The following is a 110944-nucleotide window of genomic DNA, read 5'->3' on the forward strand; positions in this document are numbered from 1 at the left end:
TCGTAATACGGGCGGAACGAGGAGCCGATGCTCTGCGTGGTCCAGTAGATCATCGCCTCGGTGAGGATGCGATCACGCGAGATCCGGCGCTCGACGGCCCGCGGCTCCCCCTCGGGCGTGTCGCTCCACTCCACGAGCTTCTCCGTCAGCCACGCGAGCAGCCCCGCCGGAGAGTCGTTCAGGGCGGCCGCCAGGGTGTCGGGCCGCGTCCCCTGCACGTGCCCGTATGCGCCGTTCGCGCCGCCCCACTGCTCGAGGCGCGAGAAGAACGCCACCTCGTCGGGGGCGGTGAGCTCCGGCCGCTCGGCCATCGACGGGAAATGCGAGTGGGTCGCGATGACACCCGCCACCGCGTCGGGGTACGAGCCGGCGATCAGGTCGTTCACGTTGGCCGAGACATCCTCGCCGTACGTGAGATACCTCTCGTAGCCCAGCACCTCCGTCATGAGAGCGTGCATCGTGGCCGCGAGGCGGACCTCGGTGATGGGGCCGTCGGCGTAGGGCGAGGAGTAGGCGAAGCCCGGGAAGCTCGGCACCACGACGTGGAAATCCGGCAGCAGGTCGGCGAAATTCAGCTGCAGTGCGAAGGTGTGCGGCCACCCGTGCATCACGAGCAGCGCCGGTGCGTCCTCGCGTTCGGAGCGCAGGTGGGCGAAGTGGACGGTGCTGTCGCCGATCTCGGCGAGGAACTGGGGATGCCGGTTCAGCCACGCCTCGCGGGATCGCCAGTCCCAGGTGCGCCAGGTCGCGACGAGGTCCGCGAGGTAGTCGGCGCTCATGCCGGACGCCGGCCGGCGCGGCGAATCGGGCAACGGCCGGAAGCGATCGAGACGCTCACCGAGATCTGTGAGCGTGGAGTCGGAGACCTGGATCGAGAAGGGGCGCGGGCTGTTCACACGCCGAAGCTAGTCGGCACTTCCGACACGCTCACGAATGCCCTGCATCACCTCGCGCGTTCGCGCGAAGGTGCGCACTTCGATGTTGGCGAGGCCCGACACGGTGATGCCCGTCGCCGGGTCGTGCCGGCTCACCGCCGTCACGCCGTGATCCCCTCCGGCCATCACGAGGTCGCCGTCGTCGAGCCACACACCCCGCCCGTAGCCCATGCCGTCGTCAGCCTCTGCGGTGGTCGGCTCGAGGGCCAGCGGAACGAGTTCCTGAGGGAGGATGCGGCCCGCACGCAGCGCACGCCAGAACCGGTGGAGGTCGGCCACGGTCGAATGCGCCCCGCCGTCTCCTGATCCGACGACCGGCAGCTCGAACACATTGGTGCGCCCATCGTCCTTGTAGCCCGTGGCGGTTCCCGTCGGCAGCAGGTCCGAACGCGGGAAGCCGGACGACGTCATCCCGGCGGGTGCGAAGACCCGGTCCGCGACGAGTCGTGCGAACGGGGCGCCGGCGGCGCGCTCGGCGAGGACGGCGAGCACGACGTAGCCGCCGTTGCAGTACGAGAACCGCTCCCCCGCCGTGAACTTCGCAGGAAAGCCCTCGAGCATGGGCAAGTAGGCGGGAGTCGAGTCGAGTCGCTGAGCGGGGATGCTCAGCGACGCCAGCGCGTCCACCTCTTCGTCGAGGTAGTCCCCGATTCCCGAGGTGTGGGTCAGCAGGTGATCGATCGTGACGTCGTCGGCGATGAGTGGCAGGTCATCGCCGAGAAGTGCACGGGCCGCGTCGTCGAGAGACAACAGGCCGTCGGCGACGAGCGACAGCAGGGTGATCGCCGTGAACGTCTTGGTGCCGCTGGCGAGTCCGAATCGGGTGCCGGGCGTGTTGGCGACACCGGCGGTGCGGTCCGCCAGTCCCACCGCCCACTCGCCGACGACCTCATCGTCGCGGCGGATGCTGATGACGCCGCTGAAGCCGTCCAGATCCGGCGTGAACGTGTCCATGATCGAACTGTATCCGCGGCGCCGGGCGCGTGACAGAACGCGAAGGCGCCGGTCTTCCGACGCGACCGCGAGAAGTGATCAGGCGCTCTTGCGCTTCTCCCGCAGGACGAAGGTGGGCGCCGCGCCCTCTTCGACGGCGGCCCGGGTCACGATGACCTTGTCCACGTCGTCGGTCGAGGGGATGTCGAACATGATCGGGCCGAGGACGTCCTCGAGGATCGCCCGCAGGCCGCGCGCACCGGTCTTGCGTGCCACCGCCAGATCGGCGATGGCTTCGAGCGCTTCGCGGTCGAACTCGAGCGCGACGCCGTCGAGTTCGAACATGCGGTGGTACTGCTTCACGAGCGCGTTCTTCGGCTCGGTCAGGATCTCCATGAGCGCTTCGCGGTCGAGCGGAGAGACCGACGCCACGACGGGCAGCCGGCCGATGAACTCGGGGATCAGGCCGAACTTGTGCAGGTCTTCGGGCTGCACATCGCCGAACAGGTTGAGGTCTTCGTCCTTGCGGTGTAGCGAGGCGCCGAAGCCGACGCCGTGCTTGCCGACGCGCGACGAGATGATGTCTTCCAGCCCGGCGAAGGCACCGGCCACGATGAACAGCACGTTCGTCGTGTCGATCTGGATGAACTCCTGGTGCGGGTGCTTGCGACCGCCCTGCGGCGGCACGGAGGCGACGGTGCCCTCGAGGATCTTCAGGAGCGCCTGCTGGACGCCCTCGCCCGAGACGTCGCGGGTGATCGACGGGTTCTCGGCCTTGCGGGCGATCTTGTCGACCTCGTCGATGTAGATGATGCCGGTCTCGGCGCGCTTGGTGTCGAAGTCGGCGGCCTGCAGGAGCTTGAGGAGGATGTTCTCGACGTCCTCGCCGACATATCCCGCCTCGGTCAATGCGGTCGCGTCCGCGACGGCGAACGGGACGTTGAGGCGCTTGGCCAGCGTCTGTGCGAGATACGTCTTGCCGCAGCCTGTGGGCCCCAGCAGGAGGATGTTGCTCTTGGCGAGCTCGATCTCGTCGGCGCGCTGCTCGGCGGACTGGATCGTGCCGTGTGCGCGCACGCGCTTGTAGTGGTTGTACACCGCGACCGACAGCGCGCGCTTGGCATCGGTTTGCCCGACGACGTACTCCTCGAGGAACGCGAAGATCTCGCGCGGCTTGGGGAGGTCGAAGTCGGCCACGACGCCCGACGAGGACTCGGCCATGCGCTCTTCGATGATCTCGTTGCAGAGCTCGACGCACTCGTCGCAGATGTAGACGCCCGGCCCGGCGATCAGCTGCTGCACCTGCTTCTGGCTCTTGCCGCAGAAGGAGCATTTGAACAAGTCGGCGCTTTCACCGATGCGTGCCATGCCGCTCCTCCTCGTGACGTCGGGGCAAGCCCCCCAGCTGTTCTCCGAGCCTAATAGCTGTCGCCGACATGCGGCGGCATTGCGACGCACGTTGTGGAATCGGCGGTTTCGCGGTCAGCGGACGCCGCCGACGGACCGCACGACGACGCCCCGCCGCCCGGGAAGTCCGGGCGGCGGGGCGTCAGAGCATCCGCCGGTGCTGCCGAGCGACTACTTGGTCAGCGCCTGCTGGCCGCGCTTGCGCGTGGTGAGCACCTGGTCGACGAGGCCGTACACGACGCTCTCCTCGGCGGAGAGGATCTTGTCGCGGTCGATGTCCTTGTTGACCTCTTCCTGCGTCTTGTTGGAGTGCTTCGCGAGCGTCTCTTCGAGCCAGGTCCGCATGCGGAGGATCTCCGCGGCCTGGATCTCGATGTCGGACGCCTGACCGTGCCCGGCCTCGCCGACGGCGGGCTGGTGGATCAGGATGCGCGCGTTCGGCAGCGCGAGGCGCTTGCCGGGCGCACCGGCGGCCAGCAGCACGGCTGCGGCCGAGGCCGCCTGACCGAGCACGACCGTCTGGATCTGCGGCGACACGTACTGCATGGTGTCGTAGATCGCCGTCATCGCCGTGAACGAGCCGCCGGGCGAGTTGATGTACATGATGATGTCGCGGTCGGGGTCCTGGCTCTCGAGCACGAGGAGCTGGGCCATGACGTCATCCGCCGAGGCGTCGTCGACCTGGACGCCCAGGAAGATGACGCGGTCCTCGAAGAGCTTGTTGTACGGGTCCTGGCGCTTGTAGCCGTAGGCCGTGCGCTCCTCGAACTGCGGCAGGATGTAGCGGCTGCCGGGCATCTGGAGGCCCTGCGGGGCCTGGGCTGCTCCGCCGAAGGTGGGGGTCTGCATTCGGGTTCTCTCTCTTTCGCCTTCGGGTGCCGTCAGCTCGCGGATACGGCGGTGCCGCCGCCGCCGATGACGTCGAGTGCCGAGTCGCGGATGTGGTCGACGAAGCCGTACTCGAGTGCCTCCGGGGCGGTGAACCAGCGGTCGCGGTCGCCGTCGGCGTTGATCTGCTCGACGGTCTTGCCTGTCTGGGACGCCGTGATCTCGGCGAGGCGCTTCTTCATGTCGAGGATCAGCTGGGCCTGCGTCTGGATGTCACTCGCGGTGCCGCCGAAGCCGCCGTGCGGCTGGTGCAGCAGCACGCGGGCGTTCGGCGTGATGTAGCGCTTGCCCTTCGTGCCGGCGGTCAGGAGCAGCTGCCCCATGGACGCCGCCATGCCGATGCCCACCGTCACGATGTCGTTGGGGACGAACTGCATGGTGTCGTAGATCGCCATGCCGGCCGTGATCGACCCGCCGGGCGAGTTGATGTAGAGGTAGATGTCCTTCTCGGAATCCTCAGCGGCGAGAAGCAGGATCTTCGCGCAGATCTCGTTGGCGTTGTCGTCACGCACCTCCGACCCCAGCCAGATGATGCGGTCCTTCAGCAGCCTGTCGAAGACGCTGGTCGCGACAAGTGGTTCGGCCATGTGTACTCCTGTTTCCTTGGGTCGCCATCGAATCTACCGGCGCGTCACGAGCGACCCGCCCGTGTTCGCCCTGGGCAGATCAGGCGGTGCCCGCGCTCAGCTCGTCGGCGTAGGCGGCGACCGAGCGCGTGTAGCGACTGAGGTGCGGGGCGAGGGTTCGCAGGGCGACGGATGCCGCCTCCCGCTCGCGCCCGAGCGACGCCAGCGCCAGCGCCAGGAACGCCGATGCCTCGTCGTGCAGGGGCGAAGCGGGCTCGCGGGACAGCTCCGCCCGCAGCATCTCGACCGACTCGTGCGCACGCCCGAGATTGCGCAGTGTGCTCGCGAGCTGGATCACGGCCCGCGGCCGATGCACGTCGTCCAGTCCGGCGTCGAGGGCGGCGCGATACAGCGGGGCGGCGTCCGCCTCGAGCCCCGCGGAATCCCGCGCGCCGGCACGCTCGAACAGCGCGACCGGGTCGCCGACCGGCCGCTCGACCGCAAGGGCGTCGATCCGCTCGACCCGGGATTCGTCGCTGAGCGCGTCATCGTTCCAGACGGCCTCGATACGCGCGGCCCAGTCGTCGTGCACGGTTCCTCCTCGATGAAGAAGGGGACGGATGCCGCGGCATCCGTCCCCCGATCACTGCAGTCGCAGCGATTACTCCTTGTCGGCAGCGGCCTTCTTGGCCGGAGCCTTCTTGGCCGGGGCCTTCTTCGCAGCCGGCTTCTCGGCCGGCGCCGCGTCGGCGTCGGCGTCGGCCTTCTTGGCGGCGGGCTTGCGGGCGGGCGCCTTCTTCGCAGGCGCCGCGGCTTCTTCAGCCTCGATCACGGCGTCGGCGTCGGCTGCGGCATCCGCGATCTCCTGCGCCTCCTCGACGACGTCTTCCTCGTCGGCGGCCTCGTCCTCGGTGGCGACGAAGCCGCTGAGGTCGACCGGGTTGCCGTTGGTGTCGACGACGGTGACCTTGCCGAGCGCGACGGCCAGGGCCTTGTTGCGGGCGACCTCGCCGATCATGGCGGGCAGCTGGTTGCCCTCCTGCAGTGCGTTCACGAACTCCTGCGGAGCCATGCCGTACTGGGCGGCGGACTGCACGAGGTACTGCGTGAGCTCGTCCTGCGACACCTGGACGTTGACCGTCTCGGCGATCTTGTCGAGCAGCATCTGCGTCTTGAACTGCTTCTCGCTGGCCTCGGCGACCTCGGCGCGGTGCACGTCGTCCTCGAGGCGGCCTTCGCCCTCGAGGTGGTTGTGCACCTCGTCCTCGATGAGCTGCGGCGGCACGGGGATCTCGACCTTCTCGAGCAGCACCTCGATGAGCTTGTCGCGCGCGGCGGAGCCCTGCGAGAAGGCGCCCTGCTGACCGACGCGCTCCTTGAGGCTGTCGCGCAGCTCGGCGATGGTGTCGAACTCGCTCGCGATCTGAGCGAAGTCGTCGTCGGCCTCGGGAAGCTCGCGCTCCTTGACGGCCTTGACGGTCACCGAGACCTCGGCCTCGTCGCCGGCGTGGTCGCCGCCGACGAGCTTCGAGCGGAACGTGGTGTCCTCACCGGCGGTGAGCGACTCGATGGCCTCGTCGATGCCCTCAAGGAGCTCGCCGGAGCCGACCTCGTAGGACACGCCCTCGGCGCGGTCGATCTCGGCGTCGTCGATGGTCGCGACGAGGTCCAGCTCGACGAAGTCGCCGGTGGCCGCGGGGCGGTCGACCGTGACGAGCGTGCCGAAGCGGGCGCGCAGACGGTCGAGCTCTTCGTCGATGGCGGCCTCGTCGACCTCGATGGCGTCGACCTCGACGGTCGTGCCCTCGAACGCGGGCAGGTCGAACTCGGGGCGCACGTCGACCTCGACGGTGACCTCGAGGTCGCCCGAGAAGTCCTTCTCGTTCGGCCACTCGGTGACCTCGGCCGACGGGCGGCCGAGCACGCGCAGCTCGTGCGACGCGGCGGCCTCACGGTAGAACGTGTCGAGGCCTTCGCTGACGGCGTGCTCCAGCACCGCGACGCGGCCGATGCGCTGGTCGATGATCGGAGCGGGCACCTTGCCCTTGCGGAAGCCGGGGATCTGCACGTCCTGCGCGATGTGCTCGTACGCGTGCTTGATCGACGGCTTGAGCTCGTCGGGGCTGACCGTGATGTGCAGCTTCACCCGGGTCGGGCTGAGCTTCTCGACGGTGCTGTTCACCATGCCTGTACTTCTCCTCTATCGGACCGCGCGAGGACGCGGCAGTTGAAGGTCTGGGTTCGGAATTCTGAGGGCCGTGATTGTCGGGGCGACAGGATTTGAACCTGCGGCCTCCCGCTCCCAAAGCGGGCGCTCTACCAAGCTGAGCTACGCCCCGGGCGGGTTCGCACGCGTGCGTGCGCCTTTCGGCCCCGAGAAGTCTAGCCGACCCGCCCGGGCCCTACCTGCGCGGGCCTCAGATCGACTCCACCCAGGCGGCACGCCAGGTGGGCGCCGGGAACGGCTTCGTCCAGTACGCCGTCTCTCTGGCGATGCGACCATCGCGCATCTCGAAGAGGAAGACCGTCTGATAGGGGTCGCCGTCGCCGTAGTCGAGATCGGCCTCCAGCACCCACAGGTCGCCTTCGCCGTTGAGCCTCCGAGGCGAGATGCTCGGCAGCTGCGGGAACGCTCCATAGATCGCGCGGCGATTTTCGGCGCCGACGATGCGCTCTCCGGACTGCGGCCAGTCCATCACGGCGTCGTCGTGGAACAGATCGTCCATTCCACCGATATCGCCGGCGTTGAGCGTCGCGACGAGCGCTTCGACCACCTGCCTGCCCGTGCGTTCCATCGCCGCGGTCCTTCCCTCAGCCGCGCGTCGGGACTGCGGGTCGGAAAAGGTTGACCGCCGGGATGTACTACGATTGAGCGGTGCCTGTTCGCGGGCGCACGGGGATGTAGCTCAATGGTAGAGCCTCAGTCTTCCAAACTGATGGTGCGGGTTCGATTCCCGTCATCCCCTCTCATGCCCCTCGAGACCGGCCGAAGGCCGCCCACGAGGGGCTTTCGTGTGGATGCCGTCCGAGAGGTCATCCCGGCCCATCGCCGGCCCCGAGACTGCGAGCCTGCCGCTCGGATCCTCGGAGGAAGGGCTGGGGACGGAACTTCTCCGGGTGGCTCAACCACGAGGCGGCCACGGGAGGAAACTCCATGCGGAGTCGGTGCCGATCCGTTCGGCGCTCCGCCTCATCGGGATCGTCGATGATCGTGTCGATCGCCGTCGTCAGCCAGTCCGTCAGCACCTCCGCGTTCGGCTCGTCGATCTCGGCGATGATCCCTCGGGCGAGCGGAAGGTAGTGCCGGATGCCGCTGCGCTGCCCGAGACCCATGTCCTTGGCTCGCGATGCCCTGTAGGCCTCGAGCGCATCGACCAGTCGCCGCCGCTCCGAACGGCGGATGAGGTCCACGTTCTGGGTGGCCAGCCGATTCGCAGCCGACGATGCCCGCAGTGCCGCCACTGCCAGCACCGTCGCCACGGCAGCCGAGATGAGCGCGACGACGAGCGCGGTCAGCCCCACCTGCCCCTGCCTTTCCAGCAGGGTGACGACGACGTCGAGCCGGCAGCCGACGGGATCCAGGCGCTCCTCACAGGCCCCCACGGGGCCAACCATACTGGCCGGCGCGGATCGCGCACAGGACGGTGCTGGGAGCGCGGGCGACGGCGGAAGGGGCGGCCGCTGCGGCCTTCCTCCTGTTCCGGCGGTCCGCGCTCTTGCGTCGGGCGCCGCAGCGGGCAGACTGACAGCAGCACCGTTCCCGCTCTTCCAGGAGGCGTGATGAGCAACCGGAAACCGGCACCCGGTCCGCCACAGCCGCGCAAGCTGCCGCGCCGGGCGGCATCGAGCCTCACCGAGAAGTGGACGCGCATCGACGACGTCGACGTCTTCTACCGCGAGTCGCCGCGGCCGTCGCGCGATCCCCGCGTGATGGCGCACGTGCACGGGTTCGGCCTCTCGGGCCGCTACCTGCTGCCGACGGCGGAGATGCTCGCGGAGGAGTTCCACACGTACGTCCCGGACCTCCCCGGCTTCGGCCGCAGCGGCAAGCGGAGGGACATGCTCGACATCCCGGACCTCGCTCGCGCCGCGCTCGACTTCCTCGACGATCGGGGCGTGGAGAAGGCGACGCTCGTCGGCAACTCGATGGGATGCCCGGTCATCATCGAGTTCGCGCACCGGTACCCCGAGCGGATCGACCGGGCGGTGCTCGTCTCCCCCGCCGGTGGCCTCTTCAATCAGCCGCTGCGCCGGGCGATGAAGCAGCTGTCGCAGGACGCCCCCCGAGAGCCGGTCAGGATGGCGCGCGTCGCGGTTCCCGACTACGTGCGCTTCGGCGTGCCCAGCACGGTGCGCATGTTCCGCTCGCTCACGCAGTATCCGTCTCTCCAGCGGCTGCTCGAGATGCGCATTCCGACGCTCGTCGTGCTGGGGCAGCGCGACCCGCTGCTGCCGCACGCGCACCGCGTCGACGAGATCGCCAGCCAGACCGACAGCCATGTGCTCGTCGTGATGCTGGAGGGCGCCGCGCACGCGATCAACTTCAGCCATCCGGGACAGCTGGCGCACGTCATCCGTCTGTTCATGGACGATCTGCCGATCGAGAACGACCCGGCCTGGCCGGGGCACGTGCGGCTCTACGAGGTGCACCGCGGCAAGCATCATCCGCCGGCACGGCCGGGCGAGTGACGCCCGCACCCGCGCACCGCGCGTAAGCGCCCTGCGTCAGACGAGGGGGCGGGCCTCGATGTGCTCCTGCACGTGCGCGAGGTAGTGCTCGGCGTTGCGCAGCAGTCCGGCGCGCTCGTCATCGGTCAGCTTGCGCCGCACCTTGCCGGGCACGCCGGCGACGAGGGAGCCGTCCGGGATGTCGGATCCCTCGAGCACGACCGCCCCGCCGGCGATGAGGCATCCCGCGCCGATCCTGGCGCCGTTGAGCACCACCGCGCCCATGCCGATGAGCGACCCGTCGCCGATCGTGCAGCCGTGGACGACGGCGTTGTGCCCGACCGACACGTTCTCTCCGATCACGACCGGACTGCCGGCATCGACGTGCACCGACACGTTGTCCTGCAGGTTGCTGTTGGCCCCCACGGTGATCGTGTCGCCGTCGGCGCGGAGCACCGCGTTGTACCAGACGCTCGCACCCGGACCGAGGGTGACTTCCCCGACGATGCGCGCGCCGGCGGCGACGAACGACGTGGGGTGGAGGTCGGGCGTCCTGCCCGCGGCGGCGAGGACGGAGGCTTCGGCTGCGATCGTCATGACCCGACCCTATTCGCGAGCGCCGCCTCGATGGCCTCGGTGTACCAGGGTGCGAGGCTGTCGGCGAAGGTGACGGTGAGGTGGTCCTGGTCGCGATAGATGTTCGCTCCGCCCACGACTGGTGCGCACGTGTCCTCCTCGCAGAACACGTCGGTGAAGTCGAGCAGCGTCACGGCGTCGAGACCGGATGCCGCGTCCCGCAGCGGATCGTCCTCCACGAGCACATCGGAGCGGGCGCCTTCGCACTCCGACGCGTCGCGCGTACGCAGGCACTTGTTGGGGTCGGTTTCCCAGACCGGGTTGTCGACCACGGTGATGACGGGGATGCCGCGATCGGTCACCGTGCTCCATGCTTCCCGGTAGCCGGCGACGGCGGCGTCATGGGCCGAGTCGTATCCGGCCGAGGAGTACGGGGTGGTCGCGATCGCCGCGGTGAACACGGCATCGAGGTCGGCATCGTCGATCGCGTTCTGGACGCGGTCGCGCCACTCGGTGCACGCCGCGCCGAAGGCGCCGGGCGTCGAGAGCGGTGTCGTGTTCCAGGGGCAGGCGCCCTTGAACCAGGTCACGAGCTGCCAGCCGTTCTCGTCGGCCATGCGCTGGAACGTCGACAGCAGCTGATATGCGTGGCTGTCCCCCACGAGCGCGACCCTCGGGGCCTCGGGGTCGTCCGAGCCGAACGTGCACGACACCGGTCGGGCGTCGGTGAGCTGCACGAAGCACTGCGGGTATTCGGGACGGTCGATGCCGGCGAAGCCCGGCGCCGGCAGGATCTGGTCCCCGAAGTCTGCGTCGGCGCAGGAAGCATCGAGAACGGATGCCGCGCCGAAGCACTCCGGCGGGTTCTGCTGCAGCGTCGCGATGTCGCGGGTGCCCTGGTTGTACAGCGGCGCGTTGACGAGCCACGCGGTGCCGGCGACGAGGGCGACGACGATCATCGCCGCGAGCGACGACCACAGTGTGACGCGCGCGGGCCGCGAGGTGAGCACCTTCCAGCCCCGTGCGGGGTCTTCGACGAAGCGCTTGGTGAGCCACGCGAGCACGAAGCACAGCAGGAGCAGGGCGACGCGGTGGTAGATCGTGAGACCCCAGAAGGGCACCGACGGCGCGATGACGATCAGCGGCCAGTGCCAGAGGTACAGCGAGTACGAGATGTCGCCGACGAACTGCGCGGGACGGACCGCGAGGAGGCGGGTCGGGTACCACCAGCGGTCCGTGTTGGACGCGGCGATCACTGCGGCCGCGCCCAGCGTGGGCAGTGCCGCCATGTACCCGGGGAACGGGGTCTGCCCGTCGAAGGTGAAGGCCGCGTACAGCAGCATCAGGATGCCCGCCCAGCCGAGCACGAAGCTGCCGATCGCGTTGCGCACGCGCAGCAGCGGCACGAGCGCGACCAGCGCCCCGACGCCGAACTGCCACATCCGCCCGAAGGTGACGAAGTAGGCCGGTGCCGGGTTCGTGATGGTGAAGACCACGCAGAACACGAACGACACCGCGGTCACGACGCCGAGTGCGGCGATGACGGTGCGGCGGCGCTCGCCCCGGAACCACTTCACGCCGATCCACGCCGCCAGCAGCATGATGAGCGGCCACATCACGTAGAACTGCTCTTCGAGCGACAGCGACCAGTAGTGCTGGACCGTGGTCGGCGAGCCGGCGTGGTTCAGGTAATCCGCCGAGTTGAGCGCCAGATACCAGTTCTCGACGTAGAACGTCGACGCGAGGATCTCGCGCACCTCGTTCGGCAGCGCCGAGGTCGGCATGAGGTACGGCGACATCACCACGATCGCGCAGAAGAGCAGGACCAGGAGGGATGCCGGAAGCAGGCGCCGTGCGCGCCGGGCCCAGAACTGCCCGAGCTTCACCGTGCCGGTGGCCGTGAGCTCGCGCATCAGATGCGCCGTGATGAGGAAGCCCGAGATCACGAAGAAGATGTCGACGCCGATGTAGCCGCCGGTGAGGCGGCCGGGCCAGAAGTGGTACAGCACGACGAAGAGCACGGCGATGGCGCGCAGCCCCTGCACGTGCGGGATGAACCGGGACGGCTCCGCGTGTTCGGGCGAGCGGTCGCGGGGCTCGCGGGTCACGGTCTTGGCGGGAGCGCTCAGATGCTGCGGTCCGAGGTCGTGATCGGCGGAAGGCACGAATCGACGTTAGCCGCTGTCGCGCGTCCGGCCCGCACCCGCAGCGCGGATTCGCCGGTTTAGCCCAGCCTTGTCTTGCTTGCGGAATGACTCCCGCTGAGTAGCGTTGCAGTCACTGGAGGGCGAACGCCGAGTTGAGCGACCCTCCGCACGATGGAGGCGACAGATATGACGAACACCCAGACCACCCCCGCAACCGCAGCGAACCCCGACGTCGCCGCCGCGACGGCGCAGTTCCTCACCCCCGTCGTCCTGGGCCTGCAGGCCCTGGCCGTGAACGGAAAGCAGGCGCACTGGAACGTGCGCGGCGCGAACTTCATCGCGATCCACGAGCTCCTCGACTCCGTCGTCGCCCACGCGCAGGACGGCGCCGACCAGGCCGCGGAGCGCATCGTCGCCCTGGGCCTGCCCGTGGACGCCCGCGTCAGCACGGTGGCGCAGAAGACCGCGACGACCGTGCCCGCCGGCTTCACGCAGTGGGACGCGCTCATCCGCAACGTGATCACCGACATGGACACCGTCATCGCGGACGTCCAGGCGGCGATCGACGGGCTGGACGAGTTCGACCTGACGAGCCAGGACATCGCGATCGGCATCAAGGAGTCCCTCGAGAAGGACCGCTGGTTCCTCTTCGCGCACCTCGCCGAGTGAGCATCTTCGCTCGTTGAGCGAGCGAGGAACGCGGTCGTTGAGCGAGCTTGCGAGTCGAAACGCAGAGACGAAACGCCCTGGAATTCTCATCGAAGTCCGGGGCGTTTCGTCTCGCTTCGCTCGCTCAACGACCGGTGATCACGGATGCTGCAGGAAGGCGAGGACGGCGTGCACCCGGCGATGCTCGGTGCCCGACTCCTCGAGTCCGAGCTTCGCGAAGATCGCACTGATGTTCTTCTCGACCGCACCGACGCCGATGAACAGCTGTTGCGCGATGTTCGCGTTGCTGCGTCCTTCAGCCATGAGCGTGAGCACGTCGCGCTCACGCGGCGTGAGCGTCGCCAGCGGATCGGGCCGTGCCGACAGCAGGCCCTGCACGACGAGCGGATCGAGCACCGTGCCGCGTTCGCGGACGCGGCGGACGGCATCCGTGAACTCATCGAGTGACGTCACGCGGTCCTTCAGGAGGTAGCCGACGCCTCCCTCCCCGCCGGCGAGGAGCTCGCGGGCGTAGACGCCCTCGACGTACTGGCTGAGGACCAGGATGCCCACCTGCGGCAGCGCCGCCCGCACGGCGAGCGCCGCGCGGATGCCCTCGTCGCGGAAGCCCGGGGGCAGCCGGACGTCGAGGATGGCGACGTCCGCACGCGCTTCACGCACGCGCTCGACAACATCCTGCGCATCGCCCCATGCCCCCGCGGTCGTGTAACCGGCCTCGCCGAACAGGCGGACGAGACCTTCGCGGAGCAGGACGGAGTCCTCGAAGAGGACGACCCGCAGCGGTGCGGTGTCGGAGGATGCGGCCATCCCCTCAGGATAGGCATCGGTCACGGCGCGACCGCCAGCGGGATGTGCGCACCGACCGAGGTCGGGCCGCCGACGGGGCTCGTGACCACGAGCAGTCCGCGCAGGCCCGCGAGGCGCTCGCGGAGCCCCTCGAGGCCGTGGCCCGACGTGATGACCGCGCCGCCGCGGCCGTTGTCGACGACCCACACGTCGAGGTGCGTGGGCGCCCCCGTGGCGTTACGGCGGAGCGAGGCGCGCACCGTCGCGGCGGTCGCACCGGAGTGCTTGACGGCGTTGGTCATCAGCTCGGCGACGACGAAGTACACCGTGCGCGCGACTTCGGGGCTCACGGCGTGGTCGATCGCCGGATCGATCTCTGCCTGCACCCACAGTGGGGACGTGGTGACCAGGGCGTCGAGCGCGGCGGACAGGCCGCGGTCTTGCAGCAGCGGTGGCGCGACGCCGCTGGACAGCGCACGCAGCTCGTCGAGCGCCGCCTTGGCATGACCGCGTGCTTCGCGCGCCAGCTCGGCGGCGGCATCCGCGTCTCCTGACTCGGCTCGACGCTCCAGCGCCGCGAGATCCATCTGCAGCCGCACCAGGCGCTGCTGCGGACCGTCGTGGATGTCGCGCTCGAGGCGACGCAGGGCGACGTCCTCGGCGTGCACGGCGGCACCCCGGGCGGCCGCCTCGGCGCGCACCTCGGCGGCGAGCTCATCCGAGTTCCAGCGGCCGAGCATGCCGCGGGCGATGGCGTGGTGGCCCCGCGCCAGCCCGCCGAGCACCCACGGCATCGTGGCCGTGAAGAGGATGCCGGCGATGAGGTAGAGCGTGACCTCGACGGCCCAGCTCGACCAGCCGCCGAACAGCCACGGCACGTAGTCGGCGACGTACTGACCCCATTCGCCGCCGGAGCCGTCGTCGTTCCAGCCCCGGGGCAGGAACAGCCCCCAGAACCAGTAGGTGAGGCCGCCGAGGCCGATGCTCAGCCACACCGTCGTCAGCGCGAACGAGATGGTGCTGACGATCGGGTTCACGATCATCCCGTGCACGAGATAGAGCCAGTAGTGCCCGTTGCGGATGGGACGCGTGAGCGTCATCCAGAAGCCCGTGCTGTCGGTGGTGTCGCGGTTCCACTCCGGCTCCGGGATCTCCGGGAGGCCGGTCAGCAGCAGCAGGAACCTGTCCGCGACGCCGAAGCCACGGGCGATCAGCAGCGTCAGCACCCCCAGCGGCAGACCGATCAGGATGACGAGCAGGCCGACGCTCGTCCAGAACAACGGCGCCAGCACGCTGATCGAAAGCATCGCCAGGACGAAGACCGCGAGGAGGTAGACGGCGCTGCCCGGCGTGCGGATCCAGGCTCGCCCGTAGGACGCCCAGAACCCGGTGACGGGTCTGGACGCGTCCGGCTGCAGCGGGGCTGGCTCAGTGGTCGTGACGGTCATCGGTGTCTCCCTCAGGACGCTTCAGGTCGGGCTGCTGGCCCGGCTCGACGACCAGGAACTGTCCCATCATGCCCTGGTCCTCGTGCCACAGAAGGTGGCAGTGATACATGTACGGGGTGGTCGGATCGGCGTAGTCGTCGAACCGCACCAGAAGCCGGTATTCGCGGTCGTGCTCGAGCGCGATGGTGTCCTTGAACCCGGCCAGACGGGCGGGCGGCGGGGCGCCGTCGACGCTGAGGATCCGGAACTGCGTGTCGTGGACGTGGAACGAGTGCGGCAGCGGATTGTTGTTCCGCACGGTCCAGACCTCGCTGGTGTCGACCGTCGCGACGACATCCGCCCGGTCGAGGTCCATCTCGCGGTCGTTGATGTCGTGGCCCGACATGACGAACTCGCGCTCTGCCGCTGCGCTGTTCGCATCAGCCGTCGGCAGGCTCGCGAGTCGCGACGGCACCTCCGGTGAGTCCGCGAGGGATGCGGCGGCCCGCAGCTCCATCACGTCGAAGCCGGCCGAGCCCGCGTTGAGCGCCGGGTCGGGCGCCTCAGACCGCAGCACGACGCGCTCCCCCGGCTTCATGGAAACCACGATCTCGGCGCGCTCCCCCGGCGACAGCGGGATGTCCGTCGCCGTGACCGGCGCTTCGAGCAGGCCGCCGTCGGTGCCGATGAGGGAGAACTCGCGGCCGTCGGCGAAGGCGAAGTCGTACATCCGCGCACTCGAGCCGTTCAGGAGCCGCAGGCGCACCCGCTCGGTCGTGACATCGAGGTACGGCGCGACGGTGCCGTTCACCAGGATGGTGTCGCCGAGCACGCCGTCGAACTGCATGCCCAGTCCGCCCGCGAACGACCCGTCGGCACTGAACGAGCGGTCCTGCACGATCACCGGGAGATCGTCGACGCCGTACTCGCGGGGCAGGGCGAGCGCGGCCTCCGCATCGTCGCGCACCAGGAACATCCCGGCGAGACCCGCGTCGACCTGTTCCTGCGTGCGGCCGTGCAGGTGCGGGTGGTACCAGAGCGTCGCGGCCGGCTGGTCGATCGTCCACGCGGGCTGCCACATGCCGCCCGCGGCGATCGGCGAGTAGGGACCGCCGTCCATGGCTGCGGGCAGGTGCATGCCGTGCCAGTGCACGGTCGTGGGTTCCGCGAGGCCGTTGGTCACGTCGACCCGCACCTGCTCGCCCTTCTCGGCGACGAGCGTGGGCCCGAGGTAGGCGCCGTCGTAGCCGAGCGTCGGCGTCTCCCCTTGGGGAACCATCGACGACCGGCCCTCCTGTGCGGTGAGCTCGAAGACCCGCACGCCGTTCTCGACGCGGGAGGGCGCCAGCGGCGGTATCGCGAGCGGGGCACCGAAGTCGATGGTCCCGGCGGCGGGAGGCGTCTTGCGCACCGCGTTGGTCGCGAACCAGATTCCTCCGGCGGCGATGAGCAGGGCGATGACCGCGAGCGGGATCGCGATGAGCGTGATGATGAGGCGCCGACGTCGCCTGCGGCGTGGCGTCGCGCTCGGCGGCGCCATCGACGGCGGAGCGGGCGGCTGCGGGGCGCGCGGTGTGGACGAGGTGAAGGTCATGCCTCCAGCCTCGCGACGACGCCGTCGCCGCGGCATCCGACCCCCTCCCGAACCCGTACGGGGGAAGACCCCCGCCGGCAGGGAGGGCTTTACGCCAGATACGTCAGGCGCCCGCCGAGCAGCGTGGCGTCGACGCGCATGCCGCGGAGCTCTGTCTCGTCGGCGGTGAGCGGGTCGCGCCCGCAGACGGCCAGGTCGGCGAGGTCGCCCGGCTGGACACGCGCGGGCACGGCAGAGCCGCCGCGGGTGGATGCCGCGAGAGCAGTGGCGGCATCCACGCGCTGCTGGGGCTGCCAGGCGTCGCGGCCGTCGCGCGTGCGGAACACCGCCGACGCCATCCCCGCCCACGGATCGAGCGGTGTCACCGGCGCGTCCGACCCGAACAGGAGATTCGCGCCGCTGTCGGCCAGGGCGCGCAGCGGGTAGGGCTGCGCGGTCTGGCCGGCCCAGACCCTGTCGGTCAGGTCCCGGTCGTCGAGCGCGTGCTCGGGCTGCACGCTCGCGGCGACGCCCAGGCGCGCGAACCTCGGGATGTCGGCGTGGGCGACCAGCTGCGCGTGCTCGATGGAGCCCCAGGCGCCGGTCGCGGCGAAGGCATCGAGCGCATGCGAGTTCGCGACGTCGCCGATCGCGTGGATGGCCGAGCCGATGCCGGCCGCGGTCGCACGTGTCATCAGGTCGACCAGCGTCGCAAGATCGACCGTGAGCAGCCCGTGGTTGTGCGGGTCGCCCGGATACGCGTGCGAGGTCGCCGCCGTGCGGGTTCCCAGCGAGCCGTCGGTGATGACCTTGAGCCCGCCCACGCGCGCGAGATCGGACCCGGCGCCGCGGGCGACATCGCCGGTCTGGAGGCCCTCGGCGATCGCCCGGTCGAGGAACTCGGGGTAGATCCCGAAGACGCTCCGCAGGGCGTCGAAGCCGCCGGCGAGGCGGCGTGCCCAGGCGTCCTCGTTCCACGCCATGTCGAGGTCGACGAGTCCCACGACGCCGCGGGCAGCGGCATCCTGCGCCATACGACCGACGAGCGGATCCGACACCGACGCGTCGACGGCGTTGAGCCGCCGCGAGATCTCGAAGGCGGGTTCCTCACGAAGGATGCCGGCGCCGTCGGGCGTGAAGCCCTCGCGTCGGAGGGCGGCGCTGTTGAGCCACACGCTGTGCACGTCGGCATTGATGAGGTAGGTCGGCACCTCGCCGGTCGCGGCGTCGAGGACCACGAGATCCGGCGCGTCCGTCCAGAACGCGTCGCGGAAGCCGGCGCCGACCCGGCGGCCGTCCGGCAGCGCCTCGGCTTCGCCCATGAGGGCGGCCGCCTCGGCCGCGGACGTCGCACCGCCGAGCGCGACGCGCTGGGCGGACAGCGCCCATTGGACGGTGTGCACGTGGTGGTCCCAGAGGCCGGGGATGACCCACCCGCCGCCGGCATCGAGCACGAGGCCCTGCCGCGGGAGCCCACCGGCAGGCGCGATGTCGACGACCAGTCCCTCCGCGAGATGGACGTCCACCGGTTCTGAGCCGAAGGGGTCGCTGCGGTCGGAACCGGTCAGCCGCGCGTTCGCGATGACGTCGGGGACGTCGCCGCGAGCGAGCGTCACCGTGCGGCCTTCCGGGTCTCGAAGTCGCGGCGCATCTCTGCGGGTAGCCGTGGATCGGCGTATGGGCTCGCACCCGCCTCGAGCTCGACGATGACGGTCTCGACGATCTCATCAGCCTTGTTCTGGCTGAGCTTGCGCTTGCCGACGACCCGGCTCGGCGTGAGGCGGAACCCCGCCGTGCCCTTCTCCAGCCGGCGCACGAAGTCGGGGTCGTTGGGAGGCGCCCACATCAGCCGCGGCTCGGGCATCCCGCTCTCGAAGCGGGCGACGAGACGCTCGAGAACGTCCAGGTTCTCCTCCGGCGTCAGCAGTTCGGGGACGCCGCTGAGGTGCGCCGAGACGAAGTTCCAGGTGGGCACGCTCTGCGTGTCGCCGTACCAGCCGGGCGAGATGTACCCGTGGGGCCCCTGCACGACCACGAGGAGCTCGCGCTCGCCCAGGCCGTGGATGAGATCGTCGGGCTTGCCGACGTGGCCCACGACGGTCAGGTCGTCCCGGTCGGGGTCCAGCATCACGGCGTAGTGCGACGCGACGAGCCCGGCGTCGGTGGCGCTCACCAGCGTGACCCAGGGATTCTGCTCGATGAGCCGGCGGATCTCGCCGACATCCGACATCGCGAAGCTCGGGTTCTGGCGCATGGACTCAGCCTATTCGCGCCGCGGAGCCTCTCGTCGCGGCGTCAGGCCTGGCAGGAGGGGCACCAGTAGAGCTTGCGGGTGGCGACCTCCTCGACCACGATCGCGGTGCCGCACACGCGACAGGGCAGCCCGGCGCGGTGGTAGACCCAGTGCCGGTCGTCCCTGCTCGCCATCGCCTTGCGGTAGGCGTCGGGGTCCAGGTCGTCCATCGTCATCATCTGACCGGTCTCCACGCCGATCGCGATGAGCCGCACCCAGTCGCGCCAGATCCCGCGGACCACGTCCTCGGGCACGTCGCGTCCCGGCGTGTGGGGATTCTGGCGTGCGCGGAACAGCAGTTCGGCGCGGTACACGTTGCCGATGCCGCTGACGACGTTCTGGTCCATGAGCAGCAGGCCGATGGACGTGGGCTTGCGGCGCACCACCGACGCGAACCGCTCCTCCCCCTCCGTGACGTCATCGACCAGAGGGTCGGGGCCGAGCTTCGCGATGGTCGCGGCGACCTCGTCGGGCGTCTGCAGCTGGCAGGCGGTCGGGCCCCGCAGATCGGCGCAGGTGACGTCCGTGAGCAGCCGCAGGCGCACCTGCCCGACCACGGGAGGCGGCCATTCCTCTCCTTCGTCGGCGAGACCGGTGGTCTGCTCCGACATCCGCACGTGCACGCGAGCACGTCGCGGGGCGCCGATCGAAGTCAGCGAGTTCTCGCCCGCGCTGTCGAGGATCGGCTCGCCGAGGTCGGTTCCGCGCTGATTGGTCTGACCCATTCGGCCATTGGCCGAGGCGATCGTCGGGTCGACGACGATCTCTCCGGCGAAGTCCCACGCCCCGTACATGCCGAGATGCACGCGCAGCCAGAGATCGTCGTCGAACTCCAGGAACATCTGCTTGCCGACGGCGCGCACCCTCGTGGCGGTGCGGCCGCTGATGACCGCCGCACCCTCCACGAACCTGCCCTGCGGACTCGACGCGGTGACGGCGCGGCCGACGAAGTTGCGGTCGAACTGGCGGGCGATGCGATGGACGGAATGGCCCTCGGGCATCGCGTCAGCCGGCTTCGGGGTCGAACGAACTGTCGTCGGCGGCCAGGACGTCGGGCTGTCGGGTCGCGCGCGGGTCGGGCTGCAGCGCGCCGTCCTCCTCGTACGCGGCGAGCTGTGCGATGCGTCGCGCGTGGCGCTCCTCGCCCGAGAACGGGGTCGCGATGAAGCGGTCGATGAACGTCGTCGCCTCGTCGAAGGTGTGCTGGCGGGCACCGATCGCGATCACGTTCGCGTCGTTGTGCTCGCGTGCGAGTTCCGCCGTCGCGATGCTCCACGCCAGGGCCGCGCGGACCCCGCGCACCTTGTTGGCAGCGATCTGCTCGCCGTTGCCCGAACCGCCGAAGACGACGCCGAGCGTCTCGATGCCGGCGGCTTGGTCGCGGACGACCGCCTGCGCGGCGCGGATGCAGAACGCCGGGTAGTCGTCGAGCGGGTCGTAGTCGAGCGGCCCGTGGTCGACGACCTCGTGACCCGCCGCGGCGAGATGGTGCTGCAGCTGCGTCGAGAACTCGAGGCCGGCGTGGTCGGTCGCGATGTGGATGCGCATGGGCTCAATCCTAGGCAGGGCGAGAGGGGACGAGGACGGATGCCGCGGCTCCGCGCGCGGCCGACGGGACGTGTCGTCCGCGGCTCAGGGCGCGACGCCGGCCGCAGCCGGCTTGAACCCCGCGCGCACGTTCTCGCAGCACGCCGGGCGGCAGACGTCGAACCACGGTCCGAGGTCCGTCGCGTGCGGGCGCTCGCTTGCCGGCGTGCCGTTCAGCCGCTCCTGGACGAGATCGATGAGCCCCGAGACGAACACCGGGTCGACACCGGGGGTCGGCGTGCGCACGGCGCGGATGCCCGCCTCGGCCGCGGCATCCATCGCCTCGGTGTCGAGGTCCCACAGGACCTCCATGTGATCGCTCATGAAGCCGAGGGGCACGATCGCCACCGCCTGCACGCCGGCAGCCGGAAGCTCGGCGATCACGTCGTTGACGTCGGGCTCGAGCCACGGCTGGCTCGGCGGGCCCGAGCGCGACTGGTACACGAGATCCCACGCGACGCGGTCGGCGCCAGGCACCTCGGCCGCGACCGCGGCCATGACGACCTCGGCGACGGCGAGGTGCTGGGCCGCGTAGGCGCCCCCCTCGCCCAGATCGCGGTGCTGCTCGTCGCCTTCGCGCGGGCCGGAGCGCTCGGCATCCGCCGTCGGGATGCTGTGCGTCGAGAACAGCACCCGCACGGCCTCCGCAGCGATGCCGTCGGCCCGGAATCCGCTCACCGCATCGCGCACGCCGTCGACGAAGGGCTGCACGAAGCCGGGGTGATCGAAGAACTGCCGCACCTTGTCGATGGTGACGGTGCCGTCGAGCCCGGTCTCGGTGAGCACCCGCGCGAAGTCCTCGCGGTACTGCCGGCAGCTCGAGAACGACGAGTAGGCGCTCGTCGCCAGACCGAGCAGCCTGGTGTCGCCGGCGGCTGCGGCATCCGTCACCGCCTCGTCGAGGTACGGCGCCCAGTTGCGGTTGCCCCAGTACACCGGAAGGTCGATGCCGCGGGTGGCGAGCTCCGCCTCCAGCGCGGCCTTCAGGGCGCGGTTCTGCGCGTTGATGGGGCTCACCCCGCCGAAGTGGCGGTAGTGGTGGGCGACCTCTTCGAGGCGCTCGTCGGGGATGCCGCGCCCCCGCGTGACGTTGCGGAGAAACGGGATGACATCGTCCTGCCCCTCAGGACCGCCGAACCCGGCGAGCAGGAGGCCGTCGTAGGCGACGGCCTGCTCCACATAGGGAGCGCCGGATGCTGCGGCCGGTGAGGCGAACGGGACGACGTGCTGCTCGGGAGAAGTCACCCCTCCATCCTGACACCCGGCGCGCGGGATTCCGTCACCCGATCGGTGCTTTCCCCGATCGCTGGCATAGGCTGGGACGGTTGTCATCGGTGCCAGCAGCGCTGATGGCGGCCGCCGGATCGAGCGTCCGCGCAACGGGCTTATCGAGATCATCCGTCATCCTCACCCATGGGAGCCACAGCAGTGCCTGGAGAGAACCTCACCCGCATCGAGGCGCAGGAGCGCCGCGCGATCGTCGAGACGCAGTCCTACGAGATCGCGCTGGACCTGACGAAGGGCGCCGAGGTCTTCGGATCACGCACCGTCGTCCGCTTCACCGCCACGCCGGGTGCCGCGACGTTCATCGACCTGATCGCCCGCGGGGTGCGCGAGATCACCCTCAACGGCCGGTCCGTCGACCCGGCGGCCGCCTTCTCGGACTCGCGCATCGCCCTCGACGGTCTCGCCGCCGACAACGAGCTCGTCATCGACGCCGACTGCCTCTACACCAACACCGGCGAGGGCCTGCACCGCTTCGTCGACCCCGTCGATGACGAGGTCTACCTCTACTCGCAGTTCGAGGTGCCCGACTCCCGTCGCGTCTTCGCCGTCTTCGAGCAGCCCGACCTCAAGGCGACGTTCGCCTTCACGGTCACCGCGCCGGAGCCCTGGAAGGTCGTCTCCAACTCCCCCACCCCCGAGCCGAAGAAGCACGGCGACGGCACCGCGACGTGGCGCTTCGAGCCCACTCCCCGCATCTCGTCGTACATCACGGCGCTCATCGCCGGCCCGTACGAGGCGACGTTCTCGGAGCTCACGAGCTCGTCGGGCCGCGTCATCCCCCTCGGTGTGTACGGCCGCAAGAGCCTCTGGCAGTACCTCGACTCCGACTACATCTTCGACAAGACGCGTCAGGGCTTCGCGTACTTCGAGGAGAAGTTCGACTACGCCTACCCGTTCGCGAAGTACGACCAGCTCTTCGTGCCCGAGTTCAACGCGGGCGCGATGGAGAACGCCGGCGCGGTGACGTTCACCGAGACGTACGTGTTCCGCTCGAAGGTGACGGATGCCGTCAAGGAGCGTCGCGTCGTCACGATCCTGCACGAACTCGCCCACATGTGGTTCGGCGACCTCGTCACCATGAAGTGGTGGAACGACCTCTGGCTCAACGAGTCGTTCGCCGAGTGGGCGTCGACGATCGCCACCGCCGAGGCCACCGAGTGGACCGAGGCGTGGACGACCTTCAACGCGATGGAGAAGACCTGGGCGTACCGCCAGGACCAGCTCCCCTCCACCCACCCCGTCGTCGCGCAGATCAACGACCTGGAAGACGTGCAGGTCAACTTCGACGGCATCACGTACGCCAAGGGCGGCTCGGTGCTCAAGCAGCTCGCCGCGTGGGTCGGCATCGACGAGTTCTTCGCCGGCGTGGGCGCCTACTTCAAGAAGCACGAGTGGTCGAACACCGAGCTGTCGGACCTGCTGTCCGAGCTCGAGATCACCAGTGGGCGTGAGCTGTCGACGTGGTCGAAGAAGTGGCTCGAGACGGCGGGCGTCAACACGCTGTCGCCCGAGATCGTGACGGATGTCGACGGCACCATCACACGCTTCGCGATCGTGCAGACCGCCCCGGCCGACTACCCGACCATCCGCCCGCACCGCCTCGGCGTCGGGTTCTACGACCTCGACGGCGACGCGCTGGTGCGCGTGCACCACGTCGAGCTCGACGTCGACGGCGACCTCACCGAGGTGCCCGAGCTCAAGGGCCGCAAGCGCCCCGCGCTCGTGCTCCTCAACGACGAGGACCTCGCCTACGCCAAGATCCGTCTCGACGACAAGTCGCTGCAGACCGCGATCGACCACCTCGGCAAGATCACCGACCCGCTCGCGCGGTCGCTGGTGTGGGGTGCCGCGTGGGACCAGACACGGGATGCCGAGGCATCCGCCTCCGACTACGTCGACCTGGTGCTGCGCAACATCGGTGCCGAGACCGAGTCGACCACGGTCCGCACGACGCTCGCCCAGCTGCAGCTCGCGGCGAACTCGTACGTCGCGCCCGAGAAGCGCGACACCACCCGTGCGCATGTAGCCGACGCGCTGTGGCAGCTCGCCGAGGCCGCCGAGGCCGGCAGCGACAGCCAGCTGCAGTTCGTCACCGCCTTCGCCTCCGCCGCCGCCACGCCGGGGCAGTGGGAAAAGGTCCGTCGGGTGCGCGACGGTGAGGTGACGTTCGCCGACCTCGCGATCGACACCGACCTGTCGTGGCAGCTGCTCGTGTCCCTCGCCGCCGGCGGCGTCGTGACCGCCGCCGACATCGACGCGGCCCTCGCCGACGACAACACCGCCAAGGGCGGCGAGTTCGCCGCCCAGGCGAAGGCCGCGCTCCCGACGGCTGAGGCGAAGGCCGCCGCGTGGTCGTCGCTCGTCGACAGCGACGACCAGCCGAACACGATCGTGCGCGCCGCCGCCGCCGGGTTCGTGCACCCCGCCGGCCGCGAGCTGCTCGATGGTTTCGTCGGGCGCTACTTCGACGCGCTGCTGCCGCTCTGGAACTCGCGCACCTACCAGATCGCGCAGTACCTGATCGTCGGCCTCTACCCCGCGCCGCTCGCGAACGTCGCGCTGCGCGACGCCACGCGCGCCTGGCTCGAGGCGAACGGCGACGCCGCCCCGGCGCTCCGGCGCCTCGTCGCCGAGAACCTCGCGGGCGTCGAGCGGGCGCTCTCGGTGCAGGACCGCGACGCCCAGTAGCGCACCACGGGCGTGGTACCCAGGTACCAGTCGCCACCCTCCAAGACCCTCCCTGCGGCCGACGCGGCCCGGGGAGGGTCTTGCGTAGCGTCGAAGTCATGATCGTCGCAGAGAGTCTGAGCAAGAGCTTCGGAGCCAAGCACGCCGTCCAGGACGTCAGCTTCACCGTCCAACCGGGCCGGGTGACCGGGTTCCTCGGTCCCAACGGGGCCGGCAAGTCGACCACGATGAGGATGATCGTCGGGCTCGACCGGCCCACCAGCGGTCGGGTCACCGTCGACGGCCGTGACTACCGTCGCCTGCAGTCCCCGCTGACGGAGGTCGGCGTGCTGCTCGACGCGAAGGCCGTCCACACCGGCCGCAGCGCCCAGAACCATCTCCGGGCGATGGCCGCGACCCACGGCATCCCTCGCCGGCGCGTCGACGAGGTGATCGAGATCACCGGGCTCAGCTCCGTCGCGCGCAAGCGCGCGGGCGGTTTCTCGCTCGGCATGGGTCAGCGCCTCGGCATCGCCGCGGCGCTGCTCGGAGACCCGAAGACGCTCATCCTCGACGAGCCGGTCAACGGCCTGGACCCCGAGGGCGTCCTCTGGGTGCGCCGCTTCGTCAGGCACGCGGCATCAGAGGGCAAGACCGTGCTGCTGTCCAGCCACCTCATGAGTGAGATGGCGCTCACGGCCGACCACATCATCGTCCTCGGTCGCGGGCGGGTGCTCGCCGATGCGTCGGTCGACGAGCTCGTGCGGCAGTGGACGCGCGCCACGGTGCGCATCCGCACCCCGCGGGCGGTGGACCTCGCCCGGCTCGTCGCCCGAGACGGCGTGACCGTCACCCATCTGGCCGAGGGCGTGATGGATGTCGAGGGCGCCGCCGCTCATGACATCGGCGATCTCGCCCTCGCGCACGGCATCGCCCTGCACGAGCTGACCCCCGCATCCGGCACCCTCGAGGACGCCTACCTCCGGCTGACCGGTGACGACGTCGAATACAAGACGAAGGACATCTGATGACCACCGCACTCGCCCCCGCTCCTTCCACCGCCACGCAAGCCGCTGTCGACGGCTCGCCCTACCGGCTCTCGTTCGCGCGTCTCGTCGCCTCCGAGTGGATCAAGTTCACGAGCCTCCGCTCCACCTGGTGGTCGATCGGACTCGTGGCCGTCGTCTCCATCGGCCTCAGCCTCCTCATGGCGTTCTCGTTCGCGGCTTTCGCCGGAGACATGCCGCCGATGTCGGTCGAAGAGGCGAACCGGCAGGCGGTGCAGGTCGTCGTGTTCAGCACCGTGCTGACGCAGCTGCTCGCCGTCGTCCTCGGCACGATCACCGTGACGGGCGAGTACTCGACCGGCATGATCCGTTCGACGCTCACCGCTGCACCGGGGCGCACGGCAGCGCTGTTCGCCAAGGCCCTCGTCGTCGCCGCCACGATGTTCGTCACGAGCGCCATCGTGTTCGCGGTCGCCGCGGTCGCATCGGGTGCCGTGCTGCCCACGGGCGCTCTCGACGTCAGCGAACCCGACAGCTCACTCATGCCGCTGCTGGGAGCGACCGTCTATCTCGCCCTCATCGCCGTCATCGGCGTGGGGATCGGGTTCATCGTCCGCAACGGTCCGGGCGCGCTGGCCGCCGGCATCGGACTCGTGTTCGTCGCCCCGATCCTCGTGCTCTTCTTCCCCCGGCTCGACTCCTTCCAGTGGATCCACGACGCTGCCAGCTACCTGCCCTCGAACGCCGGCCAGTCGCTGTTCATGGGGTCGCCCATGACCGGGGAGGTCCTGGAGCCCGTGCCGGCACTCATCACGCTCGCCGTGTGGACGGTGGCCGCCATCGCCGGAGGCATCGCGGTGCTGAAAACACGCGACGCGTAGAGTCGAGCGGTGCTCGAACGCCCAGACATCGTCCTCGGCCGGGAGTCCCTCCCGGCCGAGGACGAGCTGCGTCTGCCGAAGCCGCCTGGGGTGTTCCGGCGGTTCTGGGCGCGGCATCCGCTCGGCACCGACATCCTGATCGCCGTCGTCGCGCTCCTCATCTCGGTGCCGGCCGTCGTAGCCCGCTCATCGCTGCCGGAACCGATCGACCCGTGGACGACCGGGAGCGGGATCGCGCTCGCGCTCCTCGGCTGCGTCGCACTGGTGTGGCGGCGACGCTGGCCGCTGACGGTCTTCGCGATCACCCTGCTTCCGGTCCTGGTGATGGACGCCGCGCTCGCCGCGGCGCTGAGCGGCCCCGTGTCGCTCATCGCGATGTACTCCGTCGCCGTCTACCGCGGCGTGCGCGCCTGCTGGATCGCGTTCGGCTGCGCTGCCGCATTGATCGCGCTGCACAGCCTGGCGCTCGTGCTCGCGCAGCCGTCACAGGCCGGCCCGCAGATCAACGTCGATGTGACGACGGTGGTGATGCTTCTGCTCGGTGCGCTCGTCGGCATCAACGTCGGCAATCGCCGCCGCTATCTCAGTGCCCTCATCGACCGGTCCCGTCAGCTGCTCGTGGAGCGGGACCAGCAGGCCGCGCTCGCCGCCGCATCCGAGCGTGCACGCATCGCCCGGGAGATGCACGACATCGTGTCGCATTCGCTGACCGTCATCGTGGCCCTCGCCGAAGGCGCGAACGCCACGGCGGATCCGGCGCGCTCGCGAGAGGCGAGCCGGGCGGTGGCGGCGACCGCCCGCGAGGCGCTCGCCGAGATGCGGATGATGCTCGGGGTGCTGCGCGCCGCGGACTCCGCGAACGAGGCGCCGCTCGGCCCGCTCCTCGAGGCATCGCTCCACGACGTCATCGAGGCGGCCCGTGCGGCCGGCTTCCCCGCCACACTGTCGGTCTCCGGTGAGCCCGACGTGCCCGCCGCCCACCGGCTCGCGATCCTGCGGATCGTGCAGGAGGCCATCACCAACGCCATCCGGTACTCGCGGAACGGGAGCTTCATCCGGGTGATCACCGAGTATTCGCCGACCGGTGTCCGCATCGTGGTGGAGAACGACGGAGCCCAGCCCCAAGCGGAGTCGACGGGCGCGGGCTGGGGCCTGCGCGGGCTCCAGGAGCGGGCGGCCACCCTCGGCGGCGCAGTGGTCGCCGGGCCTGCCGCGCCCGGCGTCTGGCGCCTCACCGCCGAGCTGCCCACCGGATCGCATGAGGACGGCGCCGACCACGACGGCGCGGCCGATGAACGAGCAGATCGGGACGGCGCGGCCGATGAACGAGCAGACCGGGACGGACTCCACCGTGACTGAGCCGACCATGACTGAGCCGAAGTCCGCCGAGCCGATCCGCGTGCTGCTCGTCGATGATCAGCAGCTGATCCGCCTCGGATTCCGGCTCGTGCTCGAGGCCGAGCCGGATCTCGTCGTCGTCGGCGACGCCGCGGACGGCATCGAGGCCGTGGCGGCGGTGGACACCGCGCGTCCCGACGTGGTGCTGATGGACGTGCGGATGCCGCGGATGGACGGCCTGGAAGCCACGCGGCGCATCGTGGCGCAGCATCCGCACGTCCGCATCGTCGTGCTGACCACCTTCGACCTGGACGAGTACGCGTTCGCGGCGCTCCGCGCGGGAGCGAGTGGGTTCCTCCTCAAGGACGCACACCCGCACCAGCTCACCGGCGCGATCCGGGCCGCGCACGGCGGTGACGCCGTGCTGGCGCCGCGCGTCACGCGCCGGATGCTCGAGATGTTCGGCGACCGCCTGCCTTCGGAGGTTGCAGCGGATGAGCGCCTGAACGACCTCACCGAGCGTGAGCGCGAAGTCTTCATCGCACTGGCGCGTGGGCTCACCAACGCCGAGATCGGCGCCGAGCTGTTCGTCAGCGAGTCCACGGTGAAGACCCACGTGGGGCGCGTGCTCGCCAAGCTGGGTGCACGCGATCGCGTCCACGCCGTGATCCTCGCCCATCGGCTGGGTGTCGTGCCGCGTGATCCGGACTGACGGGCTGATGCCGCGAAGCCGCACGCCCCGCCGTGTCTCGCCGGCCGCGGCACCCACCACTCGGCCGATGCTCGGGCGTCCCTCATTAGGATCGACACGATGATCCCCTTCGACACGACCACGCCGCCCCCCGAAGAGTCCGTCGATATCACCGCGCCGGAATTCTGGCAGGGCGTCGGCTCGTTCTTCGCCGCCGCGGGATGGAACCTGCTGACGGTCTTCAGCATCATCGTGGGCGCGCTGGTGGTCACGTGGATCCTGCGCCTCGTCATCCACCGCGTGGTGAACCGCATCGTCAACGGCGCGAAGAACAAGGCGAACGTCGACGACACGCAGGCGCTGGAGCGGTCGCCCCTCGCGTCGGTGCGGCTCGTGCAGCGCACGCGCACGCTGGGCTCGATCCTCGGCAACATCGTCAACGTCTCGATCGTCATCATCGCGCTCCTGCTCATCCTGAACGTCCTCGCTCCCACCGCTCTCGGGTCGCTGACGCTCCTCACCGCCGCCATCGGCGCCGGTCTCGGCTTCGGCGCGCAGAACATCGTGAAGGACGTGCTCAACGGCATCTTCATCGTCGCCGAAGACCAGGTCGGGATCGGCGACGTCGTCGACCTCGGCCTCGCCACGGGCATCGTCGAGTACGTGAGCGTGCGCGTGACGCACGTCCGCGACGTGAACGGCACCCTCTGGTACGTCCGCAACGGCGAGATCACCCGCATCGGCAATCTCTCGCAGGGCTGGTCGCGCGTGATCCTCGATCTGTCGGTGGCCGCCGACTCCGACATCGCCGAGGTCGAGAAGGCGATGCTCGACACCGCCAAGGAGCTGGCGAAAGACCCCAAGTGGCGCACGCGCATCCTCGAACAGCCCGAGGTCTGGGGCCTCGAGTCGATCTCGGGCGACGCGCTCGTCATCCGTCTCGTCATGAAGACGCGCGCCAACGCGAAGGACGACGTCGCCCGCGAGCTGCGCGTCCGCCTGAAGCACACGATCGACGACATGGGCATCACCCTCCCCGCGCTCACCGCCGTCATGCCGACAGGGCTCGAGGGCGCTCAGCGCGTCCGAGGCGCCAACCCCCCGAAGACGAAGCCCACGCCCGTCGCGTCCACCACCGAACGCCCCGTCTGGAAGCCCAAGCGCACCAGCAAGAAGCCCTCGTCGCCGGCGACCGGCGATGAGCCGGGCACGACTCCCGGAGGAACGCCATGACCGTCCCCAGCACCCCGCCACCCCCCGCTGACGCGGCTCACCGAGATTCCGGCCGCGTGGATCCGCCCGCGGCGCCGCTGAGCTTCTACGACGAGATCGGCGGGCACGAGACGTTCGTGCGGCTCGTCGACGCCTTCTACCGAGGCGTCGCTGACGACGAGGTGCTGCGGCCGATGTATCCCGAGGAGGATCTCGGCCCGGCCAAGGAGCGCCTCACCCTCTTCCTCGAGCAGTACTGGGGCGGACCGACGACGTACGGCCAGGAGCGCGGCCACCCGCGCCTGCGGATGCGTCACGCGGGCTTCCACGTCGACCCGGATGCACGCGACCGCTGGCTCGCCCACATGCGCGTCGCCGTCGACGAGCTGCACCTGCCACCGCTTCACGAGGTGACACTCTGGGACTACCTGCAGCGCGCCGCGTTCGCGATGGTGAACACCTTCGAGCCCTCGGGAATCGGCCCCGCCGCGGGTCCCCGCGGCGCCGGCGGTCTTCCCATGACAGCTGCACCACCCTCGTCGCCCGGCCCGACCGCCTGACCACCCGCTCTCCCCACCCCGACCGCCGACGAAGGAGTCGACATGCCCCTCGCCACCCACCAGACCGACGTCCTCGTCATCGGATGGGGCCTCGCCGGTCTCGTCGCCACGGCGGAGGCCGTGGCCGCCGGTAAACGGGTCACGGTCGTCGACCAGGAGCCGCGGTCGAATCTCGGGGGTCAGGCGTGGTGGTCGTTCGGTGGCCTCTTCTTCATCGATTCGCCTGAGCAGCGGCGGCTCGGCATTCACGACTCACTCGAGCTGGCGCGTCAGGACTGGCTGGGCAACGCCGGATTCGACCGCGACGAGGACCTCTGGCCCCGGCGCTGGGCCGAGGCGTACCTGCAGTTCGCACACGAGGAGAAGCGTGCGTGGCTGCGCGAGAAGGGTGTCGGCTTCTTCCCGATCGTGGGATGGGCCGAGCGCGGGGGCTACTCGGCCACGGGACCGGGGAACTCCGTGCCGCGGTTCCATGTCACCTGGGGCACCGGGCCGGGCGTCGTCGCCCCCTTCCAGGCGGCTGTCGAGGCGGGTGAGGCCGACGGGCGCGTGACGATCCTGCCGCGCCACCGCGTCACGTCGCTGACCGTCGAGAACGGCGCCGTCACCGGTGCAGAAGGCGACGTGCTCGCGCCCTCCGGAGCCGCCCGGGGTGTCGCGAGCTCTCGCGAGGTCGTCGACGCGTTCGCGATCGCCGCGGGCGCGACGATCGTGTCGTCCGGCGGCATCGGCGGCAATCATGACCTCGTCCGACGCTGGTGGCCGGAGCGGCTCGGCACGCCACCGGAGACCATGGTCACGGGAGTCCCTGCCTACGTCGACGGCTCGCTGCAGCCGGTCAGCGAGGCGGCGGGCGCCCGCCTCATCAACGGCGATCGCATGTGGCACTACGTCGAGGGCATCCAGAACTGGGATCCGGTGTGGCCGGATCACGGCATCCGGATCCTCCCCGGCCCGTCGTCGGTCTGGCTCGATGCGACCGGCAACCGCCTGCCGGTGCCCCTCTTCCCCGGCTTCGACACGCTCGGAACGCTGGCGCACCTGCGCGCCACCGGGTACGACCACTCCTGGTTCGTGCTGTCACAGCAGATCATCGAGAAGGAGTTCACCCTCTCGGGCAGCGAGCAGAACCCCGATCTGACCGGCAAGGACGTGCGTCTGCTCGCCAAGTCGCGCCTGGGCAAGGGCGCTTCCGGACCGGTGCAGGCCTTCATGGACCACGGCGCCGACTTCGTCGTCCGCAACACCCTCGACGAGCTGATCGCGGGGATGCAGGCGCTTCCCGGCGGCGATGCGCTCGACGGCGATCGCGTGCGGTTCGAGGTCGAAGCGCGCGACCGCGAGATGGACAACGACTTCACCAAGGACGCCCAGATCGCCATGCTGCGATCGGCGCGCGCCTTCCGCGGCGATCGACTCATCCGCACCGCGACGCCGCACCGGATCCTCGACCCGAAGTCCGGACCGCTCATCGCGGTGAAGCTGCACGTGCTGACGCGCAAGTCCTTGGGCGGCATCGAGACCGACCTCTCCGCCCGCGCGCTCGGCGCCGGGGGCGAGCCCGTCCCCGGGCTGTATGCCGCAGGTGAGGCGAGCGGGTTCGGCGGCGGCGGTGTGCACGGCTATCGCGCGCTGGAGGGGACGTTCCTCGGCGGATGCCTCTTCTCGGGGCGTGTGGCCGGGCGCGCGGCGGCCGCCGCGGTGTGACCTCGACCCCGGAGCGGGTCGCCGATCACGACGGCGTCAGGCCGCTGAGGAACCCGTCCGGCGCACCGGCGTGAGCCCGGTCGCCACCGGCCCCCGGACGAGCACGTGCCCGCGAGTGAGGCTCACACGGGTCCACGGCCCGCTTCCGAACACGCGGGCGGTCTCACCGCCGCTGATGAACCCGAGGCTGAGCGCCGCGAAGGCGACGCCGAGCGGCAGACCGCCGAGGTCGTCGTCCGGTGCGCCCCACACCGCGGCGCGCACGGTGCGCACGACGTCTTCACCGGCATCCGTCGGCACCGCGTCCGCGACGCGCGCGATGCCGCCCTGCGCCTTCGCCGCCAGGGTCGACGCATCGATGCCGGGCCGGGCGTCCCATCCGGCGCGCGGCGGGGTGATGCCGGCCCAGGCCGGCGACAGCGCGGTCTCGGGCAGCGAGAGCGCGCGTGGGTCGTCAGGAGCGGCGGCGAGAGCGGATGCCTCGACCACCAGATCGCACACCAGTTCGGGGTCGGCCGCGAGTGTGCGCAGAGCCAGCACGGTGGGCGTCGGATCGCCGAAGCCGCGCGGGGCGAGAGGGGCCGCCGTCATGGCCAGCACGCCGGCGGAAGCCTGCAGCCGCACCCCCTCCACGGTGAAGCGCGCGGCGCGTCCGGCGAAGGTGAGGGCGTCGGCGGCGGAATCGGGATCGGCGAGCAACAGGCGCGGGGACATGGCCCTCTAAGCTACCAAGCGGACCTGCGGGCGGCCGCCGCCCCGGAGAGGAGCACCCGTGGATGCCGAGCCGAACGCCGAGGCGGCGCCCGAGACCGATCCGGTCGCGTCGATGCTGTCGGTGATCGATCTCAGCGCCTCGGATGCGCGCACCACCGAAGACATCTTCACCGGGGCCTCGCAGTCCATGCCGCTCGGCCGGGTCTACGGCGGCCAGGTGCTGGCGCAGTCGATCGTCGCCGCGTCGCGCACGATCCCGGACGAGCGGATCGTGCACTCGATGCACGGCTACTTCCTCCGACCGGGCGACTCCACCAAGGGCATCACCTTCTCGGTCGACCGCATCCACGACGGGCGGTCCTTCTCGACCCGGCGCACGCAGGCCTACCAGGAGGGTGTGCCGATCTTCTCGATGATCGCCTCCTTCCAGGACGAGGACCCTGGTCTCGACCACCAGGAGCCGATGCCCGAAGGGCTGCCCGGTCCGGACGAGCTTCCCGACATCGAGTCGCAGCTGCGCGGCCTGCATCCGATGTCGAAGCGGCTGTTCACCGATCGGCCGGTCGACCTGCGTCATATCCCCTCGCCGATCTACGTCACGGCGGGAGCCGAGCAGGTTCCGCGTCAGGCGGTGTGGATGCGGATCCGACGGCCGATCCCCGACACCCCCGCGGTGCACCGCGCCGTCCTCGCCTACCTGAGCGACCTGACGATCCAGGAGTCGATCCTGCGGGCGCACGGCGTCTCGTGGGCCACGCCCGGGCTCAAGGTGGCCAGTCTGGATCATGCCATGTGGTGGCACCGCTTCGGCCGGGTGGACGAGTGGATGCTGTACGTCCAGGAGTCGCCGAGCGCCCGAGGCGGCCGGGGACTCGCGACCGGGCGCATCTACGCCGCGGACGGCACCCTCCTCGCGAGCGTCGCGCAGGAGATCATGGTGCGGGTGCCCGACGCCCCGGAGCGCCGGGACTGACGGTCAGCGGCGCTTCGCGTACACGATGGGCTCGCCGACGAACGGCGCCCACGCCTCCCGCTCGGCCGCTCCCCATCGCGTCGGCCGGCCGCTGGCGGTGTCCACCAGGACGACGACGGCCGAGGCGCGGGCGTACAGGACCTGCGCCTGCTCCCCCGCGGGGCTGAACACCTCGTAGCAGACCTCCACGCTCGAGCCGCCGATGCGGCCGACCCACAGCTGCACGTCCAGCGGCCGCTGCCCGTAGGGCACCGGGCGCAGGTACTCGATCTCCTGCCGTGCGACGAGCGTCGCCCGCGAGCCGCCGCCCTCGAGGACCGACATGTCGAAGACCGCGGTGGCCGCGGCATCCGTCCCGTCTTCCGGTCGCCAGAAGGCGCGCAGGCGCGCCTCTTCGAGCAGCTTGAGCATCGAGGTGTTGTTGACGTGCCCGAGAGCGTCGAGATCGCCCCACCGCAGGTGGATCGGGACGTGCAGGCGGCGGCCGCTCGCGGCGGGTGCGGCCGTCGTGTCGCCGGTGTCAGTCACGCGTGAGCTTGCGGTAGGCGGTGCGGTGCGGGCGGGCCGCGTCGGCGCCGAGACGCTCGATCTTGTTGGCCTCGTAGGCCTCGAAGTTCCCCTCGAACCAGTACCACTTGTCGGGGTCCTCGTCGGTGCCCTCGTAGGCGAGGATGTGGGTCGCGATGCGGTCGAGGAACCATCGGTCGTGCGTGATGACCACCGCGCAGCCCGGGAACTCGAGCAGGGCGTTCTCGAGGGACTGCAGCGTCTCCACGTCCAGGTCGTTGGTCGGCTCGTCGAGGAGCAGCAGGTTTCCGCCCTCCTTGAGGGTCAGCGCGAGGTTGAGGCGGTTGCGCTCACCGCCGGACAGCACGCCCGCCTTCTTCTGCTGGTCGGGTCCCTTGAAGCCGAACTTGGACACGTAGGCGCGCGAGGGGATCTCGGTCTTGCCGACCGTGATGATGTCGAGCCCGTCCGACACGACCTCCCAGAGCGTCTTGTTCGGGTCGATGTTCGAGCGCGACTGGTCGACGTAGCTGATCTTGACGGTCTCGCCGATCTTGAGATCTCCGCCATCGAGCGGCTCGAGGCCGACGATCGTCTTGAAGAGCGTCGTCTTTCCGACGCCGTTCGGGCCGATGACGCCCACGATGCCGTTCGGCGGCAGGCTGAAGCTCAGGCCGTCGATGAGCGAGCGGCCGTCGAAGCCCTTCTGGAGCTTCTTCGCCTCGATGACGATGCTGCCCAGGCGCGGCCCCGGCGGGATCGTGATCTCCTCGAAGTCGAGCTTGCGGGTGCGGTCGGCCTCGGCCGCCATCTCCTCGTAGCGGGCCAGGCGCGACTTGGACTTGGCCTGGCGACCCTTCGCGTTCGAGCGCACCCAGTCCAGTTCCTCGGCGAGACGCTTGGCGAGCTTCGCGTCCTTCTTGCCCTGGATCGCGAGACGCTCGCCCTTCTTCTCGAGGTAGGTCGAGTAGTTGCCCTCGTACCCGATCAGACGGCCGCGGTCGACTTCGGCGATCCACTCGGCGACGTTGTCGAGGAAGTACCGGTCGTGGGTGATCGCGATCACGGCGCCGGGGTACTTCTGCAGATGCTGCTCGAGCCAGAGCACGCTCTCGGCGTCGAGGTGGTTCGTGGGCTCGTCGAGCAGCAGCAGGTCGGGCTTCTGCAGCAGCAGCTTCGTGAGCGCGACACGGCGCTTCTCACCGCCGGAGAGCGGGCCGATCTCGGCGTCACCCGGCGGGGTGCGCAGCGCATCCATGGCCTGCTCGAGCTGGGAGTCGAGGTCCCACGCGTCGGCGGCGTCGATCTCCTCCTGCAGCACGCCCATCTCGGCGAGGAGTGCGTCGAAGTCCGCGTCGGGATCGGCCATGAGGCCGGAGATCTCGTTGAAGCGATCGACCTTCGCCTTGATCGCGATGCCGTCCTGGATGTTCTCCAGCACGGTCTTGGTCTCGTCGAGCTCGGGCTCCTGCATCAGGATGCCGACGCTGAATCCGGGGCTCAGCTTCGCCTCACCGTTGGACGGCGCGTCGAGGCCGGCCATGATCTTCAGGATCGTCGACTTGCCGGCGCCGTTCGGGCCGACCATGCCGATCTTGGCGCCCGGAAGGAACGCCATCGTCACGTCATCCAGGATCAGCTTGTCGCCGACGGCCTTGCGGGCTCGGACCATGGAGTAGATGTACTCAGCCATGCGGGTTTCTGCTCTCCTCGGACTTCGGACGTCAGCGTCTCAGCCTACCGGCCCCGTGGCGGACGGACTCCACGGTGCGACCCGGCGGCCGCGGCACCTGGACGGTCGGACGGCAGCGGCTCACCAGTCGATCGGTCGCGTCTCGCCGACGAGGCAGGTGCCCTCGGCCAGTACCGGCATCACGACAGTGACGGGATTCCCGGTCGCCGGGCCGACCTGGCCGATGAGGCACTCGTCGCCCCAGCGCACGGCGAACTGGATGCTCTCGGCCGGGTTGCCGACCGTCGTCTGATCGTTCGTCACCTGCATCGCGGCCTTGTCGAACCCGGCAGCCGTCAGGGCGTCCACATACGCACGGCCGGCCGCTCGCCCGGATGACTCCCACACAGCGGCGGTCACCGACGTGAACAGGGGCAGGTTGTCCGCCGCCGTGCCATCGGGCACGAGGACCGGCTCGGATGCCGGCGTCGGGGCAGCGCCCGACGGCTCGGGCGTCGACGTGATCGTCGGTGACGGCGTCGCGGCAGGGGTGGTCTCGGGGGTGCATGCCGTCAGCGCGCCGGCGAGCACGATCGCCGCGAGCGCCCGTAGGGCACGACGCTGCCCGGCTTCGGAGCGAGCGCGGGGCGGGAGGTCTCGGGCCACGGGGGAAGTTTAGGGCCGCCGGCCCCGCGCAGGCTGAACGCTCAGAACGGCGTCTCGCCGCCGTCCGTCGATGAGGATGCTCCGGAGCCTGCGCCGACGAGGAGCGGCTCGGGGTGCCCCTCGGTGCTTCCGCCCTCGGTGCCCGACGGAGAAGCATCGACGCCGGGAGCCGCCCATGCGTCGTCGCGTGATCCCTGTGCGGCGTGGTCCGCACCATCGGCCACCGCGCCGGGCGAGTCCTTCATGAACGTGGTCGTCCCCCACAGGAGGTCGTGCCCGATCGCCTCGGCGTCGATCTCGATCGCGGTCCCCCGACGGGTGCCGTTGTCCCATTCGCGCAGACGCAGGCGACCGGTCAGGATGACGCGATCGCCCTTCTGCAGCGAGCGGTACGCGTGATCGGCCAGCGTGCGGAAGGCCGACACCGTGTACCAGTTCGTGCCCGCGTCGGACCATGCCCCCGCCTCGCGGTCGTAGCGCCGCTGGCCGCTCGCGACGCGGAACGTGGTGATCGCCACGCCGCTCGACGTCCGCTTCAACTCCGGAGGTGTGGCCACGTTGCCCGTGATCGTGATCGTGTCGCCTCTGTCGCTCATGTCGTGTCCCATCTGTCGTCCCGGGGACCTTCCCCGGTGGTACCGCCGGCGCCCCGTGCCCGAGGACGCCGGCAGTGGGTTCAGCCTGGCGCGAGGACGCGATGCCCGGTTCGAATCGCCGGCGATCTGGGGACAGTTCGCGCGAACCGGCACCTGGGGAGGAATCGCCGTAACCCGCACACGGAAACGATGTCGGAGCCCGTAGTTATGTTCGAATGGAAGGAGGAACCATGACCACCGTCATCGAAGCTCGATCGTCCGACACGCCGACACTCACCTCGCACCCGCGCGTGCGCCTCGTCGCCGCCGCACCTTCGCTCTGGCGCGTGCTGGACTCCGCCGGCATCGTCATCGGCCATCTGCAGCAGGTGGCTCATGCCCGCGGCACCCGCTTCCGGGCACGCCGCTTCCACAGGCCGTCTCAGGCATTCCGCGACATCGGCGAGTTCTGGAGCGCCGACGAGGCGGTCGAATGCCTGAGGTTCGCACGCTGAGCCGAGCCGCGCCCGGCCGATCAGATGACGGAGCCGACCCGCTCCACGAGCGCAGACGGCGCACCCGCCTGCACCGACGCCCAGACTTCGCCGAGCACGCTCGCGGCGCGCACCATCTCTTCCGGCGGCGCGGTGAACGGCACTCGCAGGTGGCGTTCGTGTCCGCCCTCCACCGAGAACCGCGGCCCGGCGCTCAGCAGGAGCCCGTGTGATCGCGCCTCCATGACGAGGGCGGAGCTGAGGGGCGAGCCCAGCTCGATCCACAACGAGACTCCCCCGTGCACGACCGGGATGTCCCACGACGGCACCACCGACCGCAGCGTGTCCACCAGCGCGTCGCGTCCCGCGCGCAGCAGTTGCGAGCGCTGCAGCACGATCTCGTCGAAGTGGGCGAGAAGGCGGGTGGCGATGGCCTGCTCGAACTCCGGTGTTCCGAGGTCGTGTGCGGGCCGGGCCGCCACCAGTCGGCCGATCAGTTCGCCGTCGGCGCGCACCCAGCCGAGGCGCAGCCCTCCCCACACGGTCTTGCCCAGCGAGCCGATCCGCACCACTGTCCCGGGTTCCGCTGACTCGAACCCCGGCGCGAGCCCGCCGCGGTCGATGTCGAGATCCGCTGTCGTCTCGTCCAGCACCAGCACCGAGCCTGAGCGCTCCCCCGCAGCGAGCAGAGCCTGCCGTTCGTGCGCCGTCATGCTGCGTCCGGTCGGATTCTGGAAGTCGGGCATGAGGTACGCCATCACGGGCAGTGTGCGCGCGAAAGCCTGCTCGGCGCGGTCGACGTCCCACCCGTCATCCGTCGTCACGGGGACGCCGACGAGCCGCGCGCCGGCGCGGCGCAGCGCGTCGGCAGCGTGCGGGTAGGTGGGCGTCTCCACGAGGACGCGGTCACCGCGACCGATCAGCACCGACGACACGAGATGGATCGCGCTCTGCGCACCGGTCGTCACGAGCACCTCGTCCGGATGCGTCGGAACGCCCCGTTCGGTGTACCGGCGCGCGATGGCCTCGCGAAGCTCGATGCGCCCGAGAACGTCGTAGCCCACCCGGGAGACCAGCGCCGATGCGTTCGCGGCCGTCTCGGACATGATCCCGGCGAGGCCCGGCCAGGCGGGCGGACTGGCCTGCTGAAGATCGATCATGCCGTCCATCGCCTCGAACCGGCCGGGGTCCCGGCGCCGGAGGGGCAGCGTGACGCTGCCGGATCCGCGGAGGCTCGCGATGTGGGCGGTCTCTCGGAGGCTGCGGTAGGCCGCCGCGACGGTGCTGCGACTCACCTGCAGGGCGCCGGCCAGCTCTCTCTCGGCGGGCAGTGTCGTCCGCGGTGCGAGCCGGTTGTCCAGACACAGCAGACGGATGCCGTCGGCCAGAGCCTCGTACGCGGGCTCTCTCGTGCGCCATCCACCCAGCGATTGCGCCAGCGCGCGGGCCGACATCCGCGAATCCATGGGAGCCATGGTAGTCGTATTGGACTGCAGGCGACGTGCCAATCATGAGATTGGATGGAGGCATGCCACGCCGGATCACCCAACTGCTCGTCGGTCTCTTCCTCTACGGAGCCGGCTGCGCCCTGACAGTCGAAGCGGGGCTCGGCGTCGACCCGTGGACCGTCTTCGCCGAAGGGCTCTCTGTGCGAACCGGGATCGGCATCGGCTGGATCACCAACATCGTCGGCTTCTTCGTGCTGCTGCTGTGGATCCCGCTGCGCCAGAAGCCGGGTGTCGGCACCATCGCGAACATCCTCCTCGTCGGTACGAGCATGCAGCTCGCGCTCGGCGTCGTCCCGCCGGTGACGGGGTTCGTGCTGCAGCTGGCGACGCTGCTGGGCGGCATCCTGCTCGTCGCGCTCGCATCCGGTCTCTATATCGGGGCGCGCTTCGGTCCCGGTCCTCGTGACGGCCTGATGACCGGCCTGAACGCACGACTGGGCTGGCCGATCTGGCTCTGCCGTGCGCTGGTCGAGCTGTCGGTGCTGCTGGTGGGGTGGCTGCTCGGCGGTACGGTCGGCATCGGAACGGTGCTCTTCGCGGTGCTGATCGGGCCGCTCGTGCACGTCGCGCTGCCGCTCTTCGACACCCGCCAGAAAACGCCGGCCGTCTCTCAACGGCCGGCGTGAAGCGCCCGCACGGGGGGACGAGCCCCTCCCGTGAGGTCGCTCAGTGTTCGCGGAACTGGGGCCAGTCGCTTCCGGGCGCCATCCGCGAGTGCAGCGCGCTCTTGGCGATCTCCATCGTGGGGTACGTCCCTGCGACGTGATCTGCCCCCGCCATCGTGACGGTGTAGCCGTCATCGTCCTTGCGGATGCTGCCGGCGACGCCTGATTCGCCGTAGGCGACCCAGAGCGCGTGGTGCGTCTGTGCGGTGCTCATGGTGAACTCCTTTCGATGCCTCCGATGCCGACGCTACGCCGCGCCCGCGGCAAGCGCCAGCGTCCGCGACCGCGTGGCGCGACCCGGTAGTGTGGAATCACCCTTCCCTCCGTAGCTCAGGGGACAGAGCGAGCGGTTTCTACCCGCAAGGTCGGGGGTTCGAATCCTCCCGGAGGGGCTTACGGGACCGGCGTGGGAGCTGGAACCCTGGTTCAGGCCCATGGGATGTCTGGACTAGCGACAAGGATGGAGCACATGGTGGGTGCATCCGAGAACGATCGTCTGGTGTGGATCGACTGCGAGATGACGGGCCTCGATCTGGGCGTCGACGAGTTGGTGGAGATCGCCGTCGTGGTGACCGATTTCGAGCTGCGCGCGCTCGACCCCGGTTTCGACGTCGTGATCAAGCCTGACGACTCGGCGATGGCGAACATGAACGAGTTCGTGACCAACATGCATCGCTCGTCCGGCCTCCTGGACGAGATCCCGCACGGCGTGAGCCTGGCGGATGCCGAGTTCCAGGTTCTCGAGTACATCCAGCGCTTCGTTCCCCTCGAAGGCAAGGCGCCCCTCGCAGGCAACACCATCGGCACCGACCGGATGTTCCTCGCGAAGTACATGCCGCGCGTGGATCGCTGGCTGCACTACCGGAACGTCGACGTGTCGAGCATCAAGGAGCTCGCACGTCGCTGGTACCCCCGCGCGTACATCCACGCGCCGGCGAAGGACGGCGGCCACCGCGCCCTCGCGGACATCGTCGAGTCGATTCGCGAGCTCGCCTACTACCGCCAGGCGGTGTTCGTCCCCGAGCCCGGTCCGACGAGCGACGGCGCGCGCGCCGCAGCGGCTGCCGTCGTGTCGTCGTTTGCCCCAGAGGTGTGAGAGAATCGTTGGGTTGCCCGCTCAGGCGGGAGACATGGTGGGTATAGCTCAGTTGGTAGAGCGCTGGCTTGTGGTGCCGGATGTCGCGGGTTCGAGTCCCGTTACTCACCCCAGTAAAACCCCCGAGATTCCGCGGATCTCGGGGGTTTTTCCGTTCCATGCCTACATCCAGCACTGCATTCCTGTTAATCTGTAGGTGAGTACCACCCACAAAAAGAGCCCCGCACCTGCTAGCGACAGGCCGGGGCAATGGACGAACTACCAAGGAGTTCGACATGTACCAGCCTACCGATGTCGGCAAGCGGGAACCGCACGACGAGAAGACGCCCGAAGAGGTAATCACGCTGATGATCCGTGAGCAGGGCCTGGATGATGGCGGGTCCAGCCCACACTCCTGGCGATGTGAGCACGCGGACCGCTACCCGGACTACTGCACATGCGTGAACGACATGCGCGACGCCATCCTCGACGCGCTCGTCTACAAGGCGTACTTCGAGGAAGCCGAGAGTGCGCTGCGCTGGCTTGACCCGGAAGGGGAAGTCCAGCGACGAGTGTTGAACGCCTCCCCCCATGCAGGCGACCACGTGTGGGTGGACTACTTCATGGTCCACAAGATCCACGGGCCCGTCATCTGCGCGCTGTGCGGGGCGCTGCAAGATGCCTAAGCCGTCGCCGCGCAGGAACAGTGACGGCACCGTGTCGTGGCGGGTGCAGTTCCGCATCGACGGCAGGGTGAAACAGGAGACCTTCGAGAACGAGAAGGCTGCCGCGGAGTTCGCCCGACTGGTGACCACAGCGGGAGGGAAGGCTGCCAGGGATGTGCTCACACGACGCGCTGAGGGCACATCTGCGGCGGTAACACTCCGCACCTGGACCGCCCGCTACCTCGACCCTGCCAGCGGCCTCCTGACGGGCGTGGAACCCGGCACTAGGAAAGGATACGAACGGGCTGCGAACAACAGCTTCCTCCGCATCCTCGGAGACTTCCCCGTAGACGCCATCCAACGCGCCGACGTCGGACGGTGGCTCGCATGGCAGGAAGCGCAACCCTCACGACGTGGCGGTGGGCGGGCTGTGGCGGCGAAGACGATCCGCAACTATCACGGCATCCTCTCCTCAGTCCTCGCATCCGCAGTGTCAGAGAAGATCCGTGAAGACAACCCCGCATACAAGACCCGGCTATCGAAAGGCCAAAAGCGGGAGGGTGTGTTCCTGTCGCCCGAGGAGTTCACCACACTCCTCTACTTCACCCAGGACTACTACCAAGGGTTCGTGTTGTTCCTCGCATCCACCGGATGCCGTTGGGGTGAAGCAACCGCGCTCACGTGGGGTGACGTAAACGCTCGAGTGACCCCTGCTGTGGTCCGTATCGACAAGGCGTGGAAGAAGTCTGAGACGAACACCCCCGTCCTGAAGCACCCGAAGTCGTCGAAGGCACGCAGGACGATCAGTATCCAGCCTGACGCGGTTGCGGCGATGGGTGACAAGGGCGCAACCAACGAGCTCGTGTTCGCAACCCGTGTCCTCCACCGTCGCATCAGCAACCAGATGTTCCGTGACCGGGTATGGAACCCTGCCGTAGAGAAAGCGATGGACGTGGATCTGTGTGAGGCTGCGGGGCTTGTGCCGTTGACGCGCCGGCCAACCCCACACGACTTGCGCCACTCTCACGCCTCCTGGCTCATCGCAGCAGGGACACCACTCCCCTACGTCCAGTCACGCCTCGGGCATGAGTCCATCCAGACGACCGTGAACGTGTACGGGCACCTCGTCCCCGAAGCACACATACAGATGGCCGACGTCATCGGCGGCACCCTCGCCAACGTCCGGACCCTCAAGCAACTCACCTGACGTCAAAGCAGTCTGGTATGCAGTCGCGGTTACCTGGGCCTACTTCCCTCTACCGGTTCCCGTGATTTCACGGGGAAGTAGCCACAGGTTGTCACAGGTAAGCCCTGAAAACAGCCACTAAACCGCCACCAGCCGATACCAAGGTGCGCGGGTAGTCTCACTTCATGGCGGACTGGCACCCTATCGAAGCGGCCGTTGAGGGTCCGACTGGTGTGTGGCGGATGGTTGATCCGGACGGCAACGAATACGGGCGTATCGAACTGCGTCGGGTGATGAACGGCACCGAGCTGCGTTACAAGGTGATGCGGCACGGTGCCGTGATCGGGTGGGCTGTCACGTTGCGGGATGCCTGCTACCGGGTACACATGGCGTTCCTCGCCAGCCATGGTCCCGGTGGTGGTGCCATCGCGGACTGGGGTGAGAAGACCGGGAATCAAAGATCCAAGCGGTGATGTATCAGGGGAGCGTTTACCGTCCTCCCAGGGGTATGGACACGCGCCACCACACTGTCACCCCCGCCGCCGAAGTCTTCCCCACAGGCATCCCCTACCATGCGGACGACGACACCCCATGCGACTCCCCCGGGCCATGCTCACACCTGCGACTCGTGTACTGGCGGACCCTCCCGTTCCAGTACTGACAACACGAAAACGCCCCCGAACCTGACACCGAAGTGCCAGGCCCGGGGGCGTGAGTGTTTAGAACCAGCGGAACAGGAATCTGAGCGTCAGGGTGATCGAGTTGCCCTTGAAGGGCGTGTACCGGATCAACCGGCGCTGCTGTTCGTGTTCGCGACCGCGAGAGTGCCGACCGGGACGCCGAGGTACGCGAGGACCGCGACGATGCCGACGAGGATGTCGGGCTGTCCGAGCTCGAGCGACGCGAACCAGACCTGTGCGGCGCCGGCCACGATGATGGCGACCACGTAGGTGCCGTAGATGATGGCGCGTGCCCGGGCGTTCTTCACGATCACGCCGAGGTTCGACGCGTTGGGGATGTCAGACATGGGTTCTCCTAGCGAAGCAAGTTGGGGAGTAGGGCGATGGCTGCGAGGACGAGCGCGGCGAACCCTGCGAGGCCGCTACCGATCTGGTACCAGGGGGTTCGTGAGGGGATGCGCTGGGCCACCATCTCGGTCTGCGACAGTGCGCGGTCTGCGGTCGACTGGGCTTTCTCGATGCCTGCCCGAAACGAGTTGTTGAGGTCGGCTTGCGTGCTTGTGTTCGACTCCACCGACGACTGCAACGAACCCACCTGACCGGTCAACTGTCCGAGGAGGAAGTTGGTTTGGTCCTGTGGGCGCATGGGGGGTGCGTCTTCGGTCACGAGAGGGGCCGCTTCTTGAACTCGTCGCGGACGGCGCCGGGGATCGCGCCGAAGTCGTCCGCGAGCTGCGCTTCCACGCGCGCAAGCTGCTCAGGGCTGAGAAGCGCGTCGAGCTTCGCGTCGTGCGAGCGGAGCACAACCTCTTGCGTCGGCCGCGACGTCCCGTAGTCCAGCGTCGGGTTCGACGTGAGCTGGCCCGACACCCAGAGTCCATCCGCGGGAAGCGCGGCGATCTCGGCCGGCGTGATGCCACCGACGCCACCGAGAACAGCGTCGAGGTTCTGGTCGGTGACGGGCACGATCTTCACGGCGGCGGGGTTCGCAGCTGCGAGGATGTTGAGCACGTTCGAGTTGCCGATGTGCTTCACGACACCCGGCGAGACGGCGTAGTCGCCGCGGGCCGTGTTGCGAATGTACAGAGTCACGTCGGGCTCCTCCTCAATGATTGGTTGGGGCGAGGCGCCCACGAACGGGGTGAAGACGCCGCTGAACGCGGGCACCGGCCCCCACGGGTCAAGGTCGATCACGTGCCACGGTTCGTCGGGGTAGCCGCGGGAACGCATAATCATTCCCGGGGTGAGTCCGACCGCGCGGACGTCGGCGAACCATGCCGCCTGGTTCCACCCGTAGACCTGACCCCAGTTGTGGTAGTCGATCGCGAGTGTTTGCCGGCCTTCCCAGAACCCGCCATGCGAGGACGTTCCGGGGCGGGCAGCACCGATCCCCCACACCTTCTGTGCGATGACCTGCGCCCAGTACGGGCGGTAGCAGGAGAACCCTTCAGTGGGTGTGAGCCACACGTTCGGGTTTCGTTTGCGGGCGAGTGCGACGAGGGCGAGGTGTCGGGCGTATGTGGCTGCGGGGAGTCCCCAGTACCAGTCGCCGTCGATCTTGCTCCACCCGCGTTTGAAGATGACGAGCAGGTTTTCTGGGATGTACCCGTTGGTGTAGGTCGGCATCGGCTACCTCCGGGCAACAGAAAAGCCCCCGACATGCGGGGGCTTGAAGGGGCGGCGGGTTACTTGCCGTCGATGATCTTACGGATGGTGTTCGGTGCCAGGCCGGTGAACGCGGCGAGCTCACGGATCGACGCATCGTCGTTCGCGGCTGCCGTAATCGCATCCCGGTACGCCCGGTCAGCACGTTCCTTAGCCGCCTCAGCACGCCTAATCGCGGCCTGATGCTTCGCGGGAACGGTGCCCCTGACTGTCACTCGCCCAGTGTAGGGAACTCGTGCAGTGGGGCACCGCCCACCCAGTAGACGGTGCGACCGCACACGTCGGGTGACGTGCATTCGGTGTCGTCGTCGAGGTGGAGTGCGCCGACCGGGTAGACCCGGGTGGTTGTGGTGGTCATTGTCATGCCCTTCACTGTGTCACTGATTGATACAGTGTGCAAGAGGGACCGTATCAACCAGTGATACACACAGCGATCAACTCGCCTTGCGGAAGATGACCGCAACCAGACCAATGTCGCCGGTGTTTGTGTCGGCGCCGTCAGCACCAACACGGAAGACCCGGATGACGAGCGGGTTGGTCGGGCGCGAAACCCCCGCCAACGCGGTCGTCTCCTGCAAGATGCCGATCGTTCCCGACGCAGCGGCCGTGGTCACATTCGTGGCAGCAGCGCCGGAGCTCGGCAACTGTCCGACGATCAGGTTCGATGGAATAACTTGCCACCGGGTTGTGCCGGTGTTGGTTGTGGTCGGAGCCCACGCCAGGACGATGTCGAATGTGGTCCAGTCTGAGGGCAGCAACGGCGCCTGTCCCATGATCCCCTCAGTGCTAAGGGGGTCGAAAAGCCACACCGGCGGGTATCCGACACCCGTCAGCCCCGCCAGTGAGGGGCTACCCGTCACCGCCATGAATTCGCTCGGCGTGATGCTGATCTGCGTCCAGCCGCTCGAGCTCGCAGGCGCCTCGACAGGAACCACGTCACCCAGAGGTGTGACACCCTTACCGTCGCCCAGGTAACTGAAGGAGACGGTGGAGGCGGTCGACCCGGACTCCGTCGAACGGACAACGGCAACCAGACCGGCAGCAAGTTCCACCGGCTGAACGTATGTCGACTGCCCGCCACCCGGAGGCGTTGCCCCAAGCTGGCTTGCCGCAGTCCACGTCGCCCCGTTATCCCAGGATGTGATGAACGCGTGCGCGAGGTCGGAGGTGCGGCGCATGAACAGCACCATGCCGCCCGAACGGAGTGTCAGCCACGCGGGACGACCCGTTGCGGCGATCACCGATGCCGGCACAGTCCACGTCGCACCACCATCTGTGGAGACAACCTTGTAGATCGTCAGCGTCCCAGTGTCGGAACGCAGCATGGCCAGCAGGCCACCCGCAGGCGTCAGACCAAGGTACGGCTCCTGGTAGTGGCGTGACGCGGTAGGGCCGTTTCCAATCGTGACCTCACCGCTCCACGACATGCCCCCGTCTGTTGAGACCATCACTCGAGCGGACTGGAAGGTGGCCCCCGTGTTCTGCCCATAACCGGCCACGACCAGGTTCCCGTTCGCAAGTTCAACGATCGGACCACTGCACGCGGTCCAGTCGGTGAACGTGAACGGGACGGCACTCAGCGCGCCGAAGGTCTCACCCTGGTCGGTTGAGAAGGCGACGAAAACTCCGTCTGCGGTGGTGCCGTCGTGCTTGAAGACCGTCATCGCGATCCGGCCATCACTGAGTACGGTCAGTGTGGGGTCGCGGACGTCGAGCGAGTCAGACGCGACAACATAAGACGCGCCCCACGTCACACCGAAGTCCACCGACCGTGACGCACGAATCACACCGTCGCCCACGGATGGCGTGTGCGACGGACCCTGACGCCACACGGCGAGCAGCGAACCGTCACCACACAGCGCAAGGCCCGGGAAAGCGGAGTGGTCGTCATCGCTGACCGTGGTGGACACAGTGCCAGCCGTCACATTCCCCGAACGGGGCGAACCCGGCAACGGAGCTGCGAGATAGGTGATTGCGGCGGACCCCCCGATAATGTCCAGCTTCTCCGTGATTCCAGCCGCCACACGTGCATCCGCGGCAGCGTTGAAGTCGGTGACATTCGACGCTGTGTGCGTGTGCCCGACGTCGGACTTCCCAGCCAGTGCAGTCGTCACGGCGGTGTCGTCAGCCTTCGCGTCCAGCGCCGCCGTAAGCCCCGTAACGTCAGACTGGGCGTGAGAGTGCCCCGTGTCCGACTTACCGGCCAGAGCGGTCGCCAGGTCAGTCTGGTCGGTGAGCGTCCCCGTGATCGAACCCCACGCGCCACCACCGCCCACACCATCCTCGCCGGGCTGACCCTCCGGGATAGTGAAGTTCAGAACCGCAGCAGACGCCGTACCGACGTTCTCAACCTCAACATCAGTACCCGGCGCGCCTGTGGTCACAGTGCCAACCGTGATCGTCCCAGCCGGCCCCTGCGCGCCATCATCGCCCGGCTCACCCGGTGCGCCCGGAGTGCCAGGCTGGCCGAGCGGCACATCCACGGACGTATCGACGTGAATAACAACCTCGACAGACTCAGGCACGGGTCACGTCCTTGCGGTAGTGCGTGCGCGCCTGAACAAAAGTCCGCACCTCCGGGTCCGCCGCCTGGATGTCAACCCACCCGTTCGCGTTCCCCATGAACACCGTGTCCACCGGGGGTGCGGCAATAGTCAGCACGCCAGTCACTCCGCCCGAGACCACCTGAAGGTCGTAAGCCACCTCGTCATCGAAACTCGAGCGCCACTGAGCCGTCCAGTCGCTCCACGCCGACAGGTCGAACGGATCGCCCGCATCGTCCTTGACGTTGAAAGACTGCGTCCAGTTATCACCCCGAACGATGACGATCCACTCGTTCTCATCTTCCGGGTCATAGATCGCAACCATGTCAGCCCCTCATCAAGTTCTCGAGCACGGTGAGCCGTGCCTGCAACTGTGCGTTCTGCACGACCAGCAACCCCAGGTAGTCGATCCCTGCCGGTCGCCCCTCCGCATCGAACGTCACAAAACGTTCCGCATCAGTCCCCACCAGATCGTCAGCGATATAACCCAGCCGCCGACGACCGTCACCGTCGATGTACTCCCACTCGGTGAGGTCGGGGAAAATGTCACGCAGGCTCGGCGCGGGGATGATGTTCCGCTTCAAATGCCGAGCGGACGGGTTCGAGAACGTCCCAGGCACAACAACCGTGTCCGACGCGGTACCCAACATCATCTGATTCGCCGCCGTCGTCTGCGCACCCGTCCCAATCGCCGTACCACGCGAATGAGACGCAACAGCCTGATCGCCAAGAGCCGTCGTCTGATCGTGGCTGGCGATCGTATTCCTGCCGACCGCCGCTGATTGTGCCCCCGATGCGAGAGCGTTCAAACCCGCAGCGAACGCCCGAATGCCCGACGCGACAGCATCAATCCCCGTCGCGAAAGAGTTCTGATTCGACGCCTCACAGAACGGACCCAGCGCAGTAGCAAAGTCATCCGTTGCGAGCGCGAACGGCCCCAACGCGACACTGTCCTGCCCCGTCGCGGACCCGCTCGTTCCAAGCTGAATGGAGCGGAGACCAGCACCCGCATGGGAACTATCCCCACCACCAAACCCGACACCATCCGCACCCGACTGCGTCTCCAGAAACCGGACACGACGCATCAGGTCGGACATCTCACTACCCGGATTGTCGATAGCAACCATCAGACAAACTCCTCCTCGATAGTGAGCGTCAGAGTGTCGCCAACCCCACCCGCCAACCCGATCAACCGGAAATCCGTAGGCCCATCAGGTAGGAACGGGTCATCCGAATCGGTAACCGTGATCGTCGAACCCAGCACGAGATCCGTAGGCGAAACCTCCGTCGCCAGCACGGTGATCTCCGGTTGAACAGTCGCGTACTTGTACTTCTGGACCCGCGCAAACGCAAGATCGCCAGCAGCACCAGGCGTCGCCGCCATCTTCACCGGATACGTCGTATCCCGAGCTGGAATCACATAAGGCAACGCGTTCGCCGTACCACCCACGGCCATCGTCAACCCGTAACCCTGGCCGATACCGAACACACCCGTAACCTGCTTCAACCCGTCCTCATGGGACTTGTACGATGCCACAGGCGAATCCGCAGCAGTCAAATCAAAGTTGAACGTGCCACCAGTCAACGCACCCGCTCGCGTCACCCACTCGAGCGTGTCAGTGCCAGACCATTGCGGAACAAACTCCACATCCGGCCCACCATCCAACCCCTGAAGGTCATCAAGAATGTCCGCCACCCGCTGAAAGTTGTAGTTCTCATACACCGCAGAGAACGACCCAGACTCCACCAGCGACGGCAACACGATCGGCAACGGGTAGATGGCATACGGGGAACCGATCGGCCCCTTCAAACCCGCGTCAAGTACGAGACCCACCGCGGACACCAGCGACTTACTCGTGATCGTCAGATTCCCCGGAACCAGAGACACATCCGAGTACCCCGCCACACCAAACGGGTACCGGTAAGAAAACCACGACCGGATGTCCGTGTGCTGCACCGTCAACATCTGCGTGTCACGGTCATACGGGCGACCTGTCACAACACCCGCATACACGGGCACGTCATCCCAGCACTGCACCAGCACCCGGTTCCACGTCTCCGTGAGCGCACGCCACGTCGCCCGCGTGTGAAGACGATCCCCCAACGAGAACACATGAGACCCCGACTGGGTGACATTGAGCCGACGCGACCACGAACCCCCGGCCGGCTCAACCTCAAGCTGCTTCTCCCCGGTGAGCGTGTCACAGAACCAGTACGACCACGTCACGGAACAACCACCTTCTCCGGATCAGGCGCCCACAACTGGATCTGATACTCAGCAACCGACCCATACACAACGATCCGCAACTGCGGTTCCCCATACCGGGAGACAACAGCGGTCTTCGCACCCTTCGGAGTCGTCACCGTCAGGGTGTCCGAACCCCCATCCGCCAGAAGCCCATCCAACGCGTCCAACGCATCCTCGAACGCCACCGGGTCGTCATCCACCAGAACCTTCCCGGTGATCTCCACAAGCCGCCCAGACAAGTACCCGGGAGTGGCGAACTGACCGGGCTGGTTGGGGCGGTCAACATACTCACGTCGCATCGACGTGCCACCCACAAACCAGCCCTTCAGCCCATCCGCCGCAATCGTGTACGTCGCCGGACCCTCATGCCCAACAAACGTCAACCCACCGAGCGTCGCCTCAATGTTCGCCATCAGGCACTCCTCCGGAGCTCGAACTCGAGGGTGTGAGCTGCAGCCCGCCCAATCAGAATCGGGTCCACATTCGGCGGCGGGGCAATGTTCTGCGTGACGTTGACACTCGCCCCACCACCGCCACCACCGGACGCCCACCGGGGCATCGGCGCGGCGTACTGAGGCTGAACCTCACCACCGTCCGCATACCCACGGATACGCCCACCACTGTTGATGTAGTGCAGCAGCGCCTTGTTCCGCTGAGCCGCCTCCGTGTTGACAACGAACTCACCCGTAGCCGCATGGATCAGCACGTTGTCCTTACGTGACGGACGACCGGGGATCTCTCCACCATCCGCGAACCCACCCGCGGTACCGTCACCAGCCGCACCCTCACGAGTCGCCCGGTACACGATCGAACCCTTGAGCGTCCCGTAACGGGTCATAAAGTCGTCGATCGTTGTAGCCGCCGTCGCCGTGTCGGCGATTACCTTCATTTCCTTCTCATCGGGCAACGCGAACACCAAGTCGGCAAGCGCCTGAACCTCTTCCGCGTTGTACCCGGCCTCTGTGGCGGAGTCGATGAAGGCTTGTCGCTGCTTCGCGAGAGTGTCGAGGTAGATGGCAGTCGCCGCGTCAGCACCCAGGGTGGCCGAGTCAACCTCGAACTGTGCCAGGGCGGCGTCCTGCGCCTTACTCGCCACATCCGCGAGCATCGCCGCGTTCGCCGACCCGGCCTCAGTCGTCTGATCCAACGTCAGAACGAAACCGTCCAGCGTCCCAACGAAACCCTCCAGGGTGCCGTTAGCATCCAGGAACGCCTTCTTCTGCAAGTCGATGAACGCTTCCTTCTGGCGGTCCACCTCATCGCTGATACCCGCAAGCGCCGACTGGTACGCGGCGTTCGTGCTGACCGCGTCCTGACCGATCCCGTTCGCCTCATTGATCGTGTCGATGAGCTCGCGCAGGTTCGACTGAAGCTCCTCAGCCTTGTCCGCAGCATCCTTATACGCAGTCGCCGCATCCGTGGTCTTATCCGCCGACACATCCGCCGCAGCAGCCTGGTCCTCAAGGTTCTTGTCGGCACGCTCGAGCCCGTCAGACAGCGCGTTGACCGTGTTCACGGAGTTCGCGATCGACGGGTCAAACGGGTTCCCGTTGGCGTAGTCGTAGAGCTTCTGCCGCAGATCCTCGACAGCGTCGCCGCCCTCAAGAATCGCGTCAGTCAGTTCTTTCTGGGAGATGCCGGCGTTCTTGGCGCCGTCGAAAGCGCCCTGCTCGGCAAGCTTCTTCGCAACCAGTTCCCGCGTGTAGTCAGTGACAGCGCCAGTCGTCTTGTCCAGGGACTCCTCGAACTCCGCCGCCGTCGCGGTCGCCTCGCCCTGCCTCTGCGCCCAAATCGCGAACGCAGTGCCGGCGAGAGCCAGCGCACCAGTCGCCAGACCGATACCCCGAGCAGCAGACGCACCCGAAATGTTCAGGGTCGACAGGGCCAGCTTGAACTGTGCGATCTTCGGAACCGCGAGCAGAGCCGCGCCACCCACAAGACCAACAGCGGCAACAATCCCCGTGATCTGGGTGGCAACACCGAGAACAGGCTCAGGGATGCTGCCGATCGCGTCGACAATCCCGGTCGCACCCTGCGTGACCCCACGGAGAAGATCGTTGACACCAGACCCCGACTTGATGAGGGCGGTGTCGATCGCGCCGCCCAGCTTCTCCACGTCACCGGTCAGGTTGTTCAACCGGTCAGCGGCAACCTTCGCCGCATACCCCGAATCGTTCGTCTGGTCGATGTACTTCCGGATGCCGTCAGCACCCTCGTCATACAGGACATTCGCAACACGCAGAGCGTCGTTGCCGAAAATCTGAGCAAGAGCAGCGTTACGGGTCTCGTCCGTCAGCGAACCAAGGTTCTCGTCCAACTGGCCGGCGATCTCATCGAACGCGAGCATCTGCCCGTTGGTGTCATAGAAGGAGAGGTTGTACTCCTCCATGATCTTGCGGGCCTTGTCAGTGGGCGCCTGAATCGCGATGAGCGCCGCCTTCAGCGACGTACCTGCATCTGACCCGAGAAGGCCTGCGTCAGCGAAAGCCGCCAGCGTGCCCGTGGTGTCCTCGATGGACTGGCCCGCGCCGTTCGCGACAAGACCAACCTGACCGAGCGCGGCCGACAGATCCTCAACGTCACCGACAGCCTTACCCGCACCAGCCGCCAGAAGATCCGCGACATGAGGGATGTCTTCACCCTCAAGGTTGAACTGCTTCAACGCGATCGCAGCGATACCCGCAGCCTCAGCAACCTCAAGCTGACCCGCCGCAGCAAGGTCCAGCGCACCCGCCAAACCACCACCGAGGATCTGCTCAGTCGTGAGACCGGCCTTGCCCAGTTCCTCGATCGCGTTCGCCGCCTCAGTGGCAGAGAACACTGTCGAAGCGCCAGCCTCGAGCGCGGCCTCACGGAGCTTGCTCATGTTCTCGGCAGACTCCTGCGTCGCCGCCTGCACGTTCGACATCGCCTGATCGAACTCAGCGAACTTCGCCACAGCGAGACCGAACGCCACCGCCGCAACAGCACCGATCGCAGCAACACCGGCGCCGACCTCAGTCATCGCCTGATGCTGCTTCTCAAGCTTCGCCGCAGCCTTAGCAGCCTCGTCGCCAACCTTCTCGGTCGCGTCCTGAGCCCGCTTCATGTCCGTGATGTAGCCATTCACGGCCGCAATGAGCGTGACCTTCGTCTGGCGGTCGGCCAAGATGCACCTCCGCTAGATAGGTCTTGAGTTGTAGAGTCAGCGCCATGAAGCGCGTCCTCGCCGTGTTGTTACCTGTGCTGCTACTTACGGGCTGTGCGGCGCCCAGCGTCGATGACGCATACGTGGCCGCGGCACGTGAGGTGCCGGCGCTAGCCGACGCCGGCGCCGCAGACCTGACGAAACTGGGCCGTCAGGTCTGCGACATCCTCGAGGACCGGGGATTCGAGGCGGGGCTGACCGAGTTCATCCGCATCGCCAAAGAGACCGGGATGACAGCCGCCGAAGCGGGTCGTGTCGCCGGCGCCGCATCCGTCGCGTATTGCGACGAGTACGCAGACGAGTTCTAGTACTCGAACTTGTCGGCGGTGAAGTACACGCCGTTCAGGTTCGCGCCCTCACCCATCGCCTTGCGGTGCGCGTCAAGCGCGTCAAGGCGTTCCTTCTCAGCCCAGTTCGTGAACGGACCATTAGCGACGTAACGCATACCGGAGTACTTCATCGGGTCGGCCGCGTCGGACGTCGCCTCGGGCATCCACTCGCCGTTAGGTCCGGTCAGGTTGCGGACCATCTGTTCCGCGATGACAAGGTCAAGCTGGTCTTCGTCCCACTCAGGTTCGACCGCTGATGAGATCATGCGTCCGTCGTCGTCGTACTCGTAGAACGTTCGTGGCTCCCACCCCCAGAGTCGCCGTGGGGCGATCCCGGAGCGCGCGGCGAAAGCTACTTGCTGACGGAGCGCGACGCTGCCCCGGAGCCTTTTACCAGTGCGTTGAGTCGTTCCTGCGGTTCGTACTCGTTCAGCGACCACACGGCGTCACGAATCTTGCCGATATCGCTACCGGACAGGACGTCGAACAGGTCTCCCCACTCGTCGTCGCTGATGTCGACGGGTTCGCCGTCCTCCAGCCGTGCGCCGTAGGACACGTTTGACGTGTCACGGTAGCGGGCTGCGGCTTCACAGGCGGCGTCGTAGTTGTACCCGTAGTGACGGTCAATGGGTACGTCGGGCCGCACCGGGCACTTCGACGTCAGGTTCGACCAGTCCCGCCCGGGAAGGCGCGTGAGACGGATGGTGAGGAGGGAATCGGCGGACTGTTCCTCGAGCTCGTCAAGCTGGCACTGGATCTCGTCTGCCGGCGACGCAACACCCATGCGAGTGTCGGTCAGATCGACGGCCGCAAGTTCCTTCTCCAGCCGCTCCCGCTCAGCAGACACAGCGCCGTCGAGGACAACAACCACATCCTTGGTAGGCCGTGCAGCACGAGCCGCGGCCAACTGTTCCTTGAAGTTCATTCTGTTCACCGTTTACTTCACCGTGGAGGGTAGAACCTGACCCTGGGGCACGGTGAGAACCCCAGGGTCAGGAGATGGATCACGCCGCGATAACGCCGTGAACGATCGGGCCGGTGATCGACGCACGCTGCTTGATGAGCGCCTTACCATCCGGGGTGACGGGGAAGATCTGCGTACCCAGGGTCACCGGGATCGTGTAGACCTTCTGCGCCGCCGTCGCCACCGTCGTGTTGGTCACATTGCGGCGAACCACGAAATAACCCGAGATCGACGTGGCCGAACCAACCGGCTTCAGCACCACAGCCGCCGAAGAAGCCTCAGTGGCGTCCACGTACTCGAGCATGCCGAGCGTGTCAGTACGGATACCGAGGGCTTCCAGGTCGACCGTGAGACCAAGACGGGAGTCCGTGTCAATCACCTGGTCGGCGTCGAGAGCGAAACCACCCGGCGTGAACGAATGCGTCACCCGGAACGTGGTTGCGGCGTCGAACACCGAAACCTTGCTGGGTGCGGTGAGGGAGGCCATCGCACCACCAACCCACCAGATGACCAGGTTTCCCTTGACATCAATCGCGGCGGGAACAACGTCAGCTACATCAGCCATGTTCAGTCCTTTCTTCTCCCCGACAACCGGGGTTCTTCCTTGGGTTGCCCTCCAGGGAGTAAGGAGGGAGTTCTTACGAGTGGGTCAGGTCGAACTGGTCGACGAGATACCACAGGGGTGGATTCGCTTCCTTGTCCAGCCGGGGCGGCAGAGACACGGGATGTGTGAGCCGGCCAACACCGGGGATGACGTAATCCGTCAGCAGCCCGACAACACGACGCCCAACCCACTTCGCCTGCTCAACCGTCGTCGCGACACTGTGAATCGTGTACGTCGTGTCGTTGACGTTCGACGGGCCACCCAGCCGATCCGACGTATCTGCACCGAGCGGTGCAAACACGGACGCGTAACGGGCGGGAGGGTTCGTCACCGTGCCCTCATAGATCGCGTTCGCGAGCTGCGAGTCAGAGCGGAGCCGGGCGAGAACTGCGGCGTCACCCGCGGCGCTCACAGGATGTCCCCCGCGGCGATCTCGAGGCCCTTGATGAAGTCGGCCTCGTTCTTCTGCAACGCCGCGTGACCGTAGCCGGTGGGAGACGCTGAAGGGGTGCCGTATTCGAGATAACCGACCAGACCACCGACCCAGTGACTTCCCTTACCGCGATATGTGGGGCCGATCTCAACCGCCACGCCTTCTGGGTTGTCCGTGAACTCGTAACTAACGGTGGACGCGCCGCGGGGGATCATCTCGGATTGCTGAAGGGGCTTACGCCAGTCGTCCTTCACGTGGCGAGCCGTAACCTCAAGCGCCTTGCGGACGTTCGCGTGTGTCTTCGCCGGCACCTCACCGAGATCCGCGGCCAGCTTCGACAACTCCGAGAAATCAAAGGTCGTCACGTCTGCACCTCCACCGGGAAACGTCGCGCGGTCGCATCGGTCTGGAAGAACACGCCCTCGATGTTCAGCCGCAGCCCCACACTCGCCGGATCATTCACAGAAGCCGTGATCTCGACCGAGTCGTTCACTTGCACACCGCCCGACGTCGCGACAGGAAGGTCCAGGCGGGGCGTCTGCGCTGCAAGGTTCTGCCCCTGCGCGTCCACCGACCCGACGACCGTTGAGGTGAGCTTCAGCCGTGCCGGACCGTTATAGATCGTGGTCGTCGACGGCGTGTAAGTGCCCGTCTCCTCATCGAAGACAGGCTCCGATTCGCGGGTGATGACGACCGTGTCCGTCATGCGCGCTTCGGCGAAGTTCCGCCCCAGCCCGAGGATGCTCACCGAGTCTCCACCACCGTCACATCACCACGGCCGAACTGGCGGCGGATGAGGGCCTGCTGCGGCTCCGGAAGCACCATCCCCGACCCGGTGCCACCGTCCGCAAACGCGGCCCGGAAATCATCGAGCGCAACCGACGACAGCCCACCAAACGTGAGCCCCGTCCCCGTCTCAACCGCAAGGATCGCCTGCGACACGAGAACAGCGGAGAACGACACCAGCACAGGCGGCGCCGTAGCAACACCCCACGTGAACGTCACATCCACCGGGTCATCACAATCCACCGTCAAGTACCCGGGACGGTACGTGTAATCAACCGCCACCGCATCACGTTCGACCGCGTCCACGGACACGACCGGATACTGAGGCAGATCAACCCGCCCAGCATCCGGCCATGCCGTGAACGTCGAAGTCGTCGTCGGGTAAACGTCCTGCCCGATAACCGACCGAAGGTACGCGGAAGCGTCCACCAACAGTGTGGTGACCCACTCATCCTCCGCACTCGTAAAAGTACGGTTCAGACGAGCGGCGACAGCGTCAGAGTTGGTGAACGCAACCACGATTTACCCCCTAGGGTCAGGCCGAGACGTAGTGCTGGATCGCCGTAGCGCGGAGAGCCTTGGCGCCGTACACGTGCAGACCGTCGATCTGGTCACCGAAGGCGTCCAGTGCGACGTTCGCGCGCTGCTTGACGATCTGCTCAACGAACGCGAACGCGCGACCCCAGTAGCCGATGAAGACCGGCTTGGAGGTGTTCGCGATCGCGGCCGAAGGGGTCTCCACGACGGTGAAGCCGCGGTACTCGCCGATGACACCGTTACGGAGCGTCTGGTCAGAACCCGACTCGTTCGCCTTGAACAGCGAGGTCGAGGGGTTCATCAGGAACGCCGCAGCCTCGGGGTTGACGGCCAGGTAACGCTGAGCGGAGGGAACCTTCGCCTTGACCAGCGCGGTACGGATCGCGACGACAGCCGAGTCGGCCAGCGCCGCAGTCGTGACCGCAGTGGTACCAGCCGAAGTGCCACCGGACAGCATGGTCGTGAGAACGTAGTCCTCAGCGACGTCAGCGAGACCCGCAGCCGCGTCAGTCTGGAACTGGTCGAACGAACCAGCAGCCTGCACCCGGTCCACGTCATCGACGAGGTACGCGTAGTACTTCTTCTGGTCGATCGTCAGCGTCTGGCTCGAGTCAGTGAGCGCCTGACGGGTGATCGAACCCGAGTAGGTGCCGATCGTCGGCTGAGTGAAGCCAGTGATCTTCACCGCCTCACCACCGTTGACGATGTCACCCTCGTAGTCCCGGTTCAGGGTCGGGATGACGAACGTGTTCTGGTGCAGGTTCTCGAGGAGGCTTGCATGCCAGATAGTGGGGCGATAGTTAGTGATAGCCATGAGCTACCCCTTTCAGGATTTGCCGAGGAGCTTGTCCAGCCGGCCTTCACGCCGTGCCTTGTTGATCTCCGCGGGAGACATTTGTTCAAGGTCGTAATCAGTGAGCTGCTTAGGTGCCGCGGCGCGGCCCTTCGCCCCCTGATCGGCCGAACCGAACCCGGGCGCCGTGACGGCGAGCTCCGGATAGTCGGTCAGCAGGGTGTCGATCGCTGAAGCGAGAGCATCCGCATCAACCTCGCCGTCGTCGTCGACCTCAATCGCTGAGGCGTCGATCAACTTCACGGCAAGGGCGGGGTTCTTCACCCGATTAGCAGCAGCAGCGCGAATCTCCGCCCGCACAATGCGGTCGTTCGCCTTCGTGGTCGCTTCAGCAGCGGCCTCCCGGCGTGCCAGCTCAAGGGCCTGCTCATCAGGTGCCTTGTTGGCGAGTTCACGTTCCTGCTCGAGCTCACGGAGACGCTTCGACGCTTCCTTGTGCGCCTTACGCTCCGCAGCCAGAGCCTTCTTCAGACCCAAATTGGGGTCTTCTTCCTGCTCCTGCTCCTCAGACTCGACTTCTTCGATCTGGTCCGTTTCGGTCGTCTCGACCTCTTCGGTTTCAGACATGTGGAATCACTCCTAGTTGGGATAGAAAAGGCCCCATCACGGGGCCAGATGCCACCCCAAACGGGGTGATTCGCCGCATCGCGCGGGAAACTCAGAGGGACGGGTTCAGCCGTCCGGTTTGGTAGTTGACGTAGCCCTCGGCCTGGAGCATCCGGATCGCGTTCGCACGGGTACCGGCCGTCCGGTAAATGTCATCGACCGTCATCCGCGACGGAGTGCCGAACCGACGCTTACCTTTCGCGGTACCAAGCCCGCGCTGGTCGATGTTCACCACGCGGGACACGTCAGCACCGTCACGTATTGCCCTGGCGCCGGTCTTCGTGAAGATCCGGTCCTGTTCCGCCTTCGACAGCGCCCCGAAATACTCGGCCGGGTCGGTAGTGAAGTCCTCACCGACTGACTCAGAGGCCGGAATGTGGATGCAGTCGCACCGCGGATGCCGCAGGAACCCCTTGTTCCACGCGAACCACTTACCCGCGAGGATCGCGCACCGTGCACACGACGGCGGGTTCAGCATCCGCGCGTAACCACCCAGGCTCGGGCGCTGAATGATGTCGGCGTGGTACACCTGCCGGCGCGTGTCCGCGAGGACGGTAAGCACCGTCCCGGTCAGCCACGTGCCACCCTGCGCCAGCGCTTCGGGAACGGTCGCACCACCCGCGATAGCCGACTTCGACAGCACAACGGCCTCGTCAAGCAGGGAACTCACGGGGCGACCGTCAGGGGCATCCCGGGTGAAGCGCGCCGGAACCAGCGCACCCACCCCAGGAGCCGCCTGACCGGTCTCTGACAGCACAGAATCCGTGTAGGGCACCGCGACACGTACCGACGCGTCTCGACCCGTCTGAACGACGCTCAACACAATCGGCGAAACCCGCACCCACTCGGCCGAGAACTCCGTCCCAAGCCGACGCCACAGCTTTGCGACGCTAGAGGCTGTCGTCCCCGCTATCGTCTGCTGCTTCCGGTACTGATCCGCCGACGCTTGAGGAATCATCGAGTCCCCTCATCGCCGCCACAATCTGCGGGTCATTCAGTTCCGCCTCACGCATCTTCAAGATGCGGCGAATGTCAGCCGGCGAATGCCCCGACTGCTCCAGCAGATACTCGAACGGGTACCCCATCTGACGCTTCTTCACCAGAGCGTCCGCGAGCTGCGCTTCCGACCGAATCTCACGCGACTGCCACACGATCTGTGCCAGGCGTGACTGCTCCGCGAGCTTCTTGTCACCCTCCACCAGAGCCACGAGACGCAGCAGTTCCCGCAACTGCGGGTCCGTGAACGTGATGAACTCGTCCGACTTGTTGACAAGGCCGATCTCGGACGCCTTCAGACCCTCGGCGTTCACGTTCGACATGCCCGTCTTCGTCACCAGGTACGTCGGCGGGGTCTGCGTCTGAGCGAAGATATGCCCAACCGCAATCTCGATGGTGTCCGTGAAAATGTCGAGGGAAGCGGCCTTCCAGGAGTCGATCTTCGCGTTATCGCCCGTGATGCTAATGAGGCGCTTCTCGCGAAGATCCTTCATCTCCACCGGACGCTTGCCGATGACATTCCCCTCGGAATCAAGGATCGGAATCATCGGGGGCTCGGCGGCGAGCATGACGCGCGCATCCATCGAGGCGTAGTCGGCTGCGAGCATCAGATAGGCCCACATCAGGTTCACAAAATCCTGCATGGGCATGACGCCCTGGATCTCGGACCGCGGGTCGCCCTTCAGCGTCGGCCGGTTAGCGATCTCCACCACCGGGACGACACCCAGAGGGTTCGCGATGACCCACTTCTCACCCTCGGACTCACGAGGAACCCACCCGCCGTCCTCAGCGCGCCCGGTACGCGACTGAAGCGCCTGAGACTGCCGGTCCTGCTTGGGGTTCGGACGCTTTCGCTGCCACTTGAACAGCTCAGCCGGCGTGTAGAGAGTCGCGAACTCAAGGTCTTCATCCACCCACGTCTTCAACGCAGCAGAACGCAGACGAGGGTTCTCCCAGTCGTACTCAATCTCCACGTTCGACGGGTGCTCGAACGTAACCAGAGGCTTACCCTCAGCATCCGCCCACACGATCGCGAACGTTCGCTTAGCCGTCAGCGACGCAACCACACCCTGCGAGAACTGCGAATCGAACTCGTTCATCTGCAACGAGTCCCACAGCTTCGACGCAGCCCGCTTCGGGAGATTCGCAACCCCGATGGGCTTGAGCCGCTGAGCCTCCGCGTTGACGACCGTCGCACACCAGTTGTCCGAGAACCCTGCGTACCGCGCCGCGTTCTGCTTCCGCCACTCGGCAGTCGCAAACGACAGGGGGTGCTCGCCGTTGTAATACGACTCCGCCTTGTCGATGTCCGCACGCCGGTTGTTGAGACGGGTGTAGATGCGCTGCGTGAGCTTCCGGGCCGCTTCCACGTCCATGCGACCCCCTGGGGCTAGGTATAAATGAAGTTGTCCGGACGCCCAGTTAGAGCTCCGTCAGCGATTGCATCCATGCGCGCCTCATGTGCGAGCACAGACGTCATGGCAAGGTCGATCTTTTGCGGGTCGGTCGGTTTTCCGATGAAGTACCGGTTGATACCCGTTGCCGGGTCCACCCCACGCGCGCGGAGGATCGCGTTACGCAGGTGCGCCTCAACGTCCACGTCCCCGTCGTGCCGGAAGTCCGACTCGGTGTTGTAGACGTCGGTGCGGAACCGCTCGAGCGCCGCGTGCATCGGGTTCAGGCGGTTCGTGGCCCACTTGATGAACACCTTGTCGCCATGCTCAGCGGCCAGGTTGTCCGCCTCGGACTCCCAGAACGCAGGGTCCAGGTACGCGCGGACAATCTCGAACTCGGATGCGATCTGCGACCATGCAGCCATGACCTCAGCGCGCGGGATACGCCCATCCCAGTCCTGCGGGCGCCAATGCGTCCGCCGGCGAGCATCCCCATACGTCGGGGTGAACTGGTAGCCGTCCAGAGTCTCAAGACGGATGCCAGTGTGGTCGTCGTTGTTCGACCCGTCGAACCCCGCACACACCTTCGTCCGCGGTGTGACCGTAATGGGCTCCACCTTCCGGTCAGCCCATTTCGTCATGTCGAACCACGAACCAGAACCAGCAACAATCCGGTTCCCAAAGAACCGCTCCGCCTCAGCCGGATTCACCTCGCCCAGCGCAGACGCCTCAGCCTCAATCGACCGCTGATCCACCCACGGCGAACCGCCATAGTTGAACGCGAAAATCAGCGCCCGATCCTTCTTCAAATCCCAGCGAAGAGTGGCCGGCGGCGGGAAATAGTGCTTGAGGACGTCCTTACGCTTCGACTCATGCGTGTCCTGCGCCTGAGAAGCCTCAGCAGGGTCATACGGGTTCGTCGTCTCCGACACCCGACCACCCATACCCGCAGCACCACGCCGCAAAGTGCGCATGAACTTCTTCATCTTGTTCGAGTCAGTCCACAGACCCGTCTCATCACACTTCCCCGCCGAAATACGGGCACCAAGCTTGCCGTCAGCCTTCGACGTCACAATCTCAACCCGCGAATCACGGTTCCCGTTCGGATGACGAATGAACGCCTCACCAGTACGGATCATGTTCGACAACGGACCCGAATCGATCATCGGGATAAGCGCACCCCAGGTGTTCTCCACCTGATCCTCAACGACAGCCGCAAGCTGGATTCGCGGGGTAGGCCAGTGACGGCCCTTCGGCTCCCCTACCTCGTAGAAGTACACGCCACCACACGGGCAACCATGATCGGCGCACGCGTAGTAGTCGCCCTCAGCCGCCCACCCGTCGAACAGAGCCGGCCCAACGAACTCGAGGCACGTCTCCGCGGCCACACCAGGCGACTTGCCGACCTTCTGCGCGGCCATCCACTGCCCCGTGCGGTACCGGAACGCGACGTTGCGCTCACCGGGCTTAGCGGTCGGACGGACCTCATACCAATTCGCCAACCACACCCGATGGTCAAGGGTCGGCTGAAACGGATCCCCGGCCGTGTCACCCTCCGGGACAACACAGTGGTTCTCAATCCACCACATACCGAGGTAGCCAAGCGAACGTGTACGAGGCGGGATCTTGTAGTCAGGCCCCTTCAACGGAGACAGCCTTCAGCCAGTCACCGGAGGACGTCTGCCGGGCAGCGGGAACAGGAACCGGAGCTGCGGCGGAACCGTCAGAGATCCGCCAGCCATTCGACCGCATCCCCGGCACGTTCAAACCGAGCTCAGCCTCCATCCGAAGAACCGCCGTCTTCAGACCAGCCGACGCCTTCTCCGCAACAGACTCGAGATACGCGCGCACATACGCCGCGACCTGAAACTTCAGGCCCAGAGCATCCCACGCAGCACCCTGCGGCTTCCGCCACAACTCATCCCACAGCTCAACCTCCACCGACAACGCGTCAGGCAGAGGGAACGCAGGGATCGTGCCGGCGAAACCAGCAGCAGGAAGGTCAACCCACTCCCGGTCAAGAGACCGATACGAGTTCGGGTCAGGTGCAGGGCCACTACGGGCACGGGCTCCACCAGAAGGCATGACATCACATCCTCAGCATCACGCTGCGCGGCATCACGCCACATCGGAACAGTCGAACATTGGTACGGTGCAGAACGTTTTGAACCCGTCTGAGGTTTTTTTCACCTCCCCGGCGGTACTTTGGCCGGTTCTGATGAAGGGTCTCCCCCCACCCCTTGACGTGGTCGATCGAACATCTGTTCAGGTGTGCCATCCACCTGGCTGATGCTGTGCTGTCTCACTGTCGTGATGTGGCTTACACAAGCCGCGTCCATGTGTTGGGTCGTTGGGGTTCATGCCACGCTCGAGTAGTTCTTTGCGTGACAGTGGGTAGTGGTCAGCAACAGTGGAGAAGTTGATGCACCCGGGGATGACGCAGATGGGGTCACGCGTGAGTACCGCAGCCCTGAAGGCTTGGTGTCCACGGGTGTTGTAACCCCGGTCCCGTGCTGTACCCCTGGCCCTGTCTGCTGCACGCCTGTGCCGTGCGCAACGTGACCCCTCAGTGGAGGGGTAGATCGTGGGGCATCCAGGTCGTGAGCACACACGCATGGTGTACCTCGGAGGTTCAGGTCGAAGGGAATTGTGCGGTACTGACCGGACTTGAACCGGCGACCTCTGCCGTGACAGGGCAGCGCTCTAACCAACTGAGCTACAGAACCAGGTGCGCAGTGAGAGGGAGGCGGGAGCGTGCCGTCGCGTCGCGTCGCACCGGCCGCCATCACTGCGTCTTCTGCGAGGGTTGCAACTCCCGGGATTTATGGCTGAGCGTCGGCGAACCGGCTTGCACAACCCAGGCACTCGCATTGTGGAGCTGCGCGGAATCGAACCGCGTGTATCCGACCACCGAAGACCTAACAAGGCGCCGAGTGGATACGGCATCTTCGGGTGTCGGGCCTTCCTGTCAGCCCCGTGGTGTGGTTTGCGTCGTCACCGCGACGAGATAGACGAGAACCCCCTCAGATCAGTCGTCCTTCTGTTGCAGCCACGCGTTGAAGCGGCGGGCCATATCCGGGGTTGGCATGATGCGCTCGCGATAGCGGTTTGCAAGATAGTGGCGCTCAGCGTCCGTCAGCCCATCGTTGCCCACCGGATCGCCCGGCTTGTAGATCCCATCCGGCATGCCGAGATCCGTCATCGCTAGTCGCCCTTGTCCGTCACGTGCTGAAGCATCCGCTCGAGGGCTTGCGCTTCCTTGCGTGCGAAGTACGCCGCCTGTGATGCGAGGATGCGGTACGTCTCCGCTTGCTCGAGGTCTCCACGGTCTGCGGCCGCTTCGGCTTTGTCTTGCAGCCGTGAGACGCGATCGTTCACCTGGCGTACTCCCACCAATACTTGCCCTGTCCGCCGATGCCCTTGTGGGGTCCAGCGTGACCGTGGGGCAGGTAGCAGTCGAGTGAGTCGTAATCGAGGACGAGTGTGACCGTGCAGGTTTCCGTTTCCGCCACTGTTAGCCCTCACCCTCAACATGCGCCTCTTGAGCCTCACCGCTTACAGGGTCGGCTTGTTCTGCGACCAGCCGGCCAATGCGGGAGTCGATGTACTCAGCCCGAAGGTTGCAGCACTCGTCCGACTCACACCGGCACATCAGGACTCCTCAGCGATGAGGTACCGGAAATCGAACACCCGGTCAGCAACCTCATGAAGGCGCTTCCAATACTTCGTGCCGTGATGTCCGCAGTACCCGAGCTCGTGGTCACCGATCTCGACGAATACGTACGCTTGCGCGCCGCACTCCTTGCCGTCACACCGTCTGGTCGCGTCAAGCATGACGACACCCGCTTTCACGCGGTTAGTGCAGTCCCACCAGACACCTACTGTCTGGTGGGACTGCTGAAGTTCCCGACCTGTCGCCCTCGTCCGCACAGTGCACTTATCAGGCTCGCTAGCCCGTTCAATCGTTCGTTGCGGGATTGACAGGTGGAAGTTGGTTACGGTTCGACGAACTCGAGCGCGTACACGCCTGAGTCCTTGACCGTGAAGGTGGTTATCGACGGTTTCGAGTGCTCGCCGGTCTTGTTCTCGAACCATGCCGAGCCGGCATCGAACATCGAACACGACACGATCGCCCGACCACGTGATTCCCGGTAACCGGGCTGGTGGAAGTGACCGTGGCACACGATCCGCGCGTCAGCCATCGGAGACCGTGTAGACGCCGCCTGATTCGCAACCCACTGCGGGATGCGGTCATACGTGCCTGCATGGTGTCCGTGAGTGAACGCAACCACGGTGTTGTCGACTGTGACGTACGTGATGACGTCATACTTCGTCGGCGGGTAGTGGAATGTCAGGTTGAACCGGTTCGGGGCGAGGAGGTTGAAGGACTCCTCGACGGTCTTGGCGATCCCGATGCCGTGGTCTGCGTAGCCGACCTTCCCCATCGCGTTACGCACCTCGCCGTGGTTCGACGGGACCGCGGCCACATGCGTTTCGCCCGCGTAGGGGGCAAGGGTCAGGATCGCCTCAGTGAGACGACGCTGCCACGCCTGCAACTGTTCCGGAAACTCCATCGTGTTCGTTGCGATCTGGTTGGGCGCCGACGAAGTGATGCCCTCAACAGGGTCACCGTTGTCCGCGATAACCAGAACACTCGGGCGCTGCTGCTTGACCTTCCAAGCCACCTTCGCAAGAGCCTGCTTGTACCGGTTGTCGAGGTCGCCGGGTCCGGTCGAGTCCGGTCCGTCCTTGCCGAGCTGACCGTCTGCGAGACACACCACCATCGGGAGGCCGGGGGTCTTAGCAGGCTTGATCGGCTTCGCCGGCCGGATCAGTGACGCGAGCCAAGCAGCCCCGGGCGACTCCTCGTCGGGCGTGATCCGCTCGAACTGGAAGAAGAACGAGTAGGTGTCTTCGCGGTCATGATGGGTCTTCGTCCACTGTGACGTCTTGCCCACGATCCTGAACGCGTCGGGATCGATGCCCGCGAGTTGGAGGAGGGTCCGTTCGTCGGACACCCTGCCGCGGACTGCGCCCGTTGCAGCTTCGCCCTTACCGGTCTCGTAGTCGAGCTCGGAATGCTTCTGGTACTTGGTGGGCGGTGTCGGCAGCGGTGCGTCGTTGAGGCGGTCCGTGAGGCTCATGCGAGACCCCGCTTCACACGCCACGCACGGAACGCCGTGTCCGACATGTCCGGGGCACCCTCGGAAACCAGTTCCTTCAACAGGGCCACATGACCCCACTCAGGGTTCGATGCGGCGTTCAGGATGACTGCCTGCTCACCCTCGGGGCGAGACTCCAACCACACATCCATGACGGATCGGCCGGGGCGGTACTTCGCTGGCGGTGCAGCGAGACGATCGATGAGTCCCATGGTCGCTCCCAATGGGTTGGGTGCACACTCCCCCGGAAAGCGCGGGGCGCGTACACAGGGAAAGTGAAAGGCGCCGACCTCAGCACCGCGTTGGCGGTCTGGCTCCGGCTGTGACGGTCACCGCGCTTAGCGAAGGCGCGTGTTACGACCGTGTTTGGGTATGGTGGCCGGCTCCTGGGCGCGGCCTTCCTCAACCGAACTACGGGGTCGCCGCTGCCGGGAGGAATGCGAAAGGCCGCTTTCCGGGCATGCGGAAGCGACCTACGTCAGATTATACACACACGAACGTTCGTGCGCAATACCTCTACTCGATCGATTCGGGGGAGAACACGAGGCCGGGGTTGAGTGCGGCATCGAATTGCAAGCGTCGCTCGTCATGCAGGCAGTCTCGACAGATGCGCATGACCCACGGCGCGCGACCGCCGTTCGCATCCGAGCCAGGCCACGCGATCGCGCGATAGTACGGCGTCCCGGCCAACATGCCTCGGCATCCGTCGTTCCGGACCTCGCATCGGTGGAACTTGCGGGCGACGACCGCCCATCCCACGTTGTCGTACTTGTCGTCAGGCAGACGGATCACGGCGTGCTCCCATCCGTGTGGTTAGGCATCTGTTCGAGTTCGTAGGCGAGTTCTCGTGCTCCCCACCTCTTGTCGCAGGCGCGGCAATGAGCCGTGGACTCGTCGATCAACGACCGGTCAGGGTTCCTAGGTGATTCGACGACAAGGGGGCGTGGGTATCGTTCCCCATCCCTCCACCACTCCACAGCACCACAGGTTGGGCAGGGGTCGGGGAGGTCTTTCTGTCGGGGTGGTTCAATCTCCCTACGGATGGATGCTTCCCAGCCGGCGAGCAGACGCACCCGCGCCGTGACGTTCTGTGGTTCCCGTTCCGTCTGCGTCCATGCCACATACCAGGCCCGCAACGTCCGCCCCGGATCACCCTTGTACACGGTTGCTTTCGCCCCATGCGCCCAATCCGTGATCTGCGAACTGATCCGCATGAACAGTTGGAGGGCGCCGGAGTTGATCGGTACCCGCTGATTCGGGAGGCTTTTGGACCCTTCCCGGGACAGGGAGAAACGGATCTCGTTCTCCAACCGGTCCAGAAGGGGCGTGTCGAACACGACACACGTGAACCGGGAATCCTGAATCGTGTGATGCAGGACCCCCGGCTTCGTCAGACTGTCAACAGCGTCGAGGAGTTCGGTGAGTTCGGTCATAGTGGGTCAGTAGTCCTTCCGTCTCGACTCCTGCGCCTCATACCAAGCCCAGTACTCTTCAGCGTCCGGGTTGTAGTCGTCGTCTTCGGGGTCGTCGGACCCGTGCGGCGGGTAGCCGGTCATGAACGTCATGCGTCAATCCCTTTCGGCTTGGTACGCGGCTTGGCAGCCTTGGCAGTGATCGAACCCGTCGTGGTCCCAAAGGTCCGCCCGCTGGAACTGGTCGAGTATCTGCTGCGGGGTTAGGCCGTCCTCACTGCGCCACCCGGAGCCGTCGTCATGGACGATGGTGACGACGCAACCAGGCTGCGCCGCCTCCACAAGCGCCTTAAACGCGACAGGATCGGTAGTGGGTGTGACGAGCGGGCCGACGATTGTTGATGCGTGAGACAGCACCACACCGAGTTCGGTCATAGTGGTTTCCCGTGGCCCTTCAACCCACAAGACGGCAGAATCGCCCCGTCAACATCCCGTGCAGTCCCCACCATCGGGTTGTCACACCAGAACGCACACGTCCACGACGACCGGGCCTCCTCACGAACACCGTCCGGGATCGGATCACGCTTCGGCTTCTTACTCATGCGGCTGCTCCTAACAAGGTCAAGGCCAGTGCGGCCTGTTGCGGTACGACGCCGTTACCGAGCGCCTTCAACTGCTGAGCGCGCGTCAACCCAACGTCCGTGACGTGGCCCTCGGGGAGGCCCATCATCCACTCCACGAACCGGGCAGAGAGTCGGTGAGCTCCGTTTCGTCCATCGGGAGCGGTTGGGGAAGGGGCCAACCTTCCGATGACGTGTTCCCACCGTCGAATCGCGGGTTCGTAGTCGCGCCAAACCGAGTCCGAACCGTCAGGTCCGTCAATGTGACGTTCGACGTGTTCGATCCCCCCGACGCTCCCGAGTCCATCGCCGTAGGCGTCGGCAGAAGGTGCTCCACCTCGTCGGCCAACGTCGGCCCGTGACCTCCCGTTTTCCGCTTGTCCGGGTGCTGAGATCCCCCGTTGATCGCGGGCTGAGCGGTCGGTGTCTTCAACAGAACCTCGCCCTGCGGCCGGTTCTCGTTCGACCGCTCCGCCCCCAGCGCGTACATCGTTTCTGTCCCCGATGCTCCACGGCTGGCCCGCGGGGTAGGCAGCGATGAAGATACGCTCCCTGCGGTGTGGAGCGCCGGCTGCGGAAGCTGGAAGGCAAACCCACCTTGTGTCATACCCGAGCTCGGCCAGGTCTCCGAGAACTCTGTCGATTCCCAGAGTGAGATGACCCCGGACGTTCTCCAGGACGACGAGGCGGGGTCGTAGCTGGCGAATGGCGTCTTTGATGTAGGGCCAGAGGTGTCGTTCATCGTCGGCTCCTTTCCTCTTCCCTGCGATGGAGAACGGCTGGCACGGGTAACCCGCGGTGAGTACTTCAATGGGCGGGAGCGTCGACCAGTCGAGGGTGGTCAGATCCCCGTAGTTCGGGATGGTCGGCCAGTGGTGCTCGAGGATCTTGGACGGCGCCGTGTCGTACTCGACATGCCACGCCACTTCCCCGCCGAGAACTTCCATAACGCCGAGGTCGAGACCGCCATAGCCGGAGCAGAGCGAACCGATCTTCATCAGATCAACCGCTCCCCGCTGGGTCCGAGCCCATTGCCCCAGTAGGCGCCGGGGCCGGGCCGGAGCGGAGCCGGGTGTGCCTGATCCCATGCGACGTTGTACCCGAGGTCGTTGACGCACCCACGGCACACCTCAATTTCGCCCTCCACCACGATTAGTTCGTGAGGTCCGGGGTCTCTCATGCGGTTCTCCTTGCGTTGGGGCAGTCGGGTCGTCCCCCCGTGAACGGGTTCCGACAGTTACCGCACACATGCGGTGGGGGTTCGGGTGCAGGGTTGAGAACAGCCGTCAACCACTCCCGCTCCTTACGGGACACCCGGTCATGCGCAAACCGGTCCATGGCTAAAAGGGCAGGTTCGGGTCTTCGGTGGCCCATGCGTCCACAGGCTCGGCAGCAGGAGCGGTACGCGCGCTCCCGGCGAGCTCCACCGCGTCGGCCCACACAACGAGGTCGTAATACGTCTTCGCCCCGTCCGCAGACTTCTTCGACTCGGTGACTTCCCGACCCTCAAAGGTGATCCGGTCGCCCTTGTTGAACCGCTCCAGGGAGATGCCCGAGTTGCGGGACACCTTGAGCGTGCGGAAGGTGCGGCCAACGGTTTCCCAACGGTCCTGGTCGTTCTTCCGGGAATGGGGTTCGGATGTCTTGAGTCCCCATGCGCCGTTGTTGCCGATGAGCACTTCTTCAACGAACGCGCTGTCTACGGTGAGCTTTGCCATTAGTCGTCTTCCTCTTCGTCGTGTGCGACTGGGCAGTCGCAATGGTGTTTGGGTGTGCCGCCGAGGAGGATGGTGAAGTCCTCGAGGCGGAGTATCACGTACTGGTCTCCCATGGACCCGCGCCCGTATCCGCGGCGTTTCGCGACAACAACACCCATGGCTGCGTCGGCGTGCCCTGCTTCGATTTGGGCTTCTGTGATCCATCCGGCGAGGTCGATGCGGTTGTGGTTCTTCGCTTCGACACAGATGGGGCCGGCGTGACTGTTGAGTCCGGCGATGTCGCCTTCGTCGCGTGCGCCTTTGCGGGCGCGGCGTTCGATGGTGCGGGTTCCGAATGCTTCCCGCCAGTAGTCGACGAGCCAGGTTTCGAAGCTGGTTCCGGCTTGACGGGCGGTGCGATGTGATCTGGTCATGCGGCGGCCTTTCGTCGGCGTTCGGTAGCGGTCTGCCCACCACGGATCGACCAGCGATCCCAGGACGGTGCGTCAGCAAGGCACATGGCGCGTACCGGGCAGGACGCGCAAATCTCCTTCGCTGCACGTGTCGGACGCCACTCGTCTTCCTCGGTCGGGAAGAACAACTCCGGGTCGGTGGTCGCACAGGCTGCGTCGTCCATCCACCCCCGGGAGACGGTGTCTTGTCCGCGCTGGGTTTTGCAGTCCATGCAGTATTTGGTGCGGATGCCGTCGTTCTTCACTTCACGTTTCAGGCCGCACCGTGGGCATGCTGCGTGGGGGTTTCCGCTCATGTGGTTCTCCGGTATCTGGGGTTTGCTTTGAGGCCGTGTGAGCGGCGGATTTGGGCGATGGTGCCGACTGTGGGCCAGACGAGCTCGGTGGCGATGTCGGCGTCGCACATGCCGGCGATGACACGGGAGCGGACGGCTTCTCGGAAGTCGCGGCCGTGGCGTTGGCGTAGGAGTTCGTCGCGGAGGACTTGTCCGGGTGTGATGCCGCGGCGTTCCGCCGTTTCCTGGATGCGCCACACGTCTTTCGGGTCCAAATCCACCTGAATCTTCACGGGTCTCCTGGTATGCAGTGAGGGCCACACCATTACGGTGTGACCCTCGGGGTATGAGAAACGGCCCCCTACCCGAAGGAAAGAGGACCGTGGAGTGGGTACGGCTGAGTGCTATTCGGCCGGTTTGGTGCACCTAGCGCAGTCGCAGTGTTCTCGGCACACGAAATGGTCGAACGCGATGACGGGACAGCCTGGGATGGCGCAGAGGATCGTCACGTCTGGCTCCGTTCGTTGTGGTCGCAGTCGGTGCAGGTACACGACACCCGCCGACAGCCTGTGTGTTCGGGTGTGGATGGGTGGGCGCAGTACCCGGACATGGTCATAGGGACACGGTGAGAGGCGGCGGCGGTCATCGCCCCGAGCCTCGAACAATCGCGTCACGGATTGCGTAGCCGAGCACGATCGCAGAGAGCACGAGAATGACCTCCATCACTGCACCTTTCGGTAGTACCTGTTGAAGTTGGTTTCATTGATCCACCGAACTGGGACACGACCACCCGGTCCCGGTTGCGCGTCGACACGCGCCCACCCCAAATAGTTCGGGGTGTTCCTGCGGGGTCTCGCGTCCACAATCCGCACCGGGGTATCGAACCGGACCCATGTGCCCGCGTACTGTTCCAGCAGGTGTCCGCGGGCCGTGAGCACCGCATCAGACATGCGCCTCACGACTCCACCTCCTTCAACTCTTTCAGCCGGCGCACTTCAGCCCAGTACGCCTTGATCCCCGTCTCGGAGAACACATGCTTCTCGGGTTCCAGTTGCCGGCGAATCCTCGCTTCACGCTCCCGCGCCTCCAACACGCGACGCGCGTTACGAATCACATGCACCGGCATCAACCAGTCCGACGACTCCCGGTAGTGCAGGGTCGCGGCCTCCACAGCCACATCCAGGTCCACCCGTTCAAGATCCTTCGCCCACACCGCAGCAACCGCCTGATCCACGGTCCTACCGTCACGGGCTGATGCCAGCGTCAATAGCTGGAACGCTTCCCTGAGATCCATTACCGAACAACCTCCTGTACTCGGCCGCATTCACAGCGGCTTTCGACTGCTTCGGTCCGTGACGCTGCTGGTCACGTTCCGCGAACCCCTGCTGCTTCCGCATGCCGTTGTGCCAAACCGATTCCCAGTCCTTCATCGCCTTCCCGACTCCACGCCAGTAGTCGATGAACTCGGGGAGCACCTTGTCGATGTCGACGAGGGGGACGTTCTCTGCCGCCCACTGCCTCATGCGATCGGTGATGGTGAAGTTGGCGGGGATGGGGTGAGCGCGCTTGCGCGGACTATCTCCTTCGTTAGAAGGAGATATCTCTATCCCTGTCTCTATCTCTGTTGGCGTGTGTTGGCTCGTGCTCAACACCTGTTCAACATGTGTTCGACGTTTGTCGGCACTTGCCCGCCCTGCACGGCTCCGTTTCTCGGTCAGCGCGTCCCGGTCAGCCTTCGTGAACTGATGCTCCGCGTAGTCCCGCAGCACGTACTCGTCACCGTCGCGGAACATGAGCGGTCGGGTGGGGTGTGAGGCGCACAGCTCGTCCAACGCGGCGGTCGGCCACATGAACTCGGCGTCGGCAACCTCTATGCGCCCGTCTGATTCCCTGACCCTCGAGTACCCGTTCGCTTCGATGAACGTTCGGAACGCGGAGTCGGACAGTCGCGACACTTTCTGGTGTGTGGCGAAGTCGATGGGGAACGTCATGTACAGGCGTGAATCACGTGGCATTCAATCCCCTCTCTCGGGGTTGCTGACGGGGTAGTGGTTGAGCGCGAACCGCACCGCGGCAAGGTCAACCGAACACACCTCGTTGATCTCTTCGACGGTCCACCCGTGCTGAATCCACAACGCGCGGATCGCGACATCTCTCTGCGGCCGCGACGGGCCTGCCGCGTAGCCAATGAGCGTTTCTACCCACGGGTCGTCGCGGCCGGGATATGACTCTGACGACATAACTGGCCTCCCTCAGAAATCGGGTTCAGGTTTGACGTCGACCACTCGCCCGTCGTCGACAAGCCACATCAGGGTTCCCCGGTACAGGACCGGGCGGTGTTTCGGGTTCTCCCAGGAGTTGCAGGACCATCCGAGCTCGCCACCCTCAGCGGAATGCGCGACACCGTGGCATCCCTCTTTGGCGTTGTTCCCGAACCCGCACAGGTGCAACAGATTGGAAACCTCGTGCCCTCCTCCGCGAGAACGAAAACGACGATGATGAACCTCGGTTGCGCGTGCTTTCCCGCAGCCCTCGCATACGGAGCCGGATCTCTCTTCGACGATGCGGCGGTTGCCGGGAGGGATAGGTTTCGCGCGACTCATAGCGGGATGAACTTGACGAGGGTGAACGAGTGGGTCTGACGGCACCCGGGGACGCAGACAAGCTTCTGATGCGGCAGCGTGGACGCCACCCATGCCGCGCACATCATCCGGGATGCCCCGCAGGGTGCGACGACAAGGAACGCTGCGGGCTCGTCAACCACGTGGCCGGATGTCCCGGTTCCGTGGGCTCGCGCTTCACACCTCGGTTCGAAGTCGAGGTCGTCGAGGACGGTCGTGTCTTCGTCTACTCGGGGTGCGTCGAGGACGTTCACGGCAGGTCTCGCATGACGTTCGCGGCACCGTTGGAGATCCGCGCCCACAGGAGCGCCTTCCGCATCGCGTCGGTCCAGTTCGGGAACCAATCAGTGGTCTCCGACGCCCTGTACCTGACGCCCCAAGGGTCTGTGAGGCGTGTCTTGGAGTGGAAAACTCTGGGCTTGGACATCACGACTCCTTCGGGGGCTCAGCTGCGGCCCAGTGGTCTACGAGGGACGGCCCGAGCTCGGCGCGCTTCGCTTCAAGTGCGGTCCGCACCCGGTCGATACCGTGGATGCCGAGTGACCTCGCGTGCGTCTCGATCTTGTCCAGCAGTTCAGGGGTCGTGGCCTTGCCGATGGCCACGACAGCGTCTTCGATCCTGTCGGCCGAGTCCTGCACCCGGGCGGCGCGGGTTTGGCGAGGTGCGGCACCAGGCCCCTTCGATGCGGCGTTCCCGTCGTCGTCCTCGTCCGGTGCAATCCCGGTCACGGCAGACAGTGTGTACCGCTTCGCGTAGGTGACAGCGGACCCCATCTGCTGCGGGGTTGCCTTCTCTGGGTCGGGCAACGGCCATGAACCCGTGATGCTGTCCCCCGACGTGTGACGCAGCTCGTACTCGAGCACGAAACCGTCATCACTGACACGGGGCGTGGTGATCCATGCGAGACCCTGTTTCGCGAGGGCCGGGAGGACCACGGACACGATGTCTGCCAGGTCCGCGTACTTAGATTTGAAGGCCGGGTTGGTTGATCCCTTCCCGACCTTCGGCAGTTCCGTGTGGAACGCTGTGAGTGCTTTCGCAAGCTGGCTTTCGTCGCTCATGGTGTCTCCTTGGCGAAGTCGTAGAGGCAGTGGTCGCAGATACCGGTGGCGTCCACGACAACGCGCCCGTCTCGGGGGCAGTCGGCGGTGATCTTCGGATCTGCGGAGAACAGGGGGTGGAACACGGACCGGTCACCACGGCGAAGTTCTTCGACAGCTTCCGCTTCCGTGAGGGTTTCCCACTCGGCAAGCCGGTTGAGGACCCATTCGGCGCCGGCTGTGAACGCTGTACGCACCGCGGGACCGTAGAACGCATACGACTTGGTGGTCTTCCAGTCCTCGAACGCCCACGCAATGTCGGGGTGTTTGAAGGTGCGGTCCACCTCGTCAACGACCATGGCCGACCAGTTCACGACTCCTCCTGGGGGTGTGTGGTGAAGTATTCGCGTAACGCGGTGACCGTCGGGTGTGACAGGTGGACACCGGTCCAAAGGTCACCCGGGTATTGGAAGGTGACGTACTGGGGGGTTTCGATGACCGTCACCCCGTTCGACGCCGTGAACTTCATGAGTCGTCGTCCTCGGGGTAGATGCGGCGCCCGGCTCGGATTTGACGGTGGCGGGGTCCGTAAATTAGCCCGGTGGCGACCTCCCTGAAATCGCCGAGCAATAGCACTTCGTACGGTGCCCGGTGCCCGGTGGTCTCGGAATCTTCGACGTCAAGGACCCATATCTCGCCGGGCTTGGCGTCGTGCCAGGGCTTCGGTTCAGGGTGAGTGTCGAAGTACGCCTGAGCAGCACGCGCGCGATCGGTTGTGATGCTCGCGACGGATGAGACGCGCGGGTAGAAGTGGGCGCTGGGTTCCCGCTCGTCGAGGACCATCACGTCTCCGTCGTCATCGGGATACATGACAAAGTCGGGGTTCTCAGGCCAGCGCCACCGTCCGAGGCGTTCGTCTTCCTCAGCACGGAAGAACTCAGTCAGCGCGGGGTAGTGAGTGCCCCACCGGTCGAAGTACGCAAGGGTGTCAACCTTGAGTGTGTCGCCGTCCCATTCGACCTTCACGCCGTTGCGTGCGGTGTATTCGTTCACAGGGTTACCTCCACGATGATTTGGATGATGATGACGGCGACGAACAGCCAGCCGACAATCACAAGGACGTTCGGGCCGCGTCGGCGGGCACCCTTCACGGGGGCGGCTTCACCCATAGGGCCAAGATCAACAGGACGGTTCACGACGCGCTCCCGTGGTCCTGCTCGATGTGTTCGGCGTGCTTGGCGACGCTCGAGTCCCACGACACCGACTCGCCCAGTTCCTCACCGCATGAGCACGACGCCAGGAGCCCGCGGCCAGTGACGGTGATAATCAGCGCTTGCTCAGTGGGACGGTTCACGACGACACCGGCTCCCACTGGCCAGACCGGCGACGACGGACCACGATGTCGGTGTCTTCGACGCGTGCGGCGTGCGCCGCCTCGTATGTCGGGAATCCCATGTCGCCGTTAGCGCCGGAGCCGTAGGTGTACATCTCGCCGTCGTCGAAAACTTCGGCATATCGGTATTCCCACTCGTCGGCGGGCGTCGTCTGGCGGCTGAGGCGTGCGTACTCTTCCGGGTGACCAACAAGCCACTCCACCGCCGCAACCCACGCATCCCGTTCAGCGATGAGGATCAGGTTCGTGGGCTCCCCGAAGTTCATCGGGAGGGACAGGTAGGCGTTTGCGGCGGCGGCGACGGCAGGGTCAACGCTCATCGGTTCCTCCGGTTCGGTGAGAACAGCACGGTCAGGGCCGCGTGGGTTATGAGGGCTACGGTGAGCCCGTAGAGGATGGCGTGGCGGATGGTGTGGTTGCGTTCACGGTGTATCCATCCAGGGCGACCGTTCACCCACGCGGTTAGGTCGCGCTTCATGTCCGCGGACGGCTGTTGAATGCCTTCGCGAGGCGATCGGCGACGGTGAGGCTGACGGCCCATGCGATGTTGCTTTCGATGTCCCACCACGCGTCGGTGCGGACAAACTCGCGGGCTGTTCCCATGAGAACTTCATCGAAGTGGGTCCACTCCTTACCCCGGAACGGTCCGCGGTACTCGGTGCCCGCCGCCCACTCCTCCATCGGCCCCACGGCCCCACGCACACCCTCGTGGCCGACGAAATACACGTCGTGCTGCGCCCCCGCGATACGGACCCGGGCAGGCTCTACGACGGCGGGGCATTCACGCATCTCCTTGAGAGCCTTGGGGATCGCGCCCCACTCGAACTCCGATGAGCCCATGTAGTCGAGGGTGAAGTACCCGTCGAACCCGCGCGTGTTGTCGATCGGGTTGCGGGACTCGAGTCGCTGCACGAGGTAGAAGGTGGCGGTGTCAATCGTTCGCATGACAGCTTCCTTTCGGTTTGTGTGTTGTGGGGTTCGGTACCCCCTGGCCGAACCGAACCCCACAAGCTGCGTCTCAGTGGGTGCTGAGATAGCGGGTCCGACCCGCCGCGATCTTGACCGCCCGCTCGGCGTCACTGAGCGCATCCCAGATCGCATGGCGCTCCTCGGCGGCACGGCGCCGCGCCCACTTGCCGCGGAACGCGTTGCGCGTGGCAACCGCGCCTTCATGTGCCTCGCTCGTGCGGTGGCGCCGGCTGAACCAGCCCGCTTCCTTCGCTTCCTTGCGCGTGGTGTATGTCATGGCAGTCCCTCTCGGTGGTGATGGTTGGTTGGTGTCCTGCCGCGACTTGTACGCGGGTGTGTGCCATGCATCTCAGGACCGCGCGCTTTCCCCAATGGACCGTCGACCGAAGCCCGCCACTGATATGGGTACGTCCCGCGCTACGCCTTTCACCGATGGACCGTCACCCCGAGGGGTCGCCACTGAAACGGGTACTCCGCGTCATGTATCAGGACCGCCGTAGCGGTCTCTGGAAAGTTGATGGTTCCCTTCGACAGAAACCTCCACCGCAGCAGTGCACCCCCACCGTGAAACTTGGGTGCAGCGCCAGCGCTCGCTTGGCGATGGTCAATAACCGTTCGCAGTCCTCGTAGCCGGGAGTTGGTGTTCCTGGGCGGTCCCCGTGATGGGGCTGTTACTACTGCGAGTGCTGTTCACCCCTCCGCTGAGCGGGCTAGGGGTACTGCATCCGGGCGCGCCGGATAGTGCCCGGGTCGCGTGTGACGGCGACGGGGGCCAGTAGAGCTGCGGGTTACTCGAGCTCTGGGATGTCCGTGGGCAGTGGCGGGTCTTCTGTGAGGATGTCCGGAACAGGACGAGACGGAATCATCGGACATCCTTTGCGGCCTCGAGAGCAGCACGCATGGGCGCGTAGTCACCGGGTTCGATGACAGGAGCGGGGTCGTAAGCCTCCCAGAGCGCGTGCACCGCAGCTTCGACCTGTGCGTCGCTCACCGAACCCCGGAAGAACCCGGGGAATATGGCCACCGCGGCGGTCAAAAACAAGACCTGGAAACCCATCCCGGCGATGAACCATGCAAGGTCGCTCATCGTCCCGCCTCTCCGTCAAGCCGCTTACCGCGGATCACAGAACGCGCGAAGTCCCGAGCGGCAGCATCCGAGGTGAGCATGACCCCAGGACCAGTCGCCGGCACCGCAGCCTCGCTCGCGTCCCAACCGGCGTTGAACACGCACTGCACGAACTCCTGCTCCAACTCATCCAACGGCCCCAGGGTGGCGAGGAGTTGACCGAACGCGAACTCACGATCCGACATCCGACTCACCCGCCTTACGGACCGCCGATTCGCCGACACTGTCCATCCAGTTGTCGAAGACGCGGAGGGCTTCACCGGCGCTCATGCCCCGTTCGGTGACGGCGTAGATTTCCCACGCGCACCGGATATGGCGGGTCATAGCCCGCTGGATTCCGTCAGTCATCACACACCCCCCATGTGGTCAACGTCCGACTCAAACCTGGGCCGGCCCTGTACGGTTTCGTGCTGCCGGTGCTCAACCAGCAAATCCACGGCGAGCAGTGCAGCCCCGATACCGAGCGGCACCCACCCATCCACCCCGAAAAACACAAGGGTGGCGCCGAAGAAGAACAGGAACCCGCCAGCGATCGCATTCAACGCACGGAACATCACGCCACCCGCTTCCGTGAACGGGACCGCGCGGACTGAGCCCACGGGTCAACCTTCGGAGCCTTGACGTGCTCCTTCACCTCAGACGGGAAGAACCGCCAAACGCCCTTCATCTTGAAACCGGGGATGTCGCCGCCCCGAACCATCCGGTAGATGGTGTCGGTCGAAACTCCCAGCATTGAGGCGATCTGCGGGATACCTACCGCGACTTCTTCAGTCCCATGAATGAGAAACGGAAGGTCGCATCCGAGGGTGTCTGCGATGACCGCAGCGTCCTCAAAGGTGAGGTCTTGTGAGCCGTCTACGATGACGGCGTGGATCTTGTCAGCATGGATTCCCGACGCCTGAGCCAACCAGTCGTAGTCACGACCCTGGGAGGTGAGGAGCCGGCTGATCTGCTGAGCCGGGAGTGCGGGAGTTCTCATAAATGAGAATGTACGCCCCGCGGAGTCCGCTGTCTACTGCCTGATACGGCAGATCTGTGGAACTTCGGATTCTCACAACTGAGAATCTGATCCGTTGGAGGTTATAGCACGTATCAGCCTCAGAATTGCGAACTCTTAGGCACTGTGACGCTAGACTCAACCGCTATGGGGACCGCTGGACGCCGAGACTTGGCGCGCGCTCGCGCCATAGAACTGATGCGGATGATCCGCGAGAACATTGCTAATGACGATCGAGTGAACGTGACGAGCGCGGCGGAAGAGGCCGGCATGTCCCCGAAGACGTTCTACAGGTGGTTGAAGACTCCGCCGCAGAAGTTGGACATCATTCAGGTGGCAACCCTGGCGGACTACCTACACAACACCTACGGTCACCAGAACTTCGCTGCCCTTTGGCGCGACGTCGAGGCGCGTATCAAGTAGCTCAGCGAACTCGAGCATGGTCAGCGTGCATTCGTGACCCGGCTTCTTCGCCGGACAGATCAGCTCGCAGGTTAGTCCGATACCGCATACGCCCATGTGGTCCCCCAGGATGACGCTTCCCCGTTTGCCTGGACGGCGCACGGTGCGTCCCGGGGAGCACTCTGAGGCTAACCCGGCAGTCGGACACTGCGGGCGGTGAATTCGTACAGACGTGTCCCCCTTTTGGGGGACAAATGGCGCTTTTTGTGTAACGATTTGGATACTTCGCTAGCCAACCTTCGTCAACCGGTCATCTGTTCATACAGATGTGTGCTATCGAGACGCATTTGAAGGGTGTATGAACACCGGGGTACCCTTGCCTGATGGGGAGGAGGTATCTGTATGAACAGCGAGCCCACCGGTGGCAGACTGTCGCGTATGCCGAATCAGCCCGCAACGACAATCCGCGGCATCCGCATACCCGACGAACTGTGGGAACAGGCGAAGGCGATCGCGCACGATGAAGGATTCGCGAGCGCGAGTGAGATGGTCCGCGACTGCCTTGAGCGGCGCGTGGCAGAGCATCGCAAGAAGCTGGACCATGCTGGAGAGACGTAGGCGTGCCTACATATGGCCCATCAAACCTGCATATTTCTGCCTAGGAGTGGGATGACCCCGGACCCCGGTTTCCCGCGTAATTCCGCGGATCTTGCCCGTTTTGCCACCCGGTGCGTAACTGGTTCGAGTCCCGTTACTCACCCCAAATTCGTTCGAATGGGGCGCGTCTCACGCGCCCCATTCGCGTAGAAGCGGGGCATCATGATGGAGATGGATGCCGCGACGTTCGAGCAGCTGGTGACCGACGAGCTGGACGCGCTCCCCGACGACATGGTCGAGGGCCTCGACAATGTCGTCTTCGTCGTCGAGGACCGACCCGAGGACGGCAGCCTCGATCTGCTGGGACTGTACGACGGGTGGGCGCTGACAGAGCGCGAGCGCTACGGCATCGGCGAGCTGCCCGATCGCATCATCGTCTACCGCGAGCCGCACCTGGCGGCCTGCGACGACGAGGATGAGCTCCGCGACGAGGTGCACACGACCTTGGTGCATGAGATCGCCCATTTCTACGGGATCGACGACGACCGTCTGCATGAGCTGGGGTGGGCCTGATGACCCCGGTGGCAGCTCCCACCGTCGACCGTGAGGTCGACATCGCTGAGCGGATCGACCCTGCGCGGCCCTGGCAGACCGTCGTGTGGGACGACCCCGTCAACCTCATGAGCTACGTCACCCATGTGTTCCGCGAGTACTTCGGCCTCCCCCGCGCCGAGGCCGAGCGTCTCATGCTCGCCGTGCACAACGAGGGTCACGCGGTGGTCGCTCAGGGGGCACGGGAGCAGATGGAACTGCACGCCCAGGCGATGCACGACTACGGATTGTGGGCGACCGTGCGACAGGAGCCGTCATGACCGGCAGGACCGTGGCGATGGAGATCACCCGGCTGGAGGCTGCGCACCTCGCGAGCCTGGTCGGGCAGTTCACCGAGCTGCTCCGGGATTCGGCTCCCGAGGACGGCGATCCGGCGCTCGCCCGGCTCGTGCCCGCCGCCTACTCCGACGACGCGGAGGCAGCACGCGAGTTCCGTGCGCTCACCCAGTCGGACCTGCTCGATCGGCGGGCCGCCGACGCGACCGTCGTCCTCGCCTCTCTGCAGGACGCGGCGCGGATTCCCGAGGATCCCGAAGACCCGGCGCTCCTGGAGCAGGTCGAGATCCGTCTCGAGTATCCTTCGGCGCAGGCCTGGCTCCGCACTCTCGCGGCCGTGCGGCTCGTCCTGGCGACCCGGCTCGGCATCGAAGCGGAAGACGACCACGACGTCAGCGACCCCCGTTTCGGCATCTACGACTGGATCGGCTACCGGCTGGACGGCCTCGTGGCCGCGCTCGATCGCGACGGCTGACGAGCGAGGTCAGGGCACCGGGAAGACCAGCGTCGCGAGGCGCATCGGGTCGTCGCGCGCGACGTGCCGCTGCTCCTGCCGCGCCCATCGCTCCCAGTGCGGGCGGAATGCCTCGCCGTCGCGCGCGAGAGCACGCTGCTTGCGCGACGCGGCGGGTGACTCCAGCCACACCCGCACGTCCCCGAGGCGCGCCGTCGCGGGCGTGAGCAGACCGGCGCCCTCGACGATCAGCGGCAGCGAGGGGTCGACCGCGTGTGCCTCGGCAGGCTCGCCCACCGTCCAGTCCCAGCGCTGCCACACACCGATGAGCCCACGCGCGTGCGGTGTGAGGATCAGCTCTCTCGCCAGCTCCACGCCGTCGTCGAGGCCATCCCAGCCCGGGTAGATGGAATCCAGCGCCACGACCTGCACGCGCCCGCGCAGCGGCCACTGAGCGACGAGCGCACGCGCCAAGGTGGACTTGCCGGCACCGCTGCGGCCATCGATGAGGACGACCGGATTGGATGCCGCGACCCCCGCGATCGCCGTGGTGATCCGGTCGACCGCGACGGCGAGCGAGGTGCCGACCGCGTCAGGGCTACTTCTTGAGAGCGCGGATGACACGGCTGAGCGCGCGGCCGGCGAAGAACACGAACGGGACCGCGACCGTGAGCAGCGCGATGAGGTTCGGCTCGAAGCGAAGGTCGTCGCCGCGGCGGATGTAGGCGCCGACCGGGATCGCCCAGCCGCCCCCGCCGCCCCCGCCGTTTCCCGCCTCGTCGGAGCCGCCGCCGAAGCCCGACCACGTCAGGGCGACAGGGATGATGCGGACGCCGTCGACGTCCTGCTGCTCGCCGTATGCGCTCTTCACGCCGAAGGAGGCGGACTGCTGGCCGAGTTCGAGTGCGATGTTGGGCATGGGTCAACGGTAGCGGGCGCGGGCGCTCCGGCACAGCCGCCGCCGCAACACCGTGCAGAGGCCGGGAGAACGCACCTCCCGGCTCGTCAGCCCTGGTCGAGCCGGGGGGCCGGTGGACTCGTGGGAATCGTGCCGCCGCCGCGCGTGCCGAGAAGGGTGGCGCGGGTGACGGCGCCGCGGCCGAACTTCGCCGCCGCGCCGTCGAGCGCATCCTCGATGCGCCGCCAGCCGGCGTCGTCATCCCACAGCGTCGGCGCCGCCGCTCCGGCGGGACGCAGCTTCTCGGCGCGGACGCCGATCAGCCGGACAGGCAGGGCGCGATCCACCGATGCGAACAGTTCGAGCGCGGCATCCCCGATCCGCTGACCCACGGCGGTCGGCTCGACCAGGGTCTGCGAGCGGGAGATCGTCGTGAAATCCGCGAAGCGCACCTTGATCGCCACCGTCGAGGACTCCCAGCCGTGGCCGCGCAGCCGCGCGCCCACCCGATCGGCGAGCCGGCGCAACTCCGAACGCAGGACCGCTGTGTCGGCGATGTCGTGGTGGAACGTCTCTTCGTGGCCCACGCTCTTCTCGACGCGCCCGGTGTCCACGTGGCGGGCGTCGATGCCGCGGGCCAGATGCCAGACACGATCACCCATCGCGGCGCCGAGCGCTCGATCGAGCACCTCGCGCGGCGCCTCCAGGACGTCCGCGATGGTGCGGATGCCCCGGCTCTCGAGCGCCTCCGACGCCTTCGGGCCGACGCCCCACAGTGCGCGGACCGATCTCGGAGCGAGGAACGCCGCCGTCTCGGCCTCCGAGATGATGAGCAGCCCATCGGGCTTGCTCAGCGTGGAGGCCATCTTCGCGACATGCTTGGTCGCGGCGACGCCGATGCTGCAGGTCAGTCCGGTCTCGTCCAGGACACGCTGCCGCAGCATCCGTGCGATCGATCCCGGGCTTCCCCACAGCCGTCGCGCCCCCCGGACATCGAGGAACGCCTCGTCGATCGACAACGGCTCCACGAGAGGCGTGACGTCGCGGAAGATGCGCATGACCTGCGCCGACATCTCCAGGTACCGCTCGAAGTGCGGGAGCACGACGATGGCCGTCGGGCAGAGCCGAAGCGCCTGACCAACCGGCATCGCCGAGCGGACGCCGAAGCGACGAGCTTCGTAGGAAGCGCTGGACACCACCGATCGGCCGTCGGGCGCACCGATGATGATCGCCTTGCCGCGCAGCGACGGGTCGTCGAGCTGCTCGACAGACGCGTAGAACGCGTCCATGTCGACGTGGAGGATGCCGGCGCCGGTGTCGTCGGCGCCCTCGGGCGAGACGACGCGGCCGGATCCGTCACCACGCCCCATGGGTCGATTCTCGCAGCAGCCACCGACATGGACGAGAGGGCGCACCCGAACGGATGCGCCCTCTCGCCGACCCGTCGGCCGCGACCGGTGCGTGACTAGGCGCCGGGAGCGCTCGCCCGCTCGAGGACGAGCTCGCGCACGCGTGCGGCATCCGCCTGTCCCTTCATCGCCTTCATGACGGCGCCGATCACCGCACCGGCGGCCTGCACCTTGCCGTCGCGGATCTTCGCCAGCACGTCGGGCTGCGAGGCGAGCGCCTCGTCGATGGCCGCGATGAGCGCCCCGTCGTCGGAGACCACGGCGAGCCCGCGAGCGTCCACGATCTCCTGCGGCGACCCCTCGCCGGCGATCACGCCTTCGAGCACCTGACGCGCCAGCTTGTCGGTGAGCGTGCCCGCGTCGACCAGCGCCTGAAGCGCGGCGACCTCGGCGGGCGTGGTCATTTCGGACGCCTCGCGCCCCTGTACCTTGGCGAGGCGCGCGATCTCGCCGGTCCACCACTTGCGTGCGGACGCGGGTGACGCGCCGGCCGCGACGGTCGCCGCGATCTCAGGGAGGATGCCGCTGTTGGCGGCGTCCTGGAACTCGAGGTCGGTGAAGCCCCACTCCGTCTTCAGCCGGCGGCGGCGTGCGGCCGGCGGCTCGGGAAGCGCGGCGCGGAGCTCCTCGATCAGCTCGATCGGGGGCGCGACGGGCAGCAGGTCGGGCTCCGGGAAGTACCGGTAGTCGTCGGCGTCCGACTTCGGACGGCCCGGCGACGTGGTGCCGGTGTCCTCGTGCCAGTGCCGGGTCTCCTGCGTGATGGTGCCACCCGCGGCGAGGATCGCCGCCTGACGCTGGATCTCATAGCGCACCGCCCGCTCGACGGAGCGCATGGAGTTGACGTTCTTCGTCTCGGTGCGGGTGCCCAGCTTCTCCTGGCCACGCGGGCGCAGCGAGACGTTCGCGTCGCAGCGGAGGTTGCCGCGCTCCATCCGGGCTTCCGAGATGCCGAGTGCGATCACGATGTCGCGGATCGTGGCGACGTAGGCCTTCGCGATCTCCGGCGCGCGGTGCTCGGCGCCGAAGATCGGCTTGGTGACGATCTCGACCAGCGGCACGCCCGCGCGGTTGTAGTCGACGAGCGAGTACTCGGCGCCCTGGATGCGGCCGGTCGAGCCGCCGACGTGCGTGAGCTTGCCGGCATCCTCTTCCATATGCGCGCGTTCGATCGGAACCGTGACGATCTCGCCGTCGGCGAGCTCGATGTCGACAGAGCCCTCGAAGGCGATGGGCTCGTCGTACTGCGAGATCTGATAGTTCTTGCCGAGGTCGGGGTAGAAGTAGTTCTTCCGCGCGAAACGGCTCGACGGGGCGATCGAGCAGCCGAGTGCGAGCCCCAGGCTGATCGAGTAGCGCACCGCCGTCTCGTTGACGACGGGGAGCGCACCCGGCAGGCCCATGTCGACGGGCGCGACGAGCGTGTTGGGCGCGGCGTCGTGATTGGCCGAGTTCGCGGGGTTGGCGGCAGCCGAGAACATCTTGGTCTCGGTGTTGAGTTCGACGTGCACCTCGAAGCCGAGCACGGGCTCGAAGAGCTCGAGGGCCTTGTCGAAGTCCAGCAGCTTGTCCTTCGCCATCAGCGGACGCCTCCGTTCGCGCCGAGGGCCGGGGCCCTGTCCAGGAGCGGGCCGCCCCACGAGTCGACCAGCAGCGCTTCGAGCGCCGCACCCACGCGATACAGGCGCGCATCCTCGTGCGCGGGCGCCAGGAACTGGATGCCGACCGGCAGGCCGTCTTCCGCGGCGAGGCCGGACGGGATGGAGATGCCGGGCACGCCCGCGAGGTTCGCCGGAATCGTCGTCAGGTCGTTCAGATACATCTGCAGCGGGTCGTCGATCTTCTCACCCAGCCGGAACGCCGTGGTCGGCGCCGAGGGCGTCGCGATGACGTCGACCTGCGCGAACGCATCGTCGAAGTCACGCTGGATGAGCGTGCGGACCTTCTGCGCCGACCCGTAGTAGGCGTCGTAGTATCCCGCCGACAGCGCGTAGGTGCCGAGGATGATGCGGCGCTTCACCTCGTCGCCGAAGCCGGCGTCGCGGGTCTTCGCCATGACGTCTTCGACGGTGCCGCCCGGCACCTCGACACGCAGGCCGAAGCGCACGGAATCGAACTTGGCGAGGTTGCTGGATGCCTCGGCCGGCAGGATCAGGTAGTACGCGGCGACGCCGTACTCGAAGTGCGGCGCGCTGATCTCGACGATCTCGGCGCCCTGCGCCTCCATGGCGGCCAGTGCGGTGCGGAACGACTCCGACACCCCGGCCTGGAAGCCGCTGTCGGGAAGCTCCCGGATCACGCCCACCTTGAGGCCCTTCAGCCCTTCACCCGTGGCGCCCTCGCGGGCGACCGCGGCGAAGGACGGCCACTCGTGCGCCAGCGACGTGGAGTCGTGCGGGTCGTGCCCGCCGATCACGTCGTGCAGGAGCCCGGCGTCGAGCACGGTGCGGGCCACGGGGCCGACCTGATCGAGGCTCGATGCGAGCGCGATCGCGCCGTAGCGGCTGACGCCGCCGTAGGTCGGCTTGATGCCGACCGTGCCGGTCACGTGCGCAGGCTGGCGGATCGACCCGCCCGTGTCGGAGCCGAGCGCCAGGGGCGCCTCGAACGCCGCGACCGCGGCCGCCGAGCCACCGCCCGAGCCGCCCGGGATGCGGGTGAGGTCCCAGGGGTTGCGCGTCGGACCGTACGCGGAGTGCTCCGTCGAGGAGCCCATCGCGAACTCGTCCATGTTCGTCTTGCCGAGCGGGACGAGGCCCGCGGCGCGCGAGCGCGAGACCACGGTCGCGTCGTAGGGCGACATGTAGCCCTCGAGGATCTTCGAGCCGCTCGTCGACGGCATGTCCGTCGTCACCAGGACGTCCTTGATGGCGAGCGGCACGCCGGCGAGCGGGCCGAGGTCGTCACCGGCCGCGCGGCGGCGGTCGATGTCGGCCGCCACGTCGAGCGCGTGCTCGTTGACGTAGAGGAAGGCGTGGACGTCGGCATCCACCGCCGCGATGCGGTCGAGGTGCGCCTGCGTCGCCTCGACACTGGACACATCGCGGGCGGCGAGCTTGTCTGCGAGCGCAGCAGCGCTCAGCTTCGTGAGATCGGTCACGTCGGGGTCCCTTACTGCTCTTCGCCGAGGATCGCTGTCACGCGGAAGCGGCCGTCCGCAGCATCCGGTGCGTTCTGCAGCACCTGCGCGGGCGTCAGCAGGTCTCCCGGGACGTCCGGCCGGAACACGTTCTCGAGCGGGATCGGGTGACTGGTGGCGGCGACGTCGGGTGTGGCGACCGCGGAGACCTTGGCGATGTTGTCGACGATGGCGTCGAGCTGGCCGGTCAGGCGCTCGACCTCCTCGTCGCTCAGCTGGATCCGGGCGAGCACACCGAGATGGCGCACGAGATCGGGGGTGATTTCAGACACCTCCCCAGCCTACCGGGGCCGCGGCCCGGCCCCACGGCGGTCCCGGCGTAGGCTGATCGCGTGACGACCTACGACCCGCCGCGCCCCTGGATCGCCAGCTACGCCGAAGGCGTTCCCGAGGACCTCGCCCCCGTCACCGGCTCTCTCGTCGACATCGTCGACGCCTCCGCGCGCGACTATCCGGATGCCGCGGCCCTGCAGTTCTTCGGGCGCGAGACGTCGTACCGCTCGCTGCACGAGCAGATCGAACGCGCGGCCGCGGGTCTCCGAGAACTCGGCGTGAAGGCGGGCGACCCCGTCGCCATCGTGCTGCCGAACTGCCCGCAGCACATCGTCGCCTTCTACGCCGTCCTGCGGCTCGGCGCCGTCGTCATCGAGCACAACCCGCTGTACACGCCGCGGGAGCTCCGCAAGCAGTTCGAGGACCACGGAGCGAAGCACGCAATCGTGTGGACCAAGGTCGTGGCCACCGTGCAGGAGTTCCCCGCCGACCTGGCCGTGACGGGTCTCGTGTCGGTCGACGTGATCAAAGCCATGCCGTTCGGCACCCGGATGGCCCTCAAGCTCCCGATCGCGAAGGCGCGCGAGTCCCGCGCGGCGCTGACCGAGCGCGTCTCGGGCACCGTGCCGTGGGAGCAGATCGTCGGTGCGGCGCCGCTGCCGGCATCCCATCCCCGCCCCGCGACCGACGACCTCGCCCTCATCCAGTACACGAGCGGCACCACCGGCACGCCGAAGGGTGCGGCGCTCACGCATCGGAACCTGCTGTCCAACGCCGCGCAGGCGCGCGCGTGGGTGCCCTCGATCGTGCGCGGAGACGGATGCGTCGTCTACGCCGTGCTGCCGATGTTCCACGCCTACGGGCTCACGCTCTGCCTCACGTTCGCGATGTCCATGGGCGCCCGGCTGGTGCTGTTCCCCCGCTTCGATCCCGATATGGTGCTCGACGTCGCGAAGAAGCATCCGGCGACCTTCCTCCCCCTCGTCCCGCCGATCGCGGACCGCCTGCTCAAGGCCGCGCGAGAGAAGGGGGTCTCGCTCGAAGGCACCGAAGTCGCCATCTCGGGGGCGATGGCGCTGCCGCACGAGCTCGTCGTGCCGTTCGAGGCGGCGTCCGGCGGCTTCCTGGTCGAGGGCTACGGGCTCAGCGAGTGCTCGCCGGTGCTGATGGCCAACCCGGTCGCGGACAACCGCGTGCCGGGTACGGTCGGTCTGCCGCTGCCGGGAACCGAGTGCCGAGTGGTCGATCCCGACGACCCCACGAAGGATGTGCCCGCCGGCGAGCGGGGCGAGCTCGTGGTGCGCGGCCCGCAGGTGTTCGGCGGTTACTACGGCAAGCCGGAGGAAACCGAGGCGGTCTTCGCGGACGGCTGGTTCCGCACCGGGGACATCGTCACCATCGATGACGCGGGATTCGTGCGCATCGTGGACCGCATCAAGGAGCTCATCATCACGGGCGGCTTCAACGTCGCGCCGACGGAGGTCGAGATCGCCCTGCGTCAGCACCCACGGGTGGAAGACGCCGCGGTCGTCGGCCTCCCCAGTGACCACTCCGGGGAGGACGTCGTCGCGGCCATCGTGCTCACCCCGGGTGAGGACGTGGACGTCGAGACCGTGCGCGAGTTCGTACGCGGCATCCTGACGCCGTACAAGGTGCCCCGGCGGATCTACGTGGTCGACGAGCTCCCCAAGTCCCTCATCGGCAAGGTGCTGCGCCGGCAGGTGCGCGACCGTCTGCTCGCGCTGAACACCGGAGTCTGACGCTCACTCCGCCAGTCCGTCGCGCGCCACGGCGATCCGGTACGGATGGACCGTCGCGTCGAAGACACCTGCCGCCACCGCGGGGTCGGCGTGCATGATCTCGCGAGCCGCTGATTCGTCATCCGCCTCGAAGATGGTGATGCCGAACGTGCCCTCCGCCTCCTGCGTCCGGCCGGCGAGGATCAGGATGCCGCGATCTCGCAGCGCGACGAGATACGCGAAGTGATCCCCGACGATGCGCTGCTCGTCGGGAGTGGGATCGCTCACCATCGCGGGCCGCGACGGGACGATGCGATACAGCCACTGCGCCATGCCGCCATCCTCCCAGTCGCGAGCCGCGACCTCAGCTCACGTCGGGCGGGGCGCCCAGTGCGTCGGGGCCCTGCGTCACCAGCACGTGGAACTGCGCGGCATCGAGGATGCGGATGCCGAGCTCCTCCGCCTTCGCGAGCTTGGACCCCGCGCCCGGCCCCGCGGCCACGAAGTCGGTCTTCTTGGAGACGCTCGACGCCGCCTTGCCGCCGGCTTTGAGGATCGCCTCCTGAGCCCCTTCGCGGCTGTACCCGTCGAGCGAGCCCGTGGCCACCACGGTGAGGCCCGCGAGCACTCCCCCGGTGACGACCGCCGCCCCCGGGCCGGGATGACCGGGCGTCGCCAGCTGCGCGCCGGCGGCGGACCACCGCTCGACGATCTCGCGGTGCCAGTCGACCTCGAACCAGTCGATGAGCGAGTCGGCGATGATGCCGCCGACACCCTCGACGCCGGCGAGCTCGTCGCGCGACGCCGCCCGGATCGCCTCGACCGATCCGAACCACTGCGCGAGAGCACGCGCGGCGACGGGTCCGACGTGGCGGATGTTGAGGGCGACGAGGAATCGCCACAGCTCTTTCGTCTTCGCGCGCTCGAGCTGATCGAGCAGCGTGATCGCCTGGGCAGAGGGCTGCGGACCGACCGCTCCCGCCTTCTTCTCCGCCGCAGAGGGGTTGCGGCGGAACGGTGCCCGCCGGACGAACTCGCCGGACTTCTCATCGACGCGCGGTTCGCCGGTCTCGGCATCGCGCACGACGACCTCGATCGGAACCAGCTGATCGAGGGTGAGCTCGAACAGGCCGGCCTCGGTCTCGAGGGGCGGGACCTCGGGCACCGACGGCTGCGTGAGAGCGGCAGCGGTCACCTCGCCGAGCGCTTCGATGTCGAGACCGCCGCGTGAGCCGATGTGCTCCACGCGCCCGCGCACCTGCGCGGGGCAGGCACGCGTGTTGGGGCAGCGCAGGTCGATGTCGCCTTCCTTCGCCGGGGCGAGCGCCGAGCCGCATTCGGGGCAGTCGGCGGGCATCACGAACTCGCGCTCGGTGCCGTCGCGCAGCTCGACGACGGGACCCAGGATCTCGGGGATGACGTCGCCCGCCTTGCGGAGCACGACCGTGTCGCCGATGAGCACGCCCTTGGCGCGCACGACGTCCTGGTTGTGGAGGGTCGCCTGCCGCACCACCGACCCCGCGACCCGCGCGGGCGCCATGACGGCGAACGGCGTCGCCCGACCGGTGCGCCCGACCGAGACCACGATGTCGAGCAGTTTGGTGTTGACCTGCTCGGGCGGGTACTTGTACGCGATCGCCCACCGCGGAGCGCGACTGGTCGCGCCCAGCTCGTCATGGAGCGCGAGCTCGTCGACCTTCACCACGACGCCGTCGATCTCGTGCTCGACGTCGTGGCGGTGCTCGCCATAGTGTGCGACGAAATCCAGCACGCCGTCGATGTCGTCCGTGGTGCGGAAGTAAGGGCTGGTCGGCAGACCCCACTCCGCGAGCAGCGCGTAGATCTCGCTCTGCGAGTCGACGGGAGGCCGGCTCCACGCGCCGATGCCGTGGACGAACAGCCGGAGGGAATCGAGGCGGGCCTGCCCGGCCTCGTGCTCCAGGCCGTCCTTCTTGTCGAGCTGCTGACGCAGCCCGCCCGACGCGGCGTTGCGCGGATTGGCGAACGACGGGAACCGGCGTTCGGCGCTCACACGCGCCTTCGCCTCGTCGAACGCCCGGCTGCGGGCCCGGGTCTCGTCGACGGCGCGGTCGCGCATCTCGGCCTGCAGCGCATTGAGCCGTGCGAACGCCGCCACAGGGATGAACACCTCACCGCGGACCTCGACGATGTCCGGGTGACCGCTGCCGGCGAGCCGCTGCGGGATTCCCGCGACGCGGACCGCGTTCATCGTCACGTCCTCGCCGACGCGGCCGTCGCCGCGCGTGGCCGCCGACGTCAGCACCCCGCGCTCGTAGCGCAGGCTGATGGCGAGACCGTCGATCTTGAGCTCGGTCAGCCACCGCACCTTCCTGCCGGCGGCGGCCTGGGCCTTCACACACCAGTCCCGCAGCTCTTCGGCACTGAACACGTTGTCGAGGCTGAGCATGCGCTCGGCGTGCTCGATCGGCGCGAACATCGAGCTCTCGGCGGCTCCCACGGTCTGGGTGGGCGAGTCCTGGCCCTGCAGCTCGGGGTGCATGTGCTCGATCTCTTCGAGCCGCCGCATCCATCCGTCGTAGGTGGCGTCGTCGACGATCTCCGCGTTGCGCCCGTAGTACGCGTCACGTGCGCCGAGGATGCGCTCGGTCAGATCCTGGGCTTCGACTCGCGCGGCCTCGAGGCCGGCGTCTGCGGGAAGTACGGCATCCGTCACCCCGTCAGTCTAGGAGCGGGCTCCGACAGCACACAGGCCTCCGCGGCGGATGGAGCGCCCGACAGGGGACCCCGCGGGTGAACGCCGCGGCGCGGCATCCGTCTCCCGCCTGCTATGCCCCCACCGGCACAGCCGAGACGGTGCGATCGATCGTGAACTGCCCGATCACGCGGGTGCCGTCGTAGAGGACCGCCGTCTGCCCGGGTGCGACGCCGTCGAACGGCGTCTCGGGCACCACGGTCAAGAGTCCCGCGGCGAGCGTGGCCGACGCGGGCACCGGGTCGGCGTGCGCGCGGATCTGCACGTGGCAGGCGAACTCGCCCGCCTGCTGCGGTCGGCCGGCCCAGGAATACCGCTCCCCCGCGATCTCGGCGGTGGCGAGGGCCTCCTTGGGGCCGACGACGACGGTGTTCGAGACCGGCCGCACCTCGAGCACGAACCGGGGCTTGCCGTCGGATGCCGGCACGCCGAGCTGGAGGCCGCGGCGCTGGCCGACGGTGAACGCGTGGGCGCCCTCGTGCGAGCCGACGACCGCGCCGGTGCGGTCGAGGATGTCGCCCCGCTCGGCGCCGACCTTGTCAGCGAGCCAGCCACGGGTGTCTCCGTCGGGGATGAAGCAGATGTCGTGGCTGTCGGGCTTGTGCGCCACCGTGAGGCCGCGCTCTTCGGCCTCGGCGCGCACGAGCGCCTTGGACGGCGTCGCCCCGAGCGGGAAGTAGGTGTGGGCCAGCTGCTCGGCGTTCAGCACGCCCAGCACGTACGACTGGTCCTTCGCGGCGTCCGACGCGCGGTGCAGCTCCAGACCCTGGGGTCCGTCGACCAGCGTCGCGTAGTGGCCGGTGCAGACGGCGTCGAAGCCCAGCTCGAGCGCGCGCTCGAGCAGCGCGGCGAACTTGATCTTCTCGTTGCAGCGCATGCAGGGGTTCGGCGTCCGGCCGGCGCGGTACTCGGCCACGAAGTCGTCGATGACGTCGTCGCGGAAGCGCTCCGAGAAGTCCCACACGTAGAACGGGATGCCCAGGCGATCGGCCGCGCGCCGGGCGTCCATCGCGTCCTCGATCGTGCAGCAGCCGCGGCTGCCGGTGCGGAGGGTGCCGCCCGCCCGGGAGAGGGCGAGGTGCACGCCGACGACGTCGTGTCCGGCGTCGACGGCCCGCGCGGCCGCGACCGCGGAGTCCACTCCGCCGCTCATGGCCGCAAGGATTCGCATGGGTCCAGTCTACGAACCCGCACCTGACCGTGGCCCGGATGCCGCCCGCGCACGCTCGACAGCCTCGGGGAGCACCGCCAGCACCGCGTCGACGTCGGCGTCGACGGTGGTGCGTCCGAGCGTGAGCCGGAGCACCTGGCGGGCCTCGGCATCCGTCCGCCCCATCGCGATCACGACGTGCGACGGCTCGGGCACCCCCGCCTGGCAGGCCGACCCGGTCGACACCGCGATGCCGGCACGGTCGAGAAGGAACAGCAGCGTCTCACCCGCCGCGCCGGGGAAGAGCACGTGGGCGTTGCCCGGTACGCGGGCGACGGGGTCGCCGAGCAGTTTCGCACCCGGGATCGTGTTCCGGATGCCGCTCACGAGCCGCTCGCGCAGCGCCCCGAGCCGCGTCGCCTCGGCCTCTCGCTCCGCCTCGGCCGCCTCGGCGGCCACGGCGAACGCCACCGCGCCGGCGACGTCCTGCGTGCCCGCGCGCAGCCGCCGCTGCTGACCGCCGCCGTGCTGGAGGGCGGTGAGGTCGGCGCCGCGCGCGACCACGAGTGCGCCGACGCCGGTCGGCCCGCCGATCTTGTGGGCCGACACGCTCAGCGCCGCCAGCCCGGCACGGCCGCGGGCATCCCCGCGCCAGGCGCGGAACGACACCGGCACGTGCCCGAACGCGGCGACGGCGTCAAGGTGCAGCGGCACCCCGGCTGCGGCGGCGGCCGCGGCGAGTGCCGCCGCGTCGTTGATCGTCCCGGCCTCGTTGTTGGCGACGAGGGCGGTGGCGAAGGCGGCGCCGGGCAGTGCCGCCGCGAACGCGTCGGAGCGGATGCGGGCAGCGGCGTCGATGCCGACGTGGCGCACCTGGGCGCCCTGCGCCTCGAGCCATTCGACCGCGTCGAGCGTCGCGTGGTGCTCGCCGTCCGGCAGCACCACGGCGTCCGCGTGGGCGGGTCGTGCCCACCAGAGTCCCTTCACGGCGAGGTTGACGGCCTCGGTGCCCCCCGACGTGAAGACGACCTCGATCGGGTCCGCGTCGATCACCGCGGCAAAGCGCTCGCGCGCCTCTTCGAGCACCCGGCGCGCGTGCTGCCCGGCCCCGTGGATCGACGAGGCGTTGCCGGCCACCGCGGCCGCGTCGATCCAGGCGTCCCGCGCCTCCGGGCGCAGCGGCGCGGTGGCGGCGTGGTCGAGGTAGATCTGCTGGTCGCTCATGCGCACCCGCCCCCTCTCGATCACGTCGCCGACGGCTGCGCCCGAGTCCCGTGGCTCACGGCACCGGGTCTCGTAACAAGTCCGACTCCGACCATGGTTATGGTAGTCCGCATGGTCAGCCTGGAGTCCGTCCTCTCGCCCTCGGCCGCGGGCCTGCTCAGCCCGCAGCTCGATGGGCTGGGCGTCGTGCTGCTGCCCGACGGCGGTCGGCTGCGGGTGTGGTCGGCCGCGGCGGATGCCGTCGACCTCGTCGTCTTCGACGACACCGACCTCGACTGGATCACCGCAACCGAGCCGCTCAGCCCGATCGGCGGCGGTGTGTGGGAGATCACGACGCCGCTCCTGCGTCCCGGCGCCCGCTACGCGATCCGCGTCGATGGACCGCAGGCGCCGGGCAACACCTTCAACCGCGGTACACTGCTGCTCGATCCGTACACGCGCGGCGTCGTCCGCACCGGGTACGACGGCTGGCGCTCCGCCGTGGTCGAAGGCTCCTTCGACTGGGGTGGCGTGCCCAAGCCCGCGGTGCCCATGGACCGCACGGTGCTGTACGAAGGGCACCTCAAGGGCCTCTCGAAGCGGCATCCCGACGTACCGGGAGCGCTGCGCGGCACCTACGCCGGACTCGCGCACCCGGCGATGGTCCAGCACTTCCTCGATCTGGGCGTCACGAGCATCGAGCTGCTGCCCGTCCACGCCTTCACCACCGAGCCACGGCTGCTTCAGCACGGCCTCACGAACTACTGGGGCTACAACTCCCTGGGCTTCTTCGCCCCGCACGCCGCCTATGCCACCGAGGATGCTCGCCGACACGGACCCGACGCCGTCCTCCGCGAGTTCAAGGGAATGGTGAGGCTGCTTCACGAGGCCGGGCTGGAGGTGATCCTCGACGTCGTCTACAACCACACGGCCGAAGAGGGCATCGGCGGACCGCGCTCGAGCCTGCGCGGCATCGACAACCGCGCGTACTACCGGCAGGAGGACGACGGCGCGTACATCGACGTCACCGGCTGCGGCAATTCTCTGGACACATCCACGGATGCCGCGTCCCGCCTGGTGCTCGATTCGCTGCGGTACTGGGCGAACGACGTGCAGGTGGACGGGTTCCGGTTCGATCTCGCCGCGACACTCGGCCGGGACTCGTCCCACCACTTCACGCCGGAGCATCCCCTGCTCCGTGCGATCCTCGACGATCCGGCGCTCGCCGGCGTCAAGAAGATCGCCGAGCCGTGGGACGTGGGCATGGGCGGCTGGCAGACCGGCAACTTCGGCGACGGATGGAGCGAGTGGAACGATCGCTACCGCGACCGCGTCCGCAACTTCTGGCTGAGCGACGTGGACTACGCGCGCCGTGCATCCACCTCCCCCGTCGGCATCGGCGGTTTCGCGAACCGGCTCGCCGGCTCGGCGAACACCTTCGCAGACGAGCGCGGGCCGCTCGCGAGCGTGAACTTCGTGACCGCGCACGACGGCTTCACCCTGCGCGATCTCGTCTCGTACGACGTGAAGCACAACTTCGGCAACGGCGAGCACAACCGCGACGGCGCCGACACGAACCGCTCGTTCAACCACGGCGCCGAAGGTCCGACGGACGACGCGGGGATCCTCGCGACCCGCCGCAAGGCTATGCGCAACCTGCTGGGCACGCTCCTGCTCTCGGCCGGGGTGCCCATGATCACGGCGGGCGACGAGTTCGCCCGCACACAGCGGGGCAACAACAACGCCTACTGCCACGACTCCGTGCTGACGTGGCTGTCGTGGGAGCACGCCCCCTGGCAGCGGGACCTGTACGCGCACGTGCGCCACCTCCTGCGCCTGCGACGCGAGAACCCGGCGCTGCGCCCCAGCCGCTTCGCGCGGCTCGGCGAGCGCACACCCTCGGCATCCGTCATGGAGTGGTACGACGAGCACGGCGAGACCATGTCTCTCGAGCGGTGGACCGATCCGGCTCACCGCACGCTCCAGTACGTGGCGGCCTCCACTCCCGAGTTCGAGGGGTTCAACCGGGTGCTCCTCATGGTCCACGGCACCGAGCGGCCGACCAGCGTCACGCTCCCCGACGTGGACGGCGTGACCCGGTACATCGCACTGTGGTCGAGCGCGGACGAGAGGCCGTCCGAGCTGACGCCGACCTTCTCCCCCGGCGACACGATCGCCCTGCCGGGCACAGCGATGCGTCTCTTCCGTGCCGAGTAGATCAGCCGCCCTCCGGAGGACCGGCGACGGCACGTCGCTGTCATCCCGCTTCGGCGCGCGATAGGTTCGACACGTGGTCACGACGACGCGCTCCGCGCGCTCCCGCCCGTGGCGGAGCGCCTCGGCCCTCCCTGTCCGCGATATCCGTGCCTGGCAGGCTGAACGCGACACCGCAGCGCGGCGCGTTCCCCTTGCCCAGCCCTCACCGGCGGTGCCCTGGGGCGATTACCGCCCCAAGGCCTTCGACGGCGAGGTGGTGCCGTTCCGGGTGACGGCGTTCCGCGAGGGGCACGACCGCATCGGCGTCCATCTGCGCCTCTTCTCGCCCAGCGGCGATGAGTCCCTGCATCGCCTCCGTTCGCTCGACGACGGCTTCGATCGCTGGCAGACGGAGGTGGCGCTGCTCGAGCAGGGCGTCTGGCGCTTCCGCTTCGAGTCGTTCGGCGACGATTTCGCCACGTGGGAGCACGCCGCCTCGCTCAAGATCGCCGCGGGAGTGGATGCCGCGCTCATGCGCGAACTCGGAGCGCTGCTGTTCGACCGCGCCACGGCGGAGAAGGGCCGCCCGGTCGCTGAACGGCGCACGCTCGCCGCGGCTGCGGCATCCCTCCGCGACAGCGCCGTCGACGACGTCGCCGCGCTCGCCATCGTGGAGGATCCGACGCTGGCCGGATACTTCCGTCAGCGCCCGCTCATGTCGCTCGCGACGGTCGGCGACGACCTCGAGCTCCTCGTCGAGCGCGAACGCGCCGGCGTCGGGGCGTGGTACGAGTTCTTCCCCCGCTCCGAGGGCGCGCGCCGCCTGAAGGACGGCACAGTCAAAAGCGGCACCTTCCGCACGGCCGTGAAACGGCTGCCGGCGGTGGCCGCGATGGGCTTCGACGTGCTGTACCTGCCGCCGATCCACCCGATCGGCACGGTGAACCGCAAGGGCCCGAACAACACGCTGGAGGCAGGACCGGGCGATCCGGGCTCGCCCTGGGCGATCGGCTCGGCGTCCGGCGGACACGACACCGTCCACCCCGACCTCGGAACGCTCGCCGACTTCCGCGCGTTCGTGCGCAGCGCGCGTGCCGCGGGCATCGAGATCGCCCTTGATCTGGCGCTCCAGGCGGCTCCCGACCACCCCTGGGTCACCGCGCATCCCGAATGGTTCACGACGCTCCCCGACGGCTCGATCGCCTACGCCGAGAACCCGCCGAAGAAGTACCAGGACATCTACCCGGTCAACTTCGACAACGACCCGGAAGGCATCCGCGCCGAGGTGCTGCGGATCGTCCGCCACTGGATCGCGCAGGGCGTGCGCATCTTCCGCGTCGACAACCCGCATACGAAGCCGCTGCAGTTCTGGGAGTGGCTCATCGGGACGGTGACCGCAGAAGACCCGGACGTCGTGTTCCTCGCCGAGGCGTTCACGCGCCCGGCGCCGCTGCAGAGCCTCGCCTCGGCCGGCTTCCAGCAGAGCTACACCTACTTCGCGTGGCGCAACACCAAGGAAGAGCTGGAGGAGTTCCTCTCGGCGCTGGCGCACGAGACCGACGACTTCCTGCGCCCCAATCTCTTCGTCAACACCCCCGACATCCTCACCGAGTACCTGCAGTTCGGCGGCCGTGCCGCGTACCGCATCCGCGCGGCCGTCGCCGCCACCGCGGCTCCCAGCTACGGCGTGTACGCCGGCTACGAGCTCTACGAGAACGTGGCGCGCCCGGGATCCGAAGAGAACATCGACAACGAGAAGTACGAGTACAAGTTCCGCGACTGGGCGGGTGCCGAAGAGCGCGGCGAGTCGCTGGCGCCGTTCCTCACCCGGCTCAACGACATCCGACGCGCGCACCCCGCCCTCCGCCAGCTGCGCAACCTCAGCGTCCACTGGAGCGACGACGACGCGATCCTGGTGTACGCCAAGCACCTCGATGCGGCGCTCTCGCCCGACGGCCGCAGCGACACCGTCATCGTCGTGGTCAACACCGATCCCCACTCGGTGCGCCAGACGATGGTCCACCTCGACACCCGCGTCTGGGGCGTCGAGCCCGGTTCGCCGTACGAGGTCGAGGACCTCGTCACCGGCGCCCGCTGGACGTGGTCGGATCACAACTACGTGATGCTGGACGCGTTCACCGAGCCGGTCCACATCCTCCACGTGAAGGAACCCCGATGACGCCCACCGACCAGATCCTCGATGCCGTCGCGACGGGCTCCTACCACGACCCCCACTCCGTGCTCGGTGTCCATCCCGGCACGGATGCCGAGGGCAACAGGACCTGGATCGTCCGCGCCCGCCGGCCCCTGGCACGCAGCGTGACCGCTGTCTTCGCCGACGGCACGCGCGTTCCCCTCGAGCACGTCCGCGCAGGAATCTGGGAGGGCACCCGCGCCGGTGCCCTCACACGGTACGAGCTGCACGCAAGCTACGCACAGGGCCCGGATTACATCGCCGACGACCCCTACCGCCACTCCCCGACGATCGGCGAGCTCGACCTGCACCTGATCGGCGAGGGTCGCCACGAGGAACTGTGGCGGGCGCTCGGCGCGCATGAGCGCGAGCATGACGGCACGATGGGCACCGCGTTCACGGTCTGGGCGCCGAATGCCCGCGCCGTGCGCGTGGTCGGGGATTTCAACGGCTGGGACGGCCAGGGCCACGCGATGCGCTCCATGGGCGGCACCGGCGTGTGGGAGCTCTTCGTCCCCGGCATCGGTCAGGGCACGAGCTACAAGTTCGAACTGCGCGGTCGCGGCGGCGATTGGGCGCTCAAGGCCGATCCGATGGCCCGGTTCGCCGAGGTGCCTCCCGCCACGGCATCCGTCGTCGTCGGCTCTTCGTACTCCTGGGGCGACTCAGCGTGGCTCGCCGAGCGCGCCCGCTCGACGCCGGTGTCTCGCCCGATGTCGGTGTACGAGCTGCACTTCGGCTCGTGGCGGCAGGGGCTGTCGTATCGCGATGCCGCGGACGAGCTCATCGACTACGTCACCGGCCAGGGGTTCACCCACATCGAGTTCCTCCCCCTCGCCGAGCACCCGTTCGGCGGCTCCTGGGGCTACCAGGTCACCGGCTACTACGCGCCGACCAGCCGCTTCGGCCACCCCGACGACCTGCGCTACCTCATCGACCGGCTGCACCAGGCGGGCATCGGCGTGATCATGGACTGGGTGCCCGGGCACTTCCCGAAGGACGCCTTCGCGCTGGCGCGCTTCGACGGCGAGCCGCTGTACGAGCACGCCGACCCCCGGCGCGGCGAGCACCGCGAGTGGGGCACGTACATCTTCGACTACGGCCGCAGCGAGGTGCGGAACTTCCTCGTCGCGAACGCGCTCTACTGGTTCGAGGAGTTCCACGTCGACGGCCTGCGGGTGGACGCGGTCGCGTCCATGCTCTACCTCGACTACTCGCGCGAGGAGGGCGAGTGGGCGCCCAACGTCCACGGCGGCCGCGAGAACCTGGAGGCGATCCGTTTCCTTCAGGAGGTCAACGCCACGGCGTACAAGCGCTACCCCGGTATCGCGATGATCGCCGAGGAATCCACGAGCTTCCCGGGAGTGACGGCGCCGACGAGTCAGGCGGGTCTCGGCTTCGGGTTCAAGTGGAACATGGGCTGGATGAACGACTCTCTCCAGTACATCAAGCGCGACCCGATCTACCGATCGCACCACGAGGGCGAGCTCTCCTTCTCGTTCGTCTACGCCTTCAGCGAGAACTACGTGCTGCCCATCAGCCACGACGAGGTCGTCCACGGAAAGGGCAGCCTCATCGCACGGATGCCGGGCGACCACTGGCAGAAGCTGGCCAACATGCGGGCCTTCCTGGCGTACATGTGGGGCCACCCGGGCAAGCAGCTGCTGTTCATGGGTCAGGAGTTCGGCCAGCTGTCGGAGTGGTCCGAGGGACGCTCCCTGGACTGGTGGCTGCTCGACCAGCCGACGCACGCGCAGCTGCAGCAGTTCGTGGGGGTGCTCAACCGCGTGTACCGCGACCAGTCCGCACTGTGGGCACGCGACAGCGACGGCGCGGCGTTCAACAGGCTGGGCGCGCCGAGATGGAATCCGAACGTCGTGGCCTTCGCACGACGCGACTGGCACGGCAACACGATCGTGGTGGCCGCGAACTTCTCCGGCCAGCCCTTGACCTCGTACGAGCTGGACCTGCCCGAGAGCGGCGTGTGGCACGAGATCCTCAACACCGACGCGCAGGCCTACGGCGGGTCCGGCGTCGGCAACCTCGGCGTCGTCCACGCCGGTGCGGGTGGACGTGCCTCGCTCGTGCTGCCGCCGCTGGGCGTGCTGTGGCTGCGCCACGAGACGAGTGCGCACATCCCCTCGCCCACCCAGGGCTGAGCGGGCGTCCGTCAGAACAGCAGCGAAGCGAGGCGACTGCGCGCCGCGATGACGCGCGGGTCGGCGTCGCCGACGAGCGCGAACAGCTCCAGCAGGCGCTCACGCACCGGCGTGCGCTCCTCGTCGGGCAGTGCCGCGAACAGGTCGAGCAGACGACCGAAGGCATCCTCGACGTGGCCGCCCGAGATGTCGAGATCGGCGACGGTGAACTGCGCCTCGACGTCCTGGGGGGCGGATGCCGCAGCCGCACGTGCCGCCTGGAGATCGACATTCTGCACGCGAAGGAGCAGACGCACCTGACCGAGCCCGGCGCGGGCCTCGGCGTCGCGGGGGTTCTCGGCGAGGGCCTTCTCGTATGCGGCGACCGCGCGGGCGTAGTCGCCCTCTTCGATCGCCTCGAAGGCCTCTGCGTGCAACGGCGGCAGAGGGGGCTCGGCCGGTGCCTCGTCCGGAGCCTGTCCGTCGACGGCTGCCGAGCCGGTCACGCCGTTCTGCGCCGCGAGCTGAAGGAGCTGCGCGAACACCTCGCGCACCTGCTGCTCGGGCACCGCACCGGTGAACATCTGCACGGGCTGTCCGGCGACGAGGGCGACGACCATCGGGATCGACTGGGCGCGGAATGCCTGCGAAAGCTGCGGGTTGGCGTCGACGTCGACCTTTGCGAGGACCAGTCGTCCTCCGAGCTCGAGCACGACCTTCTCGAGCACCGGGCTCAGCTGCTTGCACGGCCCGCACCACTCGGCCCACAGGTCGACGACCACGGGGACGGTCCGCGAGAGCTCCAGAACCTGCGGGAACGTCTCATCGGTGACGTCCAGGACCAGCGACGGCACCACGACGGCGCTGCCCGCGGGCGCTTCCTCACCCGGGGCAGTCGCCGCGGTGGCGGCGGGCCGGTTCCGGAGGGTGGACAGGTCGACGGCACCGCGCAGCGAGGCGCCCAGAGTGGGATCGGTCACGGAAGAATCCTCGCATCGAGAATGTCGGATGAGTAACCGAGCAGGCGGATCTTCTCGTTCGACCCGGGACCGGGGACGTAGAAGAACACCTGATCGCTGTACGTGGTCTCGAACCCCGTCGGCGACTGGTCGGCGCCGGCCAACGTCTTCACGGGCGGGTTGTCGGCGACCTTGATCACCGCTTCCACCACCGTGGGCGTGGCGGTGTCGATCTCGTTGATGTTCACTGCGACGATCGCCCCACTCTCGACCGTCTGCAGGGCGAAGGGCGCCTGGGGTCCTGCGGCGGAGGAGAACTCGAGTTTTCCGGTCGAGGCGGCGGTCTTGTTGAAGTCCTCGAGGCGCCGCTGCCGGTCGGCATCGATGCTGGTCCGCAGCTGGTCGCCCTCGACCTCGAACAGGTCGTAGAACTGGCTCGCCTCACCCTGGTTGATGATGTCCGCGTACGCGGCGGCGATCTGGTCGGGCGGCATCACGAGGAAGGGAGAGTCGGGCTCGACCGCCGGCGCGCCGATGTACGAGGGCGCCAGGTCCGGCAGCGAGGTCGAGGCCTCGAGGCTCCCGACATAGCCGAGCTTGTAGTCGGCCCACTGATCCTGCTGCGTCAGCACCATGATGCTCGACGTCTTCGACTCCTCGTCGTCGGCGACCGCGATCACCGAGCGGGGCCAGCCGTCGTAGGCCTGGGGAAGGATGATCTCGAGCGGCTTGGAGAGGATGGGCGCCGGAGCCGGGTACTCCGGGAGGGAGGCGCGCAGCTTGTAGAACGTGTCGCGGGCGGCCAGTGCCGCGCCCTCGAGGCGTGTGTCGGCGAGGTCCCCGTCGAGCGCCGCGTCGGCTTCGGCGACCGTCGACGCGATGCGGGTCAGGATCCGCTCGGCCTGCGCCTTGGTGACCGCGGGGGCCTGCTGGCCTTCCGGGGCGATGACCGTCGCCGTCGGGGACGGCGTCGGCGAGGGGGCGAGCTGCGGCCAGGCGTCGGCGGAGCAGCCCGTGAACAGCAATGCCGAGACGGCGACGACCGGCAGCACCGCGAACGCACGCCGGCCGCTCGCCACGGCGCGACGCGACGTGGGCGAGCTGCTGATGACGCCCTTGTCGTCGCCGTCGATCGCGATGTCGATCGGCTCGGTCACCGGCAGCGGCAGCCCCTTGCGGCGCGGCCCGCGCTTACGGCGGGCGTGACGGATGCCGAGGATGTAGAGGAACACGCCGACCACCATGAGGATGGCTCCGCCGACGATGAGCGGACCCGCCCACGGCGTCGAGGTCTGCAGCGGCCACGTCACCGTCACCCTGCTCGGGGCGGGTGCGGTGCCGTCGGCGGCGACCAGCACGCTCATCTCCGCCGGCAGCTGCAGCGGGGCGATGAGAAGGTCCTTCTGCTGGTACTCGTCGAGCCAGAGATCCGACCCGACGGGGCTGCGGCCCGGCGCGTCGGCGGCGGGCTCAGCGGCCGTCTCCTCGGGCGCGGCGCCCTCGGCGGGGGCTTCCGGCGTGGCGCCGGCGATCGCGTCGACCTCGGGCTCGACGACGACGGTCTCGACCTCGCCGTCGCCGGTCAGCGTGACATGCGTGTACGTCGTGTCGGACAGCCAGGACTCCATGTCGGCCGTCCGGCCGTAGGAGGCGAAGATGTCGCCCTCGGCCTGGGCGCGCAGGGTCTGCGTCCCCGGCATCTGGTTGAGGACGGCGCCGTCGATAAGGAGATACGGCGTCTCCTCCTCGACGGAGATCGCCGTGGTCTCAGTCCTGGGTCCCTGGAAGATCGTCCGCTGGGCGATCCCCGCACCGATCATCACGGTGGCGAGCACGAACGCCGCCACGGCCCACACGAAACGCACGAAGAACACCTTTCCCGGACGCGCAGACGCAGCGCGACCCTTCGATTCGACATTTCAGACTAGCGGGGATGACCTGTGAGGCGCGTGGGAGGGATCATTCCACGGACTGGACGCCCCGCATGCGTATCCTTGGCGGACAGAACGGATCGACGCGGCGTCGATCGGCAGGGGGACTTGGATGAAGCTGCACAGCCCGTTCCGCACCGCGTTGCTCGCAACGCTGGGTGTCGGCCTCGGACTGCTCCTCATCGGCAGCATCCAGAACCTTCAGACGATCCTGCTCTACGTCGGGACCGCACTGTTCCTCTCGCTCGGCCTGGATCCGATCGTCGCGTGGCTCGAACGCCGCAAGCTGCCCCGCTGGGCGGCCGTCCTCGTCACGATCCTCGGGGTGCTCGCCGTCTTCGCCGGCATCATCCTGATGGTGGTGCCGATCATCGTGCAGCAGATCGGGCAGCTCGTCGCGGCCATCCAGAAGCTGGCCGAGGACGGCATGTTCGACGACCCGGTCGGCGAGATCCAGAACTGGCTGCACACCGTGTTTCCCGCGCTCGACGTCGACGAGGTCTGGGGCTACATCGAAGACTGGTACGCGTCCCTCGATGTCGGCGCGATCGGCAGCGAGGTCGGCGGCAGCATCATCACGATCATCGGTGCGCTCATCGCGGGCTTCGCCGGCGCCTTCATCGTGCTGATCCTCACCATCTACTTCACCGCGTCCACGCCCAGCCTGAAGCGCTCCGTGTACCAGCTGGTGCCCGCGTCCAAGCGCGCCCGCTTCATGGATCTCGGCGAGCAGATCACCGACTCCGTCGGCTACTACGTCATCGGGCAGGTGACGCTCGGCCTCATCAACGGCGTCTTGAGCGCGATCTTCCTGTCGATCATCAAGGCGCCGTTCCCGGCCGTGCTCGCCGTGATCGCGTTCTTCTTCTCGCTCATCCCGCTCGTCGGCACGCTCACCGGCTCGATCATCATCGTGCTGACATGCCTCGTGGTGGGCTCGCCGACGACCGCGGTGATCGCCGGCATCTACTACCTGATCTACATGCAGATCGAGGCGTACATCATCTCCCCGCGCATCATGGGGCGGGCCGTCTCGGTGCCCGGAGCGGTGGTCGTGATCGCCGCACTCGCGGGCGGCTCGCTGCTCGGGCTGCTGGGCGCGCTGGTCGCGATCCCGGTGGCCGCCAGCATCCTCATCCTCTATCGCCAAGTGGTGATCCCGCGCCAGAACGAGAGGTGACCCGGCGCCGCGACACGATGTCGCGACAGTCGTGTCACGCCTCTGCGGCGAGGGACCCGTTCCACTCCAGCGGCAGCGGCAGCGCGTCGGGATTGACGGCAGCCACGATCTCGGTGAGCACCCGGCGTGTCTGGTTCTCGCCCACCCACAGGTGCTTCCCGCCTTCGACGGGGATCAGCACCGCATCCGGCACGCTGGCGAAGCGGTCGGCCGCGGCATCCGGTCGCAGGTAGTCGTCGAACTCGGGAACCAGCACGATCAGGCGCCGGTCGTCGCCCGCCCATGCCGCGACCTCCTCGGCGGTCGCGCGATGAAGCGGCGGTGACAGCAGCACGACGCCCTCCACCGGGTGATCTCGCCCGTACTTGAGGGCGAGTTCCGTGCCGAACGACCATCCGAGCAGCCACGGCCGCGGCAGTCCGCGGGCATGCACGAAGTCCATCGCGGCAGCGACATCGAACGCTTCGGCCCGGCCGCCGTCGAAGGCGCCCTCGCTCGTGCCCCGCGGCGAAGTGGTGCCACGCGTGTTGAAGCGGAGCACCGCGAGATCGGCGAGGGCGGGTAGGCGCCCGGATGCCTTGCGGAGGATGTGCGAGTCCATGAACCCGCCCGCCGTGGGAAGCGGATGCAGCGTCACGAGCGTCGCGACCGGCTCGCGGGTCTCGGGGAGCGCGAGCTCGCCGACGAGCGTCAGCCCGTCGAGCGTCTCGAGCTCGATGTCTTCCCGCCGCGCGGGAAGCTGCATCGGTCCGCGGATCTCCATGTCATGCCACCTTCCAGCAGTGCTGATGCCAGTGCCGACGCGCGGCGAGATCCGCCGCATCGCCCAGGACGCCATCGGCGCGCCACGCCACGAGGTGCGCGACGCCGACATCGATCTGCCGACCGCACCCCGGGCACGTGTACGGCTTCTGGGCCTGGAGCGCCGAGACCGGCTGCACCAGCCACTCGACACCGCGCCGCACCTCCGTGCGCTTCCAGCCCGCGAGGAGTCGCTCGAAGGATCCGTCACCGCTCGGGTCAGGACGGCGGCGGTTCGACCTCGGCACGGCTCAATACCAGCCCGTGCGCTGCGAGTGGTCCCACGCGCCGCACGGTGTGCCGTAGCGTCCGCCGATGTAGCCGAGGCCCCACGTGATCTGCGTCGCGGGATTGGTCTCCCAGTCGGCACCGGCGGTGGCCATCTTGCTGCCCGGCAGCGCCTGCGGGATGCCGTAGGCGCCGCTGCCCGCGTTGTAGGCGTTGACCCGCCAGCCCGACTCCTTCTTCCAGAGCGCCACCAGGCACGCGAACTGGTCATCGCCCCAGCCGCGGGCGAGCACCATGTCGTAGGCGATGGCCTGCGCGGTGCCGGGATCGGGTGTCGCGAACGGCGGGCGCCAGCCGCCGCCGGCTGTGGCCGCCGGCGCCTGCACGGTCGGCGTGGGCTTCGGCTTGACGTAGACCGAGTACCCGCCTCGGTCGAGTGCCGCAGGCTCCGCCGCGGCAGCGCTGTCGTCGCCGGTGATCGACTGGACGTCATCCAGCGAGCTGGCGTACAGCGACACCTGCGGCTCGCCCTCGGCACTGGCCTGGGCCAACGCGAAGCCGGTGGGGCCGATGTGGGCGACGACGAACCCGAGCACGGCGAATGCGGCGAACGCACCCAGCACTCCGCGGCGTCGAGACCACCGGGGTGCGGGCCTGGCCGCGCGCGCGGCGGGCACCGGGGCGGCCGGTGCGGGTGGCGACGAGACGACACGACCCGCGCTACGCGTCGACACCTCGTGACGACGGGCGCGTCTGGTCGGGTGCAGCTCGTTTCCAGAAGTCACAGTCCCCCGATTCTCGCATACCGCCACGACGCCGTGCCATCCGAGAGGCCGCGCGTCCTACTTGACGGCGAGCATCACCTCGACGACGGCATCGAGCACGGCATCCACCTGCGTTTCGCGATAACCGCCGCGCTGCATGCGGAACGCGACTGCGCGCACCTGCTCGACGGTCACCGCGTCTCCGGTCTCGAGAAAGCGTGCCAGCTTGTCCGTGACGAGATCCACCTCGGTGACCCGGTACCCGTACCGCAGGCGCGAGACCCGGTCGAAGCGACTGCCGGTTGGGCGCGACAGGCGGTCCAGCACTTCCTGGGCGAGCTCGCGGGTGTGGCCCACCCACGCGCGCGCGCCGGCGGCGGCCATCGCAGCGGATCGCTCCCGCGCCGCGAACGCGTCCTCGATACGTCCCAGCGCGGCATCCACCGATGCGATCGCGTACCCGTGCCGCACCAGCGGGAAGGCGACCTGGCGGATGTCCGCCGCGGTGAGCGACTCCGCCCCCTGCTCGAACGACGCCCGTGCGCGGGCGAGGAACTCGTCCACCGGCTGCTTGTCGTAGCCCTTCTCGCGGCCGCGAGCCTCGGGGAAGGATGTCCGGGACGTCGTCTCGGAAGCCGTCATGATGCCACCATCGGGGTGAAGACGTAGTACAGGGTCAGCGCGGCGATCACCGACAGCAGAATCGAGTCGAGTCGATCGAGGACTCCCCCATGGCCGGGAAGCCACGAGCTCATGTCCTTGATCCCGAGATCACGCTTGATCATGGATTCTCCCAGGTCGCCGACGGTCGCCGTGGCGAGGATCAGGATGCCGAACACGGCCCCCATCCACCACTCGAGGCCGAGCATGAAGATTCCTACGAGAACACCGGCGATGATGGCGGCGGCGGCAGCTCCGGCGAAGCCCTCCCACGTCTTCTTCGGGCTGATGCGCGGAGCCATCGGGTGCTTGCCGAGCGTGATGCCGGCCACATAGGCGCCGGTGTCGACCCCCACCGCGACGATGATGAACGAGAGCACCCACCACTCGCCGCCGTCCTTGCTGAGCAGCACGAGGCACAGGCTCGCGAGGAAGGCGACATAGAGCTGCAGGAACGCGGCGAGCAGGACGTCGCCGAGCACCGTCGCGTACGTGCGCCCGTCGTGGGACGCCATCTGGGCGACGAGGCGCCAGACCACCAGGAACGCGAGTGCCACGAACAGCAGCACCCAGTGCAGCCAGGCGTCGACGAAGTAGGCGGACAGCACGACGACCGTGCCCGCGATGAGCTGCGGGACGAGGTCGACGCGTCGGCCGCTCGCGGTGAGCGCGCGCGAGAACTCGAACATCGCCAGCAGCGCGGCGGCCAGGGCGAACGGCACGAACGCCCACTTCACGAAGATCAGCGAGCCGAGGAGCGCCAGGCCGATGGCCAGCCCGATCAGGGTGGCCACGATGAGATCGCGTCCGGTGCGTTCCTTGATCCGCTCGTTCGCCTCTTCGAAGTCGGCCTTCGCCTGCGCGACCTGGTTCTCCAGCTCGCTGCGCGCGGCGCGCAGGTGGGCCTGCAGCGCCGGCCCGCTCTCGTGGACCTCGGCGGCACGCCGGACGTCGCCCGCTTCACGCCGCGTCTGCGGGGAGGTTGGCTCGTCGCCGCGCGGCGGGTCCGATGCGTCGGTCATGGGCAGACCTCAGACCTCGAGGAGCTCGGCCTCTTTGCGCTTGAGCGCCTCGTCGATCGCGTCGACGTGGGCGCGCGTGAGCGCGTCGAGCTCCTTCTCGGCACGGGAGAGCTCGTCTTCGCCGACCTCGCCCTTCAGCGCGTCGATGTCGTCCTTGGCCTTGCGGCGGATGCCGCGCACGTGCACCTTGGCGTCCTCGCCCTTGCCACGCGTCAGCTTGACGTACTCCTTGCGGCGCTCCTCGGTGAGCTCCGGCATCGTGACGCGCACGAGGTTGCCGTCGTTCGTCGGGTTGACGCCGAGGTTCGGGATGTCGCGGATCGCCTGCTCGATCGCCTTCAGCGCCGACTTGTCGTACGGCGTGATGATGAGGGTGCGCGCCTCGGGGTTGTTGATCGACGCGAGCTGCGCGAGCGGCGTCGGGCTGCCGTAGTAGTCGACGAGGACCTTCTGGAACAGCTGCGGGTTCGCACGTCCGGTGCGCACCGTGGCGAAATCCTCCTTCGCAGCCTCGACAGCGCGGTCCATGCGCACTCCGGCATCGGCCAAGACGTCCGCGATCACAGTGTCTCCTTCAGGTAGATGGGGCTGGTCAAGTGTATCGGCGGCGGCGCGCTCACGCCGTGACGAGCGTGCCGATGGTCTCGCCCAAGAGCGCCTTCGTCACGTTGCCGGCCGGCTCCATGCCGAACACCCTCATGTCCATGCGGTTGTCCATGCAGAGGCTGAACGCGGTCGAGTCCACGACCTTGAGCCCGCGCTGCAGCGCGTCGAGGTAGGTGATGCGGTCGATCAGGGTGGCCGAGGCATCCTTCTTCGGATCGGCCGTGTAGACGCCGTCGACGCCGTTCTTCGCGACGAGGACCTCCTGCGCGTCGATCTCGAGGGCCCGCTGGGCGGCGACGGTGTCGGTGGAGAAGTACGGCAGCCCGGCGCCGGCACCGAAGATGACGACGCGCCCCTTCTCCATGTGACGCTCGGCACGGCGCGGGATGTACGGCTCCGCGACCTGCGTCATCGAGATCGCGGACTGCACGCGCGTCGCTGCGCCGGCCTGCTCGAGGAAGTCCTGCAGGGCGAGGGCGTTCATCACGGTGCCCAGCATGCCCATGTAGTCGGCACGGCCACGGTCCATGCCGCGCTGGCTGAGCTCGGCACCGCGGAAGAAGTTGCCGCCGCCGACGACCACCGCGATCTCGACGCGGTCGACCGCTGCGGCGATCTCGCGTGCCATCTGGCTGACCACGTCGGGGTTGACGCCCAGCTGTCCGCCGCCGAACGCCTCGCCGGACAGCTTCAGAAGGACGCGCCGGCGCCCGGTGTTCTCGTTGATCACTGTGGTCCTCTCGTCTACGCCAAACTACCGAAGGGCATGAGAAAAGGCCCGCACCGGATTGCCGATGCGGGCCTTCTCAGTGGATCAGGCGCCGACCTTGTAGCGGGCGAAGCCCGTCAGGGTCAGACCGGCGTCCTTCGCGACCTGCGCGACGGACTGCTTGTTGTCCTTCGCGTAGTCCTGGTCGAGAAGCGAGACCTGCTTGAAGAACGCGTTGACTCGGCCCTCGACGATCTTCGGAAGGGCGGCCTCGGGCTTGCCCTCGTTGCGCGAGATCTCGGTGACGATCTCCCGCTCCTTGTCGACATCGGCCTCGGGCACCTCGTCGCGCGACAGGTACGACGGGTTGGCGAACGAGATGTGCTGCGCGAGGCTGCGCGCCGTCTCGGCGTCGTCGCCCGAGTAGGCGAGCACGACACCGACCTGCGGCGGCAGATCCTTGCTGGTCTTGTGGAGGTAGATCTCGAACTTGTCGCCCGAGAGCGTGCTCACGCGGCGCAGCTCGACCTTCTCGCCGATGATGGCGGCCTCGTCCGAGATGAGCTCGGCGACCGTCTGCGACCCGGCGGGTGCGGCGAGGGCCGACTCGGCCGAGTCCGCGTGCGCGGCGGCGGCGGCGTCGAGCACCTTGTCGGCAAGGGCGATGAAGCGCTCGTTCTTCGCGACGAAGTCGGTCTCGGTGTTGAGCTCGATGATCGTGACCTGACCGTCGACCTCCTTGGCCGCGACCAGTCCCTCGCTCGTGGAGCGGTCGGCGCGCTTGGCATTGCCCTTCGCGCCCTTCAGACGCAGGATCTCGACGGCCTTCTCGAGGTCGCCGTCGGCCTCCTCGAGCGCCTTCTTGGTGTCGACCATGCCCGTGCCGAGCTGCTCGCGCAGCGTCTTGATGTCGGCGATCGTGAAGTTTGCCATGGGTGGCGGCTCCTTGATTGTGAGAGTTCTGTGGGATGCCGCGGCGGAGTCGTCCGGAGACGACTCCGCCGGGCGGGAAGATGCGGTTACGCGTCAGCCTTGCCGGCCTCGGCCTCAGCCTCGAGCTCCTCGGCGACGACCTCGGCCACGACGGCCTCAGCCGCGAGCTCCTCGGCGATGGCCTCGGCCACGACGGCGTCGGCGACGTCGCCCTCGGCGGCGAGCTCCTCGGCGATGGCCTCGACCACGAGGGCCTCGGTGGCGAGCTCGACGGCGTCGCTCTCAGCGGCCGCAGCGCCCTGCTCGAGCAGTTCGCGCTCCCAGTCGGCGAGGGGCTCCGCGTCAGCGGTCTCGTCGGTGGGCTGGTGACGCTGGATCAGGCCCTCGGCGGCGGCGTCGGCGATGATGCGGGTGAGCAGGCCCACCGAGCGGATCGCGTCGTCGTTGCCGGGGATCGGGTACTGGAACTCGTCCGGGTCGGCGTTCGTGTCGAGGATGCCGATCACGGGGATGCCGAGCTTGGATGCCTCGTTGATCGCGAGGTGCTCGCGCTTGGCGTCCACGACCCAGATGGCCGACGGGGTCTTCTGGAGGTTGCGGATACCACCCAGCGACTTGTGCAGCTTGTCGAGCTCGCGCTTCTTGAGGAGCAGCTCCTTCTTGGTGAAGCCGCTCTCAGCCGGGTTCTCGAAGTCGAGCTCCTCGAGCTCCTTCATGCGAGCGAGACGCTTCGACACGGTCGAGAAGTTGGTGAGCAGACCGCCGAGCCAGCGCTGGTTGACGTAGGGCTGGCCCACGCGGGTCGCCTGCTCGGCGATGACTTCCTGCGCCTGCTTCTTGGTGCCGACGAAGAGGACGGTGCCGCCGTGGGCGACCGTCTCCTTGACGAACTCGTACGCCTTGTCGATGTACGTGAGCGACTGCTGCAGGTCGATGATGTGGATGCCGCTGCGCTCCGTGAGGATGAAGCGCTTGACCTTCGGGTTCCACCGGCGGGTCTGGTGTCCGAAGTGCACGCCGCTGTCGAGCAGCTGGCGAATGGTGACGACGGCCATGGCCGTTCTCCTGTTCCGGCGCGTGTGCGCCTGTTGCGGTTGTTCTCGCGCCGACGTGGGGCCGGCGAGCCTGGTGCCCGGCACATTCCCACCCCGCGTCGCTCGTGAGCGTTCGCAGAGACCGTAGGGAGTGGATGCCGCGCCGCATCCTTCGTCAGACTCAGGATGTGCGGCGCTGTGGGCACGCGGAGTCACTCCGACATGCGGAGTGCGCATCCAGTGTATCAGCAGGCGGACCAGGCCGACCCTCCTCCCCCGCCGGTGTGCGGCCGTGGTTCTCCACGGGTCCGCGTCGCGCCGCGCACCGCGTCGGCGCCGTCCGCGATGGTCGGATCATGACGAGGTTCGCACTCATCAACGCGCGGCGCGCTCGGGCGATCGCGGTGTGCGCGCTGGCACTGTGCCTCGCGGCCGCCTGGTCGGCGGAGACCGCGCGGGCGGACGGCCGACCCGATGAAGCGATCGCGGCGGACGCCGGCGGATCGGTCTCCCGTGCGGACCGCTGGCTGTGGCCGGTGCAGCCGTTCCGCCTCGAGCGCCCGTTCGTCGCACCGCCTCACGAGTAC

The 110944-nt window shown here is 67.6% G+C and carries 124 protein-coding genes and 5 tRNA genes (2 of these 129 running past the window's edge); 32 read left to right on the top strand and 97 right to left on the bottom strand.

Going from position 1 to position 110944, the window contains the following annotated elements:
- The 9 genes from ABG085_RS10030 to ABG085_RS10070 form a co-directional block, all read right to left on the bottom strand.
- Nucleotides 1-896 carry the 5' portion of an epoxide hydrolase gene (locus ABG085_RS10030; protein WP_347975605.1) on the bottom strand. The gene continues 223 nt to the left of window position 1, outside the view, so the window shows 896 of its 1119 coding nt (coding positions 1-896); its start codon is at nucleotides 894-896; its stop codon lies beyond the left edge, outside the window.
- 9 nt (nucleotides 897-905) lie between these two features.
- The gene (locus tag ABG085_RS10035) at nucleotides 906-1889 is read right to left on the bottom strand and encodes a serine hydrolase domain-containing protein (RefSeq protein WP_347975606.1); all 984 of its coding nucleotides are present in this window, start codon (nucleotides 1887-1889) and stop codon (nucleotides 906-908) included.
- A gap of 78 nt (nucleotides 1890-1967) precedes the next feature.
- Complete coding sequence (gene clpX / locus ABG085_RS10040; protein ID WP_163617277.1) at nucleotides 1968-3236, bottom strand: ATP-dependent Clp protease ATP-binding subunit ClpX; 1269 nt, start codon at nucleotides 3234-3236, stop codon at nucleotides 1968-1970.
- Nucleotides 3237-3446: 210 nt separating this feature from the next.
- Nucleotides 3447-4124, bottom strand: coding sequence for an ATP-dependent Clp protease proteolytic subunit (locus ABG085_RS10045; RefSeq protein WP_347975608.1), 678 nt, complete (start codon nucleotides 4122-4124; stop codon nucleotides 3447-3449).
- A gap of 32 nt (nucleotides 4125-4156) precedes the next feature.
- Nucleotides 4157-4750, bottom strand: coding sequence for an ATP-dependent Clp protease proteolytic subunit (locus ABG085_RS10050; RefSeq protein ID WP_194415272.1), 594 nt, complete (start codon nucleotides 4748-4750; stop codon nucleotides 4157-4159).
- A gap of 79 nt (nucleotides 4751-4829) precedes the next feature.
- Entirely contained in the window at nucleotides 4830-5321 is a 492-nt protein-coding gene (locus ABG085_RS10055) for a tetratricopeptide repeat protein (RefSeq protein ID WP_347975609.1), read from the bottom strand.
- Nucleotides 5322-5390: 69 nt separating this feature from the next.
- A complete protein-coding gene (gene tig / locus ABG085_RS10060) occupies nucleotides 5391-6911 on the bottom strand; it encodes a trigger factor (protein ID WP_347979165.1) in 1521 nt (506 codons plus the stop codon).
- A gap of 83 nt (nucleotides 6912-6994) precedes the next feature.
- Nucleotides 6995-7068: transfer RNA gene (locus tag ABG085_RS10065), tRNA-Pro, on the bottom strand.
- A gap of 78 nt (nucleotides 7069-7146) precedes the next feature.
- A complete protein-coding gene (locus ABG085_RS10070) occupies nucleotides 7147-7524 on the bottom strand; it encodes a nuclear transport factor 2 family protein (protein WP_347975610.1) in 378 nt (125 codons plus the stop codon).
- A gap of 100 nt (nucleotides 7525-7624) precedes the next feature.
- Between ABG085_RS10070 and ABG085_RS10075 the strand changes: the two genes are divergently transcribed.
- Nucleotides 7625-7695, top strand: a tRNA-Gly gene (locus ABG085_RS10075).
- A gap of 67 nt (nucleotides 7696-7762) precedes the next feature.
- Here ABG085_RS10075 and ABG085_RS10080 read toward each other — a convergent pair.
- A complete protein-coding gene (locus ABG085_RS10080) occupies nucleotides 7763-8332 on the bottom strand; it encodes a hypothetical protein (RefSeq protein ID WP_347975611.1) in 570 nt (189 codons plus the stop codon).
- 177 nt (nucleotides 8333-8509) lie between these two features.
- On the opposite strand from ABG085_RS10080, the gene ABG085_RS10085 reads away from it, so the two are divergent.
- Nucleotides 8510-9418, top strand: coding sequence for an alpha/beta fold hydrolase (locus ABG085_RS10085; protein ID WP_347975612.1), 909 nt, complete (start codon nucleotides 8510-8512; stop codon nucleotides 9416-9418).
- Nucleotides 9419-9454: 36 nt separating this feature from the next.
- On the opposite strand, the gene ABG085_RS10090 is transcribed toward ABG085_RS10085, so the two are convergent.
- Together ABG085_RS10090 and ABG085_RS10095 are read right to left on the bottom strand one after the other, a co-directional pair.
- On the bottom strand, nucleotides 9455-9994 hold the full coding sequence (locus tag ABG085_RS10090; RefSeq protein ID WP_347975613.1) for a gamma carbonic anhydrase family protein: 540 nt from the start codon (nucleotides 9992-9994) through the stop codon (nucleotides 9455-9457).
- The gene (locus ABG085_RS10095) at nucleotides 9991-12138 is read right to left on the bottom strand and encodes an acyltransferase family protein (protein WP_347975614.1); all 2148 of its coding nucleotides are present in this window, start codon (nucleotides 12136-12138) and stop codon (nucleotides 9991-9993) included. The genes ABG085_RS10090 and ABG085_RS10095 overlap by 4 nt, the downstream gene beginning before the upstream one ends.
- Before the next feature lie 168 nt (nucleotides 12139-12306).
- On the opposite strand from ABG085_RS10095, the gene ABG085_RS10100 reads away from it, so the two are divergent.
- The gene (locus ABG085_RS10100; protein ID WP_347975615.1) at nucleotides 12307-12789 is read left to right on the top strand and encodes a DNA starvation/stationary phase protection protein; all 483 of its coding nucleotides are present in this window, start codon (nucleotides 12307-12309) and stop codon (nucleotides 12787-12789) included.
- 138 nt (nucleotides 12790-12927) lie between these two features.
- Here the strand turns inward: ABG085_RS10100 and ABG085_RS10105 are convergent, their stop codons facing one another.
- The 8 genes from ABG085_RS10105 to ABG085_RS10140 all read right to left on the bottom strand — a co-directional run bounded on the left by ABG085_RS10105 (nucleotide 12928) and on the right by ABG085_RS10140 (nucleotide 21700).
- On the bottom strand, nucleotides 12928-13596 hold the full coding sequence (locus tag ABG085_RS10105; RefSeq protein WP_347975616.1) for a response regulator transcription factor: 669 nt from the start codon (nucleotides 13594-13596) through the stop codon (nucleotides 12928-12930).
- 20 nt (nucleotides 13597-13616) lie between these two features.
- A complete protein-coding gene (locus ABG085_RS10110) occupies nucleotides 13617-15023 on the bottom strand; it encodes a sensor domain-containing protein (protein WP_347975617.1) in 1407 nt (468 codons plus the stop codon).
- Nucleotides 15004-16596, bottom strand: coding sequence for a multicopper oxidase domain-containing protein (locus ABG085_RS10115; protein ID WP_347975618.1), 1593 nt, complete (start codon nucleotides 16594-16596; stop codon nucleotides 15004-15006). Before ABG085_RS10115 ends, ABG085_RS10110 begins: the two co-directional genes overlap by 20 nt.
- A gap of 89 nt (nucleotides 16597-16685) precedes the next feature.
- Entirely contained in the window at nucleotides 16686-18191 is a 1506-nt protein-coding gene (locus ABG085_RS10120) for an amidohydrolase family protein (RefSeq protein ID WP_347975619.1), read from the bottom strand.
- Nucleotides 18188-18829, bottom strand: a complete 642-nt coding sequence (locus ABG085_RS10125) for an FMN-binding negative transcriptional regulator (protein WP_347975620.1) — start codon at nucleotides 18827-18829, stop codon at nucleotides 18188-18190. Before ABG085_RS10125 ends, ABG085_RS10120 begins: the two co-directional genes overlap by 4 nt.
- A 41-nt stretch (nucleotides 18830-18870) precedes the next feature.
- Nucleotides 18871-19869, bottom strand: coding sequence for a DNA-formamidopyrimidine glycosylase family protein (locus tag ABG085_RS10130; protein ID WP_347975621.1), 999 nt, complete (start codon nucleotides 19867-19869; stop codon nucleotides 18871-18873).
- Between the two features lie 4 nt (nucleotides 19870-19873).
- A complete protein-coding gene (locus tag ABG085_RS10135) occupies nucleotides 19874-20416 on the bottom strand; it encodes a ribose-5-phosphate isomerase (protein WP_347975623.1) in 543 nt (180 codons plus the stop codon).
- Between the two features lie 84 nt (nucleotides 20417-20500).
- Nucleotides 20501-21700, bottom strand: a complete 1200-nt coding sequence (locus ABG085_RS10140) for a ferrochelatase (protein WP_347975624.1) — start codon at nucleotides 21698-21700, stop codon at nucleotides 20501-20503.
- 183 nt (nucleotides 21701-21883) lie between these two features.
- Here ABG085_RS10140 and pepN point away from each other — a divergent pair, with 183 nt between their 5' ends.
- From pepN to ABG085_RS10180, 8 genes are all read left to right on the top strand, one after another.
- Nucleotides 21884-24430, top strand: coding sequence for an aminopeptidase N (gene pepN, locus ABG085_RS10145; protein ID WP_347979166.1), 2547 nt, complete (start codon nucleotides 21884-21886; stop codon nucleotides 24428-24430).
- Nucleotides 24431-24528: 98 nt separating this feature from the next.
- Nucleotides 24529-25437 (top strand): ATP-binding cassette domain-containing protein, encoded by a 909-nt coding sequence (locus tag ABG085_RS10150; protein WP_347975625.1) that lies wholly within the window; start codon nucleotides 24529-24531, stop codon nucleotides 25435-25437.
- Nucleotides 25437-26297, top strand: a complete 861-nt coding sequence (locus ABG085_RS10155; protein WP_347975626.1) for an ABC transporter permease — start codon at nucleotides 25437-25439, stop codon at nucleotides 26295-26297. Before ABG085_RS10150 ends, ABG085_RS10155 begins: the two co-directional genes overlap by 1 nt.
- Nucleotides 26298-26306: 9 nt before the next feature.
- A complete protein-coding gene (locus ABG085_RS10160; RefSeq protein ID WP_347975627.1) occupies nucleotides 26307-27656 on the top strand; it encodes a histidine kinase in 1350 nt (449 codons plus the stop codon).
- Nucleotides 27657-27663: 7 nt separating this feature from the next.
- Nucleotides 27664-28347 (top strand): response regulator transcription factor, encoded by a 684-nt coding sequence (locus ABG085_RS10165; protein ID WP_347975628.1) that lies wholly within the window; start codon nucleotides 27664-27666, stop codon nucleotides 28345-28347.
- Between the two features lie 99 nt (nucleotides 28348-28446).
- Nucleotides 28447-29559: a mechanosensitive ion channel domain-containing protein gene (locus tag ABG085_RS10170; protein ID WP_347975629.1), complete on the top strand. Its 1113-nt coding sequence runs from the start codon at nucleotides 28447-28449 to the stop codon at nucleotides 29557-29559.
- 56 nt (nucleotides 29560-29615) lie between these two features.
- Nucleotides 29616-30098: a globin gene (locus ABG085_RS10175; protein WP_347979167.1), complete on the top strand. Its 483-nt coding sequence runs from the start codon at nucleotides 29616-29618 to the stop codon at nucleotides 30096-30098.
- A 42-nt stretch (nucleotides 30099-30140) separates the two neighbouring features.
- Nucleotides 30141-31805, top strand: coding sequence for an FAD-binding dehydrogenase (locus ABG085_RS10180; RefSeq protein WP_347975630.1), 1665 nt, complete (start codon nucleotides 30141-30143; stop codon nucleotides 31803-31805).
- A 36-nt stretch (nucleotides 31806-31841) separates the two neighbouring features.
- Here the strand turns inward: ABG085_RS10180 and ABG085_RS10185 are convergent, their stop codons facing one another.
- A complete protein-coding gene (locus tag ABG085_RS10185) occupies nucleotides 31842-32519 on the bottom strand; it encodes a hypothetical protein (RefSeq protein ID WP_347975631.1) in 678 nt (225 codons plus the stop codon).
- A 112-nt stretch (nucleotides 32520-32631) separates the two neighbouring features.
- Here ABG085_RS10185 and ABG085_RS10190 point away from each other — a divergent pair, with 112 nt between their 5' ends.
- Nucleotides 32632-33492 (top strand): acyl-CoA thioesterase II, encoded by an 861-nt coding sequence (locus ABG085_RS10190; RefSeq protein ID WP_347979168.1) that lies wholly within the window; start codon nucleotides 32632-32634, stop codon nucleotides 33490-33492.
- 3 nt (nucleotides 33493-33495) lie between these two features.
- Here the strand turns inward: ABG085_RS10190 and ABG085_RS10195 are convergent, their stop codons facing one another.
- The 4 genes from ABG085_RS10195 to ssb form a co-directional block, all read right to left on the bottom strand.
- Nucleotides 33496-34020, bottom strand: coding sequence for a thioesterase family protein (locus ABG085_RS10195; RefSeq protein ID WP_347975632.1), 525 nt, complete (start codon nucleotides 34018-34020; stop codon nucleotides 33496-33498).
- Nucleotides 34013-35692, bottom strand: coding sequence for an energy-dependent translational throttle protein EttA (gene ettA, locus ABG085_RS10200; RefSeq protein WP_347975633.1), 1680 nt, complete (start codon nucleotides 35690-35692; stop codon nucleotides 34013-34015). The genes ABG085_RS10195 and ettA overlap by 8 nt, the downstream gene beginning before the upstream one ends.
- Before the next feature lie 120 nt (nucleotides 35693-35812).
- Nucleotides 35813-36337 (bottom strand): hypothetical protein, encoded by a 525-nt coding sequence (locus ABG085_RS10205; RefSeq protein WP_347975634.1) that lies wholly within the window; start codon nucleotides 36335-36337, stop codon nucleotides 35813-35815.
- A gap of 41 nt (nucleotides 36338-36378) precedes the next feature.
- Nucleotides 36379-36933 (bottom strand): single-stranded DNA-binding protein, encoded by a 555-nt coding sequence (ssb, locus tag ABG085_RS10210; protein ID WP_347975635.1) that lies wholly within the window; start codon nucleotides 36931-36933, stop codon nucleotides 36379-36381.
- 230 nt (nucleotides 36934-37163) lie between these two features.
- Between ssb and ABG085_RS10215 the strand changes: the two genes are divergently transcribed.
- On the top strand, nucleotides 37164-37427 hold the full coding sequence (locus ABG085_RS10215) for a hypothetical protein (protein ID WP_347975636.1): 264 nt from the start codon (nucleotides 37164-37166) through the stop codon (nucleotides 37425-37427).
- A gap of 20 nt (nucleotides 37428-37447) precedes the next feature.
- On the opposite strand, the gene ABG085_RS10220 is transcribed toward ABG085_RS10215, so the two are convergent.
- Nucleotides 37448-38872 (bottom strand): PLP-dependent aminotransferase family protein, encoded by a 1425-nt coding sequence (locus ABG085_RS10220; protein WP_347975637.1) that lies wholly within the window; start codon nucleotides 38870-38872, stop codon nucleotides 37448-37450.
- 62 nt (nucleotides 38873-38934) lie between these two features.
- Between ABG085_RS10220 and ABG085_RS10225 the strand changes: the two genes are divergently transcribed.
- A complete protein-coding gene (locus ABG085_RS10225) occupies nucleotides 38935-39540 on the top strand; it encodes a hypothetical protein (RefSeq protein WP_347975638.1) in 606 nt (201 codons plus the stop codon).
- Between the two features lie 40 nt (nucleotides 39541-39580).
- Here ABG085_RS10225 and ABG085_RS10230 read toward each other — a convergent pair whose 3' ends face one another.
- Nucleotides 39581-39793, bottom strand: a complete 213-nt coding sequence (locus ABG085_RS10230) for a methyltransferase (RefSeq protein WP_347975639.1) — start codon at nucleotides 39791-39793, stop codon at nucleotides 39581-39583.
- 105 nt (nucleotides 39794-39898) lie between these two features.
- On the opposite strand from ABG085_RS10230, the gene ABG085_RS10235 reads away from it, so the two are divergent.
- The 6 genes from ABG085_RS10235 to ABG085_RS10260 all read left to right on the top strand — a co-directional run bounded on the left by ABG085_RS10235 (nucleotide 39899) and on the right by ABG085_RS10260 (nucleotide 42978).
- A tRNA-Arg gene (locus tag ABG085_RS10235) sits at nucleotides 39899-39971 on the top strand.
- 77 nt (nucleotides 39972-40048) lie between these two features.
- On the top strand, nucleotides 40049-40675 hold the full coding sequence (orn, locus tag ABG085_RS10240) for an oligoribonuclease (protein WP_347975640.1): 627 nt from the start codon (nucleotides 40049-40051) through the stop codon (nucleotides 40673-40675).
- A 37-nt stretch (nucleotides 40676-40712) separates the two neighbouring features.
- A tRNA-His gene (locus ABG085_RS10245) sits at nucleotides 40713-40788 on the top strand.
- A gap of 162 nt (nucleotides 40789-40950) precedes the next feature.
- Nucleotides 40951-41340, top strand: a complete 390-nt coding sequence (locus tag ABG085_RS10250; RefSeq protein WP_347975641.1) for a hypothetical protein — start codon at nucleotides 40951-40953, stop codon at nucleotides 41338-41340.
- 43 nt (nucleotides 41341-41383) lie between these two features.
- Nucleotides 41384-42526, top strand: a complete 1143-nt coding sequence (locus ABG085_RS10255) for a site-specific integrase (protein ID WP_347975642.1) — start codon at nucleotides 41384-41386, stop codon at nucleotides 42524-42526.
- 164 nt (nucleotides 42527-42690) lie between these two features.
- Nucleotides 42691-42978, top strand: coding sequence for a hypothetical protein (locus ABG085_RS10260; RefSeq protein WP_347975643.1), 288 nt, complete (start codon nucleotides 42691-42693; stop codon nucleotides 42976-42978).
- A gap of 314 nt (nucleotides 42979-43292) precedes the next feature.
- Here ABG085_RS10260 and ABG085_RS10265 read toward each other — a convergent pair whose 3' ends face one another.
- The 11 genes from ABG085_RS10265 to ABG085_RS10315 all read right to left on the bottom strand — a co-directional run bounded on the left by ABG085_RS10265 (nucleotide 43293) and on the right by ABG085_RS10315 (nucleotide 52789).
- Nucleotides 43293-43532, bottom strand: coding sequence for a hypothetical protein (locus ABG085_RS10265; protein WP_347975644.1), 240 nt, complete (start codon nucleotides 43530-43532; stop codon nucleotides 43293-43295).
- Between the two features lie 8 nt (nucleotides 43533-43540).
- Nucleotides 43541-43852 (bottom strand): hypothetical protein, encoded by a 312-nt coding sequence (locus tag ABG085_RS10270; protein ID WP_347975645.1) that lies wholly within the window; start codon nucleotides 43850-43852, stop codon nucleotides 43541-43543.
- On the bottom strand, nucleotides 43849-44811 hold the full coding sequence (locus tag ABG085_RS10275) for a hypothetical protein (RefSeq protein ID WP_347975646.1): 963 nt from the start codon (nucleotides 44809-44811) through the stop codon (nucleotides 43849-43851). Before ABG085_RS10275 ends, ABG085_RS10270 begins: the two co-directional genes overlap by 4 nt.
- Before the next feature lie 59 nt (nucleotides 44812-44870).
- Nucleotides 44871-45065, bottom strand: a complete 195-nt coding sequence (locus tag ABG085_RS10280; RefSeq protein ID WP_347975647.1) for a hypothetical protein — start codon at nucleotides 45063-45065, stop codon at nucleotides 44871-44873.
- Entirely contained in the window at nucleotides 45062-45208 is a 147-nt protein-coding gene (locus tag ABG085_RS10285) for a hypothetical protein (RefSeq protein ID WP_347975648.1), read from the bottom strand. The genes ABG085_RS10280 and ABG085_RS10285 overlap by 4 nt, the downstream gene beginning before the upstream one ends.
- A gap of 76 nt (nucleotides 45209-45284) precedes the next feature.
- The gene (locus tag ABG085_RS10290; RefSeq protein ID WP_347975649.1) at nucleotides 45285-47375 is read right to left on the bottom strand and encodes an exo-alpha-sialidase; all 2091 of its coding nucleotides are present in this window, start codon (nucleotides 47373-47375) and stop codon (nucleotides 45285-45287) included.
- Entirely contained in the window at nucleotides 47368-47718 is a 351-nt protein-coding gene (locus tag ABG085_RS10295; RefSeq protein WP_347975650.1) for a hypothetical protein, read from the bottom strand. Before ABG085_RS10295 ends, ABG085_RS10290 begins: the two co-directional genes overlap by 8 nt.
- 1 nt (nucleotide 47719) lies before the next feature.
- Nucleotides 47720-48520 (bottom strand): hypothetical protein, encoded by an 801-nt coding sequence (locus ABG085_RS10300; protein WP_347975652.1) that lies wholly within the window; start codon nucleotides 48518-48520, stop codon nucleotides 47720-47722.
- Nucleotides 48520-49620 carry a hypothetical protein gene (locus ABG085_RS10305; RefSeq protein ID WP_347975653.1) on the bottom strand — a complete coding sequence of 367 codons (1101 nt, stop codon included), beginning with the start codon at nucleotides 49618-49620 and terminating at the stop codon, nucleotides 48520-48522. Before ABG085_RS10305 ends, ABG085_RS10300 begins: the two co-directional genes overlap by 1 nt.
- Entirely contained in the window at nucleotides 49617-50054 is a 438-nt protein-coding gene (locus ABG085_RS10310) for a hypothetical protein (RefSeq protein WP_347975654.1), read from the bottom strand. Before ABG085_RS10310 ends, ABG085_RS10305 begins: the two co-directional genes overlap by 4 nt.
- A complete protein-coding gene (locus ABG085_RS10315; RefSeq protein WP_347975655.1) occupies nucleotides 50054-52789 on the bottom strand; it encodes a phage tail tape measure protein in 2736 nt (911 codons plus the stop codon). The genes ABG085_RS10310 and ABG085_RS10315 overlap by 1 nt, the downstream gene beginning before the upstream one ends.
- Before the next feature lie 44 nt (nucleotides 52790-52833).
- Here ABG085_RS10315 and ABG085_RS10320 point away from each other — a divergent pair, with 44 nt between their 5' ends.
- A complete protein-coding gene (locus ABG085_RS10320; RefSeq protein WP_347975656.1) occupies nucleotides 52834-53136 on the top strand; it encodes a DUF732 domain-containing protein in 303 nt (100 codons plus the stop codon).
- Here the strand turns inward: ABG085_RS10320 and ABG085_RS10325 are convergent.
- The 38 genes from ABG085_RS10325 to ABG085_RS10510 form a co-directional block, all read right to left on the bottom strand.
- On the bottom strand, nucleotides 53133-53423 hold the full coding sequence (locus ABG085_RS10325; protein ID WP_347975657.1) for a hypothetical protein: 291 nt from the start codon (nucleotides 53421-53423) through the stop codon (nucleotides 53133-53135). The genes ABG085_RS10320 and ABG085_RS10325 overlap by 4 nt on opposite strands.
- Nucleotides 53424-53509: 86 nt before the next feature.
- A complete protein-coding gene (locus ABG085_RS10330) occupies nucleotides 53510-54082 on the bottom strand; it encodes a hypothetical protein (RefSeq protein ID WP_347975658.1) in 573 nt (190 codons plus the stop codon).
- A gap of 79 nt (nucleotides 54083-54161) precedes the next feature.
- A complete protein-coding gene (locus ABG085_RS10335; RefSeq protein ID WP_347975659.1) occupies nucleotides 54162-54686 on the bottom strand; it encodes a hypothetical protein in 525 nt (174 codons plus the stop codon).
- A gap of 73 nt (nucleotides 54687-54759) precedes the next feature.
- On the bottom strand, nucleotides 54760-55137 hold the full coding sequence (locus ABG085_RS10340; RefSeq protein WP_347975660.1) for a hypothetical protein: 378 nt from the start codon (nucleotides 55135-55137) through the stop codon (nucleotides 54760-54762).
- On the bottom strand, nucleotides 55134-55523 hold the full coding sequence (locus ABG085_RS10345; protein ID WP_347975661.1) for a hypothetical protein: 390 nt from the start codon (nucleotides 55521-55523) through the stop codon (nucleotides 55134-55136). Before ABG085_RS10345 ends, ABG085_RS10340 begins: the two co-directional genes overlap by 4 nt.
- Complete coding sequence (locus ABG085_RS10350) at nucleotides 55520-55906, bottom strand: DUF6093 family protein (RefSeq protein ID WP_347975662.1); 387 nt, start codon at nucleotides 55904-55906, stop codon at nucleotides 55520-55522. Before ABG085_RS10350 ends, ABG085_RS10345 begins: the two co-directional genes overlap by 4 nt.
- On the bottom strand, nucleotides 55903-56463 hold the full coding sequence (locus ABG085_RS10355; RefSeq protein ID WP_347975663.1) for a hypothetical protein: 561 nt from the start codon (nucleotides 56461-56463) through the stop codon (nucleotides 55903-55905). Before ABG085_RS10355 ends, ABG085_RS10350 begins: the two co-directional genes overlap by 4 nt.
- 16 nt (nucleotides 56464-56479) lie before the next feature.
- On the bottom strand, nucleotides 56480-57295 hold the full coding sequence (locus tag ABG085_RS10360; RefSeq protein ID WP_347975664.1) for a hypothetical protein: 816 nt from the start codon (nucleotides 57293-57295) through the stop codon (nucleotides 56480-56482).
- A 12-nt stretch (nucleotides 57296-57307) separates the two neighbouring features.
- On the bottom strand, nucleotides 57308-57901 hold the full coding sequence (locus ABG085_RS10365; RefSeq protein WP_347975665.1) for a hypothetical protein: 594 nt from the start codon (nucleotides 57899-57901) through the stop codon (nucleotides 57308-57310).
- Between the two features lie 91 nt (nucleotides 57902-57992).
- A complete protein-coding gene (locus ABG085_RS10370) occupies nucleotides 57993-58610 on the bottom strand; it encodes a hypothetical protein (RefSeq protein WP_347975666.1) in 618 nt (205 codons plus the stop codon).
- A 220-nt stretch (nucleotides 58611-58830) separates the two neighbouring features.
- The gene (locus ABG085_RS10375) at nucleotides 58831-60312 is read right to left on the bottom strand and encodes a phage portal protein (protein ID WP_347975667.1); all 1482 of its coding nucleotides are present in this window, start codon (nucleotides 60310-60312) and stop codon (nucleotides 58831-58833) included.
- A gap of 14 nt (nucleotides 60313-60326) precedes the next feature.
- Nucleotides 60327-61751 carry a hypothetical protein gene (locus tag ABG085_RS10380; protein ID WP_347975668.1) on the bottom strand — a complete coding sequence of 475 codons (1425 nt, stop codon included), beginning with the start codon at nucleotides 61749-61751 and terminating at the stop codon, nucleotides 60327-60329.
- Nucleotides 61752-61962: 211 nt separating this feature from the next.
- Nucleotides 61963-62271 carry a hypothetical protein gene (locus tag ABG085_RS10385; RefSeq protein ID WP_347975669.1) on the bottom strand — a complete coding sequence of 103 codons (309 nt, stop codon included), beginning with the start codon at nucleotides 62269-62271 and terminating at the stop codon, nucleotides 61963-61965.
- Between the two features lie 711 nt (nucleotides 62272-62982).
- A tRNA-Asp gene (locus ABG085_RS10390) sits at nucleotides 62983-63056 on the bottom strand.
- 302 nt (nucleotides 63057-63358) lie between these two features.
- A complete protein-coding gene (locus ABG085_RS10395; RefSeq protein ID WP_347975671.1) occupies nucleotides 63359-63532 on the bottom strand; it encodes a hypothetical protein in 174 nt (57 codons plus the stop codon).
- A gap of 2 nt (nucleotides 63533-63534) precedes the next feature.
- Nucleotides 63535-63708 carry a hypothetical protein gene (locus tag ABG085_RS10400; protein WP_347975672.1) on the bottom strand — a complete coding sequence of 58 codons (174 nt, stop codon included), beginning with the start codon at nucleotides 63706-63708 and terminating at the stop codon, nucleotides 63535-63537.
- A 617-nt stretch (nucleotides 63709-64325) separates the two neighbouring features.
- A complete protein-coding gene (locus ABG085_RS10405) occupies nucleotides 64326-65474 on the bottom strand; it encodes a hypothetical protein (protein WP_347975673.1) in 1149 nt (382 codons plus the stop codon).
- A gap of 534 nt (nucleotides 65475-66008) precedes the next feature.
- The gene (locus ABG085_RS10410; protein WP_347975674.1) at nucleotides 66009-66284 is read right to left on the bottom strand and encodes a hypothetical protein; all 276 of its coding nucleotides are present in this window, start codon (nucleotides 66282-66284) and stop codon (nucleotides 66009-66011) included.
- Nucleotides 66281-66925, bottom strand: a complete 645-nt coding sequence (locus ABG085_RS10415; protein WP_347975675.1) for a hypothetical protein — start codon at nucleotides 66923-66925, stop codon at nucleotides 66281-66283. The genes ABG085_RS10410 and ABG085_RS10415 overlap by 4 nt, the downstream gene beginning before the upstream one ends.
- 6 nt (nucleotides 66926-66931) lie before the next feature.
- The gene (locus ABG085_RS10420; protein ID WP_347975676.1) at nucleotides 66932-67057 is read right to left on the bottom strand and encodes a hypothetical protein; all 126 of its coding nucleotides are present in this window, start codon (nucleotides 67055-67057) and stop codon (nucleotides 66932-66934) included.
- Between the two features lie 3 nt (nucleotides 67058-67060).
- Nucleotides 67061-67339, bottom strand: coding sequence for a hypothetical protein (locus tag ABG085_RS10425; protein ID WP_347975677.1), 279 nt, complete (start codon nucleotides 67337-67339; stop codon nucleotides 67061-67063).
- A 163-nt stretch (nucleotides 67340-67502) separates the two neighbouring features.
- A complete protein-coding gene (locus ABG085_RS10430) occupies nucleotides 67503-68522 on the bottom strand; it encodes a DNA cytosine methyltransferase (RefSeq protein WP_347975678.1) in 1020 nt (339 codons plus the stop codon).
- A 342-nt stretch (nucleotides 68523-68864) separates the two neighbouring features.
- Nucleotides 68865-69242 carry a hypothetical protein gene (locus tag ABG085_RS10435; RefSeq protein ID WP_347975679.1) on the bottom strand — a complete coding sequence of 126 codons (378 nt, stop codon included), beginning with the start codon at nucleotides 69240-69242 and terminating at the stop codon, nucleotides 68865-68867.
- Complete coding sequence (locus ABG085_RS10440; protein WP_347975681.1) at nucleotides 69242-69655, bottom strand: hypothetical protein; 414 nt, start codon at nucleotides 69653-69655, stop codon at nucleotides 69242-69244. The genes ABG085_RS10435 and ABG085_RS10440 overlap by 1 nt, the downstream gene beginning before the upstream one ends.
- Nucleotides 69652-69990, bottom strand: coding sequence for a WhiB family transcriptional regulator (locus tag ABG085_RS10445; RefSeq protein WP_347975682.1), 339 nt, complete (start codon nucleotides 69988-69990; stop codon nucleotides 69652-69654). The genes ABG085_RS10440 and ABG085_RS10445 overlap by 4 nt, the downstream gene beginning before the upstream one ends.
- Entirely contained in the window at nucleotides 69987-70262 is a 276-nt protein-coding gene (locus tag ABG085_RS10450; protein WP_347975683.1) for a hypothetical protein, read from the bottom strand. The genes ABG085_RS10445 and ABG085_RS10450 overlap by 4 nt, the downstream gene beginning before the upstream one ends.
- Before the next feature lie 662 nt (nucleotides 70263-70924).
- Entirely contained in the window at nucleotides 70925-71203 is a 279-nt protein-coding gene (locus tag ABG085_RS10455) for a hypothetical protein (RefSeq protein ID WP_347975684.1), read from the bottom strand.
- A 10-nt stretch (nucleotides 71204-71213) separates the two neighbouring features.
- Nucleotides 71214-71960, bottom strand: a complete 747-nt coding sequence (locus ABG085_RS10460; RefSeq protein ID WP_347975685.1) for a hypothetical protein — start codon at nucleotides 71958-71960, stop codon at nucleotides 71214-71216.
- A gap of 1056 nt (nucleotides 71961-73016) precedes the next feature.
- Entirely contained in the window at nucleotides 73017-73652 is a 636-nt protein-coding gene (locus tag ABG085_RS10465; RefSeq protein ID WP_347975686.1) for an ERF family protein, read from the bottom strand.
- Nucleotides 73649-74005, bottom strand: a complete 357-nt coding sequence (locus ABG085_RS10470; protein ID WP_347975687.1) for a hypothetical protein — start codon at nucleotides 74003-74005, stop codon at nucleotides 73649-73651. Before ABG085_RS10470 ends, ABG085_RS10465 begins: the two co-directional genes overlap by 4 nt.
- A gap of 151 nt (nucleotides 74006-74156) precedes the next feature.
- Nucleotides 74157-74684, bottom strand: a complete 528-nt coding sequence (locus tag ABG085_RS10475) for a hypothetical protein (RefSeq protein WP_347975688.1) — start codon at nucleotides 74682-74684, stop codon at nucleotides 74157-74159.
- A gap of 297 nt (nucleotides 74685-74981) precedes the next feature.
- A complete protein-coding gene (locus ABG085_RS10480; RefSeq protein WP_347975689.1) occupies nucleotides 74982-75344 on the bottom strand; it encodes a hypothetical protein in 363 nt (120 codons plus the stop codon).
- A 154-nt stretch (nucleotides 75345-75498) separates the two neighbouring features.
- Nucleotides 75499-75969 carry a hypothetical protein gene (locus tag ABG085_RS10485; protein WP_347975690.1) on the bottom strand — a complete coding sequence of 157 codons (471 nt, stop codon included), beginning with the start codon at nucleotides 75967-75969 and terminating at the stop codon, nucleotides 75499-75501.
- Between the two features lie 73 nt (nucleotides 75970-76042).
- Nucleotides 76043-76270, bottom strand: coding sequence for a hypothetical protein (locus ABG085_RS10490; protein WP_347975691.1), 228 nt, complete (start codon nucleotides 76268-76270; stop codon nucleotides 76043-76045).
- 585 nt (nucleotides 76271-76855) lie between these two features.
- Nucleotides 76856-77080 carry a hypothetical protein gene (locus ABG085_RS10495; RefSeq protein ID WP_347975692.1) on the bottom strand — a complete coding sequence of 75 codons (225 nt, stop codon included), beginning with the start codon at nucleotides 77078-77080 and terminating at the stop codon, nucleotides 76856-76858.
- 210 nt (nucleotides 77081-77290) lie between these two features.
- Nucleotides 77291-77467 carry a hypothetical protein gene (locus ABG085_RS10500; protein ID WP_347975693.1) on the bottom strand — a complete coding sequence of 59 codons (177 nt, stop codon included), beginning with the start codon at nucleotides 77465-77467 and terminating at the stop codon, nucleotides 77291-77293.
- Entirely contained in the window at nucleotides 77467-77676 is a 210-nt protein-coding gene (locus tag ABG085_RS10505) for a hypothetical protein (RefSeq protein WP_347975694.1), read from the bottom strand. Before ABG085_RS10505 ends, ABG085_RS10500 begins: the two co-directional genes overlap by 1 nt.
- Nucleotides 77673-78098 (bottom strand): helix-turn-helix domain-containing protein, encoded by a 426-nt coding sequence (locus ABG085_RS10510; protein ID WP_347975695.1) that lies wholly within the window; start codon nucleotides 78096-78098, stop codon nucleotides 77673-77675. Before ABG085_RS10510 ends, ABG085_RS10505 begins: the two co-directional genes overlap by 4 nt.
- Nucleotides 78099-78320: 222 nt before the next feature.
- Between ABG085_RS10510 and ABG085_RS10515 the strand changes: the two genes are divergently transcribed.
- From ABG085_RS10515 to ABG085_RS10535, 5 genes are all read left to right on the top strand, one after another.
- Nucleotides 78321-78539: a hypothetical protein gene (locus ABG085_RS10515; RefSeq protein WP_347975696.1), complete on the top strand. Its 219-nt coding sequence runs from the start codon at nucleotides 78321-78323 to the stop codon at nucleotides 78537-78539.
- A 381-nt stretch (nucleotides 78540-78920) separates the two neighbouring features.
- Nucleotides 78921-79136: a ribbon-helix-helix domain-containing protein gene (locus tag ABG085_RS10520; protein ID WP_347975697.1), complete on the top strand. Its 216-nt coding sequence runs from the start codon at nucleotides 78921-78923 to the stop codon at nucleotides 79134-79136.
- A gap of 201 nt (nucleotides 79137-79337) precedes the next feature.
- Nucleotides 79338-79688: a metallopeptidase family protein gene (locus ABG085_RS10525; RefSeq protein WP_347975698.1), complete on the top strand. Its 351-nt coding sequence runs from the start codon at nucleotides 79338-79340 to the stop codon at nucleotides 79686-79688.
- The gene (clpS, locus tag ABG085_RS10530) at nucleotides 79679-79987 is read left to right on the top strand and encodes an ATP-dependent Clp protease adapter ClpS (RefSeq protein WP_347975699.1); all 309 of its coding nucleotides are present in this window, start codon (nucleotides 79679-79681) and stop codon (nucleotides 79985-79987) included. The genes ABG085_RS10525 and clpS overlap by 10 nt, the downstream gene beginning before the upstream one ends.
- Nucleotides 79984-80478 (top strand): DUF2017 family protein, encoded by a 495-nt coding sequence (locus tag ABG085_RS10535; protein WP_347975700.1) that lies wholly within the window; start codon nucleotides 79984-79986, stop codon nucleotides 80476-80478. Before clpS ends, ABG085_RS10535 begins: the two co-directional genes overlap by 4 nt.
- 9 nt (nucleotides 80479-80487) lie before the next feature.
- On the opposite strand, the gene ABG085_RS10540 is transcribed toward ABG085_RS10535, so the two are convergent.
- The 6 genes from ABG085_RS10540 to gatC all read right to left on the bottom strand — a co-directional run bounded on the left by ABG085_RS10540 (nucleotide 80488) and on the right by gatC (nucleotide 86175).
- Entirely contained in the window at nucleotides 80488-81012 is a 525-nt protein-coding gene (locus tag ABG085_RS10540; protein ID WP_347979169.1) for a hypothetical protein, read from the bottom strand.
- A 43-nt stretch (nucleotides 81013-81055) separates the two neighbouring features.
- Nucleotides 81056-81376 (bottom strand): hypothetical protein, encoded by a 321-nt coding sequence (locus ABG085_RS10545; RefSeq protein WP_163617309.1) that lies wholly within the window; start codon nucleotides 81374-81376, stop codon nucleotides 81056-81058.
- Nucleotides 81377-81462: 86 nt separating this feature from the next.
- A complete protein-coding gene (locus ABG085_RS10550; protein ID WP_347975701.1) occupies nucleotides 81463-82725 on the bottom strand; it encodes a DNA polymerase IV in 1263 nt (420 codons plus the stop codon).
- A gap of 95 nt (nucleotides 82726-82820) precedes the next feature.
- Nucleotides 82821-84344: an Asp-tRNA(Asn)/Glu-tRNA(Gln) amidotransferase subunit GatB gene (gene gatB / locus ABG085_RS10555; protein WP_347975703.1), complete on the bottom strand. Its 1524-nt coding sequence runs from the start codon at nucleotides 84342-84344 to the stop codon at nucleotides 82821-82823.
- On the bottom strand, nucleotides 84344-85864 hold the full coding sequence (gene gatA / locus ABG085_RS10560) for an Asp-tRNA(Asn)/Glu-tRNA(Gln) amidotransferase subunit GatA (protein WP_347975704.1): 1521 nt from the start codon (nucleotides 85862-85864) through the stop codon (nucleotides 84344-84346). The genes gatB and gatA overlap by 1 nt, the downstream gene beginning before the upstream one ends.
- 11 nt (nucleotides 85865-85875) lie before the next feature.
- Complete coding sequence (gene gatC / locus ABG085_RS10565) at nucleotides 85876-86175, bottom strand: Asp-tRNA(Asn)/Glu-tRNA(Gln) amidotransferase subunit GatC (protein ID WP_347975705.1); 300 nt, start codon at nucleotides 86173-86175, stop codon at nucleotides 85876-85878.
- Nucleotides 86176-86235: 60 nt separating this feature from the next.
- On the opposite strand from gatC, the gene ABG085_RS10570 reads away from it, so the two are divergent.
- Entirely contained in the window at nucleotides 86236-87936 is a 1701-nt protein-coding gene (locus ABG085_RS10570; RefSeq protein ID WP_347975706.1) for a long-chain-fatty-acid--CoA ligase, read from the top strand.
- 3 nt (nucleotides 87937-87939) lie between these two features.
- Here ABG085_RS10570 and ABG085_RS10575 read toward each other — a convergent pair whose 3' ends face one another.
- The 4 genes from ABG085_RS10575 to ABG085_RS10590 all read right to left on the bottom strand — a co-directional run bounded on the left by ABG085_RS10575 (nucleotide 87940) and on the right by ABG085_RS10590 (nucleotide 93023).
- Nucleotides 87940-88248 carry a YciI family protein gene (locus ABG085_RS10575; RefSeq protein WP_347975707.1) on the bottom strand — a complete coding sequence of 103 codons (309 nt, stop codon included), beginning with the start codon at nucleotides 88246-88248 and terminating at the stop codon, nucleotides 87940-87942.
- Nucleotides 88249-88279: 31 nt separating this feature from the next.
- Nucleotides 88280-90610: an NAD-dependent DNA ligase LigA gene (gene ligA / locus ABG085_RS10580; RefSeq protein WP_347975708.1), complete on the bottom strand. Its 2331-nt coding sequence runs from the start codon at nucleotides 90608-90610 to the stop codon at nucleotides 88280-88282.
- Nucleotides 90611-90722: 112 nt separating this feature from the next.
- Nucleotides 90723-91820: a tRNA 2-thiouridine(34) synthase MnmA gene (gene mnmA / locus ABG085_RS10585; RefSeq protein ID WP_347975709.1), complete on the bottom strand. Its 1098-nt coding sequence runs from the start codon at nucleotides 91818-91820 to the stop codon at nucleotides 90723-90725.
- A gap of 9 nt (nucleotides 91821-91829) precedes the next feature.
- Nucleotides 91830-93023: a cysteine desulfurase family protein gene (locus ABG085_RS10590; RefSeq protein WP_347975710.1), complete on the bottom strand. Its 1194-nt coding sequence runs from the start codon at nucleotides 93021-93023 to the stop codon at nucleotides 91830-91832.
- A gap of 111 nt (nucleotides 93024-93134) precedes the next feature.
- Here ABG085_RS10590 and glgX point away from each other — a divergent pair, with 111 nt between their 5' ends.
- From glgX to glgB, 3 genes are all read left to right on the top strand, one after another.
- Nucleotides 93135-95219 carry a glycogen debranching protein GlgX gene (gene glgX / locus ABG085_RS10595; protein WP_347979170.1) on the top strand — a complete coding sequence of 695 codons (2085 nt, stop codon included), beginning with the start codon at nucleotides 93135-93137 and terminating at the stop codon, nucleotides 95217-95219.
- Nucleotides 95220-95292: 73 nt separating this feature from the next.
- Nucleotides 95293-97377 (top strand): maltotransferase domain-containing protein, encoded by a 2085-nt coding sequence (locus ABG085_RS10600; RefSeq protein ID WP_347975711.1) that lies wholly within the window; start codon nucleotides 95293-95295, stop codon nucleotides 97375-97377.
- Nucleotides 97374-99551, top strand: coding sequence for a 1,4-alpha-glucan branching protein GlgB (gene glgB, locus ABG085_RS10605; RefSeq protein ID WP_347975712.1), 2178 nt, complete (start codon nucleotides 97374-97376; stop codon nucleotides 99549-99551). Before ABG085_RS10600 ends, glgB begins: the two co-directional genes overlap by 4 nt.
- A gap of 11 nt (nucleotides 99552-99562) precedes the next feature.
- Here glgB and ABG085_RS10610 read toward each other — a convergent pair whose 3' ends face one another.
- On the bottom strand, nucleotides 99563-100510 hold the full coding sequence (locus tag ABG085_RS10610; RefSeq protein ID WP_347975713.1) for a tetratricopeptide repeat protein: 948 nt from the start codon (nucleotides 100508-100510) through the stop codon (nucleotides 99563-99565).
- Nucleotides 100507-102354 (bottom strand): glycosyl transferase, encoded by a 1848-nt coding sequence (locus tag ABG085_RS10615; RefSeq protein ID WP_347975714.1) that lies wholly within the window; start codon nucleotides 102352-102354, stop codon nucleotides 100507-100509. The genes ABG085_RS10610 and ABG085_RS10615 overlap by 4 nt, the downstream gene beginning before the upstream one ends.
- A 178-nt stretch (nucleotides 102355-102532) precedes the next feature.
- On the opposite strand from ABG085_RS10615, the gene ABG085_RS10620 reads away from it, so the two are divergent.
- Entirely contained in the window at nucleotides 102533-103600 is a 1068-nt protein-coding gene (locus tag ABG085_RS10620; protein ID WP_347975715.1) for an AI-2E family transporter, read from the top strand.
- Nucleotides 103601-103634: 34 nt separating this feature from the next.
- Here ABG085_RS10620 and ABG085_RS10625 read toward each other — a convergent pair whose 3' ends face one another.
- From ABG085_RS10625 to rpsB, 9 genes are all read right to left on the bottom strand, one after another.
- Nucleotides 103635-104363, bottom strand: coding sequence for an alpha/beta hydrolase (locus ABG085_RS10625; RefSeq protein WP_347975716.1), 729 nt, complete (start codon nucleotides 104361-104363; stop codon nucleotides 103635-103637).
- 1 nt (nucleotide 104364) lies between these two features.
- Nucleotides 104365-104649, bottom strand: coding sequence for a hypothetical protein (locus ABG085_RS10630; protein WP_347975717.1), 285 nt, complete (start codon nucleotides 104647-104649; stop codon nucleotides 104365-104367).
- 3 nt (nucleotides 104650-104652) lie between these two features.
- Nucleotides 104653-105414, bottom strand: coding sequence for a lytic transglycosylase domain-containing protein (locus ABG085_RS10635; protein WP_347975718.1), 762 nt, complete (start codon nucleotides 105412-105414; stop codon nucleotides 104653-104655).
- A 57-nt stretch (nucleotides 105415-105471) separates the two neighbouring features.
- On the bottom strand, nucleotides 105472-106035 hold the full coding sequence (locus ABG085_RS10640; protein WP_347975719.1) for a DivIVA domain-containing protein: 564 nt from the start codon (nucleotides 106033-106035) through the stop codon (nucleotides 105472-105474).
- A complete protein-coding gene (locus ABG085_RS10645) occupies nucleotides 106032-107075 on the bottom strand; it encodes a phosphatidate cytidylyltransferase (RefSeq protein WP_347975720.1) in 1044 nt (347 codons plus the stop codon). Before ABG085_RS10645 ends, ABG085_RS10640 begins: the two co-directional genes overlap by 4 nt.
- A gap of 9 nt (nucleotides 107076-107084) precedes the next feature.
- Entirely contained in the window at nucleotides 107085-107639 is a 555-nt protein-coding gene (gene frr / locus ABG085_RS10650) for a ribosome recycling factor (protein ID WP_347975721.1), read from the bottom strand.
- 52 nt (nucleotides 107640-107691) lie between these two features.
- Nucleotides 107692-108411, bottom strand: coding sequence for a UMP kinase (gene pyrH, locus ABG085_RS10655; RefSeq protein ID WP_163617329.1), 720 nt, complete (start codon nucleotides 108409-108411; stop codon nucleotides 107692-107694).
- 84 nt (nucleotides 108412-108495) lie between these two features.
- Nucleotides 108496-109323, bottom strand: a complete 828-nt coding sequence (gene tsf, locus ABG085_RS10660) for a translation elongation factor Ts (RefSeq protein WP_347975722.1) — start codon at nucleotides 109321-109323, stop codon at nucleotides 108496-108498.
- A gap of 86 nt (nucleotides 109324-109409) precedes the next feature.
- The gene (gene rpsB / locus ABG085_RS10665) at nucleotides 109410-110378 is read right to left on the bottom strand and encodes a 30S ribosomal protein S2 (protein ID WP_347975723.1); all 969 of its coding nucleotides are present in this window, start codon (nucleotides 110376-110378) and stop codon (nucleotides 109410-109412) included.
- 335 nt (nucleotides 110379-110713) lie between these two features.
- Between rpsB and ABG085_RS10670 the strand changes: the two genes are divergently transcribed.
- On the top strand, nucleotides 110714-110944 hold the 5' end (the start) of the coding sequence (locus tag ABG085_RS10670) for a M23 family metallopeptidase (RefSeq protein ID WP_347975724.1). The gene runs 336 nt beyond the window's last position; 231 of the gene's 567 nt are visible here — the first part of the coding sequence; the start codon lies at nucleotides 110714-110716; its stop codon lies beyond the right edge, outside the window.

Origin of the sequence: Microbacterium sp. ProA8, from assembly GCF_039905635.1 — a bacterium.
Lineage (GTDB): Bacteria > Actinomycetota > Actinomycetes > Actinomycetales > Microbacteriaceae > Microbacterium > Microbacterium chionoecetis.

What these genes read in the sequence shown, in the direction of transcription:
- ABG085_RS10045 (WP_347975608.1), bottom strand. Translation starts at nt 4,124, where the DNA reads ATGCAGACCCCCACCTTCGGCGGAGCAGCCCAGGCCCCGCAGGGCCTC.
- ssb (WP_347975635.1), bottom strand. Translation starts at nt 36,933, where the DNA reads ATGAGCGACAGAGGCGACACGATCACGATCACGGGCAACGTGGCCACA.
- ABG085_RS10035 (WP_347975606.1), bottom strand. Translation starts at nt 1,889, where the DNA reads ATGGACACGTTCACGCCGGATCTGGACGGCTTCAGCGGCGTCATCAGC.
- ABG085_RS10520 (WP_347975697.1), top strand. Translation starts at nt 78,921, where the DNA reads ATGAACAGCGAGCCCACCGGTGGCAGACTGTCGCGTATGCCGAATCAG.
- ABG085_RS10100 (WP_347975615.1), top strand. Translation starts at nt 12,307, where the DNA reads ATGACGAACACCCAGACCACCCCCGCAACCGCAGCGAACCCCGACGTC.
- ABG085_RS10425 (WP_347975677.1), bottom strand. Translation starts at nt 67,339, where the DNA reads ATGACCGAACTCGGTGTGGTGCTGTCTCACGCATCAACAATCGTCGGC.
- ABG085_RS10110 (WP_347975617.1), bottom strand. Translation starts at nt 15,023, where the DNA reads ATGACCGTCACGACCACTGAGCCAGCCCCGCTGCAGCCGGACGCGTCC.
- ABG085_RS10640 (WP_347975719.1), bottom strand. Translation starts at nt 106,035, where the DNA reads ATGACGGCTTCCGAGACGACGTCCCGGACATCCTTCCCCGAGGCTCGC.
- ABG085_RS10215 (WP_347975636.1), top strand. Translation starts at nt 37,164, where the DNA reads ATGACCACCGTCATCGAAGCTCGATCGTCCGACACGCCGACACTCACC.
- ABG085_RS10230 (WP_347975639.1), bottom strand. Translation starts at nt 39,793, where the DNA reads ATGAGCACCGCACAGACGCACCACGCGCTCTGGGTCGCCTACGGCGAA.
- ABG085_RS10445 (WP_347975682.1), bottom strand. Translation starts at nt 69,990, where the DNA reads ATGAGCGGAAACCCCCACGCAGCATGCCCACGGTGCGGCCTGAAACGT.
- ABG085_RS10500 (WP_347975693.1), bottom strand. Translation starts at nt 77,467, where the DNA reads ATGACTGACGGAATCCAGCGGGCTATGACCCGCCATATCCGGTGCGCG.
- gatB (WP_347975703.1), bottom strand. Translation starts at nt 84,344, where the DNA reads ATGGCGAAGGACAAGCTGCTGGACTTCGACAAGGCCCTCGAGCTCTTC.
- glgX (WP_347979170.1), top strand. Translation starts at nt 93,135, where the DNA reads ATGGTCAGCCTGGAGTCCGTCCTCTCGCCCTCGGCCGCGGGCCTGCTC.
- ABG085_RS10190 (WP_347979168.1), top strand. Translation starts at nt 32,632, where the DNA reads ATGCTGTCGGTGATCGATCTCAGCGCCTCGGATGCGCGCACCACCGAA.
- ABG085_RS10300 (WP_347975652.1), bottom strand. Translation starts at nt 48,520, where the DNA reads ATGGTTGCTATCGACAATCCGGGTAGTGAGATGTCCGACCTGATGCGT.
- tsf (WP_347975722.1), bottom strand. Translation starts at nt 109,323, where the DNA reads ATGGCAAACTTCACGATCGCCGACATCAAGACGCTGCGCGAGCAGCTC.
- ABG085_RS10525 (WP_347975698.1), top strand. Translation starts at nt 79,338, where the DNA reads ATGATGGAGATGGATGCCGCGACGTTCGAGCAGCTGGTGACCGACGAG.
- ABG085_RS10150 (WP_347975625.1), top strand. Translation starts at nt 24,529, where the DNA reads ATGATCGTCGCAGAGAGTCTGAGCAAGAGCTTCGGAGCCAAGCACGCC.
- ABG085_RS10335 (WP_347975659.1), bottom strand. Translation starts at nt 54,686, where the DNA reads ATGGCTGATGTAGCTGACGTTGTTCCCGCCGCGATTGATGTCAAGGGA.
- ABG085_RS10440 (WP_347975681.1), bottom strand. Translation starts at nt 69,655, where the DNA reads ATGACCAGATCACATCGCACCGCCCGTCAAGCCGGAACCAGCTTCGAA.
- ABG085_RS10260 (WP_347975643.1), top strand. Translation starts at nt 42,691, where the DNA reads ATGGCGGACTGGCACCCTATCGAAGCGGCCGTTGAGGGTCCGACTGGT.
- ABG085_RS10435 (WP_347975679.1), bottom strand. Translation starts at nt 69,242, where the DNA reads ATGGCAAAGCTCACCGTAGACAGCGCGTTCGTTGAAGAAGTGCTCATC.
- ABG085_RS10320 (WP_347975656.1), top strand. Translation starts at nt 52,834, where the DNA reads ATGAAGCGCGTCCTCGCCGTGTTGTTACCTGTGCTGCTACTTACGGGC.
- ABG085_RS10225 (WP_347975638.1), top strand. Translation starts at nt 38,935, where the DNA reads ATGCCACGCCGGATCACCCAACTGCTCGTCGGTCTCTTCCTCTACGGA.
- ABG085_RS10545 (WP_163617309.1), bottom strand. Translation starts at nt 81,376, where the DNA reads ATGCCCAACATCGCACTCGAACTCGGCCAGCAGTCCGCCTCCTTCGGC.
- ABG085_RS10310 (WP_347975654.1), bottom strand. Translation starts at nt 50,054, where the DNA reads ATGGCGAACATTGAGGCGACGCTCGGTGGGTTGACGTTTGTTGGGCAT.
- ABG085_RS10480 (WP_347975689.1), bottom strand. Translation starts at nt 75,344, where the DNA reads ATGAGCGTTGACCCTGCCGTCGCCGCCGCCGCAAACGCCTACCTGTCC.
- ABG085_RS10515 (WP_347975696.1), top strand. Translation starts at nt 78,321, where the DNA reads ATGATCCGCGAGAACATTGCTAATGACGATCGAGTGAACGTGACGAGC.
- clpX (WP_163617277.1), bottom strand. Translation starts at nt 3,236, where the DNA reads ATGGCACGCATCGGTGAAAGCGCCGACTTGTTCAAATGCTCCTTCTGC.
- ABG085_RS10510 (WP_347975695.1), bottom strand. Translation starts at nt 78,098, where the DNA reads ATGAGAACTCCCGCACTCCCGGCTCAGCAGATCAGCCGGCTCCTCACC.
- ABG085_RS10105 (WP_347975616.1), bottom strand. Translation starts at nt 13,596, where the DNA reads ATGGCCGCATCCTCCGACACCGCACCGCTGCGGGTCGTCCTCTTCGAG.
- ettA (WP_347975633.1), bottom strand. Translation starts at nt 35,692, where the DNA reads ATGGCTGAGTACATCTACTCCATGGTCCGAGCCCGCAAGGCCGTCGGC.
- ABG085_RS10090 (WP_347975613.1), bottom strand. Translation starts at nt 9,994, where the DNA reads ATGACGATCGCAGCCGAAGCCTCCGTCCTCGCCGCCGCGGGCAGGACG.
- ABG085_RS10220 (WP_347975637.1), bottom strand. Translation starts at nt 38,872, where the DNA reads ATGGATTCGCGGATGTCGGCCCGCGCGCTGGCGCAATCGCTGGGTGGA.
- ABG085_RS10180 (WP_347975630.1), top strand. Translation starts at nt 30,141, where the DNA reads ATGCCCCTCGCCACCCACCAGACCGACGTCCTCGTCATCGGATGGGGC.
- ABG085_RS10185 (WP_347975631.1), bottom strand. Translation starts at nt 32,519, where the DNA reads ATGTCCCCGCGCCTGTTGCTCGCCGATCCCGATTCCGCCGCCGACGCC.
- ABG085_RS10330 (WP_347975658.1), bottom strand. Translation starts at nt 54,082, where the DNA reads ATGAACTTCAAGGAACAGTTGGCCGCGGCTCGTGCTGCACGGCCTACC.
- ABG085_RS10465 (WP_347975686.1), bottom strand. Translation starts at nt 73,652, where the DNA reads ATGAGCGACGAAAGCCAGCTTGCGAAAGCACTCACAGCGTTCCACACG.
- ABG085_RS10155 (WP_347975626.1), top strand. Translation starts at nt 25,437, where the DNA reads ATGACCACCGCACTCGCCCCCGCTCCTTCCACCGCCACGCAAGCCGCT.
- ABG085_RS10395 (WP_347975671.1), bottom strand. Translation starts at nt 63,532, where the DNA reads ATGACGGATCTCGGCATGCCGGATGGGATCTACAAGCCGGGCGATCCG.
- ABG085_RS10575 (WP_347975707.1), bottom strand. Translation starts at nt 88,248, where the DNA reads ATGGCGCAGTGGCTGTATCGCATCGTCCCGTCGCGGCCCGCGATGGTG.
- ABG085_RS10125 (WP_347975620.1), bottom strand. Translation starts at nt 18,829, where the DNA reads ATGCGCCAGAACCCGAGCTTCGCGATGTCGGATGTCGGCGAGATCCGC.
- ABG085_RS10135 (WP_347975623.1), bottom strand. Translation starts at nt 20,416, where the DNA reads ATGCGCATCCACATCGCGACCGACCACGCCGGCCTCGAGTTCTCGACG.
- ABG085_RS10170 (WP_347975629.1), top strand. Translation starts at nt 28,447, where the DNA reads ATGATCCCCTTCGACACGACCACGCCGCCCCCCGAAGAGTCCGTCGAT.
- ABG085_RS10495 (WP_347975692.1), bottom strand. Translation starts at nt 77,080, where the DNA reads ATGAGCGACCTTGCATGGTTCATCGCCGGGATGGGTTTCCAGGTCTTG.
- ABG085_RS10365 (WP_347975665.1), bottom strand. Translation starts at nt 57,901, where the DNA reads ATGTCTGAAACCGAAGAGGTCGAGACGACCGAAACGGACCAGATCGAA.
- ABG085_RS10375 (WP_347975667.1), bottom strand. Translation starts at nt 60,312, where the DNA reads ATGGACGTGGAAGCGGCCCGGAAGCTCACGCAGCGCATCTACACCCGT.
- glgB (WP_347975712.1), top strand. Translation starts at nt 97,374, where the DNA reads ATGACGCCCACCGACCAGATCCTCGATGCCGTCGCGACGGGCTCCTAC.
- ABG085_RS10625 (WP_347975716.1), bottom strand. Translation starts at nt 104,363, where the DNA reads ATGGAGATCCGCGGACCGATGCAGCTTCCCGCGCGGCGGGAAGACATC.
- ABG085_RS10405 (WP_347975673.1), bottom strand. Translation starts at nt 65,474, where the DNA reads ATGAGCCTCACGGACCGCCTCAACGACGCACCGCTGCCGACACCGCCC.
- ABG085_RS10485 (WP_347975690.1), bottom strand. Translation starts at nt 75,969, where the DNA reads ATGCGAACGATTGACACCGCCACCTTCTACCTCGTGCAGCGACTCGAG.
- ABG085_RS10620 (WP_347975715.1), top strand. Translation starts at nt 102,533, where the DNA reads ATGAAGCTGCACAGCCCGTTCCGCACCGCGTTGCTCGCAACGCTGGGT.
- ABG085_RS10050 (WP_194415272.1), bottom strand. Translation starts at nt 4,750, where the DNA reads ATGGCCGAACCACTTGTCGCGACCAGCGTCTTCGACAGGCTGCTGAAG.
- ABG085_RS10285 (WP_347975648.1), bottom strand. Translation starts at nt 45,208, where the DNA reads ATGACCACCACAACCACCCGGGTCTACCCGGTCGGCGCACTCCACCTC.
- ABG085_RS10295 (WP_347975650.1), bottom strand. Translation starts at nt 47,718, where the DNA reads ATGGTTGCGATCTATGACCCGGAAGATGAGAACGAGTGGATCGTCATC.
- ABG085_RS10415 (WP_347975675.1), bottom strand. Translation starts at nt 66,925, where the DNA reads ATGACCGAACTCACCGAACTCCTCGACGCTGTTGACAGTCTGACGAAG.
- rpsB (WP_347975723.1), bottom strand. Translation starts at nt 110,378, where the DNA reads ATGGCCGTCGTCACCATTCGCCAGCTGCTCGACAGCGGCGTGCACTTC.
- orn (WP_347975640.1), top strand. Translation starts at nt 40,049, where the DNA reads ATGGTGGGTGCATCCGAGAACGATCGTCTGGTGTGGATCGACTGCGAG.
- ABG085_RS10250 (WP_347975641.1), top strand. Translation starts at nt 40,951, where the DNA reads ATGTACCAGCCTACCGATGTCGGCAAGCGGGAACCGCACGACGAGAAG.
- ABG085_RS10550 (WP_347975701.1), bottom strand. Translation starts at nt 82,725, where the DNA reads ATGGGGCGTGGTGACGGATCCGGCCGCGTCGTCTCGCCCGAGGGCGCC.
- mnmA (WP_347975709.1), bottom strand. Translation starts at nt 91,820, where the DNA reads ATGCGAATCCTTGCGGCCATGAGCGGCGGAGTGGACTCCGCGGTCGCG.
- ABG085_RS10420 (WP_347975676.1), bottom strand. Translation starts at nt 67,057, where the DNA reads ATGACGTTCATGACCGGCTACCCGCCGCACGGGTCCGACGACCCCGAA.
- ABG085_RS10115 (WP_347975618.1), bottom strand. Translation starts at nt 16,596, where the DNA reads ATGACCTTCACCTCGTCCACACCGCGCGCCCCGCAGCCGCCCGCTCCG.
- ABG085_RS10590 (WP_347975710.1), bottom strand. Translation starts at nt 93,023, where the DNA reads ATGAGCGACCAGCAGATCTACCTCGACCACGCCGCCACCGCGCCGCTG.
- ABG085_RS10645 (WP_347975720.1), bottom strand. Translation starts at nt 107,075, where the DNA reads ATGACCGACGCATCGGACCCGCCGCGCGGCGACGAGCCAACCTCCCCG.
- ABG085_RS10275 (WP_347975646.1), bottom strand. Translation starts at nt 44,811, where the DNA reads ATGCCGACCTACACCAACGGGTACATCCCAGAAAACCTGCTCGTCATC.
- ABG085_RS10130 (WP_347975621.1), bottom strand. Translation starts at nt 19,869, where the DNA reads ATGCCCGAGGGCCATTCCGTCCATCGCATCGCCCGCCAGTTCGACCGC.
- ABG085_RS10360 (WP_347975664.1), bottom strand. Translation starts at nt 57,295, where the DNA reads ATGGCTATCACTAACTATCGCCCCACTATCTGGCATGCAAGCCTCCTC.
- ABG085_RS10490 (WP_347975691.1), bottom strand. Translation starts at nt 76,270, where the DNA reads ATGACATACACCACGCGCAAGGAAGCGAAGGAAGCGGGCTGGTTCAGC.
- ABG085_RS10085 (WP_347975612.1), top strand. Translation starts at nt 8,510, where the DNA reads ATGAGCAACCGGAAACCGGCACCCGGTCCGCCACAGCCGCGCAAGCTG.
- ABG085_RS10460 (WP_347975685.1), bottom strand. Translation starts at nt 71,960, where the DNA reads ATGACGTTCCCCATCGACTTCGCCACACACCAGAAAGTGTCGCGACTG.
- ABG085_RS10165 (WP_347975628.1), top strand. Translation starts at nt 27,664, where the DNA reads ATGACTGAGCCGAAGTCCGCCGAGCCGATCCGCGTGCTGCTCGTCGAT.
- ABG085_RS10430 (WP_347975678.1), bottom strand. Translation starts at nt 68,522, where the DNA reads ATGAAGATCGGTTCGCTCTGCTCCGGCTATGGCGGTCTCGACCTCGGC.
- ABG085_RS10380 (WP_347975668.1), bottom strand. Translation starts at nt 61,751, where the DNA reads ATGGCCGCGCAGAAGGTCGGCAAGTCGCCTGGTGTGGCCGCGGAGACG.
- ABG085_RS10265 (WP_347975644.1), bottom strand. Translation starts at nt 43,532, where the DNA reads ATGTCTGACATCCCCAACGCGTCGAACCTCGGCGTGATCGTGAAGAAC.
- ABG085_RS10070 (WP_347975610.1), bottom strand. Translation starts at nt 7,524, where the DNA reads ATGGAACGCACGGGCAGGCAGGTGGTCGAAGCGCTCGTCGCGACGCTC.
- ABG085_RS10535 (WP_347975700.1), top strand. Translation starts at nt 79,984, where the DNA reads ATGACCGGCAGGACCGTGGCGATGGAGATCACCCGGCTGGAGGCTGCG.
- ABG085_RS10325 (WP_347975657.1), bottom strand. Translation starts at nt 53,423, where the DNA reads ATGATCTCATCAGCGGTCGAACCTGAGTGGGACGAAGACCAGCTTGAC.